Genomic DNA, 115,343 nt, shown 5'->3' with positions numbered 1-115,343 from the left:
AAAATCGTTTAATCGCAATCCGGATTTTGCAGAATGAAAAATAAATTCAGAACAAAGGATGTATTGCAGGATGAGGCCGCAGAGTGTGGACTTGCCTGTATCAGTTATATCTCCAACATATACGGTAGAAAAATTAGTCTGGAAAAACTTCGTAATAAATACGATGTTAATCTTGATGGTTTGTCATTTTATCATTTGATGAAAATTTGCGCTGAAAATAATATGATCGCAACAGGCGTAAATATAACTGCTGATGCGCTTGATGAGTTGGACAAACCAGCCATATTGCTTTGGGATAATTGCCACTTTGTTGTTCTTAAGAATGTGGGACGTAAACGTATTGAAGTCATGGATCCTGCAACTGGCAGTCGTTGCTTTAGCATAGAAGAGACGCTAAAGTATTTTTCAGGAGTGGCTCTCGAAATTCTGCCTGGAGAAAATTTCTCTACAGAAAAGGAGAATGAAGTTAGTGAGAAAAAACCAAAAAACTTTTTCAGTATGCAAGAGTTTTCCCGTGGTCTGGTAAAATATAAATCTTATATGCTGCCGCTGTTCGCGATGGCGGTTGTTATTCAGTTAACGAATATCGCTATACCAAAATTTATGTCACTTATTTTTGATGAGGTATTAGCGGGTAATGATCAGGACTTGTTGTTCTTACTGATCTACATATTTTCTTTTGTCTATCTGATTCAGTCTGTCAGTAGTTATTTAAAAATAGTCATATCACAAAGACTACGTCGGGCTATATCACAGTTTGAAGGTGTGAATATAGTAAGTAAACTCTTCCAGATGGATTTGAAGTTTTTTAATAAGAGAATGCCTTCAGATTTGCTAAGAAAAATAAAATCTGTTGATGTATTTCACATGATTTTCACTCATGGTTGGCTGGATATTGTTGTAGATGCCTTTTTTGCAGGTGTATTTGTTGTTTTACTGTTTATAATCAGTTTTGATCTGGCCTTACTCACGGTGGCCGTAACTGGCGGTATGGTGCTTGTCAGGATAATGTTGCTATCAGCCCTGATGTCCAGGCAATATTCTGCACTTGATTCAGAAATAAGGAGAGACAATAGCTTACTGGAATCGATAGACAATATAGGTATGATAAAAATCAGCCATACCGGTCATCATAAAGTCAGTAGCTGGTTTTATCATCATGCTGAACTTGAAGATAATCGTTCTGCAATTGAAAAAATCAATGCATTAGTCCAGTTATCGATAACTACAATATCTCATATTCAGACATTGATCATTATGGGAGTGGGGGCCTGGGGAGTTCTTAAAGGGGATAATACAGCTGGCCAGTTAATATCTTTTATTTTCTATAAAAATTGCCTGATGAACAATATTCAGACTATGGTTGAGAATCATGTTAATCTGAAAATATGTTCTGTGGAGGTCCGGAGACTGCAGGATATTAACCCAGAGACAACGTTGATAGCCGAGGAATTTAGCAGTTGCGCGACAAAAAAAAGAGAAAGGGTAGAGAAGATAGCCGTTGAGGATGTTGCTTTCTCATACAGTAATCTTGATGATGCTTTCATTAAAAATATAAATTTTTCACTTGCAGCAGGAGAAAAAATGGTACTGACGGGACCGTCCGGCTGCGGTAAGTCGACATTACTCAATATCATTGCTGGTCTGTTAAAGCCAACGTCAGGCCGGGTATTGGTTAATAATATTCCTCTGAGTAAATTTGGCGAATATCAATATCAGGAACAAATTTCATTAGTCACCCCTGATGATAAAATTATTAATGGAAGTATCACTGAGAATATTATTTACGAGAGCGAGCATATTAATATGGAGCTTCTCGAAAAATGTATTGATAATGCCTGTCTGGGACAAGCTATTCGTTCGCTATCTGCTGGTCTGAATACACGATTAGGTGTCAATGGGGCAAGACTTTCATCCGGCCAGAAGCAGCGTTTGATGTTGGCTCGTGCGTTATATCGTAAGCCAGAAATTATTTTTCTGGATGAGCCTACATCTCATCTGGATGATCAGTCGAGACAAAGTATGATTGATCTTATTAAAAAATTGCCAATGGCATGCCTTATTGTTTCCCATGACTCGTGCCTGATAACTGCGATTGGTAAGGAAGTAAAAATTGGTACAATATAATATCAGACTTAAGCTAAGAACAAAAATGAATTTGAAATTCAATGGCTTTGTTTTTTTATTTATTGAAAAAATAACAAAAATAATATCCAGACTTACTTTCCGTTATGCAAATATGCGCATTGTATATGCCATGTTAAGTCTGATTGCTTTTATTTTTAAAAGATTTCTTGCTAAAAAATACTCATCCTCATCGGCTTTATATCTCGCCAGGTCATTTTTTAAGTATGGTGGGAAAGATTTTTCCAGGTTGTTAATTTTAAATAAGTTAATGTCAGAATATATCAGGATTTCTCTTAATGAATCTGATTGGATGCAAATCAGAAATTTCCTCGATCGCAACTGTTATTTACTGCCATCAGGCAATGAACCTGGCAAGCTACTGCTTTTTACCCATACCGGAGATTACTGGTTGTCAATATTGACGATGGCACGGCAGTATCAGAATATGGGATGTGAATTTATTGTACCTGTCTATCAGCCAATTACTGATGAAATTCTTGAGATGTACAAAAAAATAAACATTCCTGGTGTGGATGTTTTATTTATTAACATACATGATACGGGAGCTCTCCTCAAAATTATCCGTTATCTTAAAAATCCGAAAAGCGTTGTGGCGATCTTTTATGATCTTTTTTGCTATTGCTCTGGTGTTTATAACGGTGCGGTTGATTCTGTCAACTTTTTCAATAGAAAAGGATATATGACGACCGGAATACTCTCTGTTGCGGAAAAAATGAAACTGGGAATTAATTTTGTTTCATCCGTTTATTCAATTTCTGAGAAAAAGTATGTGGTAAAGATGTCTCCGTCCGCGCTTTTTTCCGGAAAGTCAGACGTTGATAAGTTAATGCTCAGATATGTTGAGTCCTGCATTAAGGAAAATCCTCATCAGTGGCATTTTATGACTTCTTTAGATTCTTACTATCATGCGCCTTATTCACAACTGAAGTTAAAAAATGAAAGGGAGCTTGCGAAATTTGCGCGGCTGAATTACAAATATACTCATCCTGAAAGCTGATTATGCTGAAAAATACCTGTAATCTTATTCTGATTTTAACTCTCAGCGGTTGTTCGCTGGCTCCTGATTACGAGAAACCAGATACTGTTATCGATCATCCTGTTGAGCTGAAGGCCGGCAGCGTAGTTAATCGCTACAGCTTCTATGACCTTTTTGCTGCTGATAAACCCTTGCTGGATTTACTTGAGCATGCGCTGATTAACAATTATGATCTTCAGCAAGCTATGCAGCGTATTATCGCCGCCAGAGCCAGTACGCTGAGCTCTGTATTTGATTTTGTGCCTGGTGTTAAGCTTACATCCTCGAAAAGTACCAGTATGAGCAGTGGGACCAACTTACTTACTGCCGAGAAAATCCGAAGTAAAACAGAAAACTATCAAAGCGCAATTGGTGTCGATTCCTATGAAGTTGATATATGGGGTAAAAAAATTAATGAGGTGCAGGCATCAAAATACGATAGATTGAATTATGAAAGTGTGGCTGCCGGAGTTAAACTGACGTTAATGTCAGATCTTGCTACCAACTGGTATGAAACGCTTTATATGATTAAGGTCTGGCATCTTCTGAACGATAAAAAGAGTAAACTTGACGAGATTCAGAAAAAAATTGATGCCCTTAAAGACGCCGGACAGATTGATGTTGTTATTGTATCTAAATTTTTACGGGGCAGGGCTAGTGACAACACCAACCTGGAAAATTTGCAAAGGGAGATTATTAACCGAATTAATAAACTGGAATTTTTATCCGGATATCACTCGCCATGGCTGAATACTTCTGACTGGAAAAAAATTTCAGGAGATTATCAGATTCTGTCTTTGCCCCAAAAAATCACTTCCGAAGTAATTTTTAATCGTCCTGATGTTATTGCTGCGGAGATGAAAATTAAATCAGCCAATGGGTCAATCGGTGCAGCACGGGCAGCGTTCCTGCCAGTATTTAATTTGTATGCCAGTGCCTGGAATACTTCTGATGATTTCAGTCATATATTAAGTAATCTTTCTGGAAGCTGGACGTTCACACCCTCAATAGTATTACCTGTTTTTAACTGGCCTAAGAATTATGCCAACCTTAATTATACCCGTTCGCAGCAGGTGATAACCGTTATTGAATATCGTAAAACAGTGGCTCAGGCGTTATTGGATATTCAGAACGCAACGAACAATCTTGCGGCATATGAACATCTGTATAGTGCGGCCAGGGCTGAGGTGGCACAACATCGGGATAATTTTATTAAACTGAATGCCCGCTACACAGCAGGCTATGCGGATCTCTACAACTATTATGAAGCGATTGATTTGGCCTACACGGCCGAAACGGAGCTGGAAAGTAACCGACACCAGATGATGGCCTATACAGTGGCTTTACTGAAAGCTATTGGCGGTTAGATTATGTGTATGACAAAAGGTCTCACTGCGAAATTCAGTAAGGATTATGCGATTTAAACAATCGCCTGAATATCCTGTGAAACCCGCTCATCTTCAGATTACAATTCATTACTTCCGGGCTTGAAAAACTTAGATCTTTTCATACCTTCCGGTGAAAGTTAGCCTCACTGTCGGTAGCAGCATAATTAACAAGAAAAGGGAAATGCCAGCACAGGCAGGCTTCCTCTTTGCTCATGCCGTGCATTTAGCGCCTGTGGCGTGTAAGATAATCCCCCTTCAAAGGTTTCTTCACGTCGATGCCTTTGACTCTGTGTGTCAGGACATTGCCTCAAATCGACAAATGTGAGTTGATTTTAAGATGTAATGCCATGATATATATACAAAATTAAACTTTGTATGTAGCCTTGCGTACGGGTTACCACTGCATTTAAGGATGTTACATGCCTGTAATTACTCTTCCTGATGGAAGTCAGCGTAAGTTTGATCATGCTGTCAGCGTTATGGATATTGCTCAGGATATTGGTCCGGGGCTGGCAAAAGCCTGTATCGCTGGTCGGGTAAATGGTGAGCTGGTCGATGCGGTTGATCCAATCAGCACCGACGCAAATGTCGCCATTATCACGGCTAAGGATGAAGCCGGGCTGGAAATTATTCGTCACTCCTGCGCTCACCTTTTAGGGCACGCTATCAAACAGCTGTGGCCGGATACCAGAATGGCGATCGGTCCGGTTATTGATAACGGCTTTTATTATGACGTTGACATTGATCGCACGTTGACCCAGGAAGACATTGAGCTGCTGGAAAAGCGTATGCACCAGCTGGCTGAAACAAATTACGATGTCATTAAGAAAAAGGTCAGCTGGCAGGAAGCGCGTGACGCCTTCGCCGCGCGTGGCGAAACTTATAAGATGACGATTCTTGATGAAAACATCAGCCATGACGACAGTCCGGGCCTCTATCATCATCAGGAATATGTTGATATGTGCCGTGGACCGCATGTGCCTAATATGCGTTTCTGCCACCATTTTAAATTACAAAAAATTTCAGGCGCCTACTGGCGGGGCGACAGCAACAATAAAATGTTGCAGCGAATTTACGGTACGGCCTGGGCTGATAAAAAGCAGTTGGCCGCTTATCTGTTGCGTCTGGAAGAAGCCGCCAAGCGCGATCACCGTAAAATTGGTAAGCAGCTCGATCTGTACCATATGCAGGAAGAAGCGCCGGGAATGGTATTCTGGCACAACGACGGCTGGACCATTTTCCGTGAGCTGGAGATTTTCGTTCGCAGCAAGCTGACGGAGTATGACTACCAGGAAGTCAAAGGTCCGCTGATGATGGATCGGGTGCTGTGGGAGAAAACCGGGCACTGGGAAAACTATAAAGAAGCGATGTTTACCACCTGTTCGGAGAATCGTGAATATTGTATCAAACCGATGAACTGTCCCGGACATGTCCAAATCTTCAACCAGGGACTGAAATCGTACCGCGATCTGCCGCTGCGCATGGCTGAATTTGGTAGCTGCCATCGTAACGAACCTTCCGGGGCCCTTCATGGGCTGATGCGGGTGCGGGGCTTTACTCAGGATGATGCTCATATCTTTTGTACCGAAGAGCAGGTGCGTGCTGAAGTAAACAGCTGTATCCGCATGGTCTATGACATGTACGGCACTTTCGGCTTCGAAAAAATCGCCGTCAAACTCTCCACCCGTCCGGCGAAGCGCATTGGTTCTGATGAAATGTGGGATCGCGCTGAAGCGGACCTTGCTGCGGCGCTTGACGAGAACCAAATCCCGTTTGAGTACCAGCCGGGTGAGGGGGCGTTCTACGGTCCCAAAATTGAATTTACCCTGCATGACTGCCTGGATCGCGCATGGCAATGTGGCACCGTGCAGCTTGACTTCTCGCTGCCAGGACGCCTTGGTGCGTCATATGTCGGTGAAAATAACGATCGCCAGGTGCCGGTAATGATCCACCGCGCCATCTTGGGGTCTGTGGAGCGCTTTATCGGTATTCTGACCGAAGAGTATGCCGGATTTTTCCCAAGCTGGCTCGCTCCGGTACAGGTGGTGGTGATGAATATCACCGATGGTCAGTCCGAATATGTTGCAGAATTGACCCGAAAACTTCAGAATGCGGGCATTCGTGTAAAAGCGGACTTGAGAAACGAGAAGATTGGCTTTAAAATCCGCGAGCACACTTTACGTCGTGTCCCTTATATGCTGGTTTGTGGTGATAAAGAGGTGGAAGCAGGCAAAGTTGCCGTCCGCACCCGCCGTGGTAAAGACCTGGGCAGCATGGACGTAAATGAAGCGATCGCGAAACTGTTGGAAGAAATCCGCAGTCGCAATCTTCATCAACTGGAGGAATAAGGTATTAAAGGCGGAAAACGAGTTCAACCGGCGCGTCCTAATCGCATTAACAGAGAAATTCGCGCCAATGAGGTTCGTCTGACAGGCGTCGATGGCGAGCAGATTGGTATTGTCAGTCTGAATGAAGCTTTAGAAAAAGCTGAAGAAGCAGGCGTTGATTTAGTTGAAATCAGCCCTAACGCCGAGCCGCCGGTTTGCCGTATTATGGATTACGGCAAGTTCCTCTACGAAAAAAGCAAATCTTCTAAAGAACAGAAGAAAAAGCAAAAAGTTATCCAGGTTAAGGAAATTAAATTCCGTCCTGGTACCGATGATGGCGACTATCAGGTAAAACTACGCAACCTGGTTCGCTTTCTGGAAGAGGGTGACAAAGCCAAAATTACGCTGCGTTTTCGTGGTCGTGAAATGGCGCACCAGCAGATCGGCATGGAAGTGCTTAATCGCGTCCGTAAAGATCTGTGTGACGATATGGATCTGGCGATTGTCGAATCCTTCCCTTCGAAGATTGAAGGCCGTCAGATGATTATGGTGCTCGCTCCGAAGAAGAAGCAGTAGGCCATTAAAGCAATATCAAGCACTGTGGCTTCGGTCACAGTGTCTTTTTATTCGCCTGTCTGGTTCATTTTATTAACAATGCGAAGTGGATGTTTTAAATGCCAAAGATTAAAACTGTACGTGGCGCGGCTAAGCGCTTTAAAAAGACCGCCTCTGGCGGCTTTAAGCGTAAACACGCAAACCTGCGTCATATTCTGACGAAGAAATCAACTAAGCGTAAACGTCACCTGCGTCCAAAAGGCATGGTGTCAAAAGGCGATCTGGGCCTGGTTATTGCCTGCCTGCCATACGCATAAGTCATTTTTTTCAAACAGAATATTAAACAGGAGAGCTAAATGGCTCGTGTAAAACGTGGTGTAGTTGCTCGCGCACGTCACAAAAAAATCTTAAAACAAGCTAAAGGCTACTACGGTGCACGTTCGCGTGTTTATCGCGTTGCCTTCCAGGCTGTCATTAAAGCTGGTCAGTATGCTTACCGTGACCGCCGTCAGCGTAAGCGTCAGTTCCGTCAGCTGTGGATCGCGCGTATCAACGCTGCGGCACGCACTAACGGAATGTCTTACAGCCGTTTCATCAATGGCCTGAAAAAGGCATCTATTGAGATCGACCGTAAGATCCTGGCTGATATCGCTGTTTTCGACAAAGTGGCCTTTACTGCCCTCGTTGAAAAAGCAAAATCAGCACTGGCGTAAGTCAGATGAAAGAGGGAGCTTGCTCCCTCTTTTATTTTTTACTGTTGAAAAAATTGACTTTTTTATCTGTGCCCTTTTCAATAGAGCAGTCGTTTTCAGAATTCACTTCAACTACAAGGTAATGCCTGCATGAATGCGAGTTTTCGTTTCTTTTTTTACTTTAGCACCTGAATTTCAGGAGGCTTGCGCTAAGAGAAGAAACGAAAAATCGCGCTGAAAGCCTCCCTCGTGGAGGCTTTTTTTGTTTCTGGCGTGGCAAATCCAGGGCGAACTCGTCCACATAAAAACAGACCGGCCACGGCGGCTGGAAGAAGAGGAAAGCATGTCACATCTCGCTGAACTGGTGGCGAACGCGAAAGCAGCCATTGTCGATGCACACGATGTTGCCGCGTTAGATACGGTACGTGTCGAATATCTCGGGAAAAAAGGCCATCTGACTTTGCAGATGACCACACTTCGTGAACTGCCTGCCGAAGAGCGTCCGGCAGCCGGCGCGGTGATCAACGAAGCAAAGCAGCTGGTACAGGATGCATTGAATGCCCGCAAAAATGATCTTGAATCAGCAGCACTGAATGCGCGTCTGGCGGCGGAAACCATCGATGTATCTCTGCCCGGGCGTAGCACAGAGAATGGTGGGCTGCACCCCATCACCCGAACGATTGACCGTATTGAGACGTTTTTTGGTGAACTGGGTTTTGCTGTGGAAACCGGTCCCGAGATTGAAGATGATTATCACAACTTCGATGCCCTGAATATACCGGGACATCACCCGGCTCGTGCCGATCACGATACGTTCTGGTTTGATGCCACTCGTCTGTTACGCACCCAGACTTCTGGGGTACAGATACGCACGATGATGAATCAGAAGCCGCCGATACGTATTATCGCGCCGGGGCGTGTTTATCGTAACGACTACGACCAGACCCATACCCCGATGTTCCATCAGATGGAAGGTCTGATTATTGATAAAGATATCAGCTTCACCAATCTGAAGGGGACGTTGCACGATTTCCTGAATAACTTCTTTGAACAGGATTTACAGGTGCGTTTTCGTCCCTCTTATTTTCCGTTTACTGAACCGTCCGCCGAAGTGGATGTGATGGGTAAAAACGGTAAGTGGCTGGAAGTTCTGGGATGCGGCATGGTGCATCCGAATGTGCTGCGCAATGTCGGTATTGATCCGGAAATTTATTCCGGTTTTGCCTTTGGTATGGGCATGGAGCGCCTGACCATGTTGCGCTATGGCGTCACTGATTTGCGCGCCTTCTTCGAGAATGATTTACGTTTCCTCAAACAGTTTAAATAAGGGCGGTTAACAGCAATGAAATTCAGCGAACTCTGGCTACGCGAATGGGTTAATCCGGCCATCGATAGCGCCGCCCTGTCCGAACAGATAACCATGGCCGGTCTGGAAGTTGACGGCGTCGATGCGGTTGCGGGTGCATTTCACGGTGTCGTCGTGGGTGAGGTCACCGAGTGTGGTCAGCATCCGAATGCGGATAAACTGCGGGTAACCAAAATCAATATTGGCGGCGAACGCCTGTTAGATATCGTTTGTGGCGCACCAAACTGTCGTCAGGGGTTGAAAGTCGCCGTGGCAACCGTGGGTGCAGTACTTCCCGGTGATTTCAAAATCAAGGCCGCTAAACTGCGCGGCGAACCTTCAGAAGGGATGCTGTGCTCATTTTCTGAACTGGGGATTGCCGACGATCACAGTGGGATTATTGAACTGCCGCAGGATGCGCCAGTCGGAAGTGATATCCGTCAGTATCTTCAACTGGATGATAACACCATCGAAATCAGCGTTACGCCGAACCGCGCTGACTGCCTGGGCATCATTGGTATCGCCCGTGACGTGGCGATGTTAAACAAAATGGCGCTGACTGAGCCCGTGGTGAACACCGTTGCTGCAACTGTTGCCGATACTTTGCCCATCCGGGTGGATGCGGTTAAAGAATGTCCGCGATATCTGGGACGGGTGGTAAAAAACATCAACGTTAAGGCTGCCACGCCGCTGTGGATGAGAGAGAAACTGCGCCGTTGTGGTATTCGCTCTATCGATCCGGTGGTGGATATCACCAACTTTGTGCTGCTTGAACTGGGACAGCCGATGCATGCTTTCGATCTTGATCGGATCGAGGGAGGCATTGTGGTGCGTATGGCAGAAGAAGGGGAATCCCTGACGCTGCTCGATGGTAGCGATGCAAAACTGAAAAACGATACCCTGGTCATTGCTGACCATCATAAACCACTGGCAATGGCCGGAATTTTCGGTGGCGAACATTCAGGTGTCAGTGAATCGACGCGTAGCGTGCTGTTGGAGAGTGCGTTCTTCAGTCCGCTGTCAATCACCGGTCGCGCGCGTCGTCATGGCCTGCATACCGATGCCTCGCATCGTTACGAACGTGGTGTTGACCCGCAATTACAGTACAAAGCGATGGAGCGTGCCACCGGTCTGCTGCTGGAAATTTGTGGCGGCGAAGCCGGTCCGGTTATTGATGTTACCGACAGGGCATCGCTGCCAGAGCGTGCAACCATCACGCTGCGTCGTGAAAAACTGGACCGACTGATCGGCCATGTTATTTCAGACGATGAAGTGAGCGACATTTTACGTCGTCTGGGCTGTGACGTTACTGAAGGCAATGGGTACTGGCAGGCAACAGCGCCAGGCTGGCGCTTTGATATCGCGATTGAAGAAGATCTGGTCGAGGAAGTCGCCCGCGTTTACGGTTACAACAATATCCCTGATGTCCCGGTGCGGGCCGGTCTGATAATGACTTCCCACCGTGAAGCTGAACTTTCTCTGAAGCGCGCGAAAGCGATGCTGGTAGATAAAGGCTACCAGGAAGCCATCACCTACAGCTTTGTTGATCCTAAATTGCAGGCGCTGTTGCATCCGGGCATTGAACCACTGGTATTACCTGCTCCGATTTCAGTCGAGATGTCCGCGATGCGTCTTTCGCTGTGGACCGGGCTGCTGACCGCGGTGGTTTACAATCAAAACCGTCAGCAAAGCAGGGTGCGACTGTTCGAAAGTGGACTGCGGTTTATACCGGATGCGCAGGCAGACCTGGGCATCCGTCAGGATGTTATGCTGGCAGGTGTTATCAGCGGCGCACGCTACGAAGAGCACTGGGATCTGGCGCGCCAGACCGTTGACTTCTATGATTTGAAAGGTGATTTGGAGTCCGTGCTCGATCTTACCGGTAAATCATCTGATATCACCTTCCGTGCTGAAGCTAATCCTGCACTTCATCCCGGGCAGAGTGCGGCAATTTATTTGCAGGATGCCCGTATTGGTTTTATTGGTGTGGTGCACCCGGAACTTGAGCGTAAACTGGATCTTAACGGTCGTACCGTGGTGTTCGAACTGGAATGGGATAAGGTGGCAGACCGCGTCCTGCCTGATGCCAGCGAGATTTCACGCTTCCCGGCAAATCGCCGTGATATCGCCGTCGTGGTTGCAGAAAGTGTTCCGGCAGCAGATATCATCGCAGAGTGTAAGAAAGTTGGCGTAAATCAGATAGTTGGCGTAAACTTGTTTGACGTGTACCGTGGTAAGGGCGTGAATGAAGGTTTTAAGAGCCTTGCTATCAGCCTGATTTTGCAAGATACCAGCCGGACACTCGAAGAAGAGGAGATTGCCGCAACCGTCGCCAAATGTGTTGCGGCATTAGAAGAGCGATTCCAGGCAACCTTGAGGGATTGAACCTATGGCGCTTACAAAAGCTGAAATGTCCGAATACCTGTTTGAAAAGCTTGGACTTAGCAAACGGGATGCCAAAGAGCTGGTAGAACTGTTTTTTGAAGAGGTCCGCAGGGCTTTGGAAAATGGTGAGCAGGTCAAACTGTCAGGATTTGGCAACTTCGACCTTCGCGACAAAAATCAACGTCCTGGACGTAACCCTAAGACCGGTGAAGATATTCCGATTACGGCGCGTCGTGTGGTCACTTTCCGGCCTGGGCAGAAGCTCAAAAGTCGGGTTGAAAACGCCACGCCAAAAGAAGACTGATTTCTGCTATCTCAAAAGGCCGCTGATGCGGCCTTTTTCATTGTCTGAAACGGCATATTCAGGATGCCTGCGCAGGAGTCAGATTATTAGCGTATTCGTATATCGGACAATTTCGTCGTGACGCCGTTTTCCCGACAGAAGGAACAGATCCGTCGAAAGCAGCAATTATGGCTGGCTGGCCTGGCGCTGTTTGTGCTGCTGATGGTGGCAGTCAGTCTCAGCGCGGGTGACCGCTGGTTGACCCCGACCGACTGGTTCAGTGAAAACGGCAGGCTGTTTGTCTGGCAGCTACGTCTGCCGCGAACGCTGGCCGTGCTGGTGGTGGGAGCATCACTTGCGGTTACCGGAGCAGTGATGCAGGCGCTGTTTGAAAATCCCCTTGCCGAACCCGGCCTGTTAGGGGTATCGAACGGGGCTGGCGTCGGTCTGGTACTGAGTATTTTCGCCGGCGTTGAGATACTCTGGCAACTCAGCCTGTTCGCTATCGGGGGCGCTTTGCTGGTGACGCTAATTTTGCTGCACATTTCGCAAATGCAGCGCTCAAACAGTCGACTATTGCTGGCCGGCATTGCGCTGGGGATTATCTGTAGTGCCCTTGTTACCTGGGTGGTCTGTCTCAGCACGGAGCAGGATCTGCGGCAACTGATGTACTGGATGATGGGCAGTTTTTCGGGTATTGACTGGCGTTATCGCTGGCTGATGCTCGGCGCGCTGCCGGTATTGCTCTGGCTGTGCTCGCGCTGGCGGGTATTGGATCTGATTGCTCTGGGGGAAATCCCCGCCCGTCAACTGGGTTTGCGATTGCTGTTATGGCGAAATCTTCTGGTGCTGGCAACCGGTTGGCTGATCGGCGTCAGCGTGGCGCTGGCGGGGGCCATCGGTTTTGTGGGGCTGGTTATCCCGCATATCCTGCGTCTGAATGGCATTAACAATCATCAAATGCTGTTACCATGCTGTGCGCTGGCCGGTGGCGTGGCACTGCTGGCGGCGGATGTGGTTGCGCGCGTGGCGATAGCCTCAGCAGAACTGCCCGTCGGGCTGGTCACGGCGACAGCAGGCGCACCGGTATTTATCTGGCTACTGCTACGCAACCGCACCTGATTATCAGGCGGTTGCCTTCTCTTTACTGAAACAGGAAAACGTGATGACTATTTTCGACACAAAACTGATTACGCTTGATGGGGAAAATACCTCGCTGGCGCAATGGCAGGGCGAAGTATTGCTGGTGGTCAATGTGGCATCAAAGTGTGGTCTCACCCCGCAATATGAGCAGTTGGAACAGCTACACAGCCGCCTGCACAGCCAGGGATTCTCGGTGCTGGGCTTTCCCTGCAATGCGTTTCTGGGGCAGGAGCCGGGCTCCGAAGAAGAGATAAAAACGTTTTGTGCCACCACTTACGGCGTGACTTTTCCGATGTTCAGTAAGATTGAGGTTAACGGGCCTCAACGCCATCCTTTGTACCAGCAGTTGGTGGCCGCGCAGCCAGAGGCTGTCGCGCCGGAAGGAAGCGGTTTCCTGCAACGGATGGTGAGTAAGGGGCGCGAACCGAAAGAGCCGGGTGATATTTTGTGGAATTTTGAAAAATTCCTGATAGGCCGTGATGGTAGCGTGTTACAGCGATTCTCTCCGGATATGGAACCAGAGCATCCTTTGCTGACCGACAGCATCAGGCAGGCGCTGGAAAAATAAATGCTGCTGGAGTGTAAGGGCGTTGCCGTAGCGCAACGCCTTTCGCCTTTCAGTGTCAGCGTGGCGCAGGGCGAACTTATCCATCTGCTTGGCCCCAATGGAGCGGGCAAAAGTACCTTGCTGGCCTGTCTGTCTGGTCTGACACCGACCCGCGGAGAGGTGCTGTTTAACGACATTCCGATAACGCGCTACTCTGCCAGCAGGCTGGCGCGGCATCGTGGCTGGCTTGTCCAACAGCACATGCCGCCAGGTAACATGCCCGTCTGGCATTATCTTAATATGCATCTGGTTGGTGACAGGCCCGCGGATGAACAGACGGTAATGGCTGTCTGTGATATTTTTTTGCTGTCTGACAAACTTACCCGTCCGTTACATCAGCTCTCAGGCGGCGAATGGCAAAGGGTACGACTGGCTGCGGTATGCATCCAGACCGCTCAGCCGGAAGGCCAGTTGCTGTTACTTGACGAACCGCTTACCGGGTTAGATTTGGCCCGACAGAGAGCTTTTGATCGCTATCTCGCCCGGCGGGTGGCTGACGGGCTGACGGTAATCATGAGCAGCCATGATATCAATCACAGCCTGCATTATGCTCATCGGGTGTGGCTGCTGGGAAACGGGGAGTTGCGCCATCAGGGCGCTGCTGCTGAGGTGCTACAGGCAGAGATTGTCAGCGAGATATACGGTATCCCTTTTCGCCGCCTCAACACGGCAGGCCCGCCCTTTCTGACAACATTACCTGAAGACTCCGGTAACCTTGCCTGCCGGACCCATTTATGAGTAGAGTAGTCGCATCTTCTGAGGGAACCGCATATGCGTTACTGGCTTCTGTTGATCATTGTTGTTCTTGCTGGTTGCAGCAGCCATGCCCCTCCACCAAATGGTCGTCTCGCTGATTCTATTACCGTCATTGCCCAACTCAACGATCAGCTTGGCCAGTGGCAGGGTACACCTTACCGCTATGGTGGCATAGGAAGGGGAGGAATTGACTGTTCTGGCTTTGTTTATATTACGTTTCGCGATCGTTTTGCGTTGCAACTACCCCGGACCACCTCAGCGCAAACCGATATTGGTACACGTATCTCCAGGGATGAGCTGTTACCCGGCGATCTGGTTTTCTTCAAAACCGGTCGGGGTGAGAATGGATTGCACGTAGGCATTTATGATACTGACAACCAGTTCATTCATGCATCCACCAGTCAGGGAGTTATCCGTTCTTCGCTGGATAATGTTTACTGGAAAAAAGTATTCTGGCAGGCACGACGCATTTAATGGCGGCATATTTAGCGCGTTAATTATTTTATGTTCATTTATCACCCATTTGATTTATGAAAAGATAATAAGTTATGGCTGAGTTTTAGCCCGATGACAGGCAACAAATGACGTCAATTTGTATCTGAAAGCAACTTTATGTCATATTTTTGTAAAGGTTGTTTAAAGTAAAAGTCCGGACGGTAGCTAATTCCATCAGCCCGACTTAATTGTTAAGCATCTTTTATTCAGGAGTTGTGGTAGCTTAGCTTTTTGCTGGATGTTTTATCATTTCTGCACAGGCATTCTGAACGCGTGATAAGGCTACCCGAAGGGCTGTTATCAGTTTGTTCAGGCTGCATAAATTGCCACTCGTTTACGGCTAAATAAAATGAAAGTCCATCTGGAAGCGGATTATAAAAGTTACACCACTTTCTCCCCGACCTACAGTTTCGGCGGTCAGCTGATCTCGGTTGGGGTGCTGACCCATTTCATGCACACCAGCGCTAATGTGGCTATCCCACAGGATTTGCTGTTGCCGCAGTTAAATCAGATACAGCGGATAACTTTGTTGCAAACCCAGCTGAATATTATCGAAAAGCATGCTGATTTCTTTCTCCGACATAATGTAAAAGTGGCGCTGAAAGCAGATGAAATTCTTGCTGTCGCCATTCTGGAAAATGAATTTGTAACCCGAAGGCTGGCTGCACTGAGATGGATCGAAATTGAAATTAATGAAAATTTTCCAGACCTCAAACAAGGTAAAGATAATCCCTGTTTATTCGCGCTGAGTCAGCTATTTGACTTAAGTCTGGATAATTATGGCGCGGGTAAATCCCCCTCCAAAGCGATTTATGACAATCTCTTCACTTCAATTAAACTGGATAAAGGTTTTGTTCAACACAATATTAAAAGACTGTCTTTTAAACCCTTTATCACTGCCTTGCTGGAGCATATTCGACCTCACTGCGAGAGAGTGATTGTGCAGGGTATCGAAGACCCGTCCCTGTTTAAAAAAGTCAGCCATTTTGATTTCCACGGTATTCAAAGTTCTCTTTTTGCTCCGGTCAGTGAAGAGGCGCTTTATTCCCTGATTGCGCCTCCCGCAGAATTATCAGGTCTGCGGCCCTTAATAACCCCTTGTTAAGTCGGTGTTAACTCCGGGCACAGAAGGCTACACTGGCAGTGAGGCGGCCCGGAATACCGCAATGCTTAACCCAGAGGGCACATTAATGCGATTTAATAATACCTGGCACAATGAGCTGACAGGTTTTTATACGGCTGTGCAGCCAACACCCCTGAAAAATCCCCGTCTGCTTTATCACAGCCAGTCTCTGGCGCATGAACTTCAGCTGGATGAAAATGCATTCGGTGAAGAGTCAGGACTGTTATGGAGCGGTGCCGCTCTGCTGGAAGGGATGCAGCCGCTTGCCCAGGTTTACAGCGGTCATCAGTTTGGTGTCTGGGCCGGCCAGCTGGGCGATGGCCGCGGGCTGTTACTGGGCGAGCAGCAGACAGACGATGGACGCAAGCTGGACTGGCATCTTAAAGGGGCGGGGCTGACACCTTATTCACGCATGGGCGATGGTCGGGCAGTGCTGCGTTCCACCGTGCGTGAATTTCTCGCCTGTGAAGCCATGCATGCCCTCGGTGTGCCAACATCCCGTGCGCTGACCATTGTCACCAGCGACGAACCCGTTAGTCGTGAAACGACCGAACGGGGTGCCATGCTGTTACGGGTGGCAGAAAATCATGTCCGGTTTGGTCATTTTGAACATTTCTTTTATGCCCGGCAGCCAGAAAAAGTACGTCAGCTGGCTGATTACGTTATTCGCCATCACTGGCCACAATGGCAGCAGGAACCACAGCGATATCAGCTGTGGTTCAGCGATGTGGTCCGTCGTACCGCCCGACTGATCGCCCACTGGCAAAGCATTGGTTTTGCACATGGCGTGATGAATACTGACAATATGTCGATCCTCGGATTAACGCTGGACTATGGTCCTTATGGTTTTCTCGACGGCTATCAGCCGGACTTCATCTGTAATCATTCCGATTATCAGGGGCGCTATAGCTTTGCTAATCAGCCGGTTGTCGGGCTATGGAATCTGAATCGTCTGGCGCATTCACTGTCAGGACTGCTGGACAGCACACAGCTCAGTCAGTCGCTGGCAGAATATGAGCCAGAACTGATGCGGGCCTGGGGGGAGCGGATGAGATCAAAACTGGGACTGCTGAGTCGTGAACCGGAAGACAATGACATTCTCACCGGGCTGCTAACCCTGATGAGCAATGAGGGCAGCGATTATACGCTGACGTTCCGCAAACTGAGCGATACAGAACAACAGCAGTCGCGTTCTCCACTGCGGGATGAGTTTATCGACCGCGAAGCCTTTGACCGCTGGTATAATATTTATCGTCAGCGCCTGTTACAGGAACAGCGGAGCGATGCTGAACGACAACAGCAAATGAAGCGGGCAAACCCCTCCATCGTATTGCGAAATTATCTCGCGCAGCAGGTGATTGAGCGGGCTGAACAGGACGACAGGCAGTTGCTTTCCAGGCTGCACCAGGCACTGAGTCAACCCTTTGCTGACCATACAGAACATGCTGATTTTCTGGGACGTCCGCCGGAATGGGCCAGAACACTGGAAATCAGTTGTTCCAGCTGATTCCGTCGTCAAATGCGCAGGATGGTCCGGCGAATCGTCTGATGGCGATACAAACAGTTATTTTATTTACGATTGTTTTAATCCTGTAACTGTTACACTCAAAAGACATCTTACTTGCGGGCAGCCAAACATGTTTCGTACCAAGCCTCGCCTGAGGACGTTACTTACCTCACTCTCAGCAGGTGGCGTTATCCTGACCTCAGGGTTGCTGCTGAGCGCATTGCTGATCTTTCAGAAAGCGAATATTGAAGACAGCCTGCTGGAGAGCAACATTGCCTATGCCCGCAAGCTGGCGGATACCACCGACCGTTATCTCATCACCGCTCAGCGGGAACTGGCCTGGAGCGCCAGCCAGATAACCCAACTGAACAACACGCAGCTGCTGCGGCAGGAAACCGAACGTCTGCGGCTGCAATCAGGTTTCTTTAATACGGTAGTGGTGGTAAACACTGACGCGGTGGTCGCTGCCACGTCGCCGGAGAGCCTGAATCTGGTCGGAGTGAAACTTCAGTCCGATGCAAGTCGTCGTGCCATTGCTACACAAAAACCTTTTATATCATCACCTTTTGTCTCAGCATCTGGCAATTATGTGGTTTCTCTGTCTCAGCCGGTCTTCTCTGCTGATGGTCATTACATCGGCTACATTGGCGGCACTATCTTCCTGAAAAAACAGAGCATGCTCAGTGATATTATCAGCCAGCATTTTTACCCGACGGGGTCAACAATCAGTATCGTCAGCAATGAGGGTCTGGTCATTTTCAGTCATGACCGGGCGAGGGTAGGGCAACATATGTTGCTCAGCCCCGCACTCCAGCGGCAGCTGGCGGTAACGGAAAGCGGGCATTTTACCTCACAGGAAGCGGGCCGAAATTATCTCACTGGCTATGCCAGTATGCATAAGACCGACTGGAATATTTTCATATCGGGAACATCGCAGACCGTCAGAGGAATTATGTGGCGCACTGCCGGAAATGTGATGTGGTTTATTGTTGCCATTATCACCCTGATTGCCGCCATTATGGCTTTCCTGGCGACGCGGATTTCTTCTCCGTTGGAGAGGCTGGCAGGTATGGTACGGGAAGGCGGGAGTGATGCCACGCCGGAATCGCTTGCCTCGGTCAATGCCTGGTATCATGAAGCCGATCGCCTGAAAGAGGCGGTGCAGGTGAACAGACGGGCGGTGGCTGGCCGGGTGGCTGCGCTGAATGACGAGGCGATGACCGATCCGCTAACCGGCCTGCACAACCGCCGGGGATTCACCATGCTGGCGGCCGAACTGGGTGACGATCCGGAGCAGTGCATCATCGCCATTGATATTGACCATTTCAAAAAAATTAATGACTGGTACGGTCACGAAGGCGGTGATGAGGTGCTGGTCAGCCTGGCTTCTCTACTGCGTCAGGCGTGTCGTGGCGGCGACGTGGTCAGTCGGTTTGGCGGGGAAGAATTCATTGTCATGTTGCCCTGTACCGAACCGGATACCGCTGCCTGCATGGCAGAGCGGATCCGCCAGATGGTCAGTTCTGCGGCATTTCCCTTTGTCGGTCACATGACTATTTCGTTGGGTGTGGCAGCGCTGCGCGACTGTGGTGACAGAGAAACGCTGTTGCGTCGGGCGGATGAGGCACTGTATGCGGCAAAAGGTGCCGGACGAAATCAGGTTGTGGTCTTCCGGTCCGGTGATTTTATCCCTTACGCAGCGGGCGAGGATGCCGATATCAGCTGAACACTCAACACAATCCACGGAATTTCCACTGTAACCAGCTGTCCAGTTCCTGCTCGGGCAGCGGTTTGGAATAAAAGTATCCCTGCGCCTGATCGCATCCATACTCGGCCAGTACGGTCACAATTTCTTCGTTTTCCACGCCCTCAGCCAGTACGGTGTAGTCGAGTTCTTTAAGCATGGAAATGATGCTGCGGGCGATAACACGCGAGGCGGTATCAGAAGAAAGGCCACTGATAAGCGAGCGATCGAGTTTAATCACATCCAGCGGCATGCGCCTGAGATAGCTGATGTTACTGTAACCCGTACCGAAATCATCCAGTGAGATGCCAAATCCTCTGAGCTTTAGCATTTCCATGCCGCGCAGGGCTGCCGGGCTTTCAATCAGCCGTTCCGTTTCCAGACACTCAATGCCCAGTAATGAGGTAGGCAACTGCGCCTTGATCATTTTATCTTCAAGCTGATCGGCGAAATTCTCGCGGGCGAAATCACTGCCGCTGACGTTAATAGTGACCGGTAGCTGAATGCAGTGATTGCGTAATCGCGTCAGCCGTCTGATCACCCGGTCAGTGACCCAGGATGTCATGGCGCTGAGCAGGTCAGTCTGTTCAGCCAGCGGAACAAACATTGCGGGTGATAATTCACCCCGCTGCGGATGCCGCCAGCGGATCAGGGCTTCCAGCCCAACCGGTCGGCCGGTGTGCAGGCAAATTTTGGGCTGGTAAGCCAGATAAAGTCCCAAATCATTGCGCAGAGCGCTGGCCAGGTCGTTCATTAACATAAAGTCCTGGGTGGTGGTCTCATCACTGCCCTGACTGAAGCGAAAAGCGGGTATATCAAGACGGATCGCTTCATGCAGTGCACTAACCGTCCGACGCAGTATTTCCTGTGGCGCTACCTCACCGGTAATAAAGTTTTCTTCACCGGTATGCGTGGTCATCGCCACCGTCAGACCCTCACCCAGGTCGGCGCTGATACCTTCCAGCCGTCCGGCTACCCAGTTCGCGTCAATGTGACTTTCCTGACGGGTGAGCAGGGCGAAACGCCCGGTCGCCACGGTATAAAGCGCGTCATCCCCCGCTGGCTTCAGGCGCAGAGGCAGCAAAATAGCCATATCTTTCAGCAGGCTCTCTACCGGTCCCATCCCCATTGAGCGGGCCAGTTCGTAAGCGCGCGGCATATCAATGCAGTCAATCAGCAACAGGCGGCGTGGCGTGTTGTCACCGGTTGACGCCAGATAATGCAAATCACGGATAAGGCGCTGACGGTTGGGCAGGCCGGTTACCGGATCGGCAAATCCGGCGGAATACCAGGCTTGCAGAAAAGACATCACCAGCGCGGCCAGCAGTTTCAGAGTGGCAATCTGCTCGTCAGTGAAAGTGTGGGGTTGCGTATCAGTGACGCAGAATGTGCCCAGAATGACGTTTTCACAGTTTTTTAATGGTACACCCGCGTAAAAGCGGATGAAGGGTGCGCCGGTAATAAAAGGATGCTCCGCAAAGCGGACGTCGAGCAGTGTATCGGACACCACCACCGCATTATCACTGTCCACCACGTAACGACAAAGGGAATCGTGGCGGGAGGACTGCTTAAGCGCAAAATTATAGGCGGCACGAATGTACTGATGTTCATCATCAAGAACGGAGATAAAACTGCCGGGAATACCCAGCGCGTGACTGGCGAGCAGGGCAAATCTTCTGAGCACATCATCCCGGCTTTCGTCGGAAGTGCGCAGTGCATGAAGCGCCAGTACGCGGCGAGCAACATCGCCGGTGAGATGATTAAGCATGTGTGTCCTCCGCACCGGAGTGTTTCCGGAGCGAAACTAAAAAAAATTAATATACAGTGAGGGGGCACCGTAAAATGCGATTTCTGCGACAGGTAAAAACGATTAATGTATTGGTATGCCCGATACAGTAGGCTTTTCCTGACCCTTTGTCATATTTATTTTGCCTCGACCAAATCTTTACGTTCTGACGATATATTAATTTAATCGTCCTCCGGTTTCTTTTTTCTGATTGCCTGCCAGAATAAGCGCAACAAAATACCGGGTAGCAACAAAATCTCTGTAATTAGGGGAATGATTATTCGGTTTATAATTTTTATAATAACAACTTCAGGATTATCTCATGAATTTACTTCGACATTTCACTATCCGCCGGGTCGTCCTCTGGATAATGATTATTTCCTTCACTGTTATTGCGCTGGCGGGGGGCTACAGCTCGCTGGTTCTGCGTGATATGTACCGGCACAGTGACCGCACCGAAGTGCTGGCACAACAGCTGGCTTTCCTTACTCATGCCGACCTTGTCAGACAGAGTGGCAGCGCAGAGGAAAAGAGTGCCCTGGCGACACAGGTCCCGTCGGACGCTGACTGGAGTAGCTACCGTAATGCGCTGGGTGCAGCAGAAGCGGTCTACACCTCAGCCGCGCGTGAGCGGTTAATGACCCTGCAGAGAGAACTGGCGCACGACGATTTTGATGTCGGCGCTGAACGCCATCGTCTTGATACCATATTTATTTCTGCACTGCTGGCGGCGGCGGTGCTGCTGATTTTTTGTGACCGCTATCTGGTGGTGCATCTGGTACGGCCGGTCGGGAAAATCCGCGCCCACTTCAGGGTGATTGCCAGCGGTGACCTGACCCGAGAGCCTGAAGATCTGGGACGTAACTGTGTCGGACAGCTGGTGCCACTGGTCAGAGAGATGCAGCACAGCCTGCTGGATACCGTGCAGGCCATCCGCGACAATGCCGTGGTGTTGAACAAAGAAGCAAATGGCATTGCTGCCGGGAATGCTGATCTTTCCGACCGTACCGCGACGCAGGCGGCGGCGCTGGAGCAGACCGCAGCCAGCATGGAGGAGCTGACCGCAACGGTAAGTCATAACGCCGGTAATGCCCGCGATGCACGGGAGCTGGCGGGGCAGACGGCCGACAGCACCCATAAAGGGGAACAGCTGGTCAGAACCGTGGCGTCAGCGATGAACGGCATTGCCGAAGGTTCAGAAAAAATCCGCCAGTTTACCGCCACCATTAATGGCATTGCGTTTCAGACTAACATTCTGGCGCTGAACGCGGCAGTGGAAGCGGCGCGTGCCGGGGACCAGGGGCGAGGCTTCGCCGTGGTAGCGAGCGAAGTTCGTTCACTGGCGCAGCGCAGCGCCACCGCAGCGAAAGAAATTGAGCAACTGATTGCGGATACGGTGTCACGGGTTGATCACGGGCGCAGCGCGGCAGACAGCGCGGGGGCGATCATGGATGAAGTACTGCGCGGCGTGGGCGGCGTAAACGAGCTGATTGGGCAGATTGCGCTTGCCTCAGAAGAGCAGAGCAAAGGGATCTCGATGATTACGCTGGCAGTAGCTGAGCTGGATCGTGTGACCCAGCAGAATGCCTCGCTGGTACAGGAAGTGTCAGCGTCCGCAGGCAGCCTGAGCGGCCAGACCGAAGCCCTTGGCAGCGTAATCCGCCGCTTTACCCTGCCGGATAATGCGCTGCTGCCACATCCTGCCAACACCCCTGGCCACTGCTGAACCCCTTCAGATAATTTGCGCAGGGTGACTCCCGGTCATCCGCGCATCCTGCCCCGCTGCACAACCGCTGTTTTATGGTAAACGCGTCCTGATGCCTGTGAAAAGGTGCGTCACAGGGCGCATATCGCCTTGCCTGCAATGAAAAAAGCGACAGCACATAAGCCGGTAGTTATCATTTAGTCAGAATTATCTTCTTATTATTTAAGATATGATGCAGCTGACAGCTAAACAAAAGATTACGGGGTTTTGCATCATCAGCATTTAAATCAGATTACTCACTTAAGTGATAAATTAATAATGCAGGTGAAGTTTGCCAGTTTGATTTAATTACCGGATATTTCTTTTTACGCAAAAATTTATTCAGTGGAAATTTGACAGACAGAAAACCCGACAAATTATCTTCGTGCAGATTAACCGGGTGTCACTATAACGGCATTAATTGATTGCTGTTGCCTGTGCTGACGAAATTTTTATCCGGCATTAAAGTTCATTTATGTCAGGACGATAATTTGGCAACAGAGCAGTGGACGAAAAAATTATCATTGATAAGCATTAATTACCTGCTGTGGGTTAATCACGGCAGGTGAGAATGCAACATGTTGCTGATTTTGCTGGGTTCACAGGTGAGAACCGCGGGCTCTTAACGCGGCGTCATCCTTTCTTCGCGGCGTTAAGAATGCTCCGGAAATCACCTATCAGGCTGCTCTGACAGCATGAAGGGGTGGCATCAGACCGGATGCAATGCCAGGCTTCACGGGCTCATAAGCGACGGCCTGTCGCATACCGGCATACGGGCAGGCCGTTCTGATGGCAGCGGACCTGCGCGAAATTCGCATCTGGTCTCTTCTGACTGAATCTGTCGCCCTGATGGTTGTGGTGTGCCAGTCCACAGTAAATTCAGAATGCAGAGGGGACAGACTCTGAAAAAAATAATTCACGACGCCGTCGAAGCGGCACGGCTCCAGGCGCTTGCCCAGTACCAACTGATGGATACGCCATCAGCAGAGGCATTTGATCGCCTGACCACTCTGGCCGCGCGCCTCTTTCGCGTGCCGGTTGCTTTCATCTCACTGATTGATGATGAGCGACAGTTTTTTAAATCCCGTTACGGCCTGGATATTACCGGTACGGCCCGCAGCGTGGCGTTCTGCCACCACACCCTGGAACAGGATGGTCTGCTGTGTGTGCCGGACGCGCTTGCTGATCCCCGTTTCAGTGACAGCCCACTGGTGCTCGGCTATCCCCATATTCGCTTTTATGCCGGGGTTCCGCTCAACACCCCTGATGGCTATCGTATTGGCACCGTGTGCCTGACTGACAACAAACCCCGTCCCCCGTTGACGGAGTCAGATAAACAGCATCTTCTTGATATTGCCGCGCTGGTGATGGATCGCATGGAGGTTCATCGTCATGAACTGCTGCGTCATGCCAGCCAGCAGCGTCTGGCGGCAATTTCTGCCACCTCGCCGGATGCCATCATCTGTACCGACCTGCAACGCGGTATCACTTTCTGGAACCCGGCAGCCTGCGCCATGTTTGGTTATGAGGTGCAGGAGATGCTGGGACAATATGTTGCGCGTCTGGTGCCGGAACGTTGTCAGGCCGATTACCGCAATGAACTGGATCGTCTGATGCATGAGGATGACGCTATTTCGCATCCGCGTACCTTGCAGATTTGGGGCCTGCGCCGCAACGGCGAACAGTTTCCGGCTGAAGTCTCCTTTTCCGGCTGGCATGAAGGCGAAAGCAGGCTGGTAGGCATGATTATCCGGGATGTCAGTGCCCGACATGAAAGCGAAACGCGCCTGTGCGAACTGGCTTCGCTGGATATGCTGACCCGGCTGGCCAGCCGGGGCGCGTTTATGTTGCAGCTTGGTCAACTCACCGAGGCAGGCGTGCCCTATACCCTGCTGATGACCGATCTTGATGGCTTCAAAGAGGTTAATGATACCCTTGGTCATGCAGCGGGTGATGCGCTGTTATGCCACGTTGCTACGCAGGACCGGACGGTATGTGCCAATGCGGTTACCGCCGCACGTCTGGGCGGAGATGAATTTATTATTCTGTTGCCCTGTGGCACCGCTCATGCGGCGAAGACGGCTGAAAAACTGGTCGCTGCCGTGCAGAAACCTTTTAATTATCATGACACGCCGGTCAAAGTGGGCGCGAGTGCGGGCATTGCCGGATTTCCGGAACATGGACAGGATGCCTCTGCGGTGATGTCGGCTGCCGATCTTGCACTGTATCGCGCCAAGGCAGAAGGCAAGGGCAGGAGCATCCTGTTTGAACATGCATTTCGCGAGGCTGCGCTGCGACGCAGGCGCTTTGAACGTGAGCTGGAGAGGGCGGTCAGCGAGCAGCAATTTGTGCTGCATTACCAGCCCCGCTACAGCGCAACAGATGGCCGACTGACCGGCTGTGAAGCGCTTGTTCGCTGGCAGCATCCGGCGCGAGGCCTGCTGTTGCCCTCGGAATTCATTGAAATGCTGGTGAAAAGCCCGCTTTCGGTGGTTCTGGGTGAATGGATTGTTCGCACTGCGGTCGCGCAAATCCGCCAGTGGCAACAGTTTTACCCCTCGCTGCGCGTCAGTATCAATCTTTTCCCCCGTCAGCTGGCGGCAGCCGGGCTGGAGCGCGTACTCCGTGACAGTGCCGGCGGTGACGCCAGCTTTGTCGATCTGGAGGTGGATGAACCGCTGCTGACAAAAGTGGCCCGCGAGCATCCTGACAGCCTGGAAGCGGTAAAAATTACCGGTGCAAACTTTATCATCGACCACTACGGGCGCACCCTTGGCTCGATAAATCTGTTATGCAACGGAATAGTTTCCGGCCTGAAAATTGATAAATCACTGACCGGCCAGCTCAATGCCAGTACCCGCACCCGGATGATGTTCCGCGCCGTTGCCTCACTGGGGAAAAGTCTGGGTATCAGTGTCGCGGTGGAGGGTGTGGAAGAGGAGTCACAGCACAACTTTGTTAACACACTGCAATGTGACATTGTGCAGGGGAACGGTTTGTGTCGACCGCTGACCGTCGCTGATTTTGAAGCCAATTTGCGGGAAGGTTACACCACACGTTATATCGCCAGTAACCCCTGACCTTCCTCTGTTGCGTAAGGAGATAACATGCCGCTTCGCTCACTTCAGGCGCTGTGCCTGGTGAATTTTTTTCTGGCTGATGTTCGTGACGGACTGGGGCCATTCCTCGGGATTTTCCTGACGGAGCACCACTGGAAACCCGACGATATTGGTTTCATCATGACCGCTGGCGGCCTGGCGGGACTGGCCGCCACACTCCCTGCCGGGGTGCTTACCGATGCCACCCGCCGCAAGCGCCTGCTGCTGTTTGTCGGCTGCCTGTTGATCACTGTCTCAACGCTGTTGTTATGGTTCTTCCCGCAAACCCTCACCGCGACGCTGTCTCAGGTGGTAACCGGGATTTCAGCGGCCTGTATTGCGCCGGTTGTCGCCGGCATCACCCTCGGTCTGACCGGCAAGGCCGGTTTCAACCGGCAGATGGGAAAAAATGAGGCATTCAATCATGCCGGTAATTTTACTGCTGCGGTGATTGCCGGTATCGCTACCTGGTACTGGGGGACCGGCGCAGTATTCATTCTGATGACCACCATGGCATTATTCACTGCTTTCAGCGTGCTGCTGATTCGCGATCGGGATATCGACAACCGGGCGGCCAGAGGAGAGGGGAGCGCAGTATCCCCGGCCCCGGTGCTGCCATTTAAAACCTTGTGCCAGCACTCTGCACTGATGGTCGTTGGGCTGACGTTGCTGCTGTTTCATCTGGGCAATGCGGCGTTGCTACCGATGCTCAGCATGCGAGCTGCTGCGCTGGAGCCGCACAGTGCGGTCCCCGCAGGGGTTTACGCTGCCGCCACGGTGGTGATTTCGCAATGTGTGATGATCCCGGTTGCGCTGCTGACGTCGGCCCGGGCAGATAAATATGGCTACCGGCCGCTGATTATGCTGGCGCTGCTGGTACTGCCGGTTCGCGCGGCCATTGCCGCCAGTTCAGCAGCACCGCTGACGCTGCTGCCTGTCCAGGTGCTGGACGGGGTGGCGGCCGGGATACTGGGGGTAGCCATTCCTGGTTATATTGTGCAGCTGTTAAACGGCAGCGGGCATACCAATGCAGGTCAGGCGTTTATCATGTTATTACAGGGCGCGGGGGCGGCATTCAGTCCGGCGCTGACGGGGATTATCACCACCCGCTACTCCTGGAGCGCGGCGTTTGCCACCCTGGGCGGTATCGCCATACTGGCGCTCTGCCTGTGGTGGCTGGCTGGCCGACTGCATCTGTTGCCTTCCCACACCGCTGAGGATTAAGCCTCTCCATTACCTTGCCGCAGGCAGGCTGGCTTACAAGGAATACGGCCAGCCTGCCATTACCTCTGAATTTCACGGCCTGCAAATAAATCAGATACTAATTAATTAGTTATCTGTAATGGCCACCCTTAACCAGTGAGCTGTCTCACAGCGCAGAAAAAATAAACGCCCCGTTGTTAATTATTCCTTATCTGTCTTCTGCTGCTGCCGATACTGATCCTGCATACTCATTTACAGGGATCACCAATGAAAATTTCAACACGCCTGACCATCGGTTTTGGTTTGCTTATCATGCTGTTTATCATCTGTACCCTGGTTTCCCTTAAGTCATTTTCTGATGCGCGCAGGGGAATGGAAGATGCGCTGAACGTGAAAATGAAGAAATACCAGCTGGTGCTCAATATGCGTGGCGGGCTGAGAGATATGTCAGTGGTGGTGAGAAATATTGCCCTGTTGTCGGATGTCAAAGGGATGCAACAGGAATGGCAGCGCCTTACCGCCATGAAAGCACAGTATATTCGTAACCGTGAGTCGCTGGCGGAAATGATGCAATCCGAACAGGATGAGTCAGGTCGTGCTGCTTTCTCAAAAGTGTTACAAAACGAGCAGAATGTGCTGGCGGTGATGGACCAGGCCGCACAGCTTGGCCTGCAAAACCGCCAGAAAGAGGCCACCGATTTTCTGATGAATACGGTCAGGCCCGTGCAGCGCGTGTTGCTGGACGAGATTGATGCAATGACGACGCTACAGATGGAGAACAGTCGCGCGGCGCTGGAAAATAACAGCCAGTCAATTGGCCGTTCATCGCTGGTGCTGATTATTCTGGCGGCTTTTTCGGTGCTGTTGTCGGTTGCCACCGGCTATCTGATTGTACGACAGCTGATGCGCCAGTTGGGTGGGGAACCCGCGCAGGCTCAGGCGCTGGCGGCGGCCATTGCCGATGGCGACCTTACGCTCACGCTTGCACTGCGAAAAAACGACCGGGGCAGTCTGTTAGCTTCTCTGGCGGCGATGCAGAATCGCCTGCGTGAGCTGGTGGTGCAAATCAAAGATACCTCATCTAACGTGGCGCTGGCCGCCGACGAGATTGCGCAGGGCAATACAGAACTTTCATCCCGTACAGAGCAACAGGCTGCGGCCCTGCAGGAAACGGCGGCTAGTATGGAACAGCTAACGGCAACGGTAAAAAGTAATACCGCAGGTGCGCACGAAACCGCAGGAACGGCCCGTGAAACCGCTACCCTGGCCCGCGCCGGGGAAGCTGACGTACAGCGGATGTCTGAAACCATGCATGACATTTCACACAGTGCTAAAAAAATTCGTGACATTACCGGCGTTATCGAAAGCATCGCTTTTCAGACCAACATTCTGGCTTTGAATGCGGCGGTGGAAGCAGCACGGGCGGGTGAAGGTGGTCGCGGCTTCGCCGTGGTGGCAGGGGAGGTCAGAACGCTGGCCCAGCGCAGCGCCACGGCGGCGAAAGAGATCAAGGCCCTGATTGAACATACGGTGGATCAGGTAGGCAATGGCGTGACGGTAGCCAGTGGCACCTGCCAGAGTATTCTCTCCGTGGTGGGCATGGTCGGTGAACTGGCTGATGCGATGGATGAGATCTCACTGGCCTCTTCTGAGCAGATGCAGGGAATATCTCAGGTCAGCATCGCGGTCAGCCAGATGGATGGCGTCACCCAGAACAATGCGGCGCTGGTTGAGGAGTCCTCTTCAGCATCACAGTCTTTGTCGGAGCAGGCGCACGCGTTGCGGGGTGTGGTGGCAACCTTCAGGGTATAGCGCCTGACGGCCCGGGAGGGATAAAGGAACAGGCCAGCCGTTGCAACCGCATCCCTCTGAGGATTGCTGTGGCAACGGGCGGCATCATTCGCCGCGTTGGCCTGCTGTTTCAGCGTCCTGCGTCATCAGCCTCGTGCGGCAACTGCGTCAGCCAGCAGATCCAACACGGCTTCGCTCTCTTCCCAGCCCAGGCAGGGGTCGGTGATCGACTGACCGTAAGTCAGAGGTTTTCCGGCCTCCACTTTCTGCGTGCCTTCCTGCAGGAAACTCTCAATCATCACCCCGGCGATGGCTCGCGAACCTTCGCGGATTTGCTGTGCAACAGCGCGCGCAACCTCTTTTTGCAACTGATGCTGTTTCAGGCAGTTGCCATGACTGAAGTCGATGACCAGTTTTTCCGGTAGCCTGAACTGGCGCAGGCAGTCTGTTGCATCGGCGATATCCTGCGGATGATAGTTGGGCTGTTTACCGCCGCGCATAATCACATGGCCGGACGGATTACCGCTGGTCTGATAAATGGTCATCTGACCATGTTTATCCGGCGACAAAAACAGATGGCTGACGCGGGATGCCCGGATGGCATCCACGGCAATCTGAATGTTGCCATCCGTGCCGTTTTTAAAGCCCACCGGACAGGAGAGCGCGGAAGCCATTTCACGGTGGATTTGGCTTTCAGTGGTGCGCGCCCCGATTGCTCCCCAACTGATCAGATCGGCGATAAACTGACCCACCACCATATCAAGAAATTCAGTCGCGGTGGGCATCCCCAGCGCATTGATCTCCAGCAACAGTTGTCGTGCCGTCGCCAGCCCCTCATTCACGCGGAAGGTGCCGTCAAGGCAGGGATCGGAAATCAGACCTTTCCAGCCCACGACGGTACGGGGCTTCTCAAAGTAGGTGCGCATGACGATTTCCAGCCGCGACTGGTGTTTTTCCCGCATCGCCTGCAATCTGCCCGCATACTCAACGGCAGCCTGGGGATCATGCAGGGAACAGGGGCCGATGATCACCAGCAAACGTTTATCTTCACCTGAAAGAATTCGGGCAATACGCTGACGGGAATCGGTAACATTGCGTGCGATTTGCGCGGTGATGGGGTAGCGCTGTGACAGTTCATCGGGCGTAACCAGACTGGCGATGCGCGCGGTCCGCAGTTCATCTGTTTTGTTCATTATTCGCTCTGAAATGGATTTCTTCGCAGCGGCAGGAGTACCGGGAAGTGATGGCTCACCATAAACTAATCAGCGGTGATTTCAAACGGAAACCATTCGCAGTGTCAGCGGATATAACAAACAGACGGCAAAAAACAGCGCAATAACGCTGCTACTGATGACGGTTTCAGTACATTTTGCGGGTCAGGCCCATAATGTCGAGAATTTTGGTGGCTATCTCTTCCACCGAATAGTTGGTGCTGTTCAGATAGCGTATCTGGTGAGTGCGGAACAGGGCTTCGACTTCCCCGACCTCCAGACGACACTGCCTCAGCGAAGCGTAGCGGGTATTTTCTGCCCGCTCCTGGCGGATGGCGGAGAGCCGTTCCGGATCGATAGTCAGACCAAAAAGTTTGTGCTGAAAGGGTTTCAGAGCAGGTGGCAGTTTAAGATTATCCATATCGTCAGCGATAAACGGATAGTTGGCGGCCCGGATACCAAACTGCATGGCCAGATAGAGGCTGGTAGGCGTTTTGCCGCAGCGCGACACGCCCAGCAGGATGACCTGAGAGGCTTCCAGTCCTCTTAATGAGATGCCATCGTCATGTGCCAGCGTGTAATCGATAGCCGCGATACGCGCATCATATTTCCCCAGGTTACCGGCAGTCAGACCATGAGTACGATTGGCTACCGGCGCAGGTTCAATCCCCAACTCCTGCTGCTGGGGGGCCACCAGGGACTGTACGATATCCTGACAGAAACCGTCACTTTGCAGAATGATGTCACGGATCTCAGGCATAACAATCGAAAAAAAGACCAGTGGACGAATGCCACTCTGCTGGTAAAGGGCATTGATCTGCGCCCTGACCGCCTGCGCACGCTGCACATTCTCGACAAAGGGTAAGGTGACGCTGTTGATGCTGACCGGAAACTGCGACAGCACCGCATGTCCCAGCACTTCAGCAGTGATTGCCGTTCCGTCTGAGATATAAAACACACTTCTCTCGCTGTTTACGTCCATTTTTGTCTCCGGTCAGGCTGTGGCTGACACTGATATTAACGTCAGAATGACGAAACCGGGTCACAGTATAGGGTAATGAACAGAATATTTATTTATCAGCGCTGTTTTTTCTTTTTACTGAAACTAATTATCTCGTGTTGTTAAAAATGAAATATCGTTTCCGGAAAGTATTGATAAAAACAGGTATGAAGCGGAAAAACATTCTAATCAGGCATTATTCTCGCGTGTGCTGCTCTGTGACACAGATAAAAAGTCATAAAATCACATGCTATTGAAATATAAGGGCTTGTATTATTATTTTGCGCATGCATCAGGGCAGTGGCAGGCGGAGTTTTCTTAAAAGTGTTTTTTTCACCCGCTTGATCGATTCAACAGTTTTATTCATCAGCCTGGATGTGCCAGGCTCAACGAGCATCAGTTTATTCGCATATTGCTAATTAAATTTGAAAAGGATTGAATTCATGTCCAGTAAAGGTGACCTGCCGCTTGTGCTTTGGTATGACCAGCTCGGTATGAACGATGTTGATCGGGTGGGAGGCAAAAATGCGTCTCTGGGGGAAATGATCACAAACCTCTCCTCGCTTGGCGTTGACGTTCCCAATGGTTTTGCCACGACTTCAGCGGCATTTAATCAGTTCCTCGACCAGAGCGGCGTCAATCAGCGTATCCATGATTTGCTGGATAACACGGATATTGATGATGTTGACCAACTGGCGAAAGCCGGCAAACAGATCCGCCAGTGGATTGTGGATACCCCTTTCCAGCCGGAGCTGGAGCAGGCCATTCGCGGCGCGTATCAACAGCTCTCCTCAGACGATCCTGACGCTTCTTTTGCCGTGCGCTCCTCAGCCACAGCTGAAGACATGCCCGATGCGTCTTTTGCCGGACAGCAGGAAACCTTTCTTAACGTGCAGGGCTTTGATGCCGTGCTGGTAGCAGTAAAACACGTGTTTGCCTCTTTATTTAACGACCGGGCCATCTCATATCGGGTACATCAGGGCTATGACCATCGTGGCGTGGCGTTATCGGCTGGTGTGCAACGGATGGTGCGTTCCGACGTCGGCGCAGCCGGGGTGATGTTTACCATCGACACAGAATCCGGTTTTGATCAGGTGGTGTTTATCACTGCCGCTTACGGTCTGGGCGAAATGGTGGTTCAGGGCGCGGTCAATCCGGATGAGTTCTACGTCCATAAGCCTACCCTTGCCTCGGGACGACCGGCAATCGTACGCCGTAATATGGGTTCAAAAAAGATTCGGATGGTCTATGCCGATTCCCGGCAGCATGGTGAGCAGGTCACGACAGAAGAGGTTCCGGAAGCGGAACGTGACCGCTTCTGTCTGAGTGATAAAGAGGTCGAAGCCCTGGCGGCACAGGCCATGCAGATTGAAAAGCATTACCAGCGCCCGATGGATATCGAGTGGGCAAAAGACGGTCATACCGGCAAGCTTTATATCGTGCAGGCGCGTCCGGAAACGGTTCGTTCTAACGGCCAGGTGATGGAACGCTACACGCTTCAGGGACAGGGCAAAGTGGTGGTGGAAGGTCGGGCCATCGGCCATCGAATTGGCGCCGGTACGGTGAAGGTCATTCATGATATCAGTGAAATGAACCGCATCGAAAAAGGCGACGTGCTGGTCACCGATATGACCGATCCCGACTGGGAGCCGATCATGAAGAAAGCCGCAGCCATCGTCACCAATCGCGGTGGGCGAACCTGCCATGCGGCTATCATTGCCCGTGAGCTGGGGATCCCGGCGGTGGTGGGCTGCGGTGATGCCACCTCACGGATTCAGGAAGGACATAAGGTTACCGTCTCCTGTGCCGAAGGCGATACCGGCTACGTCTATGACGACCTGCTGGATTTTGAGGTGAAAAGCTCGCAGGTTGATGAAATGCCCGACCTGCCGCTGAAAATCATGATGAATGTCGGGAATCCGGACCGTGCATTTGATTTCGCCTGCTTACCCAATGAAGGTGTTGGTTTAGCCCGGCTGGAATTTATCATCAACCGGATGATCGGCGTGCATCCCAGGGCACTGCTGGAGTTCGACAGACAAACGCCAGAATTGCAGCAACAAATCCGCGCCCTGATGAAAGGATTTGACGATCCAGTTGAATTTTATATTGCGCGTCTCACCGAGGGGATTGCCACCCTGGGCGCGGCCTTTGCGCCAAAGCGGGTGATAGTGCGTCTTTCCGATTTCAAAACCAATGAGTACGCCAATCTGGTGGGCGGCGAGCATTATGAGCCTGAAGAAGAAAACCCGATGCTGGGCTTCCGGGGTGCCGGGCGGTACGTGGCTGACAGTTTCCGCGACTGCTTTGCTCTGGAATGCGCCGCTGTGAAGCGTGTGCGTAACGACATGGGGCTGACGAATGTTGAAATTATGGTGCCCTTTGTTCGCACGGTCGCCCAGGCAAAAGCCGTGGTCGATGAGCTGGCGGCTCAGGGCCTGAAACGCGGCGAGAACGGACTGAAGCTGATTATGATGTGTGAGATCCCCTCGAATGCGCTGCTGGCGGATCAGTTCCTGCAATACTTTGACGGTTTTTCTATCGGCTCCAATGATATGACGCAGCTTACTCTTGGGCTGGACCGTGATTCCGGCGTGGTATCGGAACTGTTTGATGAGCGCAATGATGCAGTGAAAGCATTGTTATCAATGGCGATTAAAGCGGCAAAAAACAGGGCAAGTATGTGGGAATTTGTGGTCAGGGGCCGTCCGATCACCAGGACTTTGCGGCATGGTTGATGGAGGAGGGCATCGACAGTCTGTCTCTTAATCCGGATACCGTAGTGCAAACCTGGCTGAGTCTGGCAGATATGTCGTAAAGGTCCATGTCAGATAATTAACAAAGTTCTGCCATCTGAATCAAACCCCAAAAGCTGGAAGGTCAGCGGTTGGGTTTTTTTACTTCAGGCTGTAACAGCAACCTGCCATTCTAATTGCCGGATGCATCTCCTGTGCCGCCAGAGCAGGATTAAAGCTTCTTTCCTGCCTGCTTGATATAAAACGACGATGCGCGACGATCAGAGTCTGAAACCCTGAGCATCAATAAAATGGCTTCAGATCAGATTATCTCGATTTTTCTGAATAATAAGCAAAAAAAAGCCCATCACATGGGATGGGCAAAGACTACACACAGCAATTCTTTACTATATCAGGGGGAAAACGTTGTTTATAAATCAGCACATTGGCTGTAAACATGTGCGTTTATACTATTCAGCGAGGCAGACTGAGTCATTAAGAATCCTCTTATTAGTTTAAGCGTGATAATATTTTGCAGGGCAAATAATCAGGGGTAACGAACGCAGGTGTATAAAAAGTAGCCGGATGTGACATAAAAGAAGCATTCAGAGGGAAATCAGCTTTTTTCAGGTAAAAAATACTTAACAAAATTAGGAAAAAACTGATCCAGAGTGCCGGTGTTGCGGCCAGTCAGCCCAGCCGCATGGCGAATCTTACTGGCGGTGTTCCGACTCAAAGTCGGCCAGCTCTTCCACAACCTGATGGGGATCCTCTCCCGGTGGCGGCGTTTCATATATCCAGACAAAAATCAGTCGATAAGAAACGGCCAGTACCACCGGTCCGATAAACAGCCCAATCATCCCAAAGGCAATTAGCCCACCTATGACCCCCGACAGGATCAGGATCAATGGAAGGTCGGCCCCCATACGGATAAGCATCGGGCGCAGCACATTATCCAGTGTGCCGACCACACAGCTCCATACCACCAGTACGGTGCCCCATGTGGTGTCGCCACTCCAGTAAAGCCAGATAATCGCCGGGATCAGTACCACCAACGGACCCAACTGTACCAGGCAGGAAAAAATCATTACCACCGTCAGCACAGCAGCATAGGGGATGCCACAGATCGCCAGCCCAATGCCGCCCAGCACCCCCTGTACCAGCGCCGTGACCACCACACCCAGTGCCACCGCACGAATCGCCTGACCAGCCAGCAGTACCGCTGCATCTCCCCGGCGTGACGCCAGGCGGTAGGCAAAATGGCGGATCCCCTGGCCCACCTGTTCGCCACGCCAGAAAAGTAACACGCTGAACAGCAGCATCAGCGCCAGATGCATCATAAAGCGACCAAAGTGTCCGGCCTGAGCGAACAGAAAGCCACTGGTTCTGCCCAGATAGGGCTGCACGCTGGCCAGCAGCGCACTGCCACCGCCCAGGGCCAGTTTGTGATAGAAGGAAGAGAGCTTTTTACCCACCAGCGGAATGCTTCTCAGCCAGTCCAGTTCTGGCAGTTCCAGGTGCCTTGAGGTAAGCCATGCTACTACCGGGCCGCTGTTTTCAATCAGACTGTTAACCAGCAACGAAACCGGAATAATAAACAGCAGCAGCAGGATAAAGGTCATCGCCACTACCGCCAGCGAACGCCGCCCCCACAACCATCCCTGAATTCTGATCATCAGCGGCCAGGTGGCAATCACCACCATGCTCGCCCAGGCGAAGCCAAGCACGAAAGGCTGGACCACCCAGAAAGATGCGACGATCAGCAGCGTGATAAACAGCAGGGAAAAGACGATTTGCAGCAGATCCCATTCATTATGAACATTCTTCATGTAGCAACATTAACCTCAGATAAAAAGCGTAAAGCGGGTGGTCAGGTACGGAAAAAACAATGAATGACCCGGCATCCTGAGCATGGTGTATTAAACGCATTTTCAACAGAAACGGCACGAGATTCTTTTTGCTGGATTTTTGAAATCGCGACAGGTCATAAAAAAATGTGATAAAACTTTTGCCAGAGAGCATTCGTTATACACAACATTTTGGTCACCCGATAATGATCCCACAGATTTCTCAGGCACCCGGCCTTGTTCAGCTGGTGCTGGATTTTTTGCAGACGCTGAAACAGCAGGGTTTCACCGGCGATACTGCAACCAGCTACGCCGATCGTCTCACCATGTCCACCGACAACAGTATTTATCAGCTGCTTCCCGATGCCGTGCTGTTCCCCCGTTCCACGGCAGATGTCACCCTGATTGCCCGGCTCGCGGCAGAGCCACGTTTCCTCAGTCTGGTGTTCACCCCACGTGGGGGTGGCACCGGCACTAACGGACAGTCGTTGAACCGCGGCATTGTGGTGGATATGTCCCGGCATATGAACAGAATTATCGACATTAACGTTGAGCAGGGCTGGGTAAAGGTAGAAGCGGGGGTGATTAAAGATCAGCTCAATGCATATCTTAAGCCTTACGGTTATTTCTTCTCACCTGAGCTGTCCACCAGCAACCGGGCAACGCTGGGCGGGATGATTAATACCGATGCCTCAGGGCAGGGATCGCTGGTATACGGCAAAACCTCGGATCATGTGATTGGGTTGCGCGCGGTGCTGCCGGGTGGCGATATTCTGGATACCCGCGCTGTACCGATGATGCTGGCGGAACAGCTGGCTGAGGGGCAGAATAACGAAGGAAACATCTATCGTACCGTGCTGGAACGTTGCCGTGACCGCCGCCAGCTGATTATGGAAAAATTCCCGAAACTGAACCGGTTTCTCACCGGTTACGATTTACGCCATGTCATCAGCGATGATATGCAGCAGGTCGATTTGACCCGCCTTCTTTGTGGTGCAGAAGGCACGCTGGCATTTATTACCGAAGCAAAACTGGACATCACCCCCATTCCCAAAGTACGACGTCTGGTTAACATCAAATACGATTCATTTGATTCCGCGCTGCGCAGCGCCCCCTTTATGGTGGCGGCGAAGGCACTGTCGGTCGAGACAGTCGATTCAAAAGTGCTGAATCTGGCGCGGGAAGATATCGTCTGGCATTCAGTCAGCGAGCTGATTACCGATGTGCCTGACCACGACATGCTTGGCCTGAATATTGTCGAGTTTGCCGGTGATGACCGGGAGCTGATTGAAGAGCAGATTGGCGCATTGTGTCAGCAGCTGGATACGCTGCTGGCGGCCAGAGAGGCAGGGATCATTGGCTATCAGCTTTGCGATGATCTCGATGGTATTGAGCGAATTTACGCCATGCGTAAAAAGGCCGTGGGGCTGCTGGGCAATGCCAAAGGGCGCGCCAAACCCATCCCTTTTGTTGAGGATACCTGCGTCCCTCCTGAACATCTGGCTGACTACATTGTTGAGTTTCGGGCACTGCTCGACAGCCATAATCTCAGCTACGGTATGTTTGGCCATGTTGATGCGGGCGTGCTGCATGTGCGACCAGCCCTGGACATGTGCGACCCGCAGCAGGAGATGCTGATGAAGCAGATTTCTGACGAGGTGGTGGCCCTGACCGCGCGATACGGCGGCCTGTTATGGGGAGAACATGGCAAAGGTTTTCGTGCTGAATACAGCCCGGCCTTTTTTGGCGAAGAGTTATATAACGATTTACGCCGCATTAAGGCGGCTTTTGATCCGGGCAACCGTCTGAATCCGGGAAAAATCTGTGCGCCTTTTGGTCAGGATCGGCCAATGATGACGGTGGATGCGGTGAAACGAGGGAGCTGGGATCGCCAGATCCCGGTCAGCGTGCGAACAGACTGGCGCGGGGCGATGGAGTGTAATGGTAACGGACTTTGCTTCAATTTTGACGTGCGCAGTCCGATGTGTCCGTCGATGAAGATTACCGGTGACCGCATCCATTCTCCCAAAGGTCGGGCTACCCTGACGCGTGAATGGTTGCGCCTGCTGGCGGAGCAGGGGGTGGATCCGCTGGAACTGGAAAAACGTTTGCCGGAAGCGAAGCTCAGCCTGCGAACGCTAATTGAGCGCACCCGGAACAGCTGGTATGCCCGTCGCGGAGAGTATGACTTTTCGCATGAGGTGAAAGAGGCCATGTCCGGTTGTCTGGCCTGCAAAGCCTGCTCAACACAGTGTCCGATTAAAATCGATGTGCCCGGCTTTCGTTCACGCTTTCTGCAACTTTATCACACCCGCTATCTGCGTCCGGCGCGGGACTATCTGGTTGCCTCCGTGGAGAGTTATGCACCGCTGATGGCCAGAGCGCCCGGATTTTTCAATTTCTTTATGCGCCAGCCACTGGTGCACAGGCTCAGCAAAAAGCGGATAGGTATGGTTGACCTGCCGCTGCTTTCTTCACCCACGCTACGCCAACAGCTTGCTGGGCAGCGGGCAATGACCACCACGCTGGAACAACTTGAGAGTATGAGCGCCGATCAGCGCCAGCGTTACGTGCTGGTGGTGCAGGATCCTTTTACCAGTTATTACGAAGCGCAGCTGGTGAGTGATTTTGTTTTACTGATTGAGAAACTGGGCTATCAGCCGGTGGTATTACCGTTCTCGCCCAATGGTAAGGCGCAGCACATTAAAGGATTTTTGCAACGCTTTGCCCGCACTGCGCAAAAGACCGCCGATTTTCTTAATCGGGTTGCCGGACTGGAGCTGCCAATGGTTGGCGTAGATCCGGCGCTGGTGCTCTGCTATCGCGATGAATACCGGGAAATTCTGGCGGACAAAAGAGGCAACTTTCATGTTCAACTGGTACATGAGTGGTTGCAGCAGATACTTCCTGCCACGGCAATGCCTGAAGGTAGCCAGAGCGGTGAGGCCTGGTATCTGTTCGGACACTGCACCGAGGCGACGTCGCTCCCGGCGTCAGGCAGGCAGTGGCAGGGCATTTTTGCCCGGTTTGGGGCAAAACTGGAAACTATCAGCGTCGGCTGTTGTGGTATGGCCGGAACCTATGGTCATGAAGCAAAAAATCTGCGTAACTCGTTGGGCATCTATGAGCTCTCATGGCATCAGGCGTTACAGAAATTGCCACGTCGCCGCTGTCTGGCGACCGGCTATTCCTGTCGCAGTCAGGTTAAACGCATCGAGGGTAACGGAATGCGTCATCCCCTTCAGGCACTGCTGGAGCTGATCTGATGGCAGTCTGGCACCGCAGCCAGTCGCTGCAACAGTTAAACCAGCTTGGTGAGAGGACACTGGTGTCCAGGCTTGGTATTGAATTTGTCGCCCTCAATGAGGATTCACTGGAAGCGACCATGCCCGTTGACCATCGCACCCGTCAGCCCTTTGGGCTGCTTCACGGCGGGGCATCGGTGGTACTGGCGGAAACCCTGGGATCGGTCGCCGGATATCTCTGTACCACAGGGGATGACTACATTGTGGGTGTTGAGGTCAACGCCAGCCATCTGCGGGCAGTGAGGGAAGGGCTGGTACGTGGCGTGTGCCATGCCGTACATCTGGGGCACACACACCAGGTGTGGCAAACTGATATCTTTGACGCGCAGCAGCGCTTATGTTGCACCTCGCGCCTGACCACCACGGTGATGGTGGCGAAATAAGGGCTGCCGTCACATAATCCACGAGGCATGCCTGACGAAATCGCTTTGTAGTACGGTGGCTTTCTCCCATTCACCGTTCATCGCCAGCTGGTGACACAGACGTGTCAGCGAATTACGCGCCAGCTGCCATGCCTGCATACGAAACAGGCGGTCGCGCTCATTGTTGCCCAGCTCCTGAAGCAGGCGATGATGCAGTTTGCCCATCGCGTGAGGATAGCTGTGATCGTCACCATTAAGCTGACAAAGTTCCGCCATATCCAGGCAGGTATCGTTGAACTTACGCAGTTGTTCCGGCGAACAGTCCGGGCGGTTCAGCCTAGCTTCGGCCATGTAGAAGTCGACAGTGATATCACGGATGGAAAATTTGTATTCATCAATCTTGTGTTGCAGCCATGCATTCATCGACAGATTCATCAGGGAACTCACTCACGTTAATGATAATCATTATCATATATTAGCTGAGGCATTATTCAATCTCAGCAAGAAGAAATTTTATCCATTCATGCTGCCTCTCAGATAAATTGGTAATAACGATACGTGACCCCACCTGATAAGTTAAAATAAGTATTATTCGTGATTGGCGATGGACAGCCAATATTTACTGTCGGTTTTTCAGTGTGTTACAGTTTCGTTAAATCTCTGCGCGATACAGATCGCCGCCCTCTTTAGCGGTTTTGCGGCTGTAAAAAGGCCTGAAAATCGTTACCTGGCCTTAATCCCTGCAAAACAAGAGGTTGAAGAGACAATCATTATCACTAACATAGGGGTATTAGCCCGCAGGGCTATCGACTCGCGAGGTAAAGTTATGCCATCAGCAACGACTGCTTCTTTTTCTCCTGACGACTATGTCTGGAAAGGTCTGACGCTCACCGACAGTGCTGCCAGACAGATTATCACTCTGGCAGCGGGTGATGCGGAAGTGAAGGGGCTAAGGCTGGGGGTTAAAACCTCCGGTTGTGCTGGTTTTGGTTATACAATGGATTTAATCAAACAACCAGAAGGGGATGACCTGGTCTTTACACACCAGGGGGCATCACTGTTTGTGCCCTTGCAGGCAATGCCTTTTATTGACGGAACCGAGGTCGATTTCGTTCGTGAAGGCCTGAATCAGATCTTCAAATTTAATAATCCTAAAGCTCAACACGCCTGTGGCTGTGGTGAGAGCTTTGGCGTTGAGTAAAATTTATGTCCCGAAACACTGATACATCAGACGATGTACAGGTCTGGGAAGGAAACCATCAGAAGTACAAAGAAGGTTTCTTTACCCAGTTGCAGACCGAACAGTTTGACCACGGCATCAGCGAAGACGTGGTGCGTGCTATCTCGGCCAAACGTAACGAGCCCGAGTGGATGCTGGATTTCCGCCTTAAAGCGTATGCAGCCTGGCTGGAGATGGAAGAGCCGCACTGGCTGAAAGCTAACTATAAATCACTGAACTATCAGGACTACAGCTACTATTCAGCGCCCTCCTGTGGTAACTGTGATGACAGTTGCGCGTCTGAACCTGGTGCCGAGCAGACTTCTGGTGCTCAGGCTCCTGACTACCTGACTGAAGAAGTAGAGAACGCTTTCAAACAGTTGGGCGTACCGGTTCGTGAAGGTCAGGAAGTGGCTGTCGATGCCATTTTTGACTCAGTATCAGTCTCAACCACCTACCGTGGCAAACTGGCAGAGCAGGGGATTATCTTCTGTTCCTTCAGCGAGGCGATCCACGACCATCCGGAGCTGGTAAAACAGTATCTGGGTACCGTGGTTCCGGCCAACGACAACTTTTTTGCTGCGCTGAACTCTGCGGTGGCTTCAGACGGTACCTTTGTTTACATCCCGAAAGGGGTGCGTTGTCCGATGGAGCTGTCGACCTATTTCCGTATCAACGCGGCGAAAACCGGTCAGTTTGAACGTACTATCCTGATCGCCGATGAAGGCAGTTACGTCAGCTACATTGAAGGGTGTTCTGCACCCGTGCGTGACAGCTATCAGCTGCATGCGGCAGTGGTTGAGGTCATTATTCATAAAGATGCCGAAGTGAAATATTCCACGGTGCAGAACTGGTTTTCCGGCGGTGAATCGGAAGGCGGAATTCTTAACTTCGTCACCAAACGCGCGTTGTGCGAAGGTGAAAACAGTAAGATGTCGTGGACGCAGTCTGAAACGGGCTCTGCCATCACCTGGAAATACCCCAGCGTTATTCTGCGTGGAGACAACTCAATCGGTGAGTTCTTCTCCGTGGCACTGACCAGTGGTCACCAGCAGGCTGATACTGGCACCAAGATGATCCACATTGGCAAAAACACCAAATCGACCATCATCTCAAAAGGGATTTCGGCCGGGAAAAGCCAGAATACCTATCGTGGGCTGGTGAAAATTATGCCCACCGCCACCAATGCCCGTAACTTCACTCAGTGCGACTCGATGCTGATTGGCGCTGAATGTGGTGCTCATACATTCCCTTACGTGGAAGTGCGAAACAACACGGCTCAACTGGAACATGAAGCGACCACATCGCGAATCGGTGAGGATCAGCTGTTTTATTGCCTGCAACGTGGTATCAGTGAAGATGATGCTATTTCCATGATTGTAAATGGTTTCTGTAAAGACGTTTTCTCTGAGCTACCGCTGGAATTTGCGGTTGAAGCGCAAAAATTGCTGGCAATCAGCCTTGAACACAGCGTTGGTTAAGCGCCACGCATATGATTATTCAGTGCAATACCGCATGGTATTGCCCGGGAAACACTATGTTAAGTATTAAAGATTTACAGGTAAGTATTGAAGATAAAGCGATCCTGCGCGGGCTGAATCTTGAGGTTAAGCCGGGCGAGGTACATGCCATTATGGGACCCAATGGCTCCGGAAAAAGTACCCTGTCGGCCACCCTCGCTGGTCGCGAAGAGTATGAAATTACTGGCGGTTCAGTCAGCTTTAAGGGTAAAGATCTGTTGGAACTTGCGCCGGAAGATCGTGCCGGTGAAGGCATCTTTATGGCCTTTCAGTACCCGGTCGAAATTCCTGGCGTAAGCAATCAGTTCTTCCTGCAAACAGCGGTCAATGCGGTGCGTAAATACCGTGACCAGGAAGAGTTGGACCGGTTCGATTTCCAGGACTTTATCGAAGATAAAATCCATCTGCTGAAAATGCCGGAAGACTTACTGACCCGCTCGGTGAATGTCGGTTTTTCTGGCGGTGAGAAAAAACGTAATGACATCCTTCAGATGGCTGCGCTGGAACCTGAGTTGTGCATTCTGGATGAAACCGACTCCGGCCTGGATATTGATGCGCTGAAAATTGTTGCCGGTGGGGTTAACACCCTGCGCGACGGTAAACGGGCATTTATCATTGTGACTCACTACCAGCGTATTCTGGATTACATCAAGCCTGACTTCGTCCATGTGTTATATCAGGGCAAAATCGTCAAGTCCGGCGACTTCACGCTGGTGAAACAACTGGAGGAGCAAGGCTATGGCTGGCTTACCGACCAGGAGTAGTGATAACGCCCTGCAACAGTGGCACCATCTGTTTGAGAGCAGTGGGGAGCATCGCTCATTACAGGCGCAAAAGCACTGGCAGCAGGTGCTGCGCCTGGGGTTGCCGACCCGCAAGCATGAGAACTGGAAATACACGCCGCTGGAAGGGCTGCTGTCTCAGCATTTCGTCCTGCCGACTGCCGCCAGCCTTACTGCCGCAGATGTTGCGGCAGTGGCGCTGAATATTGATGCGTTAAAAATGGTGTTTGTTGATGGCCGCTTCAATGCCGGTCTGAGTGATAACGTCTTCGCGCCCTTTGATATTCAGGTTTCCCATGCGGCAGAACGCCGTGAACTGAGTGCGCCAGTGCAGCCAGAGGTGTTTTTACACCTGACGGAAAGCCTGGCGGAAGAGGTCACCACCATCCACCTGGCGCGTGGTAAGACCGCTGAACGCACGCTGTACATACTTCACATCAGCAGCGGCAGTCATCAGTCGGAAATGAATACCTCGCATTATCGTCATCATTTGCAACTGGATGATGGCGCGCAGGCAACGGTGGTTGAGCACTACGTCAGCCTTAATGAGACGGGGCACTTTACCGGCGCACGCTTTACCGCCAGCGTTGGTAATAACGCCAGGCTGAACCACTACAAGCTGGCTTTTGAACACAGCAGCAGCTATCACTTCTCGCACAATGACATGGTGATCGGACGTGACGCCAGGGTACAGAGCGACAGCTTCCTGCTGGGCAGCGGCCTCGCTCGTCATAACACCAGCGTGCAGTTGAATGGTGAAGGCAGCGAGCTGGGTATCAACAGTCTGATGCTGCCGGTAGAGAAAGAGGTCTGTGACAGCCGCACTTATCTGGAGCATAACAAAGGCCACTGCCTGAGCCGTCAGATGCATAAAACCATCGTGCGCGATAAGGCCCGCGCGGTGTTTAACGGCCATATCAAAGTGGCAAAGTATGCGCTGAAAACCGACGGACAGATGACCAACAACAACCTGCTGCTGGGTCGTCTGGCAGAGGTGGACACTAAGCCGCAGCTGCAAATCTACGCTGATGATGTCAAATGTAGTCACGGTGCGACCATTGGCCGTATTGACGATGAGCAGATGTTTTATCTGCGTGCCCGTGGTATCAGCGAAGCGTCTGCTCAACGCATGATCATCTATGCTTTTGCCGCAGAATTAACCGAAGCTATTACCGATGAAGTACTGAAGGAGGCGGTGATGCAGCGTATTGCACAGCGTTTCCCCGGAGGCATTAAATGAGTTTTGACCTGGCGAGCATCAGGGCGCAATTCCCCGTCTTATCGCGGGAAGTGAATGGTCAGCCGCTGGCTTATCTGGACAGCGCGGCCAGTGCCCAGAAGCCACAGGCGGTGATAGATGCGGAGAGCCGCTTCTATCAGCATGGCTATGCCGCCGTTCACCGTGGGATCCATACTCTCAGTGCAGAAGCCACCACAGAGATGGAAAAAGTGCGTGAGCAGGCTGCCACGTTTCTCAACGCGGCCTCGGCGGAAGAGATCGTGTTTGTCAAAGGGACCACTGAAGCGATTAACCTGGTAGCCAGCAGTTGGGGTGGCAGCCAGTTGCAGCCGGGCGATAATATCCTGATTACCGCGATGGAACATCACGCGAATATCGTGCCCTGGCAGATGGTTGCACAGCGTACCGGTGCTGAAGTGCGTTTTATTCCTCTGACGGAAACGGGTGTACTGGATCTTTCAGCGCTGCCGACACTCATCGACAGCCGTACCCGGATGCTGGCGGTCACTCAGGTTTCAAACGTGTTGGGCACGGTCAACCCGGTTAAAGAGCTGGTGGCGTATGCCAAAGCGGCTGGCGTGGCCACGCTGATTGATGGCGCGCAGGCGGTGATGCATGAAAAGGTGGATGTCCAGGCGTTGGGCTGTGATTTTTATGCCTTCTCCGGGCATAAAATTTATGGCCCGTCCGGAATTGGCATTCTGTATGGTCGTAAAGCCGTACTTGACCAGATGCCACCCTGGGAAGGCGGTGGCTCAATGATCGCCACGGTCAGCCTGACCGAAGGCACGACTTATGCGGCCGCACCGTGGCGTTTTGAAGCCGGTTCGCCCAATACCGGTGGAATTATTGGTCTGGGTGCGGCTCTGCACTGGGTCAGTGAACTGGGTCTGGAGGCTATCAGGCAGCGTGAGCAGGTGTTAATGCGCTACGCGATGGAGCGACTGGCAGAGGTGCCCGATTTGCTCATCTATGGCCCGCAGGCCAGAGCAGGGGTCATTGCATTTAACCTCGGTCAACATCACGCATATGATGTGGGTAGCTTTCTCGACCGTTACGGTCTTGCCATCCGCACCGGTCACCACTGTGCCATGCCGTTAATGAATCACTATGGCGTCCCGGCAATGTGCCGCGCCTCCTTTGTTCTGTATAATAGCGAAGAAGAGGCTGACCGCCTGGCGGCCGGCCTGACACGCATACATCGTCTGCTGGGCTGAGCCTGGAAGCAGAGGAGGAAAAATGGCACGTCTGCCAGAGAAAGAAAAACTGGTTCGTAACTTTGGCCGTTGCGCTGACTGGGAAGAGAAATATCTCTATATCATTGAACTGGGTGCGTTATTGCCCGAACTGGCTGAATCATCACACTCTGCGGAGAATACCATCTCAGGTTGTCAGAGCCAGGTATGGATCCTTATGGATGTGGATCAGGAAAATCGCGTTGTTCTTCAGGGAGACAGCGATGCAGCAATTGTGAAAGGACTGATTGCCATCGTCTTTATTCTTTATCAGCAGATGACGCCGACCGAGATTCTGGCATTTGACGTCCGCCCCTGGTTTGATCAACTGGCGCTTAGCCAGCATCTGACACCTTCCCGTTCTCAGGGGCTGGAAGCGATGATCCGTGCCATTCGTTCTAAAGCTCAGGCACTCAGCGCACACTAACTTACCCCATTTCCCTTCAGACTTCCCGCCTTGCTGGTGGGGAGTTTCCTGTCTTGATATGAGACATCCGCACAAACCCTCTCTACGCACCTGAGTTCGCCACCGTCAGAGATTTCAGTTCTGACAGCATCCGGATGAGATGGTGGGGCGATTTAAAGGTTTTCTACTAATAATCCGAAGAGGGCCTTGAGAAGGCGCAGAGTAGAGTCTGACGGTTATCTCTGTAATGAGCTGAGCACTGAGTTGCCTCAGACTAAGCCGATTTATCCATGGCGGGTATAAGAGCGTTTTCAGCGGTAGGGTCTACGAACAGGCCAGTTCAGATGTCCCGTGTGTGTGGTGGTATGCCGAATGGTCATCGCCACTGCTTAAGGGGATTCAGGACGCTTATACAGTCTTTAAGATAGCGAATTAAAAGCAGCAGAACCGGATTTGACGCCTTCGTAACATTTAGCTGACAGAAAGCAGGAAAAAACAGGAAAAAAAATGGCGCACATTGTGCGCCATTTTCAGTACCAGAGCTCTTACTTACGGTAAGAGTGAGCCTGGTTGTCCAGACGCTGGTTAGCACGAGCTGCGTCATCTTTAGCAGCCTGAACGTCAGAACGCATTGCGTTAACGTCGTTGCTCAGCTGGTCAACTTTAGCGTTCAGAGTCTGAACGTCGGTAGACAGCTGGTCGATTTTAGCGTTGCTTGAGCAACCAGCCAGCAGAGTTGAACCCAGAATTACCGCGCCCAGTACCAGTTTAGTACGATTCATTATTAATACCCTCTAGATTGAGTTAATCTCCATGTAGCGTTACAAGTATTACACAAAGTTTTTTCTAAAGAGAATAAATTTTAGTAAGAAGCCTGTGAAATTTGATCGTTCGCTCAAAGAAGCATCGCCTTTCACATTTTCGGCAAAATTTTAAGCGAAAACAGCTGATTTTAATCGGGCCAGTCTGAATTTTCAGACGGGTTGCAGCGCTTATTTTATCTACAATCTGGTTTTTTCAGAAATTGAAAAAGCGCCACGACGGGCGCTTGATTTATGACAATCTGTAATAATCTGACTTACAGCAAATGAACAGAAGCAGTGTTGGTTTTTCCGCTCGGGACAAGGGCTCCTGAAACCATCACCACCACATCACCTTTTTGCGCGTAGCCGCTGGCAACGGCAGCTTCTTTACCCAGACGGTAGAAATCGTCGGTAGAGGCAATTTCTTTCACCACGCTGGCAATAATCCCTTTACTCAGGATCAGCTGACGTGCTGTCAGTTCATTGGTGGTCAGTGCAAGGATAGTGGCACCAGGAAAATATTTACGTACAGACTTGGCAGATTTTCCACCTTCGGTTGCCACCACAATCAGAGGGGCTTCCAGATTTTCCGCTGTCTCTACTGCGCCACGGCACACCGCCTCGGTGATACGCATTTTCCGATTGTCGTGCTGAGAATCAATCCGGCTTTTCATAACACGATCGGTGCGTTCACAAATGGTGGCCATGATGGTCACCGACTCCAGTGGATATTTCCCTTTGGCGCTTTCACCTGACAGCATAACGGCATCGGTGCCATCAAGGATGGCGTTAGCCACATCGCCAGCTTCAGCACGGGTAGGGCGAGGATTTTTGATCATAGAATCCAGCATCTGCGTAGCGGTGATCACCACTTTGCGAGCGCGGTTACATTTTTTGATCATCATTTTCTGGGCGAAGATGACCTCTTCTACCGGGATCTCCACACCCAGGTCACCACGGGCAACCATGATGCCGTCGGAGGCGTCCAGAATTTCATCAAAATTGTTCAGACCTTCCTGGTTTTCAATTTTGGAAATGATCTGAATATGTTCGCCGCCGTGCTGTTTCAGGTGCTCACGAATTTCCAGCACGTCAGAACGTTTACGGATAAAAGATGCGGCAACAAAATCAACGCCCTGCTCGCAACCAAAAATCAGGTCACGTTTGTCTTTCTCAGCCAGTGCCGGCAGCTGAATGGAAACGCCAGGCAGATTCACCCCTTTGTTTTCACCCAGATCACCGTTGTTAAGCACTTTGCATACGACGGTAGTTTCGCTGACCTCAATGACTTCCATGCCAATCAGACCGTCGTCAACCAGCACGGTGTTACCAATTTTCAAATCGGAGGCGAAACCGGGGTAGGTTACCGCCACGCGCTCATGATTACCTGTTACCGTCTGATCGGTGGTGAAAGTAAAGGTCTGACCTGCTTTCAGTGTGACATCATTGCCACCTTCCAGTTTCATGGTACGGATTTCAGGACCTTTGGTATCCAGCAGGATAGCGGCCTGGTGTGAGGTTTTAGCCATCACGGCGCGGAGATTTGCAATGCGTTTGCCATGCTCTTCATAATCACCGTGAGAGAAGTTCAGACGCATTACGTTCATGCCTGCATCAAGCAGGCTGGTGAGCATTTCTTCCGATTCGGTTTTTGGTCCGATGGTACAAACAATCTTGGTCTTTTTCATGACGAGTTATCTGTTAAGTTATGATGGATTGGAAAACGCGGTTCCGGAGCCTGGTGTGTCGCGCCGGGAGAGAATTTTTTGCCTGAACGGCGAACTGCGATACAGAATAAGAACGGGTGACAGTAGAAAAGCGTGCAGAGGAAGTTGTAACGCGGTTTCAGTGCGAACGCAATATAGCGTAACGCAATGAGCTATCAATATTGTAAAAGGATCAAGCATTCGCTGAAACCATTCATGTGAAACAACGTTGCGCATTATAGTCGTTCAGACTGCGAAAACCAATGAAAAAGGTTGCAGGGCGAAAGTAGAAAGGTTGTTTCAGATCAGTTTGTTGCGGGAAAAAATTACAGATAAAATCGGGGAAAGACAGAGATTATTGTCGAAATCAGCAGCGGATGCCCTGAGCGCCACAATAAAAAGGTCGGGAATGAGGCTGACAGAGATTCTGTTGAACTACAGAAAATCTGGTGCGTCCGAGTGGACTCGAACCACCGACCCCCACCATGTCAAGGTGGTGCTCTAACCAACTGAGCTACGGACGCACTGTGGTGCGTTCTAGAGGACTCGAACCTCCGACCCCCACCATGTCAAGGTGGTGCTCTAACCAACTGAGCTAAGAACGCATCTGAACTGTCCTGCTGACAGCGGGGACGAATATTAACGGCAGCCATCTCGTCTGGCAAGCATAAATCCGCTTTTTTCGTGGCGACTGCTGCGCAACTGTGCGAAATGCAGCAATTTTAAACATACCTTTGAAAATTAGTGCGCTGCGCGTGCCAGGATTTGCGCCGCAGGCAACTTTTGTAGCCGCCTGATACGCCATATCATCATCAATGCCGACGCAGTAAGACCAATAATAAAGCCTGTCCAGAAACCTGCCGGTCCCATGGCCGGAATAATAAAATCTGTCAGCGCCAGCACATAGCCAACCGGCAGGCCCAGCAGCCAGTAGGCAATAAAGGTAATGAAGAAAATGGATCGGGTATCCTTATAGCCTCGCAATATACCGCTACCAATCACCTGTACAGAATCTGACAACTGATAAAGCGCAGCGAGCAGCATCAGATGCGCCGCCAGGGTCACGACTTCGGGATCATTGTTATAAAGCAGGGCTATTTTTTCACGGAATGCCACCGTTAACAGGGCAGTGGTTAGTGCCATGAAGACACCTACGCCCTGCGCAGTCCAGCTGGCCACCCGTGCGCCTTCCACTGACCCCTGTCCCAGTCGAAAACCCACCCTGATGGTGGTGGCAACGCCCATTGAGAGGGGTAAAACAAACACCAGAGAGCTGAAGTTGAGTGCTATCTGATGACCGGCAACCTGGACGATTCCCATCGGCGAAACCAGTAAGGCGACCACGGCGAATAACGTCACCTCGAAAAACAACGCCAGGGCGACGGGCAGACCCAGTCTGAACAAGCGCCACAGTGCCTTGCCGTCTGGCAGGCTGTAACGATTGGCCAGCCGAATATCCTGCATGGAGGGTGCGCGACTGACCCAGCACTTGATGGCGATAAACATTATCCAGTACACCGACGCGGTAGCGACGCCACAACCCACGCCGCCCAGCGCAGGCATTCCAAAATGACCATAGATAAAGATGTAGTTAACCGGAATGTTGACCAGCAGGCCAAGTAAGCCCATCACCATCCCCGGTCTGGTTTTTGACAGCCCTTCACACTGGTTACGGGCGACCTGAAAACAGAGATAGCCGGGCGCACCCCATAATAAAGCATGCAGATAGCCAGTGGCTTTATCAGCCAGCTGCGGGTCGACGTTGTGCATAGCCCGGATCATAAATCCGGCGTTATACAGCACCACCATCACCAGCACAGAACTGAACAACGCCAGCCAGTACGCCTGACGGACCTGATAAGCCACGCGCTCACGCCGGCCTGAACCATTGTATTGTGCCACCACCGGAGTCAGCGCAATCAGCAGACCGTGGGCAAATAAGATGGTCGGCAACCAGATAGAGGTGCCCACAGCAACAGCAGCCATATCTGTAGCGCTGACGGCACCCGCCATAATGGTGTCGACAAAGCCCATTGCTGTCTGGGCAACCTGCGCAAGGATAACCGGGATTGCCAGCGCCAAAAGTTGCCGCGCTTCTGTCAGGTACTTCTGCACGAATACACCTTTATTGTTATCAGAAAGAAATGCCACCCAGCAGCGTAATCCGCTGAGAATGCGTCTCCCTGCGTCCTGGTGAATTCGCATTTGCCGCAATGAATTAATGATGAAATCAGCGGATTAGCCGAACAGCAGCAGGGCAGGCGAGACAGTGTAATGTTGATAATGTGATTAGCCAACCGTTGCGAAGTCCGATCATGCAGGATGCCGCGAAAGAAAACAGGACAGCATTTGGTTTTATTTCACGGCCAGGGCACACTAAGACCCGAATAATATGACTGAGGCGATAACTATGTTTACCGGTATTGTACAGGGCACCGCAGTGGTGCTGGCAATTGATGAGAAACCTAATTTTCGTACCCACATTGTCCGTCTGCCAGCAGAAATGTTGCCAGGTCTTGAGCTGGGTGCCTCTGTTTCTCACAATGGCTGCTGCCTGACGGTGACGGAGGTCAATGGTGATGAGGTGAGCTTTGATCTGGTCAAAGAGACATTACGCATAACTAATCTCGGTGATTTAAAGCCCGGCGATAAAATTAATGTTGAACGTGCGGCAAAATTCAGTGATGAAATTGGTGGTCATCTGATGTCAGGCCACATTATGACGACGGCCGTAATCAGTAAAATCTTGACCTCAGAAAATAACCGCGAAATCTGGTTTAAACCGCAGGATGCGCAGCAGATGAAATATATTCTGCATAAAGGATTTATTGGAATTGACGGCATCAGCCTGACGGTGGGCGAAGTCACCAGTAATAAATTCTGTGTGCATCTGATCCCTGAAACGCTGGCAAGAACCACGCTGGGCAACAAGCGTTTGCAGGAAAGAGTCAACATTGAAATTGATCCTCACACCCAGGCGATTGTGGAAACTGTCGAACGCGTTCTGGCACAACGTGAAGCCGCAATCGTCGCCGCTGCTGAGTTAACGCCACAACAGTAAGCAGGGCTGTCAACGATGGCAGCCCTGTCAGCCAGAGATCAGTGTGGAACCCGTAGCCCTCCCTCCTGCCCGTGAGAGAAGACAATCTGCCACAGCTGAATATCACGCGATCTGAACGCGCCGGCACAGGCGTTCAGATAGTAGCTGAACATCCTGCGAAAGCGTTCGTCATAATTGTCAGCCAGTTTTGCCCAGTTATCGCTAAACCGCTGATACCAGGCCATCAGCGTCATATCATAATCAGCGCCAAAATTATGCCAGTCCTCCATAACAAAACAGGGTTCGCAGGCTTCGGCGATATGTTGTACAGAGGGCAGACAGCCATTAGGGAAGATGTATTTGTTAATCCATGGATCGAGCTTGTCATTGGTCCTGTTAGCCCCAATGGTATGCAACAAAAAAAGGCCGTCTGCTTTAAGATTTCGATTCACTATCCCAAAATAGGTGCCATAGTTGCGTGGGCCAACATGTTCGAACATACCGACGGAAACAATTCGGTCAAACTGCTGATTTAAGTCGCGATAATCCTGCAAAAGAATTGTGACATCCAGCCCTTCGCACCGCTGCTGCGCCAGCTTTTGTTGTTCAGCAGAAATGGTCACCCCATAAACACTGACACCATAATGACGCGCGGCATATTCCGCCAGACCACCCCAACCGCAGCCAATATCCAGTAATGACATACCCTGTTTAAGCTGAAGCTTCTCACAAATCATTTTCAGTTTTGCCTGCTGGGCCTCCTGCAACGTTTCGGCATCTTTCCAGTAACCGCAGGAGTATTGCATGTGGGAATCGAGCATCAGAGTGAAAAGATCGTTGCCGAGATCGTAGTGTTCTTTACCCACTATCCAGGCGCGTTTAGGTGACTGAAGATTGATCAGGCGTGCTGCGGCAACACGCAAAGTATCTCTGAGATGATGAGGAAGCTGTTGATCCAGTCTGGCCAGCAAGACCCGATGAAAAAAAATATCCAGCCGTTCACACTGCCACCAGCCGTCCATATAACTCTCACCCAGGCCGAGTGAACCTTCCTGTAAAACTCGCCTGAAGAAATGGCTGTTTTTAATCTGGATGTCCCACGGACGACTGCCATTAATCGTGATATCGGCAGCGTGCAACATCTCCCTGACGATGCGATACCAGTGATTCTCTACCAGGTTCACTTCTTCTATGCAGGATGTACTCATAGCTTCTCCACCACGCTGTGTGATTGAAACCTGAGAAACAGAATAGTCAATTTCTACAGGATTGTGAGAAAACGCACAGAATTACCGTGCGCAGCATATCGGCAGTTACAGAGGATTGAATTGAAACCTACAGGGTATCAGCAGGCGTCATGGAAGAGTGAAACCTGGACCACCCTGTCAGGATTCGAAAATGATAAAGAGTTGTTATTTTTTAAGCCGGAGACAAGTATATGCTCACCTCCGGCAATATTCAATGGCTTATGATTAGCTTGCTACGTAATTTTTGGAGCTCAGTGCCTGCTGTTGGCGGTTGAAAATGCCATCCGGGCTGCCGTTGTTCGCTGTAAAATATAGCCAGTAATGACCAGAAAAACCGTAGCCAGCATAATCACGGAAGTGGTAAGAAGCGGGGTGCTGATAAAGCCAGAGGTGATAAGACTGGCGACACAACATAACCCAAGTTGCAAAGTATTTTGCAGGGCGGCAGCTTTGCCGCTGGCCTGTGGAAAAGCAAGTAACGCGCTGGCGACGACCAGAGGGTAAATCGCCCCATTAGCCAGAGCCATAAAACAGAATGGCAACATCAGTGCCATTACCGACGGTGTTTCCATCCGGGCAGCGAAGAAAAAGAAAAGGATACTGCATACATATATTCCCAGTAACCACGGTAACAGAGTGGCACCCGAAGCTTGCCTGAGCAGTGCCCGACAACCATAGCCTCCCAGCATAAAGGCCAGCGTCTGAGGGATATAGCTCAGACCGATGTCGCCGGGTGACATACCCAGATCGGTGAGGATAAACGGGGAGGCAGTCAACCAGGTAAAGAAGCTGGCAGAGCAGGCGGCATAAATCAATACGTTACCCCTGTACAGCGGCGTTTTCAGCAGGGTCAGGAAACGGATTTTCTCGTTTTTCGTGGGGGTGCTGCCAGATGGTGCAGGGGAAAGAAACAGCGTAAAAAGCAACAGGCACAAAGCGATCAGCAGCAGAACAACAAAAATTGCCCGCCAGGTGTAGTGATTGAGCAGCCATGCACCAAGCAGTGGGGCCAGTGCTGGCGAGAGGGCAACCAGCGGCATAATGGTGGCAAACATGCGGTTAGCCTGAGCCTCAGAGTAGCGGTCAATGACCAGCGCCTGCCAGGTTACCGCAGCGGCACAGACGCCAACGGCTTGCAAAAATCGCCATGCCAGCAGGGCAGTGGCAGAGCTGACCCACCACATTGCCGCACAACTGATAACAAATAATCCTAATCCCATCAGCAGGACCGGTTTCCGACCAATGCGATCGGAGAGCGGCCCCCAGAACAGCTGCGCGCTGGCGAATCCTGCCAAGAAGAGGCTGAGGCTTGCCCCAACCATTCCGGCACTGGTGTTCAGATCCTGCTGCATCACCCCAAAGGCGGGCAGGTACATATCGGTGGCCAGAAACCCGGACACGCTGAGCAGGGCAAGATAAACGGTAAATCCTTTTGATGACATGGATGCACTCTTCAGTCAGGTAAATAAAACGCTGCGCAGTGTAACGGGGTGGCAAAGCGGTTGTGAAACGGTAATATTTGCGGTTTGTATTCAAAAATATTGCAGGCAGATTATGTGGTCAGAACACTCTCTGGAAGTGGTTGATGCGGTAGCAAGGACCGGCAGCTTTACTGCTGCAGCCGCAGAACTGCATCGTGTCCCGTCAGCCATCAGCTATACTGTCCGCCAGCTGGAGGAGTGGCTGGCTGTCGCCCTCTTTGTCAGACGTCACCGCGACGTCGTGCTGACCGATGCAGGGCATTTTTTTGTCAGGGAAGGACGAGCTGTTATCAAAAAAATGCTTGCCACCCGACGTCAGTGCCAGCAGGTGGCCAACGGCTGGCGCGGTCAGATTAATATTGCCGTGGACTGCATTGTCAAACCAGCCAGAACCCGGCAGCTGGTGATTGATTTCTATCGACATTTTCCCGACATGGAACTGCATCTGTCAGCAGAAGTATTTAATGGTGTCTGGGATGCGCTGGCAGATGGGCGGGTGGATGTGGCGATTGGGGCAACTCAGGCTATTCCGGTTGGTGGACGTTTTGCTTTTCGCAGCATGGGAATGCTTGGCTGGCATTGCGTGGTAGAGGCCGGGCACCCCCTTGCTCAGCTTCAGGGGCCGGTCAGTGAGGAGAGCATACGTGCATGGCCTTCTCTCGGTCTGGAGGACACCTCCCGTTCTCTAACCAGAAGAACGACCTGGACCCTGGATAATCAGCGCCGGATGGTGGTGCCAGACTGGGAAAGCGGCATTGACTGTCTGTTATCCGGATTATGTGTGGGAATGGTGCCTGCGCATCTTTCGCGCCCCCTTATAAGCAGGGGAGCACTCAAAGTTTTGCAGCTGGAAACGGTTTTTCCTGACAGCCCCTGCTGTGTGAGTTGGTCAGAACAAACGGCCTCACCTGCGTTGAGCTGGCTACTGGATTATCTGGGAGATACCGACACCTTGAACAGCGAATGGCTTGCGGAAGAGATATAAACCCACCGGTCTGCCATGTCCGTTTTTACTGTTCAGGCGCTGCTCTGTACGTCAGAGCTGTGGCTGGTGAAGCGGCCGCCCCTGACATCAGAGGCGGTATAAGAATTATTGCCGGTGTTTCCTGAAAGGACCATCAGCCACCGAGCGACGTTCAATCAGTGTGGGGTGCACTTCAATTGTTTGTGGTTCTTCACGTTTGCTGGTTATACGATCCAGCAGCATAGCAAAAGCGGTTTCACCCAGCTGTTCCTTAGGCTGATGAATCGTGGTCAGTGAAGGAGCAAAAAAACGAGCGTTACGCACATTATCATACCCGATCACCGAAATATCCTGTGGGACACGCAGCCCCATTTCATCTGCTGCGCATATCGCTCCCATTGCCATAATGTCACCGCCACAGAACACTGCACTGGGGCGCTGTTTTTGTGAGAGGATTTGCTGCATAGCGTGGTAGCCGGATTCCGGCTCAAAATCACCCTGAACCAGCCACTCTTCCCGTAACGGAATATCCGCTTCAGCAAGGGCTTTAAGGAATCCAGCATGGCGTCCACCTCCGGTATTCCGTTCCATCTGACCGGGGATCACTCCGATGTCGCGGTGACCACGGTCGATCAGATAGCGGCCTGCCAGGTAGCCGCCTTCAAAGGCATTATCCAGTACGGTATCGGTAAAATCGCCGCGCGATTCGCCCCAGTCCATCACTACCATTGGAATATGACGACTCTCTTCCAGTAAGGTAATTAACGGCGCAGGATATTCAGAACACATGACCAACAGACCATCTACCCGCTTCTGCGCCATCATAGAGAGATAGGCCTGCTGTTTTTGCAGGTCATTATGGGCATTACCTAAAATCAGGGTATAGCCTTTCTCAAAGCAGCAATTTTCTACCGCCTCAATAATCTCAGCAAAGTAGGGCGCTTCGCTTGAGGTGGCTAACAGGCCTATGGTTTTAGTGTTATTCACCTTCAGGCTGCGGGCGACTGCACTGGGAGAGTAATGTAATTCTTTGATGGCACTCCACACGGCTTCTCGCGTTTCTTCAGCGACAAAGCGGGTTTTATTAATAACGTGGGAAACGGTGGTGGTTGATACGCCCGCACGTCTGGCCACATCTTTTATTGTTGCCATTAACTCGCTACTCCTGGATATCTCGTAACTTACTGATAATTAGTTTGTTAAACGATTGCTTCAAATACAAAAACCTGATGTCTGTTAACAAAGCTATACGGTGTCTTGCGGAGACATCAGAAAGGGAAAAGGTCTGTGCCAGAAAATGAATATGAACGATACGGTGACCTGAAGTAATGCGTAAGAATTCTAACAAGCCTGAGCAGAGAAAACGAGATTTTTACTGGCAACTATGGGAAAATCAATGACGCCATAAACGCTGTGGTTATCGAGGGTAACAGATGGATACCAATCTTAAATTTTCACTACTGACAACCATCGGCGCTTTACTGATGATTGTTGCATTCAGCTTCACCGCAGTGCTGCACTGAAAAAATAAGGCCGCTCCCCGGAACGGCCTTGAGAGTGAATCAGCGAATAGTTTTTGGCGTCATCATCCGGCGTGCACCAATATAGTGGCGTTGCCAGTAATCTTCGCTTAGTGCGCTGACCTGAATATCTTTGCCGGTTCGCGGCGACTGAATAAATTTACCATTACCCAGATAAACCCCAACATGATCGGCAGTACCGCGGCCATTTATACGAAAAAAAACCAGATCGCCTTTTTCGAGATCGTCACGTCTGATCGAAGCCGCATCGCGCAGATGGTACATCTCATTGGCCGTGCGTGGAATTTTGAATTTCACCAGATCTTTATAAGCGTACCAGACCAGACCGCTGCAATCGAAACCGGTTTTCGGCGATGTTCCGCCCCACTGATAAGGTTTACCCAGCTGGCCCATCAGTTTGTTCATCGCCGTTTCACGTGCTTTCTGGTAGCGGGCGCGGTGTGCTCTGCTGAGCTTCAGCGGGGCAACACTGTAAGCCATCTCATCCGGCTGCACTACCGTATTGCCGTGATGGCGCCCATATCGTCTTTTATACACCGGCAATGTTTCTTTAACTGATGCGGTTGTTACATTTACCCTGACGGTATTGCGTTTTTTTAGTTTGAATTTATTGACCGCAGTCAGACGGGATTTTTTGCTACTGACTTCTTTTACTTTGCTGGAACTGCTTTTCACCGGACGTCGCTTACGCCGTTCATCTTCTCGTGCCGTGGTGTTGCTGTCAGTTTTGTGGTGATTAGCATTAACAGGGGTATGGGGCGATGCGTGCGCCATATTGAAAAACAGCTGAGCTGTAGCCAGCATGATAAGCGTGATGAGTAAACGCATCGTTACCGTTAGCAGTTTATGCTCCCGCCGGGGCCGGAGCGTGGTTGAATTAGGATATCTTTCAGATTGACAGTCCGATTCTAATCGAACTTCCTGGTCAAAGTTAACACCTTTTTTGTTTCAGGAATGCATAACACGTAAAAGCTGTAAAAATGACATTAAATGGCACTGTTAATGCGCAGCATTTGTACTCAGATTATGCGTGCAGGTAATAAAAGTGTTTGTAATCGTATTTTAATCAGGATGTTAACAGGTATCTTCCTGGTGGACTTTTACCCTGAATAAAATGTCGTTTTAACGTTGGTTCATAATCGCTACAATAATAAGACACGAAGTATCCGCTGAAGGAAGCTATTTATGAGTACTGTTGAGAAAATTGAGCGTCAGATAGCAGAAAACCCCATTCTGCTTTATATGAAAGGCTCGCCAAAACTGCCGAGCTGTGGCTTTTCTGCTCAGGCTGTGCAGGCACTTTCTGCCTGTGGTGAGCGTTTTGCCTATGTTGATATTCTACAGAATCCGGAAATTCGTGCTGAACTGCCTAAATATGCTAACTGGCCGACTTTCCCTCAACTGTGGGTTGATGGTGAGCTGGTTGGCGGCTGCGATATTATTATCGAAATGTATCAGCGTGGTGAACTGCAACAGCTGATCAAAGAAACGGCGCAAAAATATCCCGCAGCACCGGCTGAATAAACCACTCCCGGGCGATAAAAAGGGCAGGTAAACAACGGTTTCCTGCCCTTAAACACCTCTGCAACCATGACGCTTTCCCGCCATTGTTGAATAAGCCATATAAAAGCGCACGATGTAAGTGACAGTGTCACTCCTTGCTCGTTGTTTCTGCCTGAGCCAGAGGCCAGCCTCCCAGACGTTTCCAGCGGTTTACCAGCTCGCAAAACAGATCCGCTGTTTGCTCGGTGTCATACAGCGCAGAGTGGGCCTGACTACTGTCGAATGGCATACCGGCAGCGATGCAGGCTTTAGCCAGTACCGTCTGACCCAGAACCAGCCCGCTAAGTGCAGCAGTGTCGAAGGTCACAAAGGGATGAAATGGATTTCGTTTAAGACCCGCTCTGTCTGCGGCAGCATTAACGAAATTCAGATCAAACGTGGCATTGTGCGCCACCATAATTGCCCGGCTACAGCCCTGATCTTTAATACCTTTACGAATCAGTTTAAAGATAGCGTTTAACGCTGTGTATTCACTGACCGCATCGCGGAGTGGATTGTGAGGATCGATGCCATTAAAAGCCAGAGCTTCTGGTTGCAGCACCGAGCCTTCGAACGGTTCAATATGAAAATGCATTGTCTGATCTTTCTCCAGCCAGCCGTGTTGATCCATTTTCAGCGTAACGGCGGCCACTTCCAGTAATGCATTACTTCTGGCGTCAAACCCGGCCGTTTCCACATCAATGACTACCGGATAAAAACCGCGAAAACGGCTGCTGAGGCTATTCAGTTCGTTCGAATCAGACATCGGGATCTCACAGGGGGAAAAATGGCAGCGCGTATTATGGCAAATTTTGTCATTCGTTGCAGCATGGGAAGGGGAAAGGGGATGCCGGTGGCATCCCGCAGGGTCATGCGCCCAGACCGTGGCCCGCATGTTTATTTTCAATCAGTTCGATTTTATAGCCATCAGGATCTTCAACGAAGGCAATCACCGTGGTGCCGCCTTTGACCGGACCTGCCTCGCGCGTCACATTGCCGCCATCTTTACGGATGCGATCGCAGGTGGCTGCCACATCATCCACGCCCAGAGCGATATGTCCGTACGCATTACCCGGATCATAACTGTCAACACCCCAGTTATAAGTCAGTTCAATAACCGCACCCTCACTTTCTTCGGTGTAACCGACAAACGCCAGATTATATTTATATTCTTTATTTTCGCTGGTGCGCAGCAGGCGCATGCCCAGCACTTTGGTATAGAAGTCAACGGAGCGTTGTAAGTCACCAACGCGCAGCATGGTATGGAGTAAGCGCATAGCATCCTCTTAATAAAAGCGTCATCGTCTGATGACGGGAACGAAACAGTATAGCGATGAAACGCTTGCTGCGTTAACGGGCATAGTGCTCAGGCGGAAGAACTTACAGCAGAAAAGGCCGCATTTTACGCGGCCTCGCACTGTTGTTAAAACGCGGTACTGAGAGCTTACTTTTGCGCCAGCGTCGGGTAGTCGGTGTAGCCTTCCGCACCGCCGCCGTAGAACAGCGCCGGGCGTTGCTCATTCAGCGGCGCATTTTGTTGCAGGCGAGCGACCAGATCCGGGTTGGCAATATAAACGCGGCCAAAAGCAGCCGCATCAATCAGACCTTTTTCGATCAGATCTTCGGCCTTTTCAGCCGTATAAGCGCCAGCACCAATAATCACGCCAGGGTAAACGGCGCGGATTGCTTTGCGGAAAGCTTCGCTGTAGGGCTTGCCACCGGCCCAGTCTGGTTCAGATATATGCAGGTAAGCAAGGTTACGTTCCGCCAGTTCAGTAATGTAGTAGAGGGCTGCGGCTTCCTGATCTTCACCATTATCCAGACCATTAAACGGACCAAGCGGAGAAATACGTATCCCGATCCGATCGCTGCTCCAGGCTGCAACAGCAGCATCGACCACTTCCAGAGCAAAGCGGGTGCGATTTTCCACGCTGCCACCGTAGGCATCACTGCGCTGGTTTGAAGCGGGTGACAGGAACTGATGAATCAGGTAGCCGTGAGCAGAATGCAGTTCAACCAGATCGAAGCCAGCTTCGCGCGCATTGACGACAGCCTGGCGAAAATCATTGACCACACCGGCAATTTCTTCCAGCTCCAGCGCACGTGGGGTGGACGTCGCTTCACGAATTGCCAGGCCGTTTTCGTCACGCAGGGAGGTGCGCGTATCAGCATTAATGGCAGAAGAAGAAACCGGCGCTTTGCCTTCGGGCTGTACGCTGGTGTGAGATATGCGGCCCGTATGCCAAAGCTGAACCGCACTGTGACCGCCTTCCTGATGAATACCTTCATTGATCGCTTTCCATGCGGCAATCTGCTCAGCAGTGTGCAGACCCGGCGCACCGGCGTAACCCTTAGCCTGGAAAGAAACCTGAGTGGCTTCAGTAATAATCAAGCCCGCGCTGGCGCGCTGACGATAATATTCCCCCATCAGCGGCGTGGGAATATCACCCGGCTCAATACTGCGCAGGCGTGTCAGGGGTGCCATCAACACGCGGTTAGGTACGGTAATGGCACCTATTTTCAACGGGGAAAACAGCTTTTTAAATTCCATATTTCACTCCTTGTAGACCGGTCTGCTAGTAACGGTTTTTTTTAAACAGGCAGGGGTAACATGCGTGTAATTTCCAGCAATGCATTTGCCATCGGCGTCATATTGCGAGAAATTTTACTTTGCAGGCTGGCCCCCAGCCACAATGAATAAATATTTTGGGCACAGGCTTCGACAGGCAGAGTCAGCTGAAGCTCACTCCGCAACTGCGCGCGTTTTAACGCAGCACAAAGCGTGGAGATCAGGGATTTTGAACCGGTATCCAGTGCAATGCGCATCGATTCTGAAAGATCACAAACCTCGGCTGAAAGCTTCACGGACAGGCAACCAGCAAATAAACCTTCCTGACAAAACATATCCAGAGAGTGCTGATAATAATCAAGGATACGCTGACGTTGATTGCCCTGATCATTTTCCAGAAATTCGCGAAAACGTTGGTAATAAAGTGCAAAATAACGCTCAAGCATTGCTACGCCGAACGCCTCTTTGGACGGGAAGTAGTAATAGAAGGAACCTTTTGGCACACCTGCTTCTTTCAGCAACTCGATCAATCCCATACCGTTAAAGCCTCGCTGGATGCAAAGCTGTTCTCCGGTTATCAGAATATGTTCTCTGGTGTCAGAATGCGTTGTTTTCATCGCGGTCACGGTAACAGACTGATCGGTCTGTTTCAAACGAAGCCAGCTATCAGCGCACAATCCGCTCATCTGTGTCAGGCTCAGTTCCGGGTGCTGCTGGCTGATTGTCGCTTGCTATTAACATTTTAATGACAATTGCGGTAGTATCGGGGTTTCGGTCGGTTGAAAATCACGCTATGCAATATTTTTTTGATCGCGTGCTGCCAACAGGCCCCGGCTTAAAGATGACATCAATGCATCAGGAGTCACGGTGGCTGAACAACTCGAATTTTTTCCTGTACCCAGTCCATGTCGCGGCATTTGCCAGTCTGACCAGCGAGGATATTGTTCTGGCTGTATGCGTAGCCGGGAGGAACGCTTTAACTGGATGAAATACAGTGAATCACAAAAACGTGATGTGCTCAGACTGTGTCGACAGCGTTTCCTGCGGCAACAGCGCGCCGGAAAAAATGAGCTTCCTGACGCGCCAGAGCAGCCGTCACTATTCTGACGTGCTTACCAACTGGATGTTGTCGACTTCAATTTCCGTGTGGCCTTCATCTCTGTCGGTGTCACCCGTTACTCGCTCGGTTTTGCCAACGGCAAGATTTTTATCTTCCCAGTCGTCGTCATCCACATCAATTTTGATGCGCCCGGTACTGTCTTCCAGCCAGTATTTATCCTCATCGCCAGCCTGACCGGTAATTTTGCCGGTCAGGGTAACCCGACTGTTATCACGAAGTGACTTAGCCTGTTTGACCGTAACGGATTTTGCATAACCATGTGCATAAGAAGTAAAACTTAATGCCAGCAGGCAGGTAGATAAGATAAGTCTTTTCATTCTGTGTCCTTACAGTTAGCGTCCCGAAAATAAAGCCAGGCCAGTATAAAATAATACCCTGACTTTTTTAATGGCATTCTGTGACACAAAACAGAATCGCGAATAGCAGGTGCAGCGGACGCGGGCAAGGGGCATCTCATTAACAGTGGAAATTAATGACAATGCATCGCAGTTCAGCGATGAAAAAGTCCCACTATTGCTGACGGGTGACAATAACGAGGCGGATAACTGAACCGTTTCCTGACGAATAAATTCCAGTTTATCCTGTAAACTCGCATTCGGTGCTGGATTAAGGCATGATGAATAGCAAGCTAATTATAAGGAGGTGAAATTGGATACTTCATTAGGTGCGGATCTGGCAAGATTAGTGCGTATCTGGCGTTCGTTGATCGATCAGCGCCTGAAGCCGCTGGAGCTCACCCAGACGCACTGGGTGACATTACATAACATCCATCAGCTGCCACCGGAACAGTCCCAGATTCAGCTGGCAAAAGCAATTGGTATCGAACAGCCTTCGCTGGTACGCACTCTCGATCAGTTGGAAGAAAAGGGGTTAATTACCCGCACCACCTGCGCGAGCGATCGTCGGGCCAAACGAATTAAGCTGACTGAGGAGGCCGCGCCAGTCATCGCTCAGGTTGAGCACGTCATTGATGCTACCCGGGATGATATCCTGACCGGAATTTCACGGGATGAGATTAATAAAATGGTGACGCTGATTGCCCGACTGGAAAAAAATATTCTGCAACTGCAAAATCGTGACGAATAAAAACCGGCATTTGCCGGTTTTTAATGCAGACTAAAATATCTCTGATGCGCAGTTAACTGACGGTTTCGACGCTGCCTGATTGTCCCGGTTTTAACACTCATCACCGGGCAACAGCTCATTTAAGGCTGCATAGCGCTGTTCAGGGCAACAGGCTGGTCAGTTTAGCGAGGTGAAACAGTTACCTGGCTGCCATTGGAAGCAATAGCTACGCGCATACCAGCGGAGAAACGGCTGGCTGCCTGTTTCTGAACCACCATAATGGTGTTGCCATCATCCTTACGGATTTCAAGCTCCACACCTTCGGATTTATTCATTGCGCCCTGAACACCTTGTCCGGCTACGCCACCCGCAACGGCACCTGCTGCTGTTGCCAGACTACGACCTGTACCACCGCCGATGGTGTTACCCAGAAAACCACCCAGCACCGCACCGCCGATAGCACCAATAACGTTATTTTCATCTCCGCCCTGGATCTGTACCGGACGAACGGACACCAGTGTACCGTAAGTAACACTCTGTACCTGACGGGCTTCGGAAGCACTGTAAACATCGCCGGATAGTGTGCTGTTATTGGCACACCCAGCTAAGGTCACACTGGTCAGGGCCACGATGGCTATACGCTTAAACATGGTGAGAACTCCTTTATTATCCACATGCTGCATTCAATTGCGCAGCGATCAATAACTTAATTATATGGCACAAGCAATGCTTGTCTGTTGCTTCCGGTAAAAAAACGTGTAAATCAGCATAACCTGGCATCACTAAACAGGTTATCAATCAGCATTAAGATAGCCGGAAAAGAGAAAAAACGTAACGTTGTTTGAAAATGCACGGTTAATCATAGAATTACAGCAGCGATTTTGCGACGCTGTGCGCACGTGAGTGGTTAACTCTGATGGCTAAGGCATAAAAAAATGAAATCAGGACGCTATATTGGGGTGATGTCGGGGACCAGTCTCGACGGTGTGGATGTGGTACTGGCCGCAATAGACCAGCAAATCGTGGCACAACAGGCAAGTTACTGTCATCCCATCCCGCCAGCGGTGCGGCAGGATATTCTGGCCATCTGCCAGGGACAATCGCTGACGCTCTCGCAGTTGGGCCAGCTGGATACGCGATTAGGACGTCTGTTTGCCGATGCGGTCAACCATTTACTTCAGCGCCAAGGGCTGGAAAAAGAAGATATCACCGCGATTGGCTGTCACGGGCAGACGGTCTGGCATGAACCGCTGGGCGAAGCGCCGAACACCCTTCAGATTGGTGACAATAACCAGATTGCTGCGTCAACCGGGATTACGGTCGTTGGCGATTTTCGTCGCAGGGATATGGCGTTGGGCGGGCAGGGCGCGCCGTTGGTTCCGGCGTTTCATCAGGCAGTTTTAATGCATCCGCAGGAACGAAGGATGGTGCTGAACATTGGCGGTATTGCCAATCTCTCCTTATTGATCCCCGGGCGGCCTGTTGGCGGCTATGACACCGGCCCAGGCAACATGCTGCTGGATGCCTGGATCTTTCAGCATCAGGGTAAAAATTATGACGAGGATGGTCGCTGGGGCGCGAGTGGAACGGTAAATGATGCCCTGCTGCAACAGATGCTGGGCGATCCCTGGTTTGCACGTCCGGCACCCAAATCAACGGGGCGGGAGTATTTCAATCCTGCGTGGATTGAGAAACAGCTGGCGGACTTTCCGGGTCTGGCCCCGCAGGATATCCAGGCCACGCTCCTTGAACTGACGGCGATGACAGTCACACGCCAGGTCACGTCAGCGGGCGGCTGCGAACGCCTCCTGGTGTGTGGCGGGGGACGTCGTAACCCGCTGCTGATGGCGAGGTTGTCAGCGTTGCTTCCGGGGACTGAAGTGGCACCCACCGACAGCGTCGGCATCAGCAGCGACGATATGGAAGGGCTGGCTTTTGCCTGGCTGGCATACCGTACTCTGTCAGGTGAACCCGGCAACATGCCATCGGTCACCGGCGCACGAGAATCTTCGATACTGGGCGCTATCTGGCCCGCCAACAGGCTGCGTTATCGCTAACTTTTCCTGCTGTTCAGTGTTAATGACAGGCAGATGAGCGGACGATGATGTCTGCTTCTGCCCGCCAGGGGATTAATCTGATTCCGCAGCGGCATTTCCTCCTGCTGAAACAGCAGCGAGCAACACCTGTGTGACGCGCACGATAACCGCCAAAACGCTGTTTTCATCTCACAGTAAATAAGACATCAGGTGATGATAACGGCCAGCGGCGGATGAGTGATTGTCGATTCAGCACCGGTTAACCCGTTGAAACTCATCGGTGCAGAGCGCACAATGCTTTTTTTCTCCCAGTCAGCAGAAGACGAAAAAATGAACGAAAACGATAGCCTTCAGCAGATTGCTCACCTGCGCCGTGAATACACGCGTGGCGGACTGCGTCGTAAGGATCTTCCCGCCGACCCGTTATCCCTGTTTGAGCACTGGCTTAGCCAGGCGGTTGCCGCTCAACTGCCGGGCCCCACGGCGATGAGCGTGGCGACCGTTGACCCGTCCGGCCAGCCCTACCAGCGCATTGTCCTGCTAAAACATTTTGATCAGCGTGGACTGGTGTTTTACACCAATCTTGGCAGCCGCAAGGCTCAGCATTTGGAAAATAACCCGCGCATCAGCCTGCTTTTTCCGTGGCACATGTTGGAACGGCAGGTAATGGTATTGGGCACGGTCGAAAAGTTGTCGGTTGTCGATGTGGTTAAATATTTTCACAGTCGTCCACGAGACAGCCAGATAGGCGCGTGGGTATCGAAACAGTCCAGTCGCATCTCTGCCCGCGGCGTGCTCGAAGGCAAATTTCTTGAGCTGAAGCAAAAGTTTCAGCAGGGTGAAGTGCCACTTCCCAGCTTTTGGGGAGGATACCGCATCCGGCCGGAGTCAATGGAGTTCTGGCAGGGAGGAGAACATCGCCTGCATGACCGTTTTTTTTATCAGCGTGAAGGCGATAGCTGGAAAATTGATCGTCTGGCCCCCTGAAGCTGCGAAATAATCCCTTTAAGCGCTGGTGCAGAGTGCTTCAGCGCTTTATCCTGTACGCCTCTTTTTTTTCGTCCGCGTCTCAGCGGAAAGCGATGCACCAGCAGAGGTGCAGACTTTTTTTTACATGGAGTCACAGATGGCCAGCAGTAATCTGATCAAACAATTGCAGGAGCGGGGCCTGGTAGCCCAGGTTACGGATGAAAACGCGTTAGCAGAGCGACTGGCAGAAGGCCCGATTGCGCTCTATTGCGGTTTTGATCCGACGGCCGACAGCCTGCATTTGGGTCATCTGGTGCCGTTGCTGTGTCTTAAACGTTTTCAGGATGCCGGTCACCGCCCGGTCGCGCTGGTTGGGGGGGCCACCGGTCTGATTGGCGATCCCAGTTTCAAAGCGGCCGAACGTAAGCTCAACACCAGTGAAACGGTTAATGAATGGGTGGAAAAAATCCGCCATCAGGTTGCCCCGTTCCTCGACTTTGACTGCGGTGACAACAGCGCGGTGGCGGCCAATAACTATGACTGGTTTGGCAGCATGAATGTGCTGACTTTCCTGCGGGATATCGGTAAACACTTCTCAGTTAATCAGATGATTAATAAGGAAGCCGTTAAGCAGCGTCTGAACCGCGACGATCAGGGCATCTCCTTTACCGAATTTTCCTACAACCTGTTGCAGGGTTATGACTTTGCCTGCCTGAATGAACGCTACGGTGTTGCGTTACAGATTGGCGGTTCCGATCAGTGGGGCAACATAACGTCCGGTATCGATCTGACCCGCCGTCTGCACCAGAACCAGGTCTTTGGCCTGACCGTGCCACTGATCACCAAATCTGACGGTACTAAATTTGGCAAAACCGAGGGTGGTGCGGTGTGGCTGGATGCGAAGAAAACCAGTCCGTACAAATTTTACCAGTTCTGGATCAACACAGCCGATGCGGATGTTTATCGCTTCCTCAAGTTCTTCACTTTTATGAGTATTGACGAAATCAATGCGCTGGAAGAAGAAGACAAAAACAGCGGTAAAGCGCCTCGCGCCCAGTATGTGCTGGCAGAACAGGTGACCCGTCTGGTGCATGGTGCCGGGGGGCTGGCTGCCGCAGAGCGTATCAGTAGCAGCCTGTTCTCCGGTAGCCTGAACGAAATGACCGAAGCTGATTTTGAACAGCTGGCGCAGGACGGCATGCCGTTTGTGGAACTGGAGCAGGGCGAGGATTTGCAACAGGCGATGGTGAACGGCGATTTAGCGCCGTCGCGTGGTCAGGCACGTAAGCTGATTGAGTCAAAAGCGGTCAGCATCAATGGCGTTGCGCAGTTAAACAGCGAATATGCCTTTGTCGCGTCAGATCGACTGTTTGGCCGCTATACCCTGTTACGTCGTGGTAAGAAAAATTACTGTCTGATCGTCTGGAAATAACCCACAGCACAGGCCGGTATCATCCGGCCTTTCTCTTGCAGGACATCATGAAAAATATTCTTTCTGTACAATCGCATACTGTCTATGGTCATGCGGGTAACAGCGCAGCTGAATTCCCGATGCGGCGGATGGGGGCCAATGTGTGGCCACTTAACACGGTGCAGTTTTCAAACCACACCCAGTACGGTCACTGGACCGGTATGGTGATGCCAGCCAGCCATCTGGGCGAAATTGTGCAGGGGATTGCAAACATTGATCGGCTGAAAAGCTGCAATGCGGTCCTCAGTGGTTATCTCGGTTCCGCAGAACAGGGTGAGCAAATCCTCGATATCGTTCGTCAGGTGAAACAGGCCAACCCTGAAGCCTGGTATTTCTGCGATCCGGTGATGGGCCATCCGGAAAAAGGCTGTATTGTCGCACCCGGTGTGGCTGAGTTTCACACCCGCCAGGCGCTGCCTGCCAGCGATATTATCGCGCCGAATCTGCTGGAGCTGGAGATACTCAGCGGCCACCCGGTCAGCAGCGTCGAGCAGGCGATCGCTACCGCGCGCGAATTGATTGCGCAGGGACCGAAAATTGTGCTGGTGAAGCATCTGGCACGAGCGGGTCTGCGCAGCGATCGCTTTGAGATGCTGCTGGTCACCGCTGATGAAGCGTGGCATATCAGCCGTCCGCTGGTTGATTTCGGTGTGCGTCAACCGGTGGGCGTGGGCGACCTGACCAGCGGCTTGCTGCTGGTGAATCTGCTGCACGGTCTGCCATTGCAACAGGCGCTGGAGCATGTGACGGCGGCGGTATATGAAGTGATGCTGAAAACCCATCAAATGGGCGAATATGAACTGCAACTGGTGGCGGCACAGCACCGGATGGCCGAACCAGAGCAACATTTCAGCGCGCTGAAAATTTAAAGCGGTTCCAGTCTGACTGCCGGGAAATATCACCCGGCAGATTTCAACTTAAAACATAAAGATGCATCGCCAGAAAAGACTGGCTGAACGCGTCAGTTATTTATTTCACCCCAGCGGGGGAACCGTCCCCTCAGGTTTGCCCTCAAGCTGGCTGTCCACCCAGCCAAACTTTTGTTCCAGTTGAGTGCGCAGCACCTTTTTGTAGTCTTCAGGCGTAGCAGGGCGAAACAGCGGGCTGAAGGTTTTATGCAGCTCGGTGGCAATATAATTCAGCCACTCCAGCGTATGGTAGCGACTCAGGCTGCCAACGGGTGCCAGAAGCTGACGGTCCGGCTTGAGGTCTGCCAGATACTGCACAATCGCCACGCCTTCGGTCAGCAGGGAATCCTCGTCAAACTGCAAAGCGGGCACCTGGCCTTTTGGATTAATCAGCAGGAAATCCTCGCCCTGCTCGGTGGTTTTTTTCTGCAAATCCACCTGAATCAGGGTGAAATCCAGTCCCGTCTCCCGCAGGATAATATGCGGCGAAAGCGAACAGGCTCCCGGCTTAAAGTAGAGTTTCATCATCTTGCTCCTTCAGTCTGAGGGTTAAGCTTGCTTTCAAGCTTAATGCGGCCTGGAGGAAAAGTCAGCTGATGCATCGGTCCGCAGCAGATTAATTCCTGCCGGGGAAGAACGTAAAAAGGCGTCTCTTCCGGCAAGCAAACAGCGGACGGATGACCAGTACAGGGGAGACAGGGATAGCCGTACATGAGGGGGGCAGAACGGAACAGATGCGGGGTGGGTGCTGAAGTAACGGGGCAGCATCACAGCTGCCCCATGAGACTCTGCCGTCAGGCAGTGACGTCCTCGCTCAGCGGTTGATCATCCTGAGTCATTCGCTTCAGTTTTGGTGCGGTCAGCAGCATCAGCAGGGCAATGATGCCGGTGACAATACCAATTTGCAGGAACACATCACCATAGATATGCAGAGACTGAAGTGGATCGATGATATCTTCCGGCACGGCCATCAGATTCGCCACTTTCCCGGCGATCATCGCCGCCCCGGCGGTGGTCAGAAATGAGGAGCCCATAATAAAGCCCATCAGACGCTGGGGAACCAGCTGCGCCACCATCGCCAGGCCAAGACCGGAAATCATCAGCTCTCCGACGCTTTGCAGGGCATAGCTGAGGATCAGCCAGTTTACGGAGACAATCCCCATCTGACTGGCAAATTTGGTGCCCAGTGGCAGCACGAGAAAGGCGGCGGAGCAGAGCACCATGCCAAGGGCAAACTTATGTGGCATCGGCAGCCGGTCGCCCATTTTGTTATAGGTGGCGGCCAGCAGCGGGCTGAAAATCATAATCCAGAAGGGATTCAGCGCCTGAAACTGCTCAGGTTCGAATGCAATGCCCAGCAGTGAATGTTCCACGTTGCGAGTGGCGAAAAAATTCAGTGAGGTGGGCATTTGCATATACAGCACAAAAAACACCACCGCTTCGAGCATCAACAGAAAAGCCACAATCATCTTGCGACGGGCTGCCCCCTGCAATTTAAACGCCTCTTTAATGAACACCACCACAATACCCACGGCGATCAGCGTCAGGGTCATGCGGGCAATCTGCTGATTATGCAGCAGCCAGGTTGCCACGGCGATCAGTGCCGCCACGCCGACGAAGGTTGCCAGCAGCCTGCCAACATGCAGCGGTGCAAAATCTGGCTGAGAACCATAGTTTTTCACCCATTTCCGGCACAGCATAAAGTTAACCAGCGTAATCATCATCCCAACCACAGAAAGGCTGAAGGCGGTGCTCCAGCCGTAGTGGGCAGCCAGCCACGGCGTCGCCAGCATAGAAAAGAATGAGCCGATGTTGATCGCCATGTAATACATGGTGAAAGCCCCGTCGAGGCGGGGGTCATCTTTTTCATAACAGGTGGAGAGCAGTGATGAAGGATTGGCTTTAAACAGGCCATTACCGACGGCAATGGTCGCCATACCAATATAGACCACGCCAACATCATGGCCGGAGAAGGCCACCAGCGCATAGCCCAGCGCCAGCACCAACGTACCCAGCACAATCACCCGTTTGGTGCCCAACACTTTATCCCCCAGCCAGCCGCCAACGGCTATCAGGCCATAGACCAGTGCACTGAAAGAAGAGAACAGGGTGATGGAGTCGGCTTCAGACATGCCCAGCATTTTGACGAGATACACCGCCATAATGCCCTGAAGGCCGTAATAGCCGAACCGCTCCCACAGCTCGATAGAGAAAATCAGATAGAACGATTTGGGTTGCTTAAACGCATTAAGGCTGGCCGCCTCGGGCTCTTTGTTTGCATCAGACACAGATACCTCTGGAGTCAAAATCTTGCTTCGACGAGAAAATTAAGTCAGCGTCAGACAAGGCGGGCATTCGCCGCATAGTTATAAGAATCAGAAAAGGGCGCTTAATTTCGCCGATCATCCGGTGCCAGGCAAGTTTTTTTTCAGCTACAGCGCGGCAGATAATAAAAAGTGTTAAAGAATGATTTTTGGCGCGAAGCTCAGCATTTATGACTGGTATCAATTGTTAACGTCATATAAAAAACCGCAAACTGCGCCTGAATAATCTGGCGGCTATAAACGGCTCTGTTTCCAGTTTTAACCTGATATTTTTTGTTTAATATATTGATATATATCTGTTTTTATGAAAATAAGAAATTATCACTTCATCGCCATATGCATTTTCTGCTGTTTTCGGAAATGGTAAAGCATCACTTAACACGCATACTGATACAGATCACAAAAAGCCAACATATTACGCCTCGGAAAATAACCCCTCAAAACATGCAACATTTATTATTAATTGAACGTTCAATATAAAATGCGTTATAGTTTTGGTTATCGAAACGTTAAAAGTGATCGAGTGATGCCAAAAGTTGGAATGAAAGCCATCCGTCAGGCGCAACTGATTGACGCGACGCTGACGGTGATCGATCGCGTTGGGCTGGCCGATGCCAGCCTGGCGCTGATTGCTAAAGAGGCGGGCGTTTCCACCGGGATTGTCAGCCACTATTTTGGCGATAAGAACGGTCTGCTGGATGCCTGTATGCGCCAGATCCTTGCCGATTTATATCAGGCGGTGGCGCGATTTCGGCAGCAGGCGGCAGATCAGCCGGAGGCCCGCATCCGCGCCATTATCGACGGCAACTTTGATGCATCCCAGATTGCCAGGCCGGTACTGAAAACCTGGCTGGCTTTCTGGACCAGCAGCCTGCATCAGCCGGCATTACAGCGTCTGCAACGCATTAACGACCGCCGCCTCTACTCTAATCTGGTGGCACAGTTTGCCCGCAGCCTGCCGCATTCGCAGGCACGGGATGCGGGAGCCGCGATGGCGGCGCTGATTGACGGACTGTGGCTGCGCATGACGCTGGCACCTCAGCCGATGCAGCAGGGGCTGAATGCGGCCCGCAGACTTTGTTATCAACATCTCTCGTTGTGGCTGGCAGCCGCAACGCCTGAAACCTGAGGAGGAAGCATGGCAGACATGCAACGCCGTGGACTTTACATCAATGGTCGGGAAGAAGCCGGTCAGGGTGAAACCTTTACCACCATCAACCCGGCAAACGGGGAAGTGCTGGCTGAAATCACCGCTGCAAATCAGCAGGATATCGATCGTGCCGTCGCCTCTGCGGTAGCCGGACAACGGATCTGGCGCAGCTACACCCCGGTGGAACGCAGTCGCGTACTGCTGAAGGCCGTGGCCATTTTGCGCGAGCGCAATCAGCAGCTGGTGGAACTGGAAACCGCTGATACCGGTAAACCCATCAGTGAAACTGCGGCGGTGGATATCGTCACCGGGGCTGACGTGCTGGAATACTATGCCGGGCTGGCGGTTGCCGTGCAGGGCGACAGCATCCCGCTGCGTGACAGCGCGCTGGTCTACACCCGCCGTGAACCACTAGGCGTCTGTGCCGGTATCGGCGCGTGGAACTATCCCATTCAGATCGCCATGTGGAAAAGTGCTCCGGCGCTGGCGACCGGCAACGCGATGATATTCAAGCCCAGTGAAGTCACGCCGCTCAGCGCGCTGGAACTGGCGAAAATATTCACCGAGGCGGGGTTGCCGGATGGCGTGTTCAACGTGGTGCAGGGGGCCGGTACTGTGGGGCAGGGGCTGAGCCAGCACCCGGCGATTGCCAAAGTCTCCTTTACCGGCGAGGTGAATACCGGCAAACGGGTAATGGCTGATGCCGCGCTGGCTAACCTGAAATCGGTAACCATGGAGCTTGGTGGTAAGTCACCGCTGATCGTCTTCGACGATGCCGATCTGGAGCGCGCAGTTGACGCTGCAATGATGGCTAACTTTTACAGCAGTGGTCAGGTCTGTACCAATGGCACCCGGGTATTTGTTCAGCGTTCGCTGAAAGCCGCTTTTGAACAGCGTCTGCTGGAAAAAATGGCCGGGATACGCTGCGGAGACCCGCGTGACCCTGACGTTAATTTCGGGCCGCTGGTCAGCGAGGAGCACTGCCAGAAAGTGGTGTCTTACCTCAACATCGGTAAAGAAGAGGGGGCCACCCTGCTGACCGGCGGCCAGCGTCTGACAGAAGGCGCACTGGCTAAAGGTTGCTATGTCGCCCCGACGGTGTTCAGCGACTGTCACGATGAGATGCGTATCGTGAAAGAAGAGATCTTTGGCCCGGTGATGAGCGTGCTGGCGTTCGACGACGAGCAGGAAGTGATTGAGCGTGCCAACAACACCGAATACGGGCTGGCGGCCGGGGTGTTTACCACCTCACTGAACCGCGCCCACCGGGTTATCCACCAGCTTGAAGCCGGGATCTGCTGGGTTAACAGCTGGGGTGAATCGCCCGCGCCGATGCCGGTCGGCGGTTACAAGCAGTCTGGCCTGGGTCGCGAAAACGGCACCGAGACGCTGCATCACTATACCCGCACCAAATCGATTCTGATCGAAATGGGCGACTATCCATCAGCATTCTGATTCGCTGATATCCCGAATTTATTCAGTCTGATGCCGCGACACCGGGTGCGCGGCATAACGGAGGCTTAATGCAGAAATTTGACTACATCATTATTGGTGCCGGCTCAGCAGGCAACGTGCTGGCTACGCGACTGACTGAGGATGCTGACGTATCGGTACTGTTACTGGAAGCGGGCGGAAAAGACCACCGCTGGGACTTCCGTACCCAGATGCCAGCCGCTTTGGCGTATCCCCTTCAGGGCAAACGTTACAACTGGGCTTTTGAAACCGACCCTGAGCCGAAAATGAACAACCGCCGGATGGAGTGCGGGCGCGGCAAAGGGCTGGGCGGATCTTCACTGATTAACGGTATGTGCTACATCCGTGGCAACGCGATGGATTACGACAACTGGGCAAAGAAAGCGGGACTGGAAAACTGGTCTTATCTCAACTGCCTGCCCTATTTCCGCAAGGCAGAGAAGCGCGACATCGGTGAGAACGATTATCACGGGGGCGAAGGCTATCTCAGCGTGACCACGCCAAAAGCGGGCAACAATCCGCTGTTCCGCGCTTTCATCGACGCGGCGAAGCAGGCAGGGCACCATGAAACGGACGACCTGAACGGCTACCGTCAGGATGGTTTTGGTCCGATGGACCGCACCGTCACCGCACAGGGACGTCGGTCCAGCACCGCCAGAGGTTACCTGGACGTGGCAAAACAGCGGCCAAACCTGACCATCATCACCCATGCGCAGACTGACCGCATTCTGTTCAGTGGCAAAACCGCCACCGGCGTGTGCTGGTTAAAAGAGGGAAAACAGCAGCAGGCAGAGGCAAACCGCGAAGTGCTGCTCTGTGCCGGTGCAATCGCCTCGCCGCAGATTTTGCAACGCTCAGGGGTTGGCCCGGAAGAGTGGCTGCGCGAGCTGGATATTGACGTGGTCCATGCGCTGCCGGGGGTGGGCCGTAACTTACAGGATCACCTGGAAGTCTACATGCAGTTCCGCTGCAAAAAGCCGGTCAGCCTCTATCCCTCGCTTCACTGGTGGAATCAGCCGGCAATCGGTGCTGAATGGCTGTTTAACGGCACCGGCATCGGGGCCAGTAACCAGTTCGAAGCGGGTGGTTTTATCCGCAGCGATGACCAGCCAGACTGGCCGGATTTGCAGTATCACTTCCTGCCGGTGGCGATTAACTATAACGGCAGCAGCCCGGTGAAAGAGCATGGTTTCCAGGCGCACGTAGGACCGATGCGTTCACGCAGCCGGGGACGGGTAAAACTGACCTCAAAACACCCGTATGCGGCTCCGTCTATCTTCTTCAACTATATGTCGGAGCCGCGCGACTGGGAGGAGTTCCGCAGCGCGGTGCGACTGACGCGGGAGATCATGAAGCAGCCTGCGCTGGCGGAATATTGCGGTGAGGAAATTCAGCCCGGCGCGGCGGTGCAGAGCGATGAACAGATAGATGCTTTCATCCGCGAACATGCCGAAACGGCATACCATCCCTGCGGCAGCTGCGCGATGGGCAACGATGAGATGGCGGTGGTGGATGCACAAGGGCGCGTTCACGGCATGGAGCGCCTGCGCGTGGTGGATGCCTCCATCATGCCGCAAATCACCACCGGCAACCTTAATGCGCCAACGGTAATGATTGCTGAAAAGATGGCCGACCTGATCCGCGGTCGTACCCCGCTGGTCGCCTCCACGGCGGACTACTATCAGCATCAGCGTGAAGGCGTGGCTGAACCGGTTTGAGCCTCAACACACCGGCACAAACGTGCCGGAGTGGCTGATTTTGGGGCTACAGCCTCATTTTACCCGCAGTGAGAGGGCCAATGGGGTCATTAGCACATGATTCAGTTGCCGGTGGCAGAGGTACTGCTGTCGGTGGTAGTGGCGGTTCCACTGGTAGTATTTGTCGCAGAAGTACTGGTGTCAGTGCTGGCGGCGGTGCCGGTAGTGGTTTTTGCGGCCGTAATGCTGGCGTCGGAATTGGTAACCGTTCCACTGCTGGTATTTGTAGCAGAAGTGCCGGTACTGGCATTTGCCGTGGTTGTGCTGCTGGTGGCTGAAGGTGTTGCCGTACCCGTCGAAGCGGATGCGGTAGTGGTGGACGAGGGGGTTGTCTCGCTGGTCGCGGCAGGAGCTTTACTGCTGGCGGCTGGCGCAGGAGCGGCGGCTTTCTTCACCGGGCGTGGCACCAGGGTAGCAGCAGTTTCTGTAAAGGTCGGCTTGTTCTTCAGCACCGAATAGGTGATGTGTTTGACCTGATCCGGCACGGCGGCGATTTCCACCGGTTGAATCGTCACCCGTCCATAGCCATACAGCGTCGAGACGTAGCCTCCCACCTTATGCTTACCGGGCAACATATGTAAATCCGTGGTTTCTCCCCGCACCAGCGGGCCGGCATCTTTGCCATCAACGGTAACAATAATCGACGAGCCATCATCCGTGCGGCTGACCACATGAGAGACGGTCACCTGCGAAGGGCCGGTGGCGTAATCCTGCTCTGCGGTATCCTCTGCACTGTGTTTCGCACAGCCAGTCAGCGTGATGGCCGCCGTCAGGGCCGCCAGTGTAAAACGATAAATCATTATGCCTCATTCTCCTTAACAGTCAGGAAACCCTATTTTAATGTTGCGAGTCATTGTGTGACAGGGGGAAAAGGTTCAGGTTCATCTTAAAATGATGAGCAATTGTGAAACGGCGGGTGAGCAGTGGTGCGAGGCCGTGCAGTAAATCGCCGCATTGTGCGGCAAAAGCAGGTGCAGTTCCCGCTCAACTCTCGCTCTTCAGCTCCGCCTGCCAGACGGCGTCACCCACCCGGATCGCGCGGGGTAGCAGACCCAGCGCATAGAAACGATCGGCAATCACCTGCTGCTGACGAATTATCTGTCGATCAACCGGTCGGGTCTGATGGCTGCGCCGCGAGAGCGCAAGCGACAGTGAACGGCTCGCCAGGCCCAGCTCGGTTGCCAGCAGCGCGGCGGCCTCAGCCCGGTGATTGTCGATATAACGTCCGGTCTGTTCCAGCGCCGACATCACTGCCGACAATAAATCGCCGCTGTGACTGACAAAATCGCGATGGGCGAGATAAAACTGATGGTTGTTGACCCGCTCCACGCCGTTGGCAATCACCCTGAACTGGCCACTCTGTTCAGCGGCACTCAGCAGCGGATCCCACATCATCCAGGCATCCACCGCACGACAGTCGCCCGGCGTCAGCGGATATTTCGGCGGGGCGTAAACCACATGGATATCATTCAGCGTCAGCCCGGCTTCATCCAGCAGCTGCAACAGCAGATAGTGCACGTTCGATCCCCGGTTAACCGCAATCCGCCTGCCGCGCAGGCAGGCCAGCGAGTGGACGGGACTGTCGGCGGTGACCACCAGCGCCACGCTCTGCGGCGCAGCCGGTTCCCATGCCACATAGCTCAGCGGCTGATTCTGCGCCTGGGCAAACAGCGGCGGCACTTCACCGGTGGTGCCGAAATCAATCTCCCCGCTGTTCAGCGCGTGCAGCAACTGGGGACCGGCGGGAAACTCACTCCACAACACGTTAACGCCGCTGTCGGCAAACTGGCTCTCAAGCGACTGGCGGGCCTTCAGCACGCCCAGGTTGCCGAACTTCTGAAAGCCAATCCGCAGTTCGCGACTGAGGTTGACGGCGGCGGAGCGGGGGGATGTCGGCGCGTTTCCGGCCCTCGCCGTACGTGGCTTAATCACGCCGAGGTGCGCCAGCTGGGTACGCAGGGTGTTGCGACTGATCCCCAGCAGCGCGGCGGTCTGGATCTGATTGCCTTCGGTCAGTTCAAAAGCGTTACGCACCAGTGAGGAGAGCACCCGCTGAAAAACCGGGCTGCGCTGGTCCTGCAATTGCAGACGAATAAACTCATCAAGCGGTTCCGCCGTCACCGCCACCGGCGAGGTGGCATGGAGTGAGCCAAACTGCAACTGTCCGGCCGTAATCAGCGGTTCGCTGCTCAGCAGCACCACATTATGCAGGGTGTTTTCCAGCTCACGAATATTACCCGGCCAGTCATAACTGACCAGCGCGGCCAGCGCTTCTTCACTGAGTACCGGCTGCGGGCGATGATGTCGTTCGGCATAGTGTTGCAGGAAATGGCGGCTCAGCAACGGAATATCCTGACGCCGCTGGCGTAGCGGCGGCAGCGTCAGCACCGCCACATTCAGCCGGTAGTAAAGATCTTCACGAAACCGGCGTCGGGCAATGGCCGTGGCAAGATCGACGTGGGTGGCGGCAATCACCCGCACGTCAACTTTTACCGGGCGGTGAGAGCCAACACGCGTCACCTCACGTTCCTGGAGAACCCGCAGCAGCTTTACCTGAAGCGGCAGACTGAGCTCACCGATTTCATCCAGCAGCAAAGTGCCGCCGTCAGCCGCTTCAAACCACCCCTGATGGCGTTCACCCGCGCCGGTAAAGGCACCTTTCTCGTGACCGAACAGTTCTGACTCCGCCAGGCTTTCACTCAGCGCACCACAGTTGACCGCCAGAAATGGCTTCTGACTTCGCGGGCTATGGTGATGCAGATAGCGCGCCACCCCCTCTTTACCGGTGCCGGTTTCACCGACAATCAGCACCGTGGCGTCAGTGGGTGCCAGCCTCTTCAGTACGCCCTGCAACGCGACAGAGGCGGGATCTTTTAATTCAGGGCCGTCGTTGTGCATCGCCTTCTCCGGGCAGGAAACCAGCAGCCACACTAACGCCAGCGCGCCATTCTGGCGAGAGGCCGCAGCCCGATAAAAGTGGCAAATGCAGCAGGGTCTGTGCGCCAGCTGTTGCATTTGCAACACTCCTTCAGGGTGGGTGGAATTCTAACGCATTGATAAATAATCATTAAAAAAAACGGCAGAGCTGGCATGATTCCTGCCTAGCGACATATAACCAAACGAAATCAATCAATGTGATTTTTTCTGATAACGTTATATAGGAAAGCGATAATGAGCCAGCGCAGCGACACCATCAACGTCTTCTGGTTTCTGCCGACCCACGGTGACGGACACTATCTTGGCACCGCCGAAGGCGGACGTGCCGTGGATCTGCCTTATCTGCAACAGGTGGCGCTGGCGGCTGACAGCCTTGGCTATTACGGCGTGCTGATCCCCACCGGCAAAAGCTGCGAGGATGCATGGCTGGTGGCATCCGCACTGGCACCGATTACGCAAAAACTGCGCTATCTGGTGGCGGTGCGTCCCGGCCTGCAACCCCCCAGCCTCGCCGCGCGTATGGCTGCCACCCTCGATCGTCTCTCCAATGGTCGCCTGCTGATCAACGTGGTGACCGGCGGTGACCCGGTGGAAAATCGGGGTGACGGTATTTTCCTCAGCCATGCCGAACGCTATCAGGTGACCCGTGAATTTCTGACGGTCTTTTCCCGCCTGCTGAAAGGCGAAAAGGTTGACTACAGCGGTCAGCACATCCGGGTGGAGGGCGCGGAACTGCTGTTCCCGCCGGTGCAAGACAACGGGCCGCCGCTCTACTTTGGTGGATCGTCCGACGCCGCAACCGAGGTGGCGGCGCAGCAGATTGACAGCTGGCTCACCTGGGGCGAGCCGCCTGAACAGGTGGCGGAAAAGATTGCCCGGGTGCGTCAGCGGGCCAGAGAAGAGGGGCGCACGCTGAGCTATGGCATTCGTCTGCATGTGATTGTGCGGGAAACCGAAGAAGAGGCGTGGGCCGCTGCGGAACGACTGATTTCCCACCTTGATGATGAAACCATCGCCAGCGCGCAGAAAATCTTTGCCCGGATGGATTCGGCAGGCCAGGCGCGAATGAGCGCGCTGCATAACGGCCAGCGGGACAATCTGCGTATCGCGCCGAATCTGTGGGCCGGTGTCGGCCTGGTACGCGGCGGGGCGGGCACGGCGCTGGTGGGCAATCCGCAGCAGGTGGCGGCGCGCATCCGGGAATATCAGGCGCTGGGCATTGAGAACTTTATCTTCTCCGGCTATCCGCATCTGGAAGAGGCACACCGTTTCGCCTCGCTGGTTATGCCGCTGTTGCCGCTGGCGGACAGGGCAGAAAAACGCCCAGGCACGGTCAACACCGGACCCTTTGGTGAAACCATCGGCGGCGACCGCCGTCCGGTAAAAGCAGAGTAAGGAGCCATTGATGAGCAACCAACCAATCAGATTTGCCTACTGGGTGCCGAATGTGTCCGGCGGGCTGGTGATCAGTAAAATCCCCCAGCGCACCAGTTGGGACTTTGACTACAACCGCAAGCTGGCGCAGATTGCCGAGCGGGCAGGGTTTGAATATGCCCTGACACAGATCCGTTTTACCGCCGGTTACGGCGCGGACAATCAGCATGAATCGGTCAGCTTTTCCCAGGCGCTGCTGGGGGCGACAGAAAAACTGAAGGTGATAGCCGCGCTGTTGCCCGGTCCGTGGAATCCGACGCTGGCGGCGAAACAAATCGCTACCATCAGCCATCTGAGCCAGGCCCGCATCGCGGTGAACATCGTCAGCGGCTGGTTTCGCGGTGAATTTAAAGCCATCGGTGAGCCCTGGCTGGATCATGAAGAGCGTTACCTGCGTTCAGAAGAGTTTATCCGCTGCCTGCGCGGCATCTGGCAGCAGGAGAGTTTCAGCTTTGCCGGGGATTTCTACCGCTACCGGGACTATGTGCTGAAACCCCGACCGCTCGATCCGCTGCCGGAAATCTTCCAGGGCGGCAGTTCGCGGGCGGCGCGGGATATGGCGGCAAGGGTGTCTGACTGGTACTTCACCAATGGCAACACCGTCGAGGGGGTGAGGGCGCAGGTGGAGGATATCCGTGGTAAGGCGGCACAGAATCGCCATCAGGTGAAAATTGGCGTCAACGGCTTCGTTATCGCCCGCGACACGGAGCAACAGGCGCAGCAGGTGCTGAACGACATCCTGCAACAGGCGGACCCGGAGGCGGTGCGCGGCTTTCAGCATGAAGCGAAAAATGCGGGCAGCGCGTCGCCGGAAGGGGAAGGCAACTGGGCAAAATCGACGCTGGAGGATCTGGTGCAGTACAACGACGGCTTTAAAACCAACCTGATTGGCACCCCACAGCAAATCGCAGAGCGGATCATCGCCCTGAAGCAGGCCGGTGTGGATCTGCTGCTGCTGGGCTTTCTGCATTTTCAGGAAGAGGTGGAATTCTTTGGCCGCGAGGTGATCCCGCGTGTCCGCGAGCTGGAGCGGCAGACCGAGCCGGAACTGAGCCATGAGTGAACGGCATATCGTCATCGTTGGCGGTGGCTTCAGCGGCACCGCGCTGGCTGTTCAGCTGGCGCGACGGGGCGGCGCGGGCCTGCGGGTGACGGTGATTGAGCCGCGTGATGCTCTGGCGCAGGGCGTGGCTTACAGCACTGATGATGCCGCACACCGCATTAACGTTCCTGCCGCCCGGATGCAGCTCTCTGCGGCGGAAGAAGGGGATTTCGATCGCTGGTATCGCGCCTCCGCCGCTTATCAGGCCGATCCGGCGGCGCGCTGGCACGACGACAGCGTCTGGCCGCAGCGCCGCCAGTTTGCCGCGTATCTCACCCTGAAACTGGACGACGCCCGTCGCCATTCAGCCGTGGTGGTTCAGCATCTGAAGGATCGTGCGGTGGCGCTGGTTGATGGCGTGGTGCATACCGCCGGGGGAGCGCGCTTAACGGCCGATCAGGTGGTGCTGGCCATCAGTCATCCGCCGCCCGACGTGCCGCCGCCGCTGCGCGCCTTTCGCAACCATCCTGCCGTCATCGCTGACCCCTGGCGTCCCGGGGCGCTGGCCGGGATTGCCGCCGGTGACCGCGTGGCGATTATCGGCAGCGGTCTGACCATGGCGGATATGGTGGCATCTCTTCAGCGGCAGGGGCACCGGGGCAACGTGCTGGTCTTTTCCCGTCGGGGACGTCTGCCGGGGGCTAACCTGAGCGGTGAATATTCTGACTGGCCGCTGGATTTTCAGCGTCCGCAGCGTGACAGCGCGCGAGGCTGGCTGCAACGTGTGCGCGCGGAGGTGCGCGAGGCCGCTAAGGTTAACCTGCCCTGGCAGCGGGTGCTGGATGCAATTCGCCACCGTGCGCAGTCGATCTGGCAGCGGTTGCCGCTGCAAGAGCAGCAGCGCTTTCTGCGCCATCTTCGTCCCTGGTGGGATGCGCACCGCTATCGCATTGCGCCGCAGGTCAGCGCGGTACTGGAGCAGCGACAACAAAGCGGGCAGTTGCAGCTGCTGGCGGCCCGCCTGCAGCAGGTTGACGTCCAGAACGGCAGCATCAGCCTCACCCTGCGCCGTCGTCAGGGGGCAGAAGAGATCCACCACGTTGACCGGCTGATCGTCACGACCGGCCCGGCCCACAGTGGGTTGATCGACAGCGACGCGCTGCTCAGCCAGCTGGCTGGCGCAGGCATCATCCGCCGCGATGCGCACGGCCTCGGTATCGATGTCAGCGCGCTTTCGCAAACCCTCAACGCCACTGGCCAGGCGAATCCGCATCTGTACGTGGTGGGCCCGGCGGCCCGTGGCCGCTTTGGCGAGCTGATGGGACTGCCACAGGTGGCGGAACATGCCGAACAGCTCGCCCGCCAGCTGCTGGAACCATTGCTTCTCACCGCGTCAGCGCGATGTCCTGCCCGACTGAACCACTGAACTTTTCCTTCTGATTAACCTCATCATGGTCAGGCTGCTTGCTGGCCGTTAAGGAGTGCCTGTGTCGTCATCACGAGAAATCCGTCTCAACGCCTTTGAGATGAACTGCGTCGGCCATCAGTCACCGGGACTGTGGGCGCATCCCCGCGACCGCTCATGGCAGTATAAGGATCTGAGTTACTGGACCGACCTCGCCCGTCTGCTGGAGCGGGGGAAATTTGACGGGCTGTTTATTGCCGATGTGCTGGGCGTTTACGACGTGCTGAATGGCAGCAATCAGGCGGCAATCCGTCATGCCAGCCAGGTGCCGGTGAACGATCCGCTGGCGCTGATCACTCCGATGGCGCTGGTCACCGAGCATCTTGGCTTTGGCCTGACCGCCTCGCTGTCGTTTGAGCATCCTTATCCGTTCGCCCGGCGGCTCTCGACGCTGGATCACCTGACCCGAGGCCGCGTCGGCTGGAATATTGTCACCTCCTACCTGGAGAGCGGCGCACGTAATATTGGCCAGACGCAGACCGATCACGATGCGCGCTATGACTATGCCGATGAGTATTTGCAGGTGGTTTATAAGCTGCTGGAAGGCAGCTGGGAAGAGGGCGCGGTGCTGCGTGACCGGGAACGGCGTATCTTCAGCGATCCGCATAAAATTCATCCCATCAACCACCAGGGCACTTTCTTTCAGGTGCCGGGCATTCATCTTTGTGAACCTTCACCCCAGCGTACCCCGGTGCTGTATCAGGCCGGGGCATCGAGCCGGGGTAAACAGTTTGCTGCCGAACATGCCGAGTGCGTGTTTGTTGCCGCGCCGTCAAAAATATTGCTAAAGAAAACCGTCAGCGATATCCGTCGCCGTGTTGCCGAAGCGGGCCGTGATCCGCGTAGTGTGCTGATCTTTAATCTGCAAACGGTGATTGTTGGCGAAAGCGATCGGGCTGCCCGCGCAAAGTGGCTGGAATACAAAGAGTATGTCAGCTACGAAGGCGCGCTGGCGCTGATATCAGGCTGGACCGGCATTGATTTCGCTCAGTATCAGCCGGACCAGGTGTTAAAGCATCTGCACACTAACGCTATCCAGTCGGCGGTGGAAACCTTCTCCACCGCCGACCCCAACCGCCAGTGGACGGTACAGGCGCTGGCCGATTGGGTGGGCATTGGCGGCTTTGGTCCGTTGCTGGTCGGCAGTGCGCAAACCGTGGCTGATGAATTGCAGAGCTGGGTGGAAGAAACCGATGTCGATGGCTTCAACCTTGCCTATGCCCTCAGCCATGAAACCTTCAGCGACGTGGTTGACCTGCTGATCCCGGAGCTGCAACAGCGCGGCGTCTTTAAACGGCAGTATCAGCCGGGTACCCTGCGCGAAAAACTGTCTGGCGGCGGGCCACGGCTGGCGGCACCGCATCCGGCTGCGCGCTACCGTCAGCTCAGCGGTGAGCAGCACTGGGCGGCGGGGGATCGTCTCGCCGTCTGATCTGCCGTGGACAGCACCGTGGCACCCTCCTGACCGGAACAGCCTGTCGCTGTTCCGGCGTGGCTGCTGGCGAGAAAAAATTATTTAACTTATTGAATTTGCGTAAATTTATAGCAGTAATTGTTGTTTGTCTGCCGCCCGGAACCCCTCTATAACTGCCTCGTTACCTGCTGAAAAAAAAGACGAGGATATGATGAGCACCTTTAATTTTGAGGGGATAACGGCGACGCCACCGCCGCATTCAACACCGGTTCGTTCGGTCAGTGACGTGGCGAAACTGATCAACGCACAACAAAACCCACACCGCTATGCCCGCTTTATCGTTTTTCTGGCGCTGGGCGGGGTATTTCTGGACGCTTACGATCTCACCACGCTGTCATACGGTATTGATGATGTGGTGAAAGAGTTTGCGCTGACGCCAGCCCTGACCGGGCTGGTTACCTCATCGATTATGATCGGCACCATTATTGGTAACCTGCTGGGCGGCTGGCTGACCGATAAGTACGGACGCTACACGGTATTTATGGCCGATATGCTGTTTTTTGTCGTCTCCGCCATTGCCGCCGGTCTGGCCCCCAACGTCTGGGTGCTGACTGGCGCACGTTTCCTGATGGGGATCGGCGTGGGGATCGATCTGCCGGTGGCGATGGCCTATCTTGCGGAGTTCTCAAAGTTCACCGGCAAAGGCAACAAAGCCGCGCGCCTCGCTGCCTGGTGCCCGATGTGGTATGCCGCCTCATCGGCCTGTTTCTTTATCATCTTTGCGCTGTTTTTTCTGTTACCGGAAGCGCATCAGGGCTGGCTGTGGCGTGCATCACTGCTGTTCGGTGCCGTCCCGGCGCTGTTGATTATTGCCGTACGCCGTAAATTTATGAATGAATCGCCGCTGTGGGCGGCGAATCAGGGCGACCTGCGTGGGGCGGTGCGCATTCTGCGTGACGCCTATGGCATCCACGCCCATGAAGCCGCGCCGCCGGTTAACAAAAAACCGCCGAAGGTTGGCTACCGCGAGCTGTTTCGCCAGCCGTGGCGGGGACGCACGCTGGTGACGGCGGTGATGAACATCTGCATCTCCTTTGAGTACACCGCGATCGCCTTCTTTCTGCCCTCGATCCTGGCCCGCTTTCTTGGCGCGGGCGTATTTGAAACCATCGCGGCGTCGCTGGGGCTGAACGTGCTGTTCGCCTTTACCGGCGGCCTGCTGGGGATGCGGCTGGCATGGAAATATCCTTCACGCCATGTCGCCATCGCCGGTTTTGCCCTGCAATTTATCGCGCTGGTTTCACTGGCGCTGATCGGCCACCCGCAGGCCGCCGCCGGGGTGCTGTTGGCGATACTGATGCTCGGCCTGTGGCTGTTTGCCGAAGGCTTTGGTCCCGGTGCGCAGATGATGGTCTATCCGACGCTGGCTTATCCGACCCACATTCGTGCCACCGGGGTGGGCTTTGGCCGCTCGCTTTCCGGCATCGGCAGCGCGCTGGCGCTGTTTATTCTGCCGGTATTGCAGGCGTCGTTTGGCACCAACATGTTCTGGATTGTCTCGCTGGCGGCGATCATCCCGATCTTTTTCCTGCTGATTATCCGTTTTGAACCCACCCGTCAGGATATCGATGACCAACCCGATAATGGAGAACACCATGTCTGAACAGCACACTGCAAATTACACTGCGCTGGCCTCACACTTTCGTCCGGTTTTTGCCCGTATTGCGGAAGGCTCGCTGGCCCGTGAACGCGATCGTCAACTGGTTCATCAACCGATCAACTGGCTTAAACAGTCCGGTTTTGGCACTCTGCGCATTCCGCAGAGCGAGGGCGGATGGGGGGCATCGTTGCCGCAGCTGTTCCGCCTGCTGAATGAGCTGGCGACAGCGGATTCTAATCTGCCGCAGGCGCTGCGGGCACACTTTGCCTTTGTCGAAGACCGCCTCAATCAGCCGGACAGCGATGAACGGCGGCGCTGGTTCAGCCGCTTTCGCGACGGCGAGCTGGTAGGCAGCGGCTGGAGTGAAACCGGCAACCTCAAACTGGGCGAGGTGCTGACCAGAGTCAGCCCCGCAGAGCAGGGCTGGAGGCTGGACGGCGAAAAATTTTACAGCACCGGCGTACTCTATGCTGACTGGATCGATGTCTATGCGCAGCGTACCGATAATGGGCGCGACGTAATTGCGCTGGTCAGCACCCATCAGTCTGCCGTGGAACGGGAAGATGACTGGGATGGTTTTGGCCAGCGTCTGACCGGCAGCGGCACCACCCGTTTTCGTCACGCTGCCGTCGAGCCGCAGCACATCTATGACTTCAGCGAACGCTTCCGTTATCAGACGGCGTTTTATCAGCATGTATTGCTGTCATGCCAGGTGGGGATCGCCAGAGCCATTGTGCGCGATGTGGCAGAGGGGGTGGAAAGTCGTAAACGTATCTACAGCCACGGTAACGCCCGCCTGGTAAAAAATGACGTCCAGGTGTTGCAGGTGGTCGGGCAGATAGCCAGCTGGGCCTGGGCGGTAGAGGCCAGCGCAGAGCGGGCGACAGAATCACTGCAACAGGCTTATGAGGTCTGGCTGCGTGGCGGCAGCGAAGAGGCGTTAAAGCAGGCCAATATTCTCGCGGAGCTGGAGGCGGCAAAAGCGCAGGTTATCGCCAGCGACCTGGTGCCGCGCGCCGCCACCGAGCTGTTCAATGCGCTGGGGGCGTCGGATACACGCGTCAGCAAGGCGCTGGATCGTCACTGGCGCAATGCCCGGACGCTGGCCTCGCACAATCCGGTCATCTACAAAACCCGCAACGTCGGTGACTTGGAGGTGAACGGCAGGCAGCCCACCTTTATCTGGCAGATTGGCAATGGGGGAGAAGGATAAATCCGCATAGTCTGGTGGTCAGAAACCACGCCTGTTGGCGTGGTCACTGACCCGATCCCGATGAGGCAACCTGCCAGGCATTCCGATCATCGCACGGTCACCACATCGGATGCCCTGCGTTCAGTCTTAACCGGCTGATAAGTGGGAATACTGTCTGATTAATTCTTACCATTCATTAATTATCAGGCTGAGCCAGAAAAATCAGCACCAGAATAATTGTTGTGAAGAAATGAAAAGCAGCGGACAGGCCATTCCACTGATGCGACATCCACATGCCGAACCATTCTCCGCCAATTGACATAAACCCTACCTGCCAGACCAGAAAACCGAGTGTCAGACCTGCAATAGCTGTTTTTTTGACAGCGTTAAACTCACGGGCATCTTTTTTCAGAGATAAAAATAATCGAATCCCGCCTGCCCAGCACAATATAGCGGTAAGCGCTTCCATCATGATAATGAAGATATAGCCAATATGATGGATGACAGGGACTTCCAGTGCACGGTAGTGTATGTTTGAGCCGGGAAAAATAGTGTCCATCATCAGCACATGACGTACAAACTGAAAGTTAGTTCCGTAATCAGTTATATTTCCGAATGCAACCAGTGATGCAGAGAATGCTATTGCACAGACTAAAAGAGACTTAGACAGACGAGTAATCATGCAAATTTCCATAAAATTATAGTGGTCAGACGATAATGCAATGAAATAGTGAAGGCGCGACTGCAAATAAGATTCATTATTATCTGATATAAAAAGTACAGAGATTATACTTTCTCTGGATTAATTCCTTTTTTATACAGCACCCTGAATTGTTTTACTGGCGGTGATCATCTCCACTATTCGTATTGCTGACAGACCACACTCATTGAGGCTGATGCTTAGTGGAATAAAAATTACGTTAAGGTATTTTGATACTCAACTATAAAAAGAAACCTCCCTCATTTTTACAAACCATGGATCGGGCAATGATACGTTGCACCTGGGTTAACATGTACAACCAGGCAGTCACTCCACCTTCTCGCGGTATTCGCATAAGTCTTCTATCAGACAGGAGCCACAGCGCGGCTTACGGGCGATGCAGGTATAGCGGCCATGCAGGATCAGCCAGTGATGGCAGTCCACTTTAAATGGCGCGGGCACCACCTTCAGCAGTTTCTCCTCCACCTGCTCAACGTTCTTGCCCGGCGCAAAGCCGGTGCGATTGCTGACGCGAAATATATGGGTGTCCACCGCGATGGTTGGCCAGCCGAAGGCGGTATTCAGCACCACATTAGCGGTTTTGCGCCCGACGCCGGGCAGTGCCTCCAGCGCCTCGCGATTTTCCGGCACTTCCCCCTGATGCTGCTCCAGCAGGATGCGACAGGTCTTAATCACGTTTTCCGCCTTGCTGTTAAACAGGCCGATGGTCTTGATGTACTCTTTCACTCCGTCAACCCCCAGCGCCAGGATCGCTGCCGGGGTATTCGCCACCGGATAAAGCTTCGCGGTGGCTTTGTTGACGCTGACGTCGGTGGCCTGGGCGGACAGCAGCACGGCAATCAGCAGTTCAAATGGCGTGCTGAAATGTAATTCCGTGGTGGGATGAGGATTATTATCCCGCAGGCGGATCAGGATCTGCTGACGTTTATCCTTGTTCACAGCGCACCTGCTTTCCCGTCCAGATCAGGCTGAACCTGCTGTTCTGCCTTACGGGCTGCACGGGCTTTCATCAGGTTATCAATCAGGTATTTTGCCGCCAGCAGCATGCCCAGCCCGATAAACGCGCCCGGCGGCAGCATCGCCAGCAGCATGGGTGAATCAAAATGCACCACCTGAATGCGCAGCGCTTTAGCCCAGGGACCAAGCAGTTGATCGGCACCGTTGAAAATGGTGCCATTGCCAATGATTTCCCGCAGAGAACCCAGCACCACCATCACGCTGGTGGCACCCAGGCCAATCGCCATGCCGTCCAGTGCTGCCAGCGGTACGCTACTGCGTGAGGCCACCGCTTCAGCCCGTCCAACCACGATACAGTTGGTGACAATCAACGGGATAAAAATGCCGAGCGACTGATAGAGGCCGTAAGCGTAGGCATTGATCAGCATCTGCACGCAGCTGACCACCGCCGCGATGATCATCACATAAATCGGAATACGGATATCGCCAGGCACCCAGCGACGCGAGGCGGAAATGGCGCTGTTGGTACAGGTCAGTACCATGGTGGTGGCCAGCCCCAGTCCCAGCGCATTGGTGGCGGTGGAGGTGACCGCCAGCAGCGGGCAGAGGCCGAGCAGCTGCACCAGCGCCGAGTTGTTTTTCCACAGGCCGCCAATCAGCAGCGTTTTAGCTTCACTCATTGTCTTCTCCACAGGTTGGCAGCGAGCTGAGTCGCTGCGGCAAGGTTTCAACATACAGCGTGGTGCGCTTCGCCGCATTCACCACCGCACGAGGCGTGATGGTGGCACCGGTAAACTGGTCAAAGTTGCCGCCATCTTTTTTGACCGCAAATTGCGGATCGTTTTTGCCGTGGATCTGTATGCCATTAAAACTGTTGATCCAGTCGGAAATACGCAGCTCAATTTTGTCGCCCAGGCCAGGAGTCTCGTGATGTTCAACCACGCGCACCCCCAGCACTTTGCCGCTGAAGTCCGCGCCGACAATCATCTGAATTGCGCCAGAATAGCCGTCCGGCGCGGTAGTCTCAATGGCAACGGCCACCGGCTGGTCATTTTTTCTCGCCAGATACAGACGGTGAGGGCTGGCGTTACCCAGTGCCGCATCGCTGACAAGGTAGCACTCCTGCTGAATGGCGTTGTTGTACATTTCTGGCGGCACCACCTGGTCCAGCAGGATTTTCTGTTGCACCGCCGTCTGGTGCTCAATGGTGGGTTTGGTCACCGCATTGATCACCGCCGTCAGGCCGGTGGTGACGGCAGCGAACACCGCCAGCGTCACGCCATTTTTACGAATCGCATCCAGCATCACTTCTCCTTACGATGGCCATAAACGCGCGGCTGCGTGTAGTAATCGATTAACGGCACGGTAATGTTGGCCAGCAGCACGGCGAAGGCAACGCCATCAGGATAGCCGCCGTAGCTGCGGATCAGCCACACCAGCAGCCCAATCAGCACGCCGTAAACCAGTCGGCCTTTGTTGGTGGTGGACGCGGTAACAGGATCGGTGGCGATAAAGAATGCCCCCAGCATGGTGGCACCGGAGAACAGATGCAGCACCGGCGACAGCAGCGAATGGGGCGACAGCAGCCAGCCCAGGTTTGAAAACAGCGCCAGCGACAGCAGGAAGCTCAGCGGGATGTGCCAGCGAATGGTGCGGGTAAACAGCAGAAACAGGCCGCCAGCCAGATAACCCAGATTGATCCACTGCCAGCCGGCACCGGCAATCACGCCGGAATAAATAGGCTGTGCGAGCAGTTGTTCGGCGCTGTGACCGGCGTGCAGACCGGTTTTGAAGGTGTCCAGCGGGGTGGCCTGACTGACGCCGTCAATGCCCATCTGCAACTGCTGCATCGTGTGTCCGTTGGGCGTATGGCCGTGAAAAATGACGCTCAGTGAATCAGTGAAGCCTGGGGTGATCGCCTGGAGCGCCTCCGGTGGCAGCCAGCTGGTCATCTGTACCGGGAAGGAGATCAGCAAGACCACGTAACCGACCATCGCCGGGTTGAACGGATTCTGTCCCAGACCGCCGTAAAGCTGCTTGGAAATGACCACGGCGAAAAGCGTGCCGATAACCACCAGCCACCAGGGGGCCAGCGGCGGAATGCTGATGCCGAGCAGCAGGGCGGTAAGCAGTGCGGAATTGTCCCCCAGCGTTTTGCTTACCGGGAGCCTGCGCAGTCTGAGGATCAATGCTTCGGCAGCCATACCGGCGATGGCGGCAATCGCTACCTGAATCAGGTTGCCCCAGCCAAAAAAGTACCACTGGGCGGCCATGCCAGGGATGGCGGCCAGCAGCACCAGCAGCATAATCGTACTGGTGCTGCGCTGATTGTGTGTATAGGGCGAACTCGCGATACGAAAAGCCATTTAATCCTCTTGCGTAGAGTGCTGCGCTTTACGCGCTTTAACACGGGCGATGGCGGCGGCGACCGCCGCTTTGCGTGGGTCATCGGCATGCGCGGCGCTGTCGTCGGCTTGCGTCGCTGACGGTGCAGCGGTTACCCCGTTCTGATCCTGTGGCGTAGCGGCGGCCTGTGCGGCTTTCTTTGCTTTGGCGCGGGCGATGGCGGCGGCGACCGCCGCTTTACGCGGGTCATCGGCAGGCGCGGCGCTGTCGTCGGCTTGCATCGCAGACGGTGCAGCGGTTACCCCGTTCTGATCCTGTGGCGTAGCGGCGGCCTGTGCGGCTTTTTTTGCTTTGGCGCGGGCGATGGCGGCGGCGACCGCCGCTTTACGCGGGTCATCCGCAGGCGCGGCGCTGTCGTCGGCTTGCGTCGCCGACGGTGCAGCGGTTACCCCGGTCTGATCCTGTGGCGTAGCGGCGGCCTGTGCGGCTTTCTTCGCTTTGGCACGGGCGATGGCAGCGGCGACTGCTGCTTTACGTGGGTCATCGGCAGGTGCGGCGCTGTCGTGGGCTTGCGTCGCCGATGGTGCAGCGGTTACCCCGGTTTGTTCCTGCGGCGATACGCTGTCCTGTGCGGCTTTCTTCGCTTTGGCGCGGGCGATGGCCGCCTCTACCGCTGCTTTGCGCGGATCCTCTGCCTGACGGGTAGCGGGTTCTGTTTCCGCCTGATGAAGCGCGCTCTGTGCCCGTGCCTGGGCATGGCGGGCCAGCGTTGCGGCGCTTTCTGCTGCTGGCGCGCTGCTGGCGTCCTCTGTCTGCTGCGCCTGCTTCGCTTTTACCCGCGCCAGCGCGGCGGCAATCTCACCGCCGTCATTCTGACTGACGGCACGTTTTGCCTGCTGATGACGGTTTTCCCGCGCCAGTTTTTCCCGCTCAAGACGCTGCTGGCGCGCTTCAAAACGGGCCTTCGCCTGCACGGTGCGTTCCGCTTCCTGGTCGATAGCACGAAGCTCTGCTTTCTCCTGACGGTAATACTGTACCAACGGAATGTTGCTGGGGCAGACCCAGGCACAGGCTCCGCACTCAATGCAGTCGGCAATGTTGTGTTCTCGTGCCTTATCGTGATCGCCTCCACGGCTGTACCAGTAAAGTTGCTGTGGCAGCAGGGCTGCCGGACAGGCATCGGCACAGGCACTACAACGGATGCAGGATTTTTCGCTCTCCTGTTCGCCCGTTTCGCTGGCGGAAGGGGCCAGAATACAGTTGGTGATCTTCACCATCGGCACATCCAGCGTTGGCAGGGTAAAGCCCATCAGCGGGCCGCCCATCACCACCATCTGACTGCTGGCTGGGGTAAAGTCAGCGCAGCGCAGCAGATGGCCGATTGGTGTGCCAATTCTGCCCCAGACGTTGCCCGGCTGGCCCACTGACTCACCGGTCAGCGTAACCACCCGCTCTGTCAGCGCCTCACCGTCAATGACCGCCCGTTTTACCGCATACGCCGTGCCGACGTTTTGCATCAGCACGCCAATATCGGTTGAACGGCCACCGTGCGGCACTTCCAGCCCGGTGAGAATTTTGGTCAGCTGTTTGGCACCGCCTGACGGATATTTGGTCGGTATCACCCGGATTTGCAGGTCGGTTGCCGCGCCCAGCGCTTTTTTCAGCGCGGCGATGGCCTGCGGCTTATTGTCTTCAATACCAATCAGTACCCGCTCAGACTGCAACAGCCAGGCGAGGATACGGCTACCTTCCAGCACTTCCTCCGCGCAGTCCTGCATCAGGCGGTCATCGGCAGTGATATAAGGTTCACATTCTGCGGCGTTGATAATCAGGGTCTTCACCCCGCGAATGCCGCCTTTCAGCTTGGTCGCAGTGGGAAAACCTGCGCCCCCCAGACCGGCCACGCCCGCCTGATGAATAATGTTAATAACTTCACTGCGTTCCCGCTGCTGATAGTCAGCCACGCCATGACGTTCACACCAGCGGTCCTCACCGTCCGGGGTGATAAAAACACACAGCTCCGCCAGGGCGGACGGGTGGGCGATGGTGTGCGGCGCGACAGCCGACACCGTGCCGGAGGTCGGGGAATGCACCGGCAGCATCCGGCCACGGCCAAAGGTCAGCGGCTGGCCGCGCAGCACTTTATCACCGGGACTGACCAGCAGTTCACCTTCATGGCCGATATGTTGCTTAACCGGGATAATGAACTGCGTCGGTAACGGCAGCTGACGCAGCGGGGTGCCGTTGGACTGGGTCTTCATCTCCGGCGGATGAATGCCGCCATCGAAATCCCATAATTGATCTTTTTTAAATCGTCTGAACAGATTACGCATGGTGTTCCACTGGGATGACTCTTACCGGGATGGTTTGCAGGTCCCACTTCCAGTTGTCGGTCGTGGTGGCGACGGGCCGCATCTCAATGCAGTCAGTCGGGCAGGGGGCAACGCATAAATCGCAGCCGGTGCAGACGTCACTGAGCACCGTATGCATGGCGCGGGTGGCACCAACAATGGCGTCAACCGGGCAGGCCTGAATGCATTTGGTGCAGCCTATGCAGTTGGCTTCATCAATCCACGCAACTTTGCGCTCCGGTTCGCGGGCGGCTTCATCACCAAGGGGCTGCGGTTCGACGTTCAGCAGCGCCGCCAGCTTAAGCATGGTCTGTTCTCCGCCCGGCGCACATTTGTTGATCATCTCTCCGTTGTTGCCTACGGCATCAGCATAAGGACGACAGCCAGGGTAGCCGCACTGCCCGCACTGGCTTTGTGGCAGGATGGCGTCAATCTGTTCAACAATCGGATCGTCTTCAACTTTGAAACGGCGTGAGGCATATCCCAACAGGCCACCAAACAGCAGGCCCAGCGCACTTAATACCGCAATGGCAATCCAGACTGCACTCATCAGAATTTCACCAGCCCGCTGAAGCCCATAAAGGCCAGCGCCATCAGACCGGCGGTGACCAGCGCAATTGACGAGCCTTTAAAAGGGGCGGGTACGTCGGCCAGCACCAGTCGCTCGCGAATACCGGCAAACAGCACCATCACCAGTGAGAAACCAATCGATGCACTAAAACCATACAACGCCGCCTGCAAAAAGGTGTGATTCAGGTTGACGCTGAGCAGCGGCACGCCGAGTACGGCGCAATTGGTGGTGATCAGCGGCAGAAAGATCCCTAACAGGCGATAGAGGTCCGGGCTGGTTTTGCGTACCACCATCTCAGTGAACTGCACCACGACCGCGATCACCAGGATATAGGCCATGGTGCGCAGATAGACCAGATCCAGCGGCAGCAGGATCAGATGATTGACCAGCCAGGCGCAGATGGAAGCCAGGGTGATAACGAAGGTGGTGGCGAGTCCCATGCCAATCGCCGTTTCCAGTTTTTTGGAAACGCCCATAAAGGGACACAGGCCGAGAAACTTCACTAGAACGAAGTTGTTCACCAGCACTGTGCCAATAAAAAGAAGCAGGTAATCGGTCATTATTTCGCCTGATAAAAATGAAAGCGGCCTATTATCGGGGATTGGCGGCCTGACGACAACATTTGAACACTAAGGATATCTTACCAGCGCACTGAGGATTAAATTTTTGCTGCTTTTTTCACCAGCTGGCGCGATTGCTCTCGCCGCAGGCACCGGGATCGCCTGCCCGCATCGCTGCTGACCGGGTGAAAGAGTCCCGCTGCTCAGTGAAACACAGGGATGGCAAACAGGGGGGTTAAAGCAGCGCAAAACCGCGCACTTACTCTTTTACGTAAAACAACCTTTTTATTACGCAGGAAAGTTTTTATATTGTTTCGGGATTAACCGGGTTATTTAAAATAATAACGCGCACTGCGCGAGTTTACGTCGTAAGACAGGGTCATTTCATGGAGCAGCACTGTTTTTAGTAATATGGCGTTATAAAAAACTAAATATCACGACAGGAGCAGAGATTGATGAAAACGAATGCCGCTTTAACCGCCGTTACGTTATTTTTATCCTGTAGCGTACAGGCTGATAATAACAATACATTCGGAAAAATTAAAGCAAGCGCCGGGCTGGGCTGGCTGAGTGGCGAGTCAGGAGAATATGTTTACGGTGATGATGGAAATAAACAGAGCGAGCTGAAATGGAAAATTAAAAATACTGCCATCATTAAAGGCGATCTCTCCTGGGATGCGCTTCAGTGGCTGACGCTCAATGCCAGAGGTTGGGCAACGGTGGCCTCCAGCGGGTCGGCAATGGATGACTATGACTGGCAGACGCCGGGCCAGTCGCACTGGTCTGACTGGTCAACGCATCCGAATACGCGGTTAAATCATGCCAACGAATTCGATCTGAATGTCAAAGGCTGGCTGTTAAATGAACCGACATACCAACTTGGCGTCATGTTGGGTTATCAGCAAACCCGTTTCAGCTGGACGGCTTTTGGTGGCAGTTATAATTACGATAATGGTCAGGATATCGGTGAATTTCAGCGTGGCTCTCGTGGAATAGGGTATAAACAGCAGTTCAGCCTCCCTTATTTAGGTTTTGTCGGGCTGACGCGCTATGGCGATATTGAACTGACGGCGGCATTTAAATTCAGTCCCTGGGTCAGAGCAAAAGATAATGACGAGCATTATCAGCGGGCGCTGAGTTATCAGGAGAGAGGCAATAACTCAAACTACTATTCAGCCACGGCAGGGGCAGGCTACTACATTACCCCTGCGGCAAAGGTTTATCTGGAATTAAATTACAGTCGCTATGAGAAGGCCAGCGCCAGTACTTCTGTCACCGACAGGACGACAGGTGAAAATTACTCTCTCGGAGATGATTCAGCCGGCATCGCCAACAAGACCTTTGCGGTAACGTCCGGTCTGCAATATCAGTTCTGAGAAGGAAAAACATTCGCGAGGCTGTGGCCGTGTCTGGGAGTAAATACTCAGACACGGATATCGGCTGTGAGGAATCGTCGCTTCAGGGTTCGATAAAGGTGTTTTTAACCCGTTGCGACCGTGTGAAGTAAGGCACCAGCACTGCGGCGGCCAGCAGGGCAATCAGCAGGGTGCGAATCGCTGCGGCATCGCTGACCGGCGAAAAAGCAAAGGTTTTAATCGCCAGCAGTACGGTGACCAGCAGCCAGACAATGTACTGCTTCGGTAACCGCCGCGAACGCTTACAAAAAATCCACGTTACCCACAGGCTGTAGCACCAGACCAGTGCTGAAGTCAGCAGAGAAATGCCCCACTGTAGGGTAAAGGCATGGGTATTATTAAACAGGGCACTGCGCAGTTCCGGGTTAGCCAGAGCGCTCAGATACATTGCCATCACCAGCGCGCTGGTCAGTAAGGTCATCAGCAGCCAGGCGAGGGGAACCAGTAACAGTCCGGCGATGCGCGGTTTGGTTTCTGCCACGATATATCCTTTTCAAAAGTTGAATCTGACCGTTGATTGTGCAGACGGTCATGCAGGAGCGCGGCAGAATTATACGGAAATTACTTCACATAACGCCAGACCGACTTTGGCACCTGACCCGGATCGAACAGACGACCACCTGAGGTCAGTTCTGCGCGGCGGTGGTCTGCGGCACGGTACATATTGACAATTTCTGTGGTGTCGGTCAGCGAATAATTAAGATGATCGAACAGCTTTTCCAGCGTTTCCAGCGAACTCACTTTGCGAAACTTAAGCAAATAATCGTATACAGTCATCATAAAAGGTGCAGGCAGAATTAAGAGAGCCTAAGTATAGGGTGCACTGCGTTTATTTTCATAGGGATAAATAATAACAAGGCACTAAATTCAGACTCGGGCGTGATTCTTTGCAATTTTTTTCGTCTTCCATACGCTCTGTGTCTTGCATTCGCTCACTGACCACGGTGTGCTTCAGCTCACAGAATGGATAAACAGCCTGGCCGGAAAGCGTGATTTGTCGCAATGGCAGAAATTTACGTGGTGCTGTAATCGCTTTCATCGCCGATCGTCAATAAATACTTATCTTCATTACAGTTAATTAACATTTTTCGCCAGCAGATCGCCTGTTTTATCCATATGTCCTTGATCCAACAGTATTACTGTTACGGACCTGGCATTTCTTAACATCAGGAACTGTGAGCGAAGTCCAAAATGTTTTTTCTCCACCAGGCCAGACTTGTCAGGCGTTTAACCCTACAGAATTGAATCCCATCAGAGGAAAACTGCCCATGTGGAAGCGTTTACTGTTAACTACCCTCGTCAGCGCAGGTCTGTCGACCAGCGCGCTGGCAGAATCCCTTACGGTTGGTTTTTCGCAGGTTGGCTCGGAGTCGGGCTGGCGTGCGGCTGAAACCAGCGTCGCCAGAAGTGAAGCCGCAAAGCGTGGCATCACCCTGAAAATCGCCGATGGTCAGCAAAAGCAGGAGAATCAGATCAAAGCTGTCCGCTCGTTCATTGCTCAGGGTGTGGATGCCATTTTTATCGCCCCGGTGGTGCAGACCGGCTGGGAGCCGGTTCTTCAGGAAGCGAAAGAGGCAAAAATCCCGGTTTTCCTGCTTGACCGGGCCATTGTGGTAAAAGACAAATCGCTCTATATGGCGGTGGTGACCGCAGATAACGTCTATGAAGGCAAACTGATTGGTGACTGGCTGGTAAAAGAGCGTGCCGGTAAGCCCTGTAATGTGGTCGAGCTTCAGGGAACGGTGGGTGCCAGCGTGGCAATCGACCGCAAAAAAGGGTTTGCGGAAGCCATCGCTGCCGCACCGGGCATTAAAATTATCCGTTCCCAGTCGGGCGATTTTACCCGTAGTAAAGGTAAAGAGGTGATGGAGAGCTTTATCAAGGCGGAGAACAACGGCAAAAATATCTGCATGGTGTTTGCGCACAACGACGATATGGCGATTGGCGCCATCCAGGAAATTAAGGAAGCGGGCCTGAAGCCGGGGAAAGATATTCTGACCGGCTCCATTGACGGCGTGCCGGATATTTATAAAGCCATGCTGGCCGGCGAGGCCAATGCCAACGTCGAACTGACGCCGGATATGGCCGGACCGGCATTCGATGCGCTGGAGAAGTTTAAAAAAGACGGCACGCTGCCGGCTAAAATCATTAAAACCGAATCGCGACTCTGGCTCCCCGCCGATGCTCAGTCCCAGTTGAACAAGAAAAAAGACATGGGGTATTGAGCCACACGCCGTCGGGCCCGCCCGGCGGCTTTTTTTATCCTCACTGAGGTCTGGTGGTTATGCGAAATGACAGTTTATCCCGAGCGCCGCTGTTAACCATCAGCGGCGTCAGTAAAGCGTTTCCCGGCGTCAGGGCGTTGGACAACGTCTCATTTGATCTGCATCGCGGTGAAATTATGGCTCTGCTGGGTGAGAACGGTGCCGGGAAGTCCACGCTGATTAAAGTGCTGACCGGGGTTTATCGCCGTGACAGCGGCACGGTGATGCTGGCCGGTCAGGCGGTCAATGCGCAGAGCACCGCGCAGGCCCAGCAGGCGGGGATTGGCACGGTTTATCAGGAAGTTAACCTGCTGCCCAATATGTCGGTGGCCGATAATCTTTATATCGGACGTGAACCCCGACGGCTGGGACTGATTGATCGCCGGACGCTGATAAAAAACGCGCAAACGCTGTTAAGAAGCTATGGATTTGAGCTGGATGTCACCCGTCCGCTGGGACACTATTCGGTTGCCATGCAGCAGATTATCGCTATCTGCCGGGCAGTGGATCTTTCGGCGCAGGTGTTGATCCTGGATGAGCCCACCGCCAGCCTGGATGCGGGCGAAGTGGCGTTGCTGTTTACACTGATGAAGCAGCTAAAAGCAAAAGGAATGGGGCTGATTTTCGTCACTCACTTTCTCGATCAGGTTTACGCCGTCTGCGATCGGATTACCGTGCTGCGCAACGGTCAGTTTATCGCCACGCGACCCACCGCTGAGTTACCGCAGCTGGAGCTGATTAAACTGATGCTGGGACGTGAGCTGCTGGCGGGGGCGTTACAGTGGGCAGGGCGCACCCTCAGGCGCAATGAGCCGGTGGTGGAATTCAAAGATTACGGCAAAAAAGGCACCATCGAACCCTTCAGCCTGAGCGTGCGTCCCGGCGAAGCGGTCGGGCTGGCGGGCCTGCTGGGGTCCGGGCGGACCGAAACCGCCGAGCTGTTGTTTGGTATTAAATCCGCCGACAGCGGCAGCGCTTATATCAGGGGAAAAAAACAGGCCGTTCGCTCACCGGCGCAGGCTTCCCGGCTGGGCATGGGCTTTTGTCCGGAAGATCGCAAAACCGATGGCATCATTGGCGCGGCGTCGGTGCGGGAAAACATCATTCTTGCCCTCCAGGCGCAGCGCGGCTGGTTGCGACCAATCCGTCGACGCGAACAGCAACAGATTGCTGAACGTTTTATCAAACGGCTGGCTATCCGCACGCCGGATGCTGAGCAGCCGGTGGAGCTGCTTTCCGGCGGTAATCAACAGAAGGTGTTGCTCTCCCGCTGGTTGGTAACCCGACCGCAGTTTTTAATTCTGGATGAGCCAACCCGCGGGATTGATGTGGGCGCACACGCGGAAATTATCCGCCTGATTGAATCGCTTTGTGCCGACGGACTGGCGCTGCTGGTGATCTCATCAGAGCTGGAAGAATTGGTGGGCTATGCCGACCGGGTGCTGATCCTGCGTGACCGCCAGCAGGTGGCGGAGATCCCACTGGAGCAGTTATTGGTGGCCGCCATTGTCAATGCAATAGCAGAAGGAGGGGGGAGTGATGCCTGAATCTCAGGAAGTATCCGTTAAAGCGCCCCGCCCCGGGCGTAAGCTGCCTGCCGGACTGCCGCAGCTGGCGGCCCTGCTGCTGGTGCTGCTGGTCGACAGTCTGGTGGCAGACCATTTTTTTGCCATTCACCTGCAGGACGGTCGGCTGTTTGGCAGCCCGATTGATATTGTTAACCGGGCTGCACCGGTAGCCCTGCTGGCTGTTGGCATGACGCTGGTGATCGCCACCGGCGGCATCGATCTGTCGGTCGGCGCAGTGATGGCCATCGCCGGGGCCACGGCGGCGACGCTGACCGTCTCCGGCCACAGCCTGGCGTTTATTATCAGCGCGACGCTGGCGACCGGGCTGCTCTGTGGCCTGTGGAATGGTGTACTGGTGGCGGTACTGAAGATTCAGCCGTTTGTCGCCACCCTGATCCTGATGGTCGCCGGGCGCGGTATTGCGCAGCTGATCACTCAGGGCCAGATTGTCACCTTCGACAGTGAGTCGCTGGCCTGGCTGGGCAGTGGCACGCTGTGGCTGCTGCCGGTGCCAGTGTGGCTGACCCTGGTGATGGCGCTGCTGGTCTGGTTACTGACCCGTAAAACCGCGCTGGGGATGTTTATTGAGGCAGTGGGGATTAATCTGCGGGCTGCCCGCAATGCCGGGGTGACCAGCTGGCTGGTGGTAATGAGTTGTTACCTGCTGAGCGGCCTCTGTGCTGCGGTAGCCGGACTGATTGTTGCGGCGGATATTCGTGGGGCGGATGCCAATAACGCCGGACTCTGGCTGGAGCTGGATGCGATCCTCGCGGTGGTCATCGGCGGAGCATCGTTGCTGGGCGGACGTTTTAACCTGCTGCTGTCGCTAACGGGTGCTCTGATCATTCAGTCGATGAATACCGGGATTCTGCTGTCGGGATTTCCGCCAGAGCTGAATCAGGTGATTAAAGCCGTGGTGGTGCTGGTGGTGCTGTTAATTCAGTCACCGCGTTTTATCGCCATATTTAAAAGAGGGCGGAGAAATGATTAAACGGCATCTGCCATTGTTTATCACGCTGCTGGTGTTTGTGGTGGGTTACCTGTTCTGCCTCAGCCAGTATCACGGCTTCGCCTCCAGCAGAGTGATGGCGAATATCCTGACGGATAATGCTTTTCTGGGCATTATCGCGGTGGGGATGACCTTCGTTATTCTTTCCGGTGGCATCGATCTTTCGGTCGGCGCAACGGTGGCCTTCACTGGCGTGGTGCTGGCGCGAATGATCGGTGATTATCACCTTAATCCGTGGCTGGCATTTACGCTGGTGATGACCATCGGCTCAATTTTTGGTGCGCTGATGGGCTGGCTGATTGATGCGCTGAAGATCCCGGCATTTATCATCACCCTCGCCGGGATGTTTTTCCTGCGCGGATGCAGCTATCTGGTGGCGGAGAGTTCCCTGCCCATCGATCATCCGCTGTACGCCACACTCTCTTCGCTGGCGTGGACCATTCCGGGTGGCGGCAGACTGAGTCTGCTGGCGCTGGTGATGCTGCTGGTGGTGTTGCTCGGCATGGTGCTGGCTCACCGCAGTCGCTTTGGTAATCAGGTCTATGCCATCGGGGGCAATGCCACCTCGGCGCAGCTGATGGGGATCTCCACGCGCAGCACCACGGTGCGGATCTATATGCTGTCATCGGCGCTGGCGACGCTGGCCGGAATTGTCTTTTCTGTTTACACCTCATCGGGCTATGCGCTGGCGGGCATGGGAGTGGAACTGGACGCCATTGCCTCGGTGGTGATTGGCGGCACGCTGCTGTCAGGCGGGGTGGGAACCGTGCTGGGTACGCTGTTTGGCGTGCTGATTCAGGGGCTGATCCAGACCTGGATCAATTTCGACGGTACGCTGAGTTCCTGGTGGACGCGGATTGCCGTCGGGGTGCTGCTGTTTGCCTTTATCGCCCTGCAACGCCTGCTCAGCGTGCTCTGGGACCGGCAACAGAATGCGCCGGTAAAACGGCTACCCGGATGATAAAGAGCGCGGCTGCTTATCTGTCTTTAACCGATGTGGTACTGCAAAAAGGGCATCCCGCCGGATGCCCATCTTTCGAAATCATATTTCATGCTGCCATCACGGCTGCGCCAGATTTCGACTGGTTTTTTTCAGCAAGCGCTGATTTTTCCGCCACAACAGGTTCCCCCGTAAACGTATGCAAATTACGATTGCGGATTATTAAAGGTTGTCAGTCGGGTTATTACTAACACAAAAAATTACGTCAGATGTGGACTTCATCATGCGCGATATTCAGATGGTGCCAGAGCGTTTGGCCAGCTGGTCAAAAAACGTATTAAAAGTGAGGTTGGATATTCAGCAATAACCGTGGTGTTTAAGTGTCTGCTGCCTGAGAATGGCAGCGACGTTAGTTACACAGACAATGACGCGATGATTGTTGATACCTGTGTGGGCAGACTAAAGCAAAAGTGACCGGATAAATATGCTTGCTGGTGGACCACTTCATCCGGGATATTTCCAGCCGGGGGCGAGCAGAAAGCTTAAGCTGTCAGAGGGCATGATCCGGATTAAGTTTCAGATGGCTGAGGGATTTATCGACGAGTGTCTTACGATGCTGGATGTAGCGCTGGAGATGGACAGTAGCTATTAGAGATAGAAGCCCACACTGTTGTGGGCTTTTAAATCTACGTAATTACCATTTTTATCAAACTCATTACAACAAAAACCGCATACAAGGATAGGGCTGAAATTGAAAGGTAATAATACTTATCTATCCATCTTGTGAAGCTTATATCAACACTTCGAAGGAATTCGGAAACGGCAATCCGTTCTTTCGGTTGGAAAATTATTTTTTTACCTTTTCTGAGTCTTGAGAAAAAGTAAGACATTCCAAAAGATCCAAAGAAACCCATTGACCCGTAAAATTTATACAGTGGTGGTAGTTCAAATTCACTATCGCGATAAATGGATAACAAAGTGTTGTATTTTTTGTTATTTATAGAAAAAATCACAAACTGTAAAACAGTAATAAAGAAAGGGATGATGGCACACCCCATAGCCAGATAAAAAAAATATTTTTCATGCTATTCTAACCAAAGGTTCATAATATAATTGCTTGCTGAACCAGCAACAGCCCCACCGACTAACGAACCCACAGCAGCACAAGCAACGCCTCCCGCACCAGCGGTGACTATGCCGACCACAACGCAAACTCCCATCCCAGCGGATGCTCCCAAAGTACCCCCAGCCATGCCAGCAAATGTACCGCTTGTGAATTTAGCATATTCTTTGAAAGCTATTTTGCTACATTCACTCTCACGCCCGGTCGTGCAGGCATTCACCACTTCATTGGTCGTTCCGGCAAAAGAAAATCCAATGCCAATATACCCACCGGCCTTAAGGAACCTTGCCGCTCTGGCCGCATTACCCACATAGTAAGAATAACCGGGAATGCCACCCAGTCCCGCTGTTGACCACTCATGCACAATGGATTTACTCGACAGGTTTAACGCCCGCTTCAGATTCTCATACTGGCGGAATTTAACCGTATAGCGGGCCAGCGATTTTAACAGCGGCTTGTTGACCAGCTCTTTTAACTGATTCAACAGCTGATTGCGCTCAACAAAAAATTGTTGGCTAATCAGCGTTCCCTGAGTGCGGAACTGATTCTGATAGCTGACCTCAATTTTTTTCAGTGTCTGCTCAATGGCCCTGAAATAGCGTTCACCGGCATCACCTGCGGTGCTGAAAATCTTGTCCCCGGCACCGGTCAGTGCGGCAATCAGCCCGTAATGCTTTTGCATAAAGCGGGCGTCGTCGCCGTTGACGCCGGTAAAGGCGCGGTTGGTGCTATTTTTCGCCTGTCTGAGCGAATGCAGCATATGCATTGTAAGCTGAGCAGGCGTCTCCGGGTCGGCCACAATCAGGATCTGTCCGGCTTTCAGATACTGCGTATCCGCATTGAGTTTCATAAAAAGCTGGGAAGCGGGGGAGCGAATATCCCTGAACAGTTCCCGCGCCTGATAATCCAGCGAGCCGGGTCGATTCACCACACAATATCCGGGGGCTATGTTACGCACCATGATTCCTTTCTCCGTGCGTTATTAATTAACGTTGATGATTGCCGTCAATGGCAGTATCAGAGGTGTCGAAAAAGCTGCGGTAAATATAAATAATCCCGCTGCGTTACGCAAAAAGTGTTCTGACCCGGCCAGGGGGGACGACGCCTGGCGATATCAGGCTTAAATTCGGGGATACCCACAAATGGTCCGGGACGGACCGCCTCAGATACATTGACGGCAAACAGGTGACTCAGGAGGGGGATGAATATCCGGACAAATCGCGGGGGAGGCGGCGTACAAACCATTTCCGGTCAGGCCTTTGCCGAACGGCAATCCCCGCGCGATGAAAAGGGCATCCCGCAGGATGCCCTTAAAGATAACGCCATTGTGTCAATACCTCTGAACGGTCAGGCTCCGCTGCGCGGCGGCTTAACGCTGATTCAGCCGGTAATACGCCTCGTTCCAGCGCAGCGCATCCTTAAAGCCATGCAGCGTGGTTTCTTCGTCGATCACCAGCACCTCAATGCCATGCATCTCGCCATACTGGCGCATATCGTCCACGGTCAGTGCCTGGCTGAACACCGTGTGGTGCGCGCCACCGCCCAGTATCCAGCTTTCTGATGCGGTCGCCAGTGAGGGCTGCGCTTTCCACAGGGCGCGGGCGACCGGCAGCTTCGGCAGCGCCTGCGGCTGCTCGATAGCGTCCACCACATTGACCAGCAGGCGGAAACGGTCGCCCATATCAATCACGCTGGCATTGACCGCACGTCCGGCAGGCGTGGAGAAGATCAGCCTGGCCGGATCGGCCTTGCCACCAATGCCCAGATACTGCACGTCAATCAGCGGACGGGCCTGCAACGCAATGGAAGGGCAGACCTCCAGCATATGCGACCCCAGCACCAGCTCATTACCGGGCGCGAAATGATAGGTGTAATCCTCCATAAATGAGGTGCCCCCCGGCAGACCGGTTGCCATCACCTTAAAAATGCGGAGCAGCGCGGCGGTTTTCCAGTCGCCTTCTCCGGCAAAGCCATAGCCCTGGGCCATCAGGCGCTGTACCGCCAGACCGGGCAACTGCGTCATGCCATGCAGCGTCTGAAAATTAGTGGTGAACGCCATGCAGCCTTCATCCTGCAAAAAGCGCTTCAGGCCCAACTCGATCCGCGCCGCATCCAGCACGTTCTGCCGCTTCTCGCCGTTGACCGCAGTGGCGGCGGTAAAGTCATACAGCGTTTCATATTCATCGACCAGCGCGGTGACGTCGCCGTCGCTGATACCGTTAATGACCTCAACCAGATCACCCACGCCCCAGCCGTTTACCGCGTAACCAAACTGGATCTGCGCAGACACTTTATCGCCTTCCGTCACCGCCACGTCGCGCATGTTGTCGCCAAAACGCGCCACCTTAAGCGTCTGACTGGCCTGTTTCGCCGCCGCCGCCCGCATCCATTTCGCCAGTCGGGCCTGAGCGTTTTTATCCTGCCAGTGACCGGTTATCACACTGTGCGCCTGGCGCATCCGCGCACCGATAAAGCCAAACTCACGCCCGCCGTGTGCCGTCTGGTTCAGGTTCATAAAGTCCATATCCATGCTGTCCCACGGGATCTCGGCGTTGAACTGGGTATGGAACTGCAACAGCGGCTTATGCAGAATCGACAGGCCACCAATCCACATCTTCGCGGGTGAAAAGGTGTGCAGCCAGGTGACAAGACCCAGACAATCCTGTGCATGGTTGGCATCCCGACACAGGGCCAGCGCCTCATCCGGGCTTTTTACCAGCGGTTTAAGAAGCAGGGTGAAGGGCAGGTTACCTTCGCGGTTAAGGCCGTCAACCACCTGTTGCGCATGGTGTTCCACCTGTTGCAGCGTCTGCTGGCCATACAGATGCTGCGTGCCAATCACAAACCAGACGTTATGCTGAGCCATAGATTCTCCTTAAATTGTTGACGGGGTGGCGGCGAACAGAGGTTCCGACGCTTCACACCACTGAAGGTAACGCTGATAGAGTTGCTGCCAGCTGGCGACACGCGTCGCATCTGGCTGAAGCGTGGTGGCGACAGGGCTGGCCATGTTTTGCTGTGCGGCAGGCACATTGGTATAGACCCCGGCGGCAACGGCGGCAAAAATTGCTGCTCCCAGTGCGCAGCATTCATCGGAGGCGACGATATCCAGCGGCCGGTTCATCACATCGCAACACACCTGCATAATTGCCGGTGATTTACGCGTAATACCGCCCAGCGTCAGCAGGTTTTCCACCGGAACAGACTGCCGTTCAAAGCACTCCATAATCGCCCGTGCGCCAAACGCGGTCGCCGCGATAAAACCGCCGAACAGCGCCGGGGCATCGGTGCCAAGATTCACGCCGCTGATCACCCCCTGCAAACGCTGATTGGCAAACGGGGTGCGGCGACCGTTGAACCAGTCGAGCACCACCGGCAGATTTTCCAGCTGCGGATCGGCGGCCCAGCTGCGGGTCAGATCGTTGAGCAGACCGTGCTGAATCTCCGCCAGTTCCGCCGCCAGCTGAGGATGTCGCTCCGCCGCCTGCACCAGCGGCCAGCTCAGCAGGCGACTGAACCAGGCATACATATCGCCAAACGCTGACTGGCCGGCTTCCAGCCCGATCATGCCGGGGATGACGCTGCCGTCCACCTGTCCGCAGATCCCTTCAATGGCCCGGCCCGCAATGCGTTGCGGATCGGCAATCAGAATGTCGCAGGTGGAGGTGCCAATGACTTTGACCAGGGTGTATGGCCCGGCTCCCGCGCCAACGGCCCCCATATGGCAGTCAAAGGCACCGCCGGAAAGGGTCACGTTCTGATGCAGCCCCAGGCGCGCCGCCCATTCAGCGGTCAGCCTGCCAACCGGGACGTCAGCGGTCCAGGTTTCCGTAAACAACGGCACGTCGAGATGGCGGGTAAGCAGCGGGTCCAGCGCGTCGAGAAATGCTTTCGGCGGCAGCCCCTGCCAGTCCGGGTGCCATAAGGATTTATGTCCGGCGGCACAGCGCCCCCGGCGAATCTCTGACGGGGCGGTGGTGCCACTGAGCAGCGCCGGCACCCAGTCGCACAGTTCCACCCAGGAGACGGCGGCCGCGCGCACCGCGGCGTCTTCCCGGCTGACGTGCAGGATCTTGGCCCAGAACCATTCAGATGAATAAATGCCGCCGATAAAACGCGAATAGTCTTCAAACTGGCCGCTGTGACAGAGAGCAGTGATCTCCTCCGCTTCTTTAATCGCGGTGTGATCTTTCCACAGCACGAACATGGCATTGGGGTTGTCAGCGAATTCAGGGCGCAGCGCCAGAACGTTACCGTCGCGGTCGATGGGGGCCGGGGTGGAACCGGTGGAATCAACGCCAATACCCACCACATTCTGGCGCTGCGCGGGCGACATTTTCGTGACAACGTCACATATGGCCCGTTCCAGCGCGTCAATATAGTCCTGGGGATGATGGCGAAACTGATTGCGTCGGCTCTGGCAGTACAGGCCCTGCTGCCAGCGCGGGTAAGTCACCACGCAACTGTACAGCTCCCGACCGCTGGCACACTCCACCGCCAGCGCACGTACCGAATCACTGCCAAAATCCAGCCCGATGGTAATGGCTTCCCTCTGCATGATGTTTTCTCCAGCCGCTCAGTGTCTGATGTCTCATTACCCTAAGAATTGTCAGCAACAGGCGTTAGGAAGGGGACGCTGCAAATATGCACTTTTCTGTCATTTGCGCAGCTTTTGTGATGGGCTTCAAATGTTAAAAGGAGGTTAATATGGCTGAATGCATGGATAATTCAGCTGGAATCTCAGGGTGTGATAGCGCTCTCCCTTTCGCTGCCAGCTTACCGCTAAAACTAATGCATTCCGGCATCTGTGGCACTGTTCAGGTGCGGAAATAGCGGAATTACAGTTGTTTAAGTTCTCAGCATCGCCAATGTTACCGTTTACATCACACCGCAAAAAGCGGGTACTGAGCCGGAGAGCCTCATGCACAAAATTACTCACGCGCTGGCCGCGATTGGCCTCGCCACCCTTATGTCACATTCAGCTATCGCCGACACCATGAAGTTGGGTTTTCTGGTTAAACAACCGGAAGAACCCTGGTTCCAGACCGAATGGCGATTCGCTGACAAGGCCGGAAAAGAGATGGGCTTTGAAGTGATCAAAATCGCCGTCCCGGACGGTGAAAAAACCCTTAATGCTATCGACAGTCTGGCGGCCAGCGGCGCGAAAGGCTTTGTTATCTGTACGCCCGACCCGAAACTTGGCTCTGCCATCGTGGCAAAAGCCCGCAGCTATGACCTGAAGGTGATTGCGGTTGACGACCAGTTTGTCACCGCGAAGGGCAAACCGATGGATACCGTACCGCTGGTGATGATGGCGGCGACCAAAATCGGTGAGCGTCAGGGACAGGAGCTGTACAAAGAGATGCAGAAGCGCGGCTGGGATGCGAAGGACACCGGGGTGATGGCGATCACTGCCGATGAGCTGGACACCGCACGTCGTCGTACCTCCGGCTCGATGGATGCGCTGAAAGCAGCGGGTTTCCCGGCGGCGCAAATCTATAAAGTGCCGACCAAATCCAATGATATTCCCGGTGCCTTTGATGCCGGTAACTCACTGCTGGTGCAGCACCCGCAGGTGAAACACTGGCTGATTGTCGGCATGAATGACAACACCGTGCTGGGTGGCGTTCGCGCTACCGAAGGTCAGGGTTTTAAAGCACCGGATGTCATCGGCATTGGCATTAACGGGGTGGATGCGGTGAGCGAACTGTCAAAAGGCCAGGCCACCGGCTTCTACGGTTCACTGCTGCCCAGCCCCGACGTGCATGGCTACAAGAGTATCCAGATGCTCTACAACTGGGTAACCAAAGGGGCTGAACCGGCGAAATTTACTGAAGTGACGGATGTGGTGCTGATTACCCGCGAAAACTTCAAAACCGAACTGGCTAAAAAAGGCCTGATGTAGCAGCGGAAGGGTCGTCTTTAAGGCGGCCCGTCACCTTTGCAGGAGGAGTGATGAGCACACAACCCCCTTATCTGAGTTTTCACGGTATCGGCAAAACCTTTCCCGGTGTGAAGGCTTTGCAGGATATCAGTTTTACCTGTGAGGCCGGACAGGTTCACGCGCTGATGGGTGAAAACGGTGCCGGAAAATCGACGCTGCTGAAGATCCTCAGCGGCAGCTACCGGCCTGACAGCGGTGAAATCCGTCTGAAAGGCGAGCCTGTCAGCTTCGGTCATACCACCGATGCGTTGGACGCCGGGGTGGCGATTATCTATCAGGAGCTGCACCTGGTGCCGGAAATGTCGGTGGCCGAGAATATTTATCTGGGGCAACTGCCACAGCGGGCCGGACTGGTTAACCGCAGGCTGTTGCGCTATGAAGCCGGTCAACAGCTGGCGAATCTGGGTATGGATATCGATCCGGACACGCCGCTGAAAGCGCTGTCGCTGGGACAGTGGCAGATGGTGGAGATTGCCAAGGCGCTGGCGCGTAATGCCAAAGTGATCGCCTTTGACGAGCCGACCAGCTCACTCTCCGCGCGTGAAATTGAGCACCTGTTCCGGGTGATCCGCAAACTGCGCGATCTGGGAAGAGTGGTGTTGTACGTCTCACACCGGATGGAAGAAATTTTTGCGCTGAGCGATGCCATCACCGTGTTTAAAGACGGGCGCTATGTGCGCACCTTCAGTGATGTGGCGAATACCAGCCATGACCAGCTGGTGCAGGCAATGGTGGGCCGGGAAATTGGCGATATCTATGGCTATGCGCCGCGTCAGACCGGAGAGGTGCGGCTGAAACTGGATCGGGTACAGGCGAAGGGCGTGCGGATGCCGGTTTCGCTCAGCGTGCGCGCCGGGGAAATTGTGGGTCTGTTTGGGCTGGTAGGCGCGGGGCGCAGCGAGCTGATGAAAGGGCTGTTTGGCGCGACCAGGCTTACCGGCGGCGAACTCTGGCTGGATGGCGAGAAGCTGACGATTCGCGAACCGGCGCACGCTATTCGTGCCGGGATCCTGCTTTGCCCGGAAGATCGCAAAGCGGATGGCATCATTCCGGTGCATTCGGTGCGCGACAATATCAATATCAGCGCCCGGCGCAATAACCTGACCGCCGGCTGTCTGATCAACAATCAGTGGGAGAGTGAAAATGCGGCCAGACACATCCGTGCGCTGAATATCAAAACGCCGTCCGCCGACCAGGCGATTATGAACCTTTCCGGCGGCAATCAGCAGAAGGCGATCCTCGGCCGCTGGCTGTCGGAAGAGATGAAGGTGGTTCTGCTCGACGAGCCCACCAGGGGAATCGACGTTGGGGCGAAACATGAAATCTACAACGTCATTTATGCGCTGGCGGAAAAGGGCATTGCGGTGCTGTTTGCTTCCAGTGACCTGACTGAAGTGATGGGGCTGGCCGACCGCATTGTGGTGATGCGCGAAGGGGAAATTGCCGGTGAGCTGAGCCATGAGGAAGCCACCGAAGCCCTGACCCTGAGCCTCGCCATGCCTGTAACCACCCAACAAACTGCCGCTGTGGCCTGAATCACAGGAGATCTTTTATGTCATCTTCCACCACGTCTTCTGTACCGTCAGCAACCCCCTCTGCCCGCGTCAATCTGAGCCGTATCTGGGATAATTTCGGTATGCTGGTGGTGTTCGCCGTACTGTTTATCGGCTGTAGCCTGTTTGTGCCGAATTTTGCCACCCTGATCAATATGAAAGGCCTGGGGCTGGCCATGTCGATGTCCGGCATGGTGGCTTGCGGAATGCTGTTCTGCTTGGCCTCCGGCGATTTTGATCTGTCGGTCGCCTCGGTGATTGCCTGCGCCGGGGTGACCACCGCCGTGGTTATCAACCTGAGTGAAAGCCTGTGGATCGGTGTGGTTGCCGGTTTACTTCTGGGGGTGGTCTGCGGCTTTATTAACGGTTTTGTCATCGCGAAGCTGAAAATCAACGCGCTGATCACCACGCTCGCCACCATGCAGATTGTGCGTGGGCTGGCCTATATTTTCTCCGACGGCAAGGCGGTGGGGATTGAAGATGAGCGTTTTTTTGCGCTGGGCTATGCCAACTGGCTTGGCGTACCAGCACCGGTCTGGCTGACCATCGGCACCATGGTGATTTTTGGCTTCCTGCTGAACAGAACCACCTTTGGTCGCAACACGCTGGCAATCGGTGGTAATGAAGAAGCGGCCAGACTGGCCGGGGTGCCGGTGGTGCGCACCCGTATTATCATCTTTATCCTTTCCGGACTGGTATCGGCGGCGGCGGGTATTATCCTTGCCTCCAGGATGACCAGCGGCCAGCCGATGACCTCTCTTGGCTATGAGCTGATCGTTATTTCGGCCTGCGTGCTGGGCGGCGTATCGCTGAAAGGCGGTATCGGTAAAATTTCCTACGTGGTAGCCGGGGTGTTGATCCTTGGCACGGTAGAGAACGCGATGAACCTGTTGAATATTTCACCGTTTTCCCAGTATGTGGTGCGTGGCCTGATATTGTTAGCTGCCGTTATTTTTGACCGATACAAACAGAAAGCCAAATCAGCCTGAGGTAACGTTATGTATCATCGTTCAGCGCCTGCGGCGCAGTCCAATCCGTTGTTGCCCGGTTACCCTTTTAACGCCTGGCTGGTGGCCGGGTTGACGCCGATTAATGCCGGGGACACGCTTGACTTTTTTATCGACCGGCCACAAGGCATGAAGGGCTACATTATCAACCTGACCATCCGGGGCCGGGGGCAGGTATTCAGCGGTGAGGATGCTTTTGACTGTGAGCCGGGTGACCTGCTGCTGTTCCAGCCAAAAACGCCGCATTATTATGGCCGCGCCGCGCAGAGTGACTGCTGGCATCATCGCTGGATCTATTTTCGTCCGCGCGCCTACTGGAGTGACTGGCTGGTGTGGCAGGATGAGACCCGGGGGGTTGGCCGTTTAAGACTGCCGGAACGGCTGCGGGGCGAGTTCGAGCGGCTGTTTGCCAGCATTGAGCAGACGCACACCTCCGGACGCCGTTTTGCCGAGGAGCTGGCGATGAACCTGCTGGAAAGGCTGCTGCTGCGGGCGGTAGAGGAAGATCCGCGCAGCCGCCAGCAGGTACGGGATCCAAGGGTGATCGAGGCCTGCCAGTATGTCACCAGCCACCTGGCGGGCGAATTAAAGATCGATGAAGTAGCCAGTCACGTCTGTCTGTCGCCGTCGCGGCTGGCGCATCTGTTTCGTGAGCAGATGGGCGTGAATCTGCTGCGCTGGCGTGAGGATCAGCGGGTGATCCGCGCCAGGCTGCTGTTACAGACCACCCAGGAACCCATTGCCACCATTGGCCGACTGGTGGGCTATGACGATCAGCTCTACTTTTCCAGGGTGTTTCGCAAACGGGTGGGGGTGAGTCCCAGTGATTTCCGTCGCCGGATGCGCGATGCCCATGATGCGCTGGTGGCAGAAGAAACCTGGGATTTACCCGCCAGCGCCAGCGGTTAAGCAGGCCTGTTATCATGCTGGCTTATTAATGTGGCTGCCCGCCTGCTGGCGGGTTGCCACGGTCTTTCTGGCGTGTTGCAAACCGCCGGGTCGCTGACCAGTTAACAGGCGGCGAATCAGCTCTGATTATATCGCCTGTTGTCTGCGGGATTATTAGATACAGGCTAAAACTTCTTAAGCCAGTGGTGACCTAATCTTACTGAAATCGTTAACTTATAATTCCTGTCTCTTTCCTTTAACGACTGAGTTCAGGAGACTGAATGCGCATTTTATGTCTGGATATTCCCGCTTCCGGCACGACGCCGGAAAAATATTCCCCTCATCTGCTTTCTGAAGTGCTGCACGCCTGGGCGCTGTATAAATCCGGCATCATCCGGGATATCTATTACCGGCAGGACAGGCCCGGCGTGGCGATTTTCCTTGAGTGTGAAAACCTTGATCAGGCTGTCAGCGTGATGGGCGAGTTTCCACTGGCAAAGGCGGGTTTGCTGACTTTTGAGTATATTCCTCTCGGTTCCTTCGCTAACTGGGAAAACCTCTTTGCCGCAGAATTCAGGGCTCCACAGGGCGCTCAAAAATGAATTTTGCCAGCAGAACTGTGCTCTGTGTGGTGAACAGCCGCCCGCTCAAAGGTGCATCCGGCGTGCCGACGGGTTTTTACCGACAAGGCATCCGGCAGTTCAGCCGACCGGGAAGGGCTGGATCTGCTGCGCATGAAGGTGGAGGAAGGCGACGTCATTCTGGTAAAGAAACTTGACCGCCTTGACCGCCTTGACCGCCTTGGCCGCGATACCGCCGATATGATCCAGCTGATAAAGGAGTTCGACGCCCAGGGCGTGGCCGTCCGGTTTATGGATGACGGGATCAGTACCGACGGCGACATGGGAAAAATGGTGGTGACCATCCTGTCCGCCGTAGCCCAGGCCGAGCGCCGCAGAATACTGGAACGCACGAATGAGGGTCGCGAGGACGCGAAGCTGAAAGGCATCCGGTTTGGCCGCAGGCGCACAATCGACAGAAACAGCGTGCTGGCGCTTCACAGTAAGGGCACGGGGGCAACGGTAATCGCCCGGCAGCTCGGGATTGCGCGCTCCACGGTGTATAAAATTCTGAGTGAGACATAACGATTCCGGCGTTTCTCTGTTCCTGCTCAACGTTTGTTTAAATAAGGGCCGGTATCCTGCCTTATCTTAAATTTCAGAAAAGACAGGAAGTCATCATGATAATCAGCCCGCCGTTTGTCCGCCCCCGGAACGCCGGAGAAAGTGACGCGTCATGGGTCAGCAGAATGATGCCTGTAGATATCAACAAGGACTTCCCGCTCAACAGACACGCATCGTGGCATGGAGGCGTGCACGTTCTCCATACTGACCGCACTGAGGAAGGGTACGACCGCATTGAGTTTGTCCGCGCCATCGCGGACGGAGTGGTGGTCTCCTGTCGCTCGCCGTCCTCCACAGACCGCCGCGATGTCTTTCCGCTGAATTACAATGGCAGGACGGATGACGGCTATGTCCTGCTAAAGCATGAAACCGATATAGGTGAAAACTGCAGCGTCGTGTACTACTCCCTGTACATGCATCTCCGGGAGCGGCTGGACCCCGCCATCAGGGACGGAGCCAGAGTCTGGCGCAAGGATCGCATCGGGCAGAGCGGTACGGTGGATAACGTGAACGCCTTTCACTTTCAGGTGTTCTGTGACAACGAAAACATGCTGAAACTGACCGGGCGCACCACGCCTGAACTCGATATATCACGTGATGGCAGAACCGACACCTTATACGGCGATATTCATTTTTATCTGCCTACCGGTACACACTTTTATGAATCAGTACCCGACGCGGGCTCACCGGGCACGGACCACCTGAATCCCGTTCATACCAGTACCGGACCACTGTTTGTCAGTATGACCTTCGAAAAAGGCGACTGTACGATGGTCACCCGCAGACAGAACGCCATCACGGAGCCACTTTTCGATACCGTGGAAGAGCCGCTGGTGAATACTGATGCCAGTCAGACTGATGACATAAGTAAGCGTCTTATTTAGACCGTCTGTCCGGTTGTCTCCCGTTACGGGAGAATAATGTCCATCATTTTTAATGGACATTATCGCGTGAAAAACCGGACATGGCTCCTTGAGGCTCTGCGCCTTCATTTTGATGAAAAGCTGTCCCGCGTTGAGGCAGGACGGCGGTTAGGTATCCCCAAAACCACCGTCTGCGAACTCTTCGTTCGCTTTCAGAGAGCGGAATTATCATGGCCTCTGCCGGACAGCGTAAATCTGAAAGCCCTGAACAACCGGCTTTACCGACAGGCGTCACGAAAGTCGCCTGTTCCGCCCCCGTCTGCTGCACCCACAGCAATACCTGCGTCCCGCAGGCGACCACGCCGGCCTAACTTCCCGCGCGAATTTAAAATCGCTATGGTGGAAAAGTCTATGCAACCGGGCGTCAGCGTGGCACAGCTTGCCCGCGAAAATGACATCAATGACAATCTGCTGTTCAACTGGCGGCGCCATTATCAGCAGGGGCTGCTGGGTGCTGCTCCTGCCGGTACGCCGGCACTGCTCCCCGTGACGCTGCCCCCGACCGACCGACCCGCTAAGCTGCCGGTCCCCTCAACAGGAGAGCCTGCCTGTTGCGAACTGGTTCTGCCCGCCGGTACGCTGCGCATCTGCGGGAGACTCACGCCGGAACTTCTGCAGATGCTTATCCGGGAAATGCAGGGCGGTCAACAATGATCTCCCTTCCTGCGGGCGCACGTATCTGGCTGGTCGCCGGCGTAACCGACATGCGTAACGGCTTCAACGGGCTGGCCTCGAAGGTGCAGAATACGCTTCGTGCTGACCCGTACGGCGGCCACCTCTTTATCTTCCGGGGCCGGCGGGGCGATATGATCAAGGTGCTGTGGGCAGATCGGGACGGTCTGTGCCTGTTCACCAAACGGCTGGAGCGGGGGCGCTTTGTCTGGCCGGTGACCCGTGACGGTAAAGTCCATCTGACGCCCGCGCAGCTGGCGATGCTGCTGGAAGGCATCAACTGGAAGCATCCGCAGCGGACGGAACGCCCTGGCCTGCGCATCTGAACCGGAGTAAAGTAAGCGCATGGTGCGCTCACTCTGCGATGAAAATGCCCGGCTCCGGGCGCTGCTGGACACGCAGCAGCACACAATACGCCAGATGGCGGAGTATAACCGGCTGCTCTCGCAGCGGGTGGCGGCGTACGCCAGTGAGATAAACCGACTGAAGGCGCTGGTTGCTAAGCTGCAGCGCATGCAGTTCGGCAAAAGCTCTGAAAAGCTGCGTGAAAAAACGGCGCGTCAGGTGCGCGAAGCTGAAGAGCGCATCAGCGCCCTGCAGGAGGAGATGGCGGAGGTGCTGGGAGAGCAGCATGACCCGGTACTCCCGCAGCCGCTGCGCCAGTCTTCCGCCCGTAAACCGCTTCCTGCCTCACTCCCGCGCGAAACAAGTACGCTGCCGCCGGCCGAAACTGCCTGTCCGGCGTGCGGCGGCACCCTCAGCCCGCTGGGCTGCGACGTGTCGGAGCAGCTGGAACTCATCAGCAGCGCCTTTAAGGTTATCGAAACGCAGCGGCCGAAGCTGGCCTGCTGCCAGTGCGACCACATCGTTCAGGCCCCGATGCCGTCAAAGCCTATCGAACGCAGCTACGCCGGCCCCGCTCTGCTGGCGCGCATCGTCACGGCGAAGTTCGCGGAGCACACGCCTCACTACCGGCAGTCTGAGATATACCGCCGCCAGGGTGTGGCGCTGAGCCGGGCCACGCTGGGGAGATGGTCCGG

At 53.6% G+C, this 115,343-nt stretch carries 99 protein-coding genes, 2 tRNA genes, 1 other RNA gene, 4 pseudogenes and 1 other annotated feature (2 of these 107 only partly in view); of the genes and pseudogenes, 68 read left to right on the top strand and 38 right to left on the bottom strand.

The genetic code is table 11. The features are described from left to right. The 19 genes and pseudogenes from AC3RPL_RS10775 to AC3RPL_RS10685 all read left to right on the top strand — a co-directional run. Positions 1–37, top strand: the final stretch of a protein-coding gene (locus tag AC3RPL_RS10775; protein ID WP_490740013.1) for an HlyD family secretion protein. 1,142 nt of this gene lie to the left of the window's left edge; the window shows 37 of its 1,179 coding nt (coding positions 1,143–1,179); its start codon lies off the left edge, out of view; it ends in the stop codon at positions 35–37. After that, positions 34–2,127, top strand: a complete 2,094-nt coding sequence (locus AC3RPL_RS10770) for a peptidase domain-containing ABC transporter (protein ID WP_490740012.1) — start codon at positions 34–36, stop codon at positions 2,125–2,127. Before AC3RPL_RS10775 ends, AC3RPL_RS10770 begins: the two co-directional genes overlap by 4 nt. Next, positions 2,114–3,145, top strand: a complete 1,032-nt coding sequence (locus AC3RPL_RS10765) for an LpxL/LpxP family acyltransferase (RefSeq protein ID WP_490740011.1) — start codon at positions 2,114–2,116, stop codon at positions 3,143–3,145. The genes AC3RPL_RS10770 and AC3RPL_RS10765 overlap by 14 nt, the downstream gene beginning before the upstream one ends. A gap of 2 nt (positions 3,146–3,147) precedes the next feature. After that, on the top strand, positions 3,148–4,530 hold the full coding sequence (locus tag AC3RPL_RS10760; RefSeq protein WP_490740010.1) for a TolC family protein: 1,383 nt from the start codon (positions 3,148–3,150) through the stop codon (positions 4,528–4,530). Between the two features lie 440 nt (positions 4,531–4,970). Continuing rightward, on the top strand, positions 4,971–6,899 hold the full coding sequence (gene thrS / locus AC3RPL_RS10755) for a threonine--tRNA ligase (RefSeq protein ID WP_490740009.1): 1,929 nt from the start codon (positions 4,971–4,973) through the stop codon (positions 6,897–6,899). 3 nt (positions 6,900–6,902) lie between these two features. Beyond that, positions 6,903–7,454 (top strand): translation initiation factor IF-3, encoded by a 552-nt coding sequence (gene infC, locus AC3RPL_RS10750; protein ID WP_071995056.1) that lies wholly within the window; start codon positions 6,903–6,905, stop codon positions 7,452–7,454. A gap of 98 nt (positions 7,455–7,552) precedes the next feature. Continuing rightward, the gene (gene rpmI / locus AC3RPL_RS10745; RefSeq protein WP_004157374.1) at positions 7,553–7,750 is read left to right on the top strand and encodes a 50S ribosomal protein L35; all 198 of its coding nucleotides are present in this window, start codon (positions 7,553–7,555) and stop codon (positions 7,748–7,750) included. Between the two features lie 39 nt (positions 7,751–7,789). Further along, positions 7,790–8,146 (top strand): 50S ribosomal protein L20, encoded by a 357-nt coding sequence (gene rplT, locus AC3RPL_RS10740; protein ID WP_034940476.1) that lies wholly within the window; start codon positions 7,790–7,792, stop codon positions 8,144–8,146. A gap of 120 nt (positions 8,147–8,266) precedes the next feature. Continuing rightward, positions 8,267–8,391 (top strand) — a sequence feature (Phe leader region). Then, positions 8,276–8,317: pseudogene (locus AC3RPL_RS10735) on the top strand (hypothetical protein). It overlaps the preceding feature by 42 nt. Before the next feature lie 77 nt (positions 8,392–8,468). Then, positions 8,469–9,452 carry a phenylalanine--tRNA ligase subunit alpha gene (pheS, locus tag AC3RPL_RS10730; RefSeq protein ID WP_490740008.1) on the top strand — a complete coding sequence of 328 codons (984 nt, stop codon included), beginning with the start codon at positions 8,469–8,471 and terminating at the stop codon, positions 9,450–9,452. 15 nt (positions 9,453–9,467) lie between these two features. After that, positions 9,468–11,855, top strand: a complete 2,388-nt coding sequence (pheT, locus tag AC3RPL_RS10725) for a phenylalanine--tRNA ligase subunit beta (protein WP_490740007.1) — start codon at positions 9,468–9,470, stop codon at positions 11,853–11,855. 4 nt (positions 11,856–11,859) lie between these two features. Then, complete coding sequence (gene ihfA / locus AC3RPL_RS10720; protein ID WP_004157378.1) at positions 11,860–12,159, top strand: integration host factor subunit alpha; 300 nt, start codon at positions 11,860–11,862, stop codon at positions 12,157–12,159. A gap of 117 nt (positions 12,160–12,276) precedes the next feature. Further along, positions 12,277–13,260: a vitamin B12 ABC transporter permease BtuC gene (gene btuC, locus AC3RPL_RS10715; protein ID WP_490740006.1), complete on the top strand. Its 984-nt coding sequence runs from the start codon at positions 12,277–12,279 to the stop codon at positions 13,258–13,260. Between the two features lie 43 nt (positions 13,261–13,303). Next, a complete protein-coding gene (locus AC3RPL_RS10710) occupies positions 13,304–13,849 on the top strand; it encodes a glutathione peroxidase (RefSeq protein WP_261640683.1) in 546 nt (181 codons plus the stop codon). Beyond that, on the top strand, positions 13,850–14,626 hold the full coding sequence (gene btuD / locus AC3RPL_RS10705; RefSeq protein ID WP_490740005.1) for a vitamin B12 ABC transporter ATP-binding protein BtuD: 777 nt from the start codon (positions 13,850–13,852) through the stop codon (positions 14,624–14,626). A gap of 33 nt (positions 14,627–14,659) precedes the next feature. Beyond that, complete coding sequence (locus AC3RPL_RS10700) at positions 14,660–15,118, top strand: NlpC/P60 family protein (RefSeq protein WP_034936139.1); 459 nt, start codon at positions 14,660–14,662, stop codon at positions 15,116–15,118. A gap of 370 nt (positions 15,119–15,488) precedes the next feature. Continuing rightward, complete coding sequence (locus AC3RPL_RS10695) at positions 15,489–16,244, top strand: EAL domain-containing protein (protein ID WP_490740004.1); 756 nt, start codon at positions 15,489–15,491, stop codon at positions 16,242–16,244. Positions 16,245–16,329: 85 nt separating this feature from the next. Further along, positions 16,330–17,769, top strand: coding sequence for a protein adenylyltransferase SelO (locus AC3RPL_RS10690; RefSeq protein WP_490740003.1), 1,440 nt, complete (start codon positions 16,330–16,332; stop codon positions 17,767–17,769). Between the two features lie 130 nt (positions 17,770–17,899). Beyond that, a complete protein-coding gene (locus tag AC3RPL_RS10685; protein WP_490740002.1) occupies positions 17,900–19,495 on the top strand; it encodes a sensor domain-containing diguanylate cyclase in 1,596 nt (531 codons plus the stop codon). A 4-nt stretch (positions 19,496–19,499) separates the two neighbouring features. Here AC3RPL_RS10685 and AC3RPL_RS10680 read toward each other — a convergent pair whose 3' ends face one another. Then, complete coding sequence (locus tag AC3RPL_RS10680) at positions 19,500–21,281, bottom strand: EAL domain-containing protein (RefSeq protein WP_490740001.1); 1,782 nt, start codon at positions 21,279–21,281, stop codon at positions 19,500–19,502. A gap of 340 nt (positions 21,282–21,621) precedes the next feature. Here AC3RPL_RS10680 and AC3RPL_RS10675 point away from each other — a divergent pair, with 340 nt between their 5' ends. The 4 genes from AC3RPL_RS10675 to AC3RPL_RS10660 all read left to right on the top strand — a co-directional run bounded on the left by AC3RPL_RS10675 (position 21,622) and on the right by AC3RPL_RS10660 (position 29,156). Then, on the top strand, positions 21,622–23,025 hold the full coding sequence (locus AC3RPL_RS10675; protein WP_490740000.1) for a methyl-accepting chemotaxis protein: 1,404 nt from the start codon (positions 21,622–21,624) through the stop codon (positions 23,023–23,025). A gap of 986 nt (positions 23,026–24,011) precedes the next feature. Next, positions 24,012–26,123, top strand: a complete 2,112-nt coding sequence (locus AC3RPL_RS10670; RefSeq protein ID WP_490740672.1) for a sensor domain-containing phosphodiesterase — start codon at positions 24,012–24,014, stop codon at positions 26,121–26,123. Positions 26,124–26,150: 27 nt separating this feature from the next. Then, a complete protein-coding gene (locus AC3RPL_RS10665) occupies positions 26,151–27,365 on the top strand; it encodes an MFS transporter (RefSeq protein WP_490739999.1) in 1,215 nt (404 codons plus the stop codon). Between the two features lie 246 nt (positions 27,366–27,611). Then, a complete protein-coding gene (locus AC3RPL_RS10660) occupies positions 27,612–29,156 on the top strand; it encodes a methyl-accepting chemotaxis protein (RefSeq protein WP_490739998.1) in 1,545 nt (514 codons plus the stop codon). A gap of 125 nt (positions 29,157–29,281) precedes the next feature. Here the strand turns inward: AC3RPL_RS10660 and AC3RPL_RS10655 are convergent, their stop codons facing one another. Both AC3RPL_RS10655 and ppsR read right to left on the bottom strand, forming a co-directional pair. Continuing rightward, positions 29,282–30,328 (bottom strand): 3-deoxy-7-phosphoheptulonate synthase, encoded by a 1,047-nt coding sequence (locus AC3RPL_RS10655; protein WP_490739997.1) that lies wholly within the window; start codon positions 30,326–30,328, stop codon positions 29,282–29,284. A 166-nt stretch (positions 30,329–30,494) separates the two neighbouring features. After that, complete coding sequence (ppsR, locus tag AC3RPL_RS10650) at positions 30,495–31,328, bottom strand: posphoenolpyruvate synthetase regulatory kinase/phosphorylase PpsR (RefSeq protein WP_490739996.1); 834 nt, start codon at positions 31,326–31,328, stop codon at positions 30,495–30,497. Between the two features lie 461 nt (positions 31,329–31,789). Here ppsR and ppsA point away from each other — a divergent pair. Beyond that, positions 31,790–34,164, top strand: a pseudogene (gene ppsA / locus AC3RPL_RS10645) (phosphoenolpyruvate synthase). A 269-nt stretch (positions 34,165–34,433) separates the two neighbouring features. Here the strand turns inward: ppsA and rprA are convergent. Together rprA and ydiK are read right to left on the bottom strand one after the other, a co-directional pair. After that, positions 34,434–34,534: antisense sRNA RprA (gene rprA, locus AC3RPL_RS10640), an RNA gene on the bottom strand. 260 nt (positions 34,535–34,794) lie between these two features. Beyond that, entirely contained in the window at positions 34,795–35,910 is a 1,116-nt protein-coding gene (gene ydiK, locus AC3RPL_RS10635; RefSeq protein WP_490739995.1) for an AI-2E family transporter YdiK, read from the bottom strand. 224 nt (positions 35,911–36,134) lie between these two features. Between ydiK and ydiJ the strand changes: the two genes are divergently transcribed. Together ydiJ and AC3RPL_RS10625 are read left to right on the top strand one after the other, a co-directional pair. Beyond that, positions 36,135–39,194 (top strand): D-2-hydroxyglutarate dehydrogenase YdiJ, encoded by a 3,060-nt coding sequence (gene ydiJ / locus AC3RPL_RS10630; RefSeq protein ID WP_490740671.1) that lies wholly within the window; start codon positions 36,135–36,137, stop codon positions 39,192–39,194. Beyond that, positions 39,194–39,616 (top strand): hotdog fold thioesterase, encoded by a 423-nt coding sequence (locus AC3RPL_RS10625; RefSeq protein ID WP_490739994.1) that lies wholly within the window; start codon positions 39,194–39,196, stop codon positions 39,614–39,616. Before ydiJ ends, AC3RPL_RS10625 begins: the two co-directional genes overlap by 1 nt. Positions 39,617–39,625: 9 nt before the next feature. On the opposite strand, the gene AC3RPL_RS10620 is transcribed toward AC3RPL_RS10625, so the two are convergent. Next, on the bottom strand, positions 39,626–40,030 hold the full coding sequence (locus AC3RPL_RS10620; protein WP_490739993.1) for a hypothetical protein: 405 nt from the start codon (positions 40,028–40,030) through the stop codon (positions 39,626–39,628). 391 nt (positions 40,031–40,421) lie between these two features. Here AC3RPL_RS10620 and sufA point away from each other — a divergent pair, with 391 nt between their 5' ends. Genes sufA through sufE form a run of 6 tightly spaced genes read left to right on the top strand, consistent with a single transcriptional unit; the run spans position 40,422 to position 46,018 of the window. Continuing rightward, on the top strand, positions 40,422–40,796 hold the full coding sequence (gene sufA, locus AC3RPL_RS10615; RefSeq protein ID WP_490739992.1) for a Fe-S cluster assembly scaffold SufA: 375 nt from the start codon (positions 40,422–40,424) through the stop codon (positions 40,794–40,796). A gap of 5 nt (positions 40,797–40,801) precedes the next feature. Continuing rightward, the gene (sufB, locus tag AC3RPL_RS10610; RefSeq protein ID WP_490739991.1) at positions 40,802–42,295 is read left to right on the top strand and encodes a Fe-S cluster assembly protein SufB; all 1,494 of its coding nucleotides are present in this window, start codon (positions 40,802–40,804) and stop codon (positions 42,293–42,295) included. A gap of 56 nt (positions 42,296–42,351) precedes the next feature. Beyond that, positions 42,352–43,098 carry a Fe-S cluster assembly ATPase SufC gene (sufC, locus tag AC3RPL_RS10605; protein ID WP_034936175.1) on the top strand — a complete coding sequence of 249 codons (747 nt, stop codon included), beginning with the start codon at positions 42,352–42,354 and terminating at the stop codon, positions 43,096–43,098. Further along, positions 43,073–44,356 (top strand): Fe-S cluster assembly protein SufD, encoded by a 1,284-nt coding sequence (gene sufD / locus AC3RPL_RS10600; RefSeq protein WP_490739990.1) that lies wholly within the window; start codon positions 43,073–43,075, stop codon positions 44,354–44,356. Before sufC ends, sufD begins: the two co-directional genes overlap by 26 nt. After that, positions 44,353–45,573 (top strand): cysteine desulfurase SufS, encoded by a 1,221-nt coding sequence (sufS, locus tag AC3RPL_RS10595; RefSeq protein WP_490739989.1) that lies wholly within the window; start codon positions 44,353–44,355, stop codon positions 45,571–45,573. Before sufD ends, sufS begins: the two co-directional genes overlap by 4 nt. A 22-nt stretch (positions 45,574–45,595) precedes the next feature. Further along, positions 45,596–46,018: a cysteine desulfuration protein SufE gene (gene sufE, locus AC3RPL_RS10590; RefSeq protein ID WP_490739988.1), complete on the top strand. Its 423-nt coding sequence runs from the start codon at positions 45,596–45,598 to the stop codon at positions 46,016–46,018. A gap of 524 nt (positions 46,019–46,542) precedes the next feature. Here sufE and AC3RPL_RS10585 read toward each other — a convergent pair. The 5 genes from AC3RPL_RS10585 to AC3RPL_RS10565 form a co-directional block, all read right to left on the bottom strand. Beyond that, entirely contained in the window at positions 46,543–46,779 is a 237-nt protein-coding gene (locus tag AC3RPL_RS10585; RefSeq protein WP_013201929.1) for a major outer membrane lipoprotein, read from the bottom strand. 296 nt (positions 46,780–47,075) lie between these two features. Further along, positions 47,076–48,488 (bottom strand): pyruvate kinase PykF, encoded by a 1,413-nt coding sequence (pykF, locus tag AC3RPL_RS10580; protein ID WP_490739987.1) that lies wholly within the window; start codon positions 48,486–48,488, stop codon positions 47,076–47,078. Positions 48,489–48,953: 465 nt separating this feature from the next. After that, positions 48,954–49,030: transfer RNA gene (locus AC3RPL_RS10575), tRNA-Val, on the bottom strand. Positions 49,031–49,034: 4 nt separating this feature from the next. Next, a tRNA-Val gene (locus AC3RPL_RS10570) sits at positions 49,035–49,111 on the bottom strand. A gap of 136 nt (positions 49,112–49,247) precedes the next feature. Continuing rightward, the gene (locus tag AC3RPL_RS10565) at positions 49,248–50,621 is read right to left on the bottom strand and encodes an MATE family efflux transporter (RefSeq protein WP_490739986.1); all 1,374 of its coding nucleotides are present in this window, start codon (positions 50,619–50,621) and stop codon (positions 49,248–49,250) included. 295 nt (positions 50,622–50,916) lie between these two features. Here AC3RPL_RS10565 and AC3RPL_RS10560 point away from each other — a divergent pair, with 295 nt between their 5' ends. After that, positions 50,917–51,567 carry a riboflavin synthase subunit alpha gene (locus AC3RPL_RS10560; protein ID WP_490739985.1) on the top strand — a complete coding sequence of 217 codons (651 nt, stop codon included), beginning with the start codon at positions 50,917–50,919 and terminating at the stop codon, positions 51,565–51,567. Between the two features lie 38 nt (positions 51,568–51,605). Here AC3RPL_RS10560 and cfa read toward each other — a convergent pair whose 3' ends face one another. Beyond that, positions 51,606–52,754 (bottom strand): cyclopropane fatty acyl phospholipid synthase, encoded by a 1,149-nt coding sequence (cfa, locus tag AC3RPL_RS10555; protein WP_490739984.1) that lies wholly within the window; start codon positions 52,752–52,754, stop codon positions 51,606–51,608. 290 nt (positions 52,755–53,044) lie between these two features. Continuing rightward, positions 53,045–54,235 (bottom strand): purine nucleoside transporter PunC, encoded by a 1,191-nt coding sequence (gene punC, locus AC3RPL_RS10550; protein WP_490739983.1) that lies wholly within the window; start codon positions 54,233–54,235, stop codon positions 53,045–53,047. 112 nt (positions 54,236–54,347) lie between these two features. Here punC and punR point away from each other — a divergent pair, with 112 nt between their 5' ends. Then, positions 54,348–55,259 (top strand): DNA-binding transcriptional activator PunR, encoded by a 912-nt coding sequence (gene punR, locus AC3RPL_RS10545; protein ID WP_490739982.1) that lies wholly within the window; start codon positions 54,348–54,350, stop codon positions 55,257–55,259. Between the two features lie 105 nt (positions 55,260–55,364). On the opposite strand, the gene purR is transcribed toward punR, so the two are convergent. Then, positions 55,365–56,390 carry an HTH-type transcriptional repressor PurR gene (purR, locus tag AC3RPL_RS10540; protein WP_490739981.1) on the bottom strand — a complete coding sequence of 342 codons (1,026 nt, stop codon included), beginning with the start codon at positions 56,388–56,390 and terminating at the stop codon, positions 55,365–55,367. A gap of 281 nt (positions 56,391–56,671) precedes the next feature. On the opposite strand from purR, the gene cydH reads away from it, so the two are divergent. Continuing rightward, positions 56,672–56,761 (top strand): cytochrome bd-I oxidase subunit CydH, encoded by a 90-nt coding sequence (cydH, locus tag AC3RPL_RS10535; protein WP_152542697.1) that lies wholly within the window; start codon positions 56,672–56,674, stop codon positions 56,759–56,761. A gap of 39 nt (positions 56,762–56,800) precedes the next feature. Here cydH and AC3RPL_RS10530 read toward each other — a convergent pair whose 3' ends face one another. After that, complete coding sequence (locus AC3RPL_RS10530) at positions 56,801–57,607, bottom strand: C40 family peptidase (RefSeq protein WP_490739980.1); 807 nt, start codon at positions 57,605–57,607, stop codon at positions 56,801–56,803. Between the two features lie 357 nt (positions 57,608–57,964). On the opposite strand from AC3RPL_RS10530, the gene AC3RPL_RS10525 reads away from it, so the two are divergent. Then, a complete protein-coding gene (locus AC3RPL_RS10525) occupies positions 57,965–58,303 on the top strand; it encodes a Grx4 family monothiol glutaredoxin (protein WP_034936201.1) in 339 nt (112 codons plus the stop codon). 127 nt (positions 58,304–58,430) lie between these two features. Here AC3RPL_RS10525 and rnt read toward each other — a convergent pair whose 3' ends face one another. The 4 genes from rnt to AC3RPL_RS10505 all read right to left on the bottom strand — a co-directional run bounded on the left by rnt (position 58,431) and on the right by AC3RPL_RS10505 (position 61,507). Next, the gene (gene rnt / locus AC3RPL_RS10520; RefSeq protein WP_490739979.1) at positions 58,431–59,087 is read right to left on the bottom strand and encodes a ribonuclease T; all 657 of its coding nucleotides are present in this window, start codon (positions 59,085–59,087) and stop codon (positions 58,431–58,433) included. A gap of 103 nt (positions 59,088–59,190) precedes the next feature. Continuing rightward, the gene (gene gloA / locus AC3RPL_RS10515; protein WP_490739978.1) at positions 59,191–59,598 is read right to left on the bottom strand and encodes a lactoylglutathione lyase; all 408 of its coding nucleotides are present in this window, start codon (positions 59,596–59,598) and stop codon (positions 59,191–59,193) included. Positions 59,599–59,765: 167 nt separating this feature from the next. After that, positions 59,766–60,872, bottom strand: a complete 1,107-nt coding sequence (locus AC3RPL_RS10510; protein ID WP_490739977.1) for an alkene reductase — start codon at positions 60,870–60,872, stop codon at positions 59,766–59,768. Between the two features lie 41 nt (positions 60,873–60,913). Beyond that, positions 60,914–61,507 carry a TetR/AcrR family transcriptional regulator gene (locus AC3RPL_RS10505; RefSeq protein ID WP_490740670.1) on the bottom strand — a complete coding sequence of 198 codons (594 nt, stop codon included), beginning with the start codon at positions 61,505–61,507 and terminating at the stop codon, positions 60,914–60,916. Between the two features lie 250 nt (positions 61,508–61,757). Here AC3RPL_RS10505 and AC3RPL_RS10500 point away from each other — a divergent pair, with 250 nt between their 5' ends. Beyond that, positions 61,758–61,997, top strand: coding sequence for a DUF1289 domain-containing protein (locus AC3RPL_RS10500; RefSeq protein WP_034936209.1), 240 nt, complete (start codon positions 61,758–61,760; stop codon positions 61,995–61,997). Here AC3RPL_RS10500 and AC3RPL_RS10495 read toward each other — a convergent pair. After that, entirely contained in the window at positions 61,989–62,327 is a 339-nt protein-coding gene (locus AC3RPL_RS10495; RefSeq protein ID WP_490739976.1) for a NirD/YgiW/YdeI family stress tolerance protein, read from the bottom strand. The two genes, AC3RPL_RS10500 and AC3RPL_RS10495, sit on opposite strands and share 9 nt — an antisense overlap. A gap of 331 nt (positions 62,328–62,658) precedes the next feature. Between AC3RPL_RS10495 and slyA the strand changes: the two genes are divergently transcribed. Next, on the top strand, positions 62,659–63,096 hold the full coding sequence (gene slyA / locus AC3RPL_RS10490; protein ID WP_034936213.1) for a transcriptional regulator SlyA: 438 nt from the start codon (positions 62,659–62,661) through the stop codon (positions 63,094–63,096). A gap of 161 nt (positions 63,097–63,257) precedes the next feature. On the opposite strand, the gene slyB is transcribed toward slyA, so the two are convergent. Continuing rightward, positions 63,258–63,725, bottom strand: coding sequence for an outer membrane lipoprotein SlyB (gene slyB / locus AC3RPL_RS10485; protein ID WP_034936216.1), 468 nt, complete (start codon positions 63,723–63,725; stop codon positions 63,258–63,260). A 285-nt stretch (positions 63,726–64,010) separates the two neighbouring features. Here slyB and anmK point away from each other — a divergent pair, with 285 nt between their 5' ends. The 4 genes from anmK to pdxY all read left to right on the top strand — a co-directional run bounded on the left by anmK (position 64,011) and on the right by pdxY (position 68,420). Beyond that, on the top strand, positions 64,011–65,132 hold the full coding sequence (gene anmK / locus AC3RPL_RS10480) for an anhydro-N-acetylmuramic acid kinase (protein WP_490739975.1): 1,122 nt from the start codon (positions 64,011–64,013) through the stop codon (positions 65,130–65,132). Between the two features lie 309 nt (positions 65,133–65,441). Then, positions 65,442–66,098: a pyridoxamine 5'-phosphate oxidase gene (gene pdxH, locus AC3RPL_RS10475; protein WP_490739974.1), complete on the top strand. Its 657-nt coding sequence runs from the start codon at positions 65,442–65,444 to the stop codon at positions 66,096–66,098. A 139-nt stretch (positions 66,099–66,237) separates the two neighbouring features. Then, entirely contained in the window at positions 66,238–67,512 is a 1,275-nt protein-coding gene (gene tyrS / locus AC3RPL_RS10470; protein ID WP_490739973.1) for a tyrosine--tRNA ligase, read from the top strand. Between the two features lie 47 nt (positions 67,513–67,559). Next, on the top strand, positions 67,560–68,420 hold the full coding sequence (pdxY, locus tag AC3RPL_RS10465; RefSeq protein WP_490739972.1) for a pyridoxal kinase PdxY: 861 nt from the start codon (positions 67,560–67,562) through the stop codon (positions 68,418–68,420). Between the two features lie 135 nt (positions 68,421–68,555). Here pdxY and gstA read toward each other — a convergent pair. Beyond that, a pseudogene (gstA, locus tag AC3RPL_RS10460) lies at positions 68,556–68,984 on the bottom strand (glutathione transferase GstA); the annotation flags it as partial. 269 nt (positions 68,985–69,253) lie between these two features. After that, positions 69,254–70,747, bottom strand: a complete 1,494-nt coding sequence (gene dtpA, locus AC3RPL_RS10455) for a dipeptide/tripeptide permease DtpA (RefSeq protein ID WP_490739971.1) — start codon at positions 70,745–70,747, stop codon at positions 69,254–69,256. 562 nt (positions 70,748–71,309) lie between these two features. On the opposite strand from dtpA, the gene betI reads away from it, so the two are divergent. The 3 genes from betI to betA all read left to right on the top strand — a co-directional run bounded on the left by betI (position 71,310) and on the right by betA (position 75,124). Next, positions 71,310–71,912, top strand: a complete 603-nt coding sequence (betI, locus tag AC3RPL_RS10450; RefSeq protein WP_490739970.1) for a transcriptional regulator BetI — start codon at positions 71,310–71,312, stop codon at positions 71,910–71,912. A gap of 18 nt (positions 71,913–71,930) precedes the next feature. Continuing rightward, positions 71,931–73,388 carry a betaine-aldehyde dehydrogenase gene (betB, locus tag AC3RPL_RS10445; RefSeq protein ID WP_490740669.1) on the top strand — a complete coding sequence of 486 codons (1,458 nt, stop codon included), beginning with the start codon at positions 71,931–71,933 and terminating at the stop codon, positions 73,386–73,388. 68 nt (positions 73,389–73,456) lie between these two features. After that, the gene (gene betA, locus AC3RPL_RS10440) at positions 73,457–75,124 is read left to right on the top strand and encodes a choline dehydrogenase (protein ID WP_490739969.1); all 1,668 of its coding nucleotides are present in this window, start codon (positions 73,457–73,459) and stop codon (positions 75,122–75,124) included. Positions 75,125–75,225: 101 nt separating this feature from the next. Here the strand turns inward: betA and AC3RPL_RS10435 are convergent, their stop codons facing one another. Together AC3RPL_RS10435 and AC3RPL_RS10430 are read right to left on the bottom strand one after the other, a co-directional pair. Further along, positions 75,226–75,963 carry a hypothetical protein gene (locus AC3RPL_RS10435; protein WP_490739968.1) on the bottom strand — a complete coding sequence of 246 codons (738 nt, stop codon included), beginning with the start codon at positions 75,961–75,963 and terminating at the stop codon, positions 75,226–75,228. 184 nt (positions 75,964–76,147) lie between these two features. After that, positions 76,148–78,061, bottom strand: a complete 1,914-nt coding sequence (locus AC3RPL_RS10430; protein WP_490740668.1) for an aliphatic sulfonate ABC transporter substrate-binding protein — start codon at positions 78,059–78,061, stop codon at positions 76,148–76,150. A gap of 273 nt (positions 78,062–78,334) precedes the next feature. Between AC3RPL_RS10430 and ssuD the strand changes: the two genes are divergently transcribed. From ssuD to AC3RPL_RS10400, 6 genes are all read left to right on the top strand, one after another. Next, entirely contained in the window at positions 78,335–79,495 is a 1,161-nt protein-coding gene (gene ssuD, locus AC3RPL_RS10425) for an FMNH2-dependent alkanesulfonate monooxygenase (protein ID WP_490739967.1), read from the top strand. Positions 79,496–79,505: 10 nt separating this feature from the next. Next, entirely contained in the window at positions 79,506–80,597 is a 1,092-nt protein-coding gene (gene sfnG / locus AC3RPL_RS10420; protein WP_034936237.1) for a dimethylsulfone monooxygenase SfnG, read from the top strand. After that, the gene (locus AC3RPL_RS10415; RefSeq protein ID WP_490739966.1) at positions 80,590–82,002 is read left to right on the top strand and encodes an FAD/NAD(P)-binding protein; all 1,413 of its coding nucleotides are present in this window, start codon (positions 80,590–80,592) and stop codon (positions 82,000–82,002) included. Before sfnG ends, AC3RPL_RS10415 begins: the two co-directional genes overlap by 8 nt. 61 nt (positions 82,003–82,063) lie before the next feature. Further along, the gene (locus tag AC3RPL_RS10410) at positions 82,064–83,473 is read left to right on the top strand and encodes an LLM class flavin-dependent oxidoreductase (protein ID WP_490739965.1); all 1,410 of its coding nucleotides are present in this window, start codon (positions 82,064–82,066) and stop codon (positions 83,471–83,473) included. A 193-nt stretch (positions 83,474–83,666) separates the two neighbouring features. After that, the gene (locus AC3RPL_RS10405) at positions 83,667–85,118 is read left to right on the top strand and encodes an MFS transporter (protein ID WP_490740667.1); all 1,452 of its coding nucleotides are present in this window, start codon (positions 83,667–83,669) and stop codon (positions 85,116–85,118) included. Further along, positions 85,111–86,328 carry an acyl-CoA dehydrogenase family protein gene (locus AC3RPL_RS10400; protein WP_490739964.1) on the top strand — a complete coding sequence of 406 codons (1,218 nt, stop codon included), beginning with the start codon at positions 85,111–85,113 and terminating at the stop codon, positions 86,326–86,328. Before AC3RPL_RS10405 ends, AC3RPL_RS10400 begins: the two co-directional genes overlap by 8 nt. Before the next feature lie 175 nt (positions 86,329–86,503). Here the strand turns inward: AC3RPL_RS10400 and AC3RPL_RS10395 are convergent, their stop codons facing one another. The 8 genes from AC3RPL_RS10395 to rsxA all read right to left on the bottom strand — a co-directional run bounded on the left by AC3RPL_RS10395 (position 86,504) and on the right by rsxA (position 93,813). Next, on the bottom strand, positions 86,504–86,989 hold the full coding sequence (locus tag AC3RPL_RS10395; protein WP_490739963.1) for a DUF2165 family protein: 486 nt from the start codon (positions 86,987–86,989) through the stop codon (positions 86,504–86,506). A gap of 345 nt (positions 86,990–87,334) precedes the next feature. After that, positions 87,335–87,967, bottom strand: a complete 633-nt coding sequence (nth, locus tag AC3RPL_RS10390) for an endonuclease III (protein WP_034936254.1) — start codon at positions 87,965–87,967, stop codon at positions 87,335–87,337. Further along, entirely contained in the window at positions 87,964–88,665 is a 702-nt protein-coding gene (locus tag AC3RPL_RS10385; RefSeq protein WP_490739962.1) for an electron transport complex subunit E, read from the bottom strand. Before AC3RPL_RS10385 ends, nth begins: the two co-directional genes overlap by 4 nt. Next, complete coding sequence (gene rsxG, locus AC3RPL_RS10380; RefSeq protein WP_490739961.1) at positions 88,658–89,290, bottom strand: electron transport complex subunit RsxG; 633 nt, start codon at positions 89,288–89,290, stop codon at positions 88,658–88,660. The genes AC3RPL_RS10385 and rsxG overlap by 8 nt, the downstream gene beginning before the upstream one ends. Beyond that, complete coding sequence (gene rsxD / locus AC3RPL_RS10375; RefSeq protein ID WP_490739960.1) at positions 89,290–90,351, bottom strand: electron transport complex subunit RsxD; 1,062 nt, start codon at positions 90,349–90,351, stop codon at positions 89,290–89,292. Before rsxD ends, rsxG begins: the two co-directional genes overlap by 1 nt. Beyond that, positions 90,352–92,664 (bottom strand): electron transport complex subunit RsxC, encoded by a 2,313-nt coding sequence (gene rsxC / locus AC3RPL_RS10370; RefSeq protein ID WP_490739959.1) that lies wholly within the window; start codon positions 92,662–92,664, stop codon positions 90,352–90,354. It lies immediately after the preceding gene. Next, positions 92,657–93,232 (bottom strand): electron transport complex subunit RsxB, encoded by a 576-nt coding sequence (rsxB, locus tag AC3RPL_RS10365; protein ID WP_034936264.1) that lies wholly within the window; start codon positions 93,230–93,232, stop codon positions 92,657–92,659. The genes rsxC and rsxB overlap by 8 nt, the downstream gene beginning before the upstream one ends. Then, positions 93,232–93,813, bottom strand: coding sequence for an electron transport complex subunit RsxA (rsxA, locus tag AC3RPL_RS10360; protein ID WP_034914646.1), 582 nt, complete (start codon positions 93,811–93,813; stop codon positions 93,232–93,234). Before rsxA ends, rsxB begins: the two co-directional genes overlap by 1 nt. A 455-nt stretch (positions 93,814–94,268) precedes the next feature. Here rsxA and AC3RPL_RS10355 point away from each other — a divergent pair, with 455 nt between their 5' ends. Next, complete coding sequence (locus AC3RPL_RS10355) at positions 94,269–95,189, top strand: omptin family outer membrane protease (protein WP_490739958.1); 921 nt, start codon at positions 94,269–94,271, stop codon at positions 95,187–95,189. 82 nt (positions 95,190–95,271) lie between these two features. On the opposite strand, the gene AC3RPL_RS10350 is transcribed toward AC3RPL_RS10355, so the two are convergent. Together AC3RPL_RS10350 and ydgT are read right to left on the bottom strand one after the other, a co-directional pair. Then, a complete protein-coding gene (locus AC3RPL_RS10350; protein WP_034936267.1) occupies positions 95,272–95,712 on the bottom strand; it encodes a DUF2569 domain-containing protein in 441 nt (146 codons plus the stop codon). Positions 95,713–95,789: 77 nt separating this feature from the next. Next, on the bottom strand, positions 95,790–96,005 hold the full coding sequence (gene ydgT / locus AC3RPL_RS10345) for a transcription modulator YdgT (RefSeq protein WP_034936324.1): 216 nt from the start codon (positions 96,003–96,005) through the stop codon (positions 95,790–95,792). Positions 96,006–96,496: 491 nt separating this feature from the next. On the opposite strand from ydgT, the gene ytfQ reads away from it, so the two are divergent. The 6 genes from ytfQ to AC3RPL_RS10315 all read left to right on the top strand — a co-directional run bounded on the left by ytfQ (position 96,497) and on the right by AC3RPL_RS10315 (position 101,661). Beyond that, entirely contained in the window at positions 96,497–97,453 is a 957-nt protein-coding gene (gene ytfQ, locus AC3RPL_RS10340) for a galactofuranose ABC transporter, galactofuranose-binding protein YtfQ (protein ID WP_490739957.1), read from the top strand. Between the two features lie 59 nt (positions 97,454–97,512). Next, positions 97,513–99,039 carry a sugar ABC transporter ATP-binding protein gene (locus AC3RPL_RS10335; protein ID WP_490739956.1) on the top strand — a complete coding sequence of 509 codons (1,527 nt, stop codon included), beginning with the start codon at positions 97,513–97,515 and terminating at the stop codon, positions 99,037–99,039. Beyond that, positions 99,029–100,051 carry a galactofuranose ABC transporter, ATP-binding protein YtfT gene (gene ytfT / locus AC3RPL_RS10330; RefSeq protein WP_490739955.1) on the top strand — a complete coding sequence of 341 codons (1,023 nt, stop codon included), beginning with the start codon at positions 99,029–99,031 and terminating at the stop codon, positions 100,049–100,051. The genes AC3RPL_RS10335 and ytfT overlap by 11 nt, the downstream gene beginning before the upstream one ends. Next, positions 100,044–101,030 carry a galactofuranose ABC transporter, permease protein YjfF gene (yjfF, locus tag AC3RPL_RS10325; protein ID WP_490739954.1) on the top strand — a complete coding sequence of 329 codons (987 nt, stop codon included), beginning with the start codon at positions 100,044–100,046 and terminating at the stop codon, positions 101,028–101,030. The genes ytfT and yjfF overlap by 8 nt, the downstream gene beginning before the upstream one ends. A gap of 348 nt (positions 101,031–101,378) precedes the next feature. Next, a complete protein-coding gene (locus AC3RPL_RS10320) occupies positions 101,379–101,483 on the top strand; it encodes a hypothetical protein (protein ID WP_490739953.1) in 105 nt (34 codons plus the stop codon). Positions 101,484–101,493: 10 nt separating this feature from the next. Continuing rightward, the gene (locus AC3RPL_RS10315; RefSeq protein WP_490739952.1) at positions 101,494–101,661 is read left to right on the top strand and encodes an antiterminator Q family protein; all 168 of its coding nucleotides are present in this window, start codon (positions 101,494–101,496) and stop codon (positions 101,659–101,661) included. A 433-nt stretch (positions 101,662–102,094) separates the two neighbouring features. On the opposite strand, the gene AC3RPL_RS10310 is transcribed toward AC3RPL_RS10315, so the two are convergent. The 3 genes from AC3RPL_RS10310 to AC3RPL_RS10300 all read right to left on the bottom strand — a co-directional run bounded on the left by AC3RPL_RS10310 (position 102,095) and on the right by AC3RPL_RS10300 (position 106,690). Continuing rightward, positions 102,095–103,093: a hypothetical protein gene (locus tag AC3RPL_RS10310; protein WP_490739951.1), complete on the bottom strand. Its 999-nt coding sequence runs from the start codon at positions 103,091–103,093 to the stop codon at positions 102,095–102,097. A gap of 408 nt (positions 103,094–103,501) precedes the next feature. Continuing rightward, on the bottom strand, positions 103,502–104,998 hold the full coding sequence (araA, locus tag AC3RPL_RS10305) for an L-arabinose isomerase (protein ID WP_490739950.1): 1,497 nt from the start codon (positions 104,996–104,998) through the stop codon (positions 103,502–103,504). Between the two features lie 9 nt (positions 104,999–105,007). After that, a complete protein-coding gene (locus AC3RPL_RS10300; RefSeq protein WP_490739949.1) occupies positions 105,008–106,690 on the bottom strand; it encodes a ribulokinase in 1,683 nt (560 codons plus the stop codon). A gap of 363 nt (positions 106,691–107,053) precedes the next feature. On the opposite strand from AC3RPL_RS10300, the gene AC3RPL_RS10295 reads away from it, so the two are divergent. From AC3RPL_RS10295 to tnpC, 10 genes and pseudogenes are all read left to right on the top strand, one after another. After that, positions 107,054–108,037 (top strand): arabinose ABC transporter substrate-binding protein, encoded by a 984-nt coding sequence (locus AC3RPL_RS10295; protein ID WP_034936294.1) that lies wholly within the window; start codon positions 107,054–107,056, stop codon positions 108,035–108,037. A 50-nt stretch (positions 108,038–108,087) separates the two neighbouring features. Next, positions 108,088–109,611 carry an L-arabinose ABC transporter ATP-binding protein AraG gene (gene araG / locus AC3RPL_RS10290; RefSeq protein WP_490739948.1) on the top strand — a complete coding sequence of 508 codons (1,524 nt, stop codon included), beginning with the start codon at positions 108,088–108,090 and terminating at the stop codon, positions 109,609–109,611. Positions 109,612–109,628: 17 nt separating this feature from the next. Next, positions 109,629–110,618: an L-arabinose ABC transporter permease AraH gene (araH, locus tag AC3RPL_RS10285; RefSeq protein WP_490739947.1), complete on the top strand. Its 990-nt coding sequence runs from the start codon at positions 109,629–109,631 to the stop codon at positions 110,616–110,618. Positions 110,619–110,627: 9 nt separating this feature from the next. Next, positions 110,628–111,545, top strand: a complete 918-nt coding sequence (gene araC / locus AC3RPL_RS10280; protein ID WP_034936298.1) for an arabinose operon transcriptional regulator AraC — start codon at positions 110,628–110,630, stop codon at positions 111,543–111,545. 260 nt (positions 111,546–111,805) lie between these two features. Beyond that, the gene (locus AC3RPL_RS10275) at positions 111,806–112,126 is read left to right on the top strand and encodes a superoxide dismutase (protein ID WP_490739946.1); all 321 of its coding nucleotides are present in this window, start codon (positions 111,806–111,808) and stop codon (positions 112,124–112,126) included. Positions 112,127–112,195: 69 nt separating this feature from the next. Further along, positions 112,196–112,669 (top strand): annotated as a pseudogene (locus AC3RPL_RS10270) (recombinase family protein); the annotation flags it as partial. Between the two features lie 95 nt (positions 112,670–112,764). After that, positions 112,765–113,592 carry a M23 family metallopeptidase gene (locus tag AC3RPL_RS10265; protein ID WP_490739945.1) on the top strand — a complete coding sequence of 276 codons (828 nt, stop codon included), beginning with the start codon at positions 112,765–112,767 and terminating at the stop codon, positions 113,590–113,592. A gap of 36 nt (positions 113,593–113,628) precedes the next feature. Further along, a complete protein-coding gene (gene tnpA / locus AC3RPL_RS10260) occupies positions 113,629–114,285 on the top strand; it encodes an IS66-like element accessory protein TnpA (RefSeq protein WP_490739509.1) in 657 nt (218 codons plus the stop codon). After that, positions 114,282–114,629 carry an IS66 family insertion sequence element accessory protein TnpB gene (tnpB, locus tag AC3RPL_RS10255; RefSeq protein WP_490739508.1) on the top strand — a complete coding sequence of 116 codons (348 nt, stop codon included), beginning with the start codon at positions 114,282–114,284 and terminating at the stop codon, positions 114,627–114,629. Before tnpA ends, tnpB begins: the two co-directional genes overlap by 4 nt. Positions 114,630–114,648: 19 nt before the next feature. Then, positions 114,649–115,343, top strand: partial view of an IS66 family transposase gene (gene tnpC / locus AC3RPL_RS10250; protein WP_490739507.1) — the 5' portion only. The gene runs 877 nt beyond the window's last position; only the first 695 of its 1,572 coding nucleotides appear in the window; the start codon lies at positions 114,649–114,651; the stop codon falls past the right edge of the window.

This window comes from Erwinia papayae, from assembly GCF_058241465.1.
The sequence above is the reverse complement of the archived record's forward strand: the minus strand, read 5'-3'. Positions and strand labels throughout refer to the sequence as shown.

What these genes read in the sequence shown, in the direction of transcription:
- rsxB (WP_034936264.1), bottom strand. Translation starts at nt 93,232, where the DNA reads ATGAGTGCAGTCTGGATTGCCATTGCGGTATTAAGTGCGCTGGGCCTG.
- AC3RPL_RS10435 (WP_490739968.1), bottom strand. Translation starts at nt 75,963, where the DNA reads ATGATTTATCGTTTTACACTGGCGGCCCTGACGGCGGCCATCACGCTG.
- AC3RPL_RS10770 (WP_490740012.1), top strand. Translation starts at nt 34, where the DNA reads ATGAAAAATAAATTCAGAACAAAGGATGTATTGCAGGATGAGGCCGCA.
- araC (WP_034936298.1), top strand. Translation starts at nt 110,628, where the DNA reads ATGTATCATCGTTCAGCGCCTGCGGCGCAGTCCAATCCGTTGTTGCCC.
- punR (WP_490739982.1), top strand. Translation starts at nt 54,348, where the DNA reads ATGTGGTCAGAACACTCTCTGGAAGTGGTTGATGCGGTAGCAAGGACC.
- AC3RPL_RS10495 (WP_490739976.1), bottom strand. Translation starts at nt 62,327, where the DNA reads ATGAAAAGACTTATCTTATCTACCTGCCTGCTGGCATTAAGTTTTACT.
- AC3RPL_RS10310 (WP_490739951.1), bottom strand. Translation starts at nt 103,093, where the DNA reads ATGGTGCGTAACATAGCCCCCGGATATTGTGTGGTGAATCGACCCGGC.
- pdxH (WP_490739974.1), top strand. Translation starts at nt 65,442, where the DNA reads ATGAACGAAAACGATAGCCTTCAGCAGATTGCTCACCTGCGCCGTGAA.
- pdxY (WP_490739972.1), top strand. Translation starts at nt 67,560, where the DNA reads ATGAAAAATATTCTTTCTGTACAATCGCATACTGTCTATGGTCATGCG.
- btuD (WP_490740005.1), top strand. Translation starts at nt 13,850, where the DNA reads ATGCTGCTGGAGTGTAAGGGCGTTGCCGTAGCGCAACGCCTTTCGCCT.
- AC3RPL_RS10655 (WP_490739997.1), bottom strand. Translation starts at nt 30,328, where the DNA reads ATGAACAAAACAGATGAACTGCGGACCGCGCGCATCGCCAGTCTGGTT.
- ytfQ (WP_490739957.1), top strand. Translation starts at nt 96,497, where the DNA reads ATGTGGAAGCGTTTACTGTTAACTACCCTCGTCAGCGCAGGTCTGTCG.
- AC3RPL_RS10680 (WP_490740001.1), bottom strand. Translation starts at nt 21,281, where the DNA reads ATGCTTAATCATCTCACCGGCGATGTTGCTCGCCGCGTACTGGCGCTT.
- yjfF (WP_490739954.1), top strand. Translation starts at nt 100,044, where the DNA reads ATGATTAAACGGCATCTGCCATTGTTTATCACGCTGCTGGTGTTTGTG.
- AC3RPL_RS10400 (WP_490739964.1), top strand. Translation starts at nt 85,111, where the DNA reads ATGTCTGAACAGCACACTGCAAATTACACTGCGCTGGCCTCACACTTT.
- AC3RPL_RS10675 (WP_490740000.1), top strand. Translation starts at nt 21,622, where the DNA reads ATGAATTTACTTCGACATTTCACTATCCGCCGGGTCGTCCTCTGGATA.
- AC3RPL_RS10665 (WP_490739999.1), top strand. Translation starts at nt 26,151, where the DNA reads ATGCCGCTTCGCTCACTTCAGGCGCTGTGCCTGGTGAATTTTTTTCTG.
- sufD (WP_490739990.1), top strand. Translation starts at nt 43,073, where the DNA reads ATGGCTGGCTTACCGACCAGGAGTAGTGATAACGCCCTGCAACAGTGG.
- ihfA (WP_004157378.1), top strand. Translation starts at nt 11,860, where the DNA reads ATGGCGCTTACAAAAGCTGAAATGTCCGAATACCTGTTTGAAAAGCTT.
- AC3RPL_RS10685 (WP_490740002.1), top strand. Translation starts at nt 17,900, where the DNA reads ATGTTTCGTACCAAGCCTCGCCTGAGGACGTTACTTACCTCACTCTCA.
- AC3RPL_RS10275 (WP_490739946.1), top strand. Translation starts at nt 111,806, where the DNA reads ATGCGCATTTTATGTCTGGATATTCCCGCTTCCGGCACGACGCCGGAA.
- AC3RPL_RS10300 (WP_490739949.1), bottom strand. Translation starts at nt 106,690, where the DNA reads ATGCAGAGGGAAGCCATTACCATCGGGCTGGATTTTGGCAGTGATTCG.
- ydiJ (WP_490740671.1), top strand. Translation starts at nt 36,135, where the DNA reads ATGATCCCACAGATTTCTCAGGCACCCGGCCTTGTTCAGCTGGTGCTG.
- AC3RPL_RS10660 (WP_490739998.1), top strand. Translation starts at nt 27,612, where the DNA reads ATGAAAATTTCAACACGCCTGACCATCGGTTTTGGTTTGCTTATCATG.
- sufA (WP_490739992.1), top strand. Translation starts at nt 40,422, where the DNA reads ATGCCATCAGCAACGACTGCTTCTTTTTCTCCTGACGACTATGTCTGG.
- AC3RPL_RS10355 (WP_490739958.1), top strand. Translation starts at nt 94,269, where the DNA reads ATGAAAACGAATGCCGCTTTAACCGCCGTTACGTTATTTTTATCCTGT.
- AC3RPL_RS10620 (WP_490739993.1), bottom strand. Translation starts at nt 40,030, where the DNA reads ATGAATCTGTCGATGAATGCATGGCTGCAACACAAGATTGATGAATAC.
- thrS (WP_490740009.1), top strand. Translation starts at nt 4,971, where the DNA reads ATGCCTGTAATTACTCTTCCTGATGGAAGTCAGCGTAAGTTTGATCAT.
- rplT (WP_034940476.1), top strand. Translation starts at nt 7,790, where the DNA reads ATGGCTCGTGTAAAACGTGGTGTAGTTGCTCGCGCACGTCACAAAAAA.
- ppsR (WP_490739996.1), bottom strand. Translation starts at nt 31,328, where the DNA reads ATGGACGTAAACAGCGAGAGAAGTGTGTTTTATATCTCAGACGGAACG.
- AC3RPL_RS10430 (WP_490740668.1), bottom strand. Translation starts at nt 78,061, where the DNA reads ATGCACAACGACGGCCCTGAATTAAAAGATCCCGCCTCTGTCGCGTTG.
- slyB (WP_034936216.1), bottom strand. Translation starts at nt 63,725, where the DNA reads ATGTTTAAGCGTATAGCCATCGTGGCCCTGACCAGTGTGACCTTAGCT.
- rsxG (WP_490739961.1), bottom strand. Translation starts at nt 89,290, where the DNA reads ATGCTGGATGCGATTCGTAAAAATGGCGTGACGCTGGCGGTGTTCGCT.
- AC3RPL_RS10295 (WP_034936294.1), top strand. Translation starts at nt 107,054, where the DNA reads ATGCACAAAATTACTCACGCGCTGGCCGCGATTGGCCTCGCCACCCTT.
- AC3RPL_RS10505 (WP_490740670.1), bottom strand. Translation starts at nt 61,507, where the DNA reads ATGAAAACAACGCATTCTGACACCAGAGAACATATTCTGATAACCGGA.
- araG (WP_490739948.1), top strand. Translation starts at nt 108,088, where the DNA reads ATGAGCACACAACCCCCTTATCTGAGTTTTCACGGTATCGGCAAAACC.
- tyrS (WP_490739973.1), top strand. Translation starts at nt 66,238, where the DNA reads ATGGCCAGCAGTAATCTGATCAAACAATTGCAGGAGCGGGGCCTGGTA.
- AC3RPL_RS10530 (WP_490739980.1), bottom strand. Translation starts at nt 57,607, where the DNA reads ATGCGTTTACTCATCACGCTTATCATGCTGGCTACAGCTCAGCTGTTT.
- pheS (WP_490740008.1), top strand. Translation starts at nt 8,469, where the DNA reads ATGTCACATCTCGCTGAACTGGTGGCGAACGCGAAAGCAGCCATTGTC.
- rsxA (WP_034914646.1), bottom strand. Translation starts at nt 93,813, where the DNA reads ATGACCGATTACCTGCTTCTTTTTATTGGCACAGTGCTGGTGAACAAC.
- anmK (WP_490739975.1), top strand. Translation starts at nt 64,011, where the DNA reads ATGAAATCAGGACGCTATATTGGGGTGATGTCGGGGACCAGTCTCGAC.
- AC3RPL_RS10585 (WP_013201929.1), bottom strand. Translation starts at nt 46,779, where the DNA reads ATGAATCGTACTAAACTGGTACTGGGCGCGGTAATTCTGGGTTCAACT.
- cydH (WP_152542697.1), top strand. Translation starts at nt 56,672, where the DNA reads ATGGATACCAATCTTAAATTTTCACTACTGACAACCATCGGCGCTTTA.
- sfnG (WP_034936237.1), top strand. Translation starts at nt 79,506, where the DNA reads ATGAGCAACCAACCAATCAGATTTGCCTACTGGGTGCCGAATGTGTCC.
- AC3RPL_RS10315 (WP_490739952.1), top strand. Translation starts at nt 101,494, where the DNA reads ATGCTTGCTGGTGGACCACTTCATCCGGGATATTTCCAGCCGGGGGCG.
- sufE (WP_490739988.1), top strand. Translation starts at nt 45,596, where the DNA reads ATGGCACGTCTGCCAGAGAAAGAAAAACTGGTTCGTAACTTTGGCCGT.
- rsxC (WP_490739959.1), bottom strand. Translation starts at nt 92,664, where the DNA reads ATGCGTAATCTGTTCAGACGATTTAAAAAAGATCAATTATGGGATTTC.
- AC3RPL_RS10405 (WP_490740667.1), top strand. Translation starts at nt 83,667, where the DNA reads ATGAGCACCTTTAATTTTGAGGGGATAACGGCGACGCCACCGCCGCAT.
- araA (WP_490739950.1), bottom strand. Translation starts at nt 104,998, where the DNA reads ATGGCTCAGCATAACGTCTGGTTTGTGATTGGCACGCAGCATCTGTAT.
- rpmI (WP_004157374.1), top strand. Translation starts at nt 7,553, where the DNA reads ATGCCAAAGATTAAAACTGTACGTGGCGCGGCTAAGCGCTTTAAAAAG.
- araH (WP_490739947.1), top strand. Translation starts at nt 109,629, where the DNA reads ATGTCATCTTCCACCACGTCTTCTGTACCGTCAGCAACCCCCTCTGCC.
- pykF (WP_490739987.1), bottom strand. Translation starts at nt 48,488, where the DNA reads ATGAAAAAGACCAAGATTGTTTGTACCATCGGACCAAAAACCGAATCG.
- AC3RPL_RS10625 (WP_490739994.1), top strand. Translation starts at nt 39,194, where the DNA reads ATGGCAGTCTGGCACCGCAGCCAGTCGCTGCAACAGTTAAACCAGCTT.
- punC (WP_490739983.1), bottom strand. Translation starts at nt 54,235, where the DNA reads ATGTCATCAAAAGGATTTACCGTTTATCTTGCCCTGCTCAGCGTGTCC.
- AC3RPL_RS10690 (WP_490740003.1), top strand. Translation starts at nt 16,330, where the DNA reads ATGCGATTTAATAATACCTGGCACAATGAGCTGACAGGTTTTTATACG.
- sufC (WP_034936175.1), top strand. Translation starts at nt 42,352, where the DNA reads ATGTTAAGTATTAAAGATTTACAGGTAAGTATTGAAGATAAAGCGATC.
- betI (WP_490739970.1), top strand. Translation starts at nt 71,310, where the DNA reads ATGCCAAAAGTTGGAATGAAAGCCATCCGTCAGGCGCAACTGATTGAC.
- AC3RPL_RS10385 (WP_490739962.1), bottom strand. Translation starts at nt 88,665, where the DNA reads ATGAGTGAAGCTAAAACGCTGCTGATTGGCGGCCTGTGGAAAAACAAC.
- rnt (WP_490739979.1), bottom strand. Translation starts at nt 59,087, where the DNA reads ATGTCTGATTCGAACGAACTGAATAGCCTCAGCAGCCGTTTTCGCGGT.
- sufB (WP_490739991.1), top strand. Translation starts at nt 40,802, where the DNA reads ATGTCCCGAAACACTGATACATCAGACGATGTACAGGTCTGGGAAGGA.
- tnpA (WP_490739509.1), top strand. Translation starts at nt 113,629, where the DNA reads ATGTCCATCATTTTTAATGGACATTATCGCGTGAAAAACCGGACATGG.
- AC3RPL_RS10695 (WP_490740004.1), top strand. Translation starts at nt 15,489, where the DNA reads ATGAAAGTCCATCTGGAAGCGGATTATAAAAGTTACACCACTTTCTCC.
- AC3RPL_RS10335 (WP_490739956.1), top strand. Translation starts at nt 97,513, where the DNA reads ATGCGAAATGACAGTTTATCCCGAGCGCCGCTGTTAACCATCAGCGGC.
- AC3RPL_RS10670 (WP_490740672.1), top strand. Translation starts at nt 24,012, where the DNA reads ATGGATACGCCATCAGCAGAGGCATTTGATCGCCTGACCACTCTGGCC.
- ssuD (WP_490739967.1), top strand. Translation starts at nt 78,335, where the DNA reads ATGAGCCAGCGCAGCGACACCATCAACGTCTTCTGGTTTCTGCCGACC.
- cfa (WP_490739984.1), bottom strand. Translation starts at nt 52,754, where the DNA reads ATGAGTACATCCTGCATAGAAGAAGTGAACCTGGTAGAGAATCACTGG.
- AC3RPL_RS10700 (WP_034936139.1), top strand. Translation starts at nt 14,660, where the DNA reads ATGCGTTACTGGCTTCTGTTGATCATTGTTGTTCTTGCTGGTTGCAGC.
- ydgT (WP_034936324.1), bottom strand. Translation starts at nt 96,005, where the DNA reads ATGACTGTATACGATTATTTGCTTAAGTTTCGCAAAGTGAGTTCGCTG.
- AC3RPL_RS10760 (WP_490740010.1), top strand. Translation starts at nt 3,148, where the DNA reads ATGCTGAAAAATACCTGTAATCTTATTCTGATTTTAACTCTCAGCGGT.
- purR (WP_490739981.1), bottom strand. Translation starts at nt 56,390, where the DNA reads ATGGCAACAATAAAAGATGTGGCCAGACGTGCGGGCGTATCAACCACC.
- AC3RPL_RS10525 (WP_034936201.1), top strand. Translation starts at nt 57,965, where the DNA reads ATGAGTACTGTTGAGAAAATTGAGCGTCAGATAGCAGAAAACCCCATT.
- pheT (WP_490740007.1), top strand. Translation starts at nt 9,468, where the DNA reads ATGAAATTCAGCGAACTCTGGCTACGCGAATGGGTTAATCCGGCCATC.
- AC3RPL_RS10415 (WP_490739966.1), top strand. Translation starts at nt 80,590, where the DNA reads ATGAGTGAACGGCATATCGTCATCGTTGGCGGTGGCTTCAGCGGCACC.
- rsxD (WP_490739960.1), bottom strand. Translation starts at nt 90,351, where the DNA reads ATGGCTTTTCGTATCGCGAGTTCGCCCTATACACACAATCAGCGCAGC.
- AC3RPL_RS10395 (WP_490739963.1), bottom strand. Translation starts at nt 86,989, where the DNA reads ATGATTACTCGTCTGTCTAAGTCTCTTTTAGTCTGTGCAATAGCATTC.
- AC3RPL_RS10510 (WP_490739977.1), bottom strand. Translation starts at nt 60,872, where the DNA reads ATGGAATTTAAAAAGCTGTTTTCCCCGTTGAAAATAGGTGCCATTACC.
- tnpB (WP_490739508.1), top strand. Translation starts at nt 114,282, where the DNA reads ATGATCTCCCTTCCTGCGGGCGCACGTATCTGGCTGGTCGCCGGCGTA.
- ydiK (WP_490739995.1), bottom strand. Translation starts at nt 35,910, where the DNA reads ATGAAGAATGTTCATAATGAATGGGATCTGCTGCAAATCGTCTTTTCC.
- gloA (WP_490739978.1), bottom strand. Translation starts at nt 59,598, where the DNA reads ATGCGCTTACTCCATACCATGCTGCGCGTTGGTGACTTACAACGCTCC.
- AC3RPL_RS10710 (WP_261640683.1), top strand. Translation starts at nt 13,304, where the DNA reads ATGACTATTTTCGACACAAAACTGATTACGCTTGATGGGGAAAATACC.
- AC3RPL_RS10560 (WP_490739985.1), top strand. Translation starts at nt 50,917, where the DNA reads ATGTTTACCGGTATTGTACAGGGCACCGCAGTGGTGCTGGCAATTGAT.
- betA (WP_490739969.1), top strand. Translation starts at nt 73,457, where the DNA reads ATGCAGAAATTTGACTACATCATTATTGGTGCCGGCTCAGCAGGCAAC.
- sufS (WP_490739989.1), top strand. Translation starts at nt 44,353, where the DNA reads ATGAGTTTTGACCTGGCGAGCATCAGGGCGCAATTCCCCGTCTTATCG.
- AC3RPL_RS10265 (WP_490739945.1), top strand. Translation starts at nt 112,765, where the DNA reads ATGATAATCAGCCCGCCGTTTGTCCGCCCCCGGAACGCCGGAGAAAGT.
- betB (WP_490740669.1), top strand. Translation starts at nt 71,931, where the DNA reads ATGCAACGCCGTGGACTTTACATCAATGGTCGGGAAGAAGCCGGTCAG.